The sequence below is a fragment of the Microcoleus sp. MON1_C1 genome (genome assembly GCF_036701945.1).
Taxonomy (GTDB): Bacteria; Cyanobacteriota; Cyanobacteriia; order Cyanobacteriales; family Microcoleaceae; genus Microcoleus.
The window spans coordinates 1-115,343 of the sequence record NZ_JAUBRO010000021.1; the positions used below are offsets into that span (position 1 = coordinate 1).

At 46.0% G+C, this 115,343-nt stretch carries 107 protein-coding genes and 1 riboswitch (1 of these 108 running past the window's edge); of the genes, 51 read left to right on the forward strand and 56 right to left on the reverse strand.

Annotation, left to right across the window (positions count from 1 at the left end; genetic code table 11):
* Positions 1-495 precede the first annotated feature (495 nt).
* On the reverse strand, positions 496-3,501 hold the full coding sequence (locus QUA62_RS13685) for a glycerol-3-phosphate acyltransferase (protein ID WP_333404681.1): 3,006 nt from the start codon (positions 3,499-3,501) through the stop codon (positions 496-498).
* A gap of 208 nt (positions 3,502-3,709) precedes the next feature.
* Between QUA62_RS13685 and psb35 the strand changes: the two genes are divergently transcribed.
* Positions 3,710-3,922 (forward strand): photosystem II assembly protein Psb35, encoded by a 213-nt coding sequence (gene psb35 / locus QUA62_RS13690; RefSeq protein WP_190732354.1) that lies wholly within the window; start codon positions 3,710-3,712, stop codon positions 3,920-3,922.
* A 408-nt stretch (positions 3,923-4,330) separates the two neighbouring features.
* Here psb35 and QUA62_RS13695 read toward each other — a convergent pair whose 3' ends face one another.
* Positions 4,331-5,521 (reverse strand): transposase, encoded by a 1,191-nt coding sequence (locus QUA62_RS13695; RefSeq protein ID WP_333404683.1) that lies wholly within the window; start codon positions 5,519-5,521, stop codon positions 4,331-4,333.
* Positions 5,522-5,668: 147 nt separating this feature from the next.
* Complete coding sequence (locus QUA62_RS13700; protein ID WP_445301663.1) at positions 5,669-7,819, reverse strand: SpoIIE family protein phosphatase; 2,151 nt, start codon at positions 7,817-7,819, stop codon at positions 5,669-5,671.
* Positions 7,820-8,416: 597 nt separating this feature from the next.
* Here QUA62_RS13700 and QUA62_RS13705 point away from each other — a divergent pair.
* A complete protein-coding gene (locus QUA62_RS13705; RefSeq protein ID WP_333404686.1) occupies positions 8,417-8,575 on the forward strand; it encodes a hypothetical protein in 159 nt (52 codons plus the stop codon).
* A 173-nt stretch (positions 8,576-8,748) separates the two neighbouring features.
* Here the strand turns inward: QUA62_RS13705 and QUA62_RS13710 are convergent, their stop codons facing one another.
* Together QUA62_RS13710 and QUA62_RS13715 are read right to left on the reverse strand one after the other, a co-directional pair.
* Positions 8,749-9,321, reverse strand: a complete 573-nt coding sequence (locus tag QUA62_RS13710) for a DUF6658 family protein (RefSeq protein ID WP_333404688.1) — start codon at positions 9,319-9,321, stop codon at positions 8,749-8,751.
* 496 nt (positions 9,322-9,817) lie between these two features.
* Positions 9,818-10,555, reverse strand: a complete 738-nt coding sequence (locus QUA62_RS13715) for a DUF2993 domain-containing protein (protein WP_333404690.1) — start codon at positions 10,553-10,555, stop codon at positions 9,818-9,820.
* A gap of 275 nt (positions 10,556-10,830) precedes the next feature.
* On the opposite strand from QUA62_RS13715, the gene QUA62_RS13720 reads away from it, so the two are divergent.
* The 5 genes from QUA62_RS13720 (at position 10,831) to QUA62_RS13740 (ending at position 15,466) form a co-directional block, all read left to right on the forward strand.
* On the forward strand, positions 10,831-12,243 hold the full coding sequence (locus QUA62_RS13720) for an HD domain-containing phosphohydrolase (RefSeq protein WP_006635227.1): 1,413 nt from the start codon (positions 10,831-10,833) through the stop codon (positions 12,241-12,243).
* Between the two features lie 241 nt (positions 12,244-12,484).
* A complete protein-coding gene (locus tag QUA62_RS13725) occupies positions 12,485-13,078 on the forward strand; it encodes a pentapeptide repeat-containing protein (protein ID WP_190663828.1) in 594 nt (197 codons plus the stop codon).
* 127 nt (positions 13,079-13,205) lie between these two features.
* The gene (locus tag QUA62_RS13730; protein WP_006635225.1) at positions 13,206-13,961 is read left to right on the forward strand and encodes an LmeA family phospholipid-binding protein; all 756 of its coding nucleotides are present in this window, start codon (positions 13,206-13,208) and stop codon (positions 13,959-13,961) included.
* Positions 13,962-14,530: 569 nt separating this feature from the next.
* Entirely contained in the window at positions 14,531-14,821 is a 291-nt protein-coding gene (locus QUA62_RS13735) for a DUF1816 domain-containing protein (RefSeq protein ID WP_333215474.1), read from the forward strand.
* A 369-nt stretch (positions 14,822-15,190) separates the two neighbouring features.
* On the forward strand, positions 15,191-15,466 hold the full coding sequence (locus tag QUA62_RS13740) for a DUF1816 domain-containing protein (RefSeq protein WP_333289408.1): 276 nt from the start codon (positions 15,191-15,193) through the stop codon (positions 15,464-15,466).
* Between the two features lie 162 nt (positions 15,467-15,628).
* On the opposite strand, the gene QUA62_RS13745 is transcribed toward QUA62_RS13740, so the two are convergent.
* The 4 genes from QUA62_RS13745 to QUA62_RS13760 form a co-directional block, all read right to left on the reverse strand.
* Positions 15,629-16,639: a J domain-containing protein gene (locus QUA62_RS13745; protein WP_333404693.1), complete on the reverse strand. Its 1,011-nt coding sequence runs from the start codon at positions 16,637-16,639 to the stop codon at positions 15,629-15,631.
* An 86-nt stretch (positions 16,640-16,725) separates the two neighbouring features.
* Positions 16,726-16,953 carry a hypothetical protein gene (locus QUA62_RS13750; RefSeq protein ID WP_190663825.1) on the reverse strand — a complete coding sequence of 76 codons (228 nt, stop codon included), beginning with the start codon at positions 16,951-16,953 and terminating at the stop codon, positions 16,726-16,728.
* A 1,005-nt stretch (positions 16,954-17,958) separates the two neighbouring features.
* Positions 17,959-19,248 carry a glucose-1-phosphate adenylyltransferase gene (locus QUA62_RS13755; protein ID WP_333215482.1) on the reverse strand — a complete coding sequence of 430 codons (1,290 nt, stop codon included), beginning with the start codon at positions 19,246-19,248 and terminating at the stop codon, positions 17,959-17,961.
* Between the two features lie 399 nt (positions 19,249-19,647).
* Positions 19,648-19,809: a hypothetical protein gene (locus QUA62_RS13760; RefSeq protein ID WP_333404696.1), complete on the reverse strand. Its 162-nt coding sequence runs from the start codon at positions 19,807-19,809 to the stop codon at positions 19,648-19,650.
* Positions 19,810-20,011: 202 nt separating this feature from the next.
* Here QUA62_RS13760 and QUA62_RS13765 point away from each other — a divergent pair, with 202 nt between their 5' ends.
* Entirely contained in the window at positions 20,012-21,478 is a 1,467-nt protein-coding gene (locus QUA62_RS13765; protein WP_333404698.1) for a glycoside hydrolase family 13 protein, read from the forward strand.
* A gap of 193 nt (positions 21,479-21,671) precedes the next feature.
* Here the strand turns inward: QUA62_RS13765 and QUA62_RS13770 are convergent, their stop codons facing one another.
* Positions 21,672-22,088 carry a fasciclin domain-containing protein gene (locus QUA62_RS13770; protein WP_333215488.1) on the reverse strand — a complete coding sequence of 139 codons (417 nt, stop codon included), beginning with the start codon at positions 22,086-22,088 and terminating at the stop codon, positions 21,672-21,674.
* 165 nt (positions 22,089-22,253) lie between these two features.
* Complete coding sequence (locus QUA62_RS13775; protein WP_333404700.1) at positions 22,254-22,700, reverse strand: DUF2358 domain-containing protein; 447 nt, start codon at positions 22,698-22,700, stop codon at positions 22,254-22,256.
* 37 nt (positions 22,701-22,737) lie between these two features.
* Here QUA62_RS13775 and QUA62_RS13780 point away from each other — a divergent pair, with 37 nt between their 5' ends.
* Positions 22,738-23,310, forward strand: coding sequence for a hypothetical protein (locus QUA62_RS13780; RefSeq protein ID WP_333404702.1), 573 nt, complete (start codon positions 22,738-22,740; stop codon positions 23,308-23,310).
* A gap of 49 nt (positions 23,311-23,359) precedes the next feature.
* Here the strand turns inward: QUA62_RS13780 and QUA62_RS13785 are convergent, their stop codons facing one another.
* Positions 23,360-24,541 carry a histidinol-phosphate transaminase gene (locus tag QUA62_RS13785; RefSeq protein WP_333404704.1) on the reverse strand — a complete coding sequence of 394 codons (1,182 nt, stop codon included), beginning with the start codon at positions 24,539-24,541 and terminating at the stop codon, positions 23,360-23,362.
* Between the two features lie 292 nt (positions 24,542-24,833).
* Between QUA62_RS13785 and QUA62_RS13790 the strand changes: the two genes are divergently transcribed.
* The gene (locus tag QUA62_RS13790; RefSeq protein WP_333215498.1) at positions 24,834-25,118 is read left to right on the forward strand and encodes a WGxxGxxG family protein; all 285 of its coding nucleotides are present in this window, start codon (positions 24,834-24,836) and stop codon (positions 25,116-25,118) included.
* 160 nt (positions 25,119-25,278) lie between these two features.
* On the opposite strand, the gene QUA62_RS13795 is transcribed toward QUA62_RS13790, so the two are convergent.
* From QUA62_RS13795 to gor, 10 genes are all read right to left on the reverse strand, one after another.
* A complete protein-coding gene (locus QUA62_RS13795) occupies positions 25,279-25,986 on the reverse strand; it encodes an ROK family protein (RefSeq protein ID WP_333404706.1) in 708 nt (235 codons plus the stop codon).
* A gap of 32 nt (positions 25,987-26,018) precedes the next feature.
* Positions 26,019-26,705 carry a YqiA/YcfP family alpha/beta fold hydrolase gene (locus tag QUA62_RS13800; protein ID WP_333404708.1) on the reverse strand — a complete coding sequence of 229 codons (687 nt, stop codon included), beginning with the start codon at positions 26,703-26,705 and terminating at the stop codon, positions 26,019-26,021.
* Positions 26,706-26,806: 101 nt separating this feature from the next.
* Positions 26,807-27,292, reverse strand: coding sequence for a Spy/CpxP family protein refolding chaperone (locus QUA62_RS13805; RefSeq protein ID WP_333404710.1), 486 nt, complete (start codon positions 27,290-27,292; stop codon positions 26,807-26,809).
* 19 nt (positions 27,293-27,311) lie between these two features.
* A complete protein-coding gene (locus tag QUA62_RS13810; protein ID WP_333404712.1) occupies positions 27,312-27,749 on the reverse strand; it encodes a hypothetical protein in 438 nt (145 codons plus the stop codon).
* The gene (locus QUA62_RS13815; protein ID WP_333404714.1) at positions 27,746-28,336 is read right to left on the reverse strand and encodes a sigma-70 family RNA polymerase sigma factor; all 591 of its coding nucleotides are present in this window, start codon (positions 28,334-28,336) and stop codon (positions 27,746-27,748) included. The genes QUA62_RS13810 and QUA62_RS13815 overlap by 4 nt, the downstream gene beginning before the upstream one ends.
* Positions 28,337-29,076: 740 nt before the next feature.
* The gene (locus QUA62_RS13820) at positions 29,077-30,891 is read right to left on the reverse strand and encodes a transglutaminase domain-containing protein (RefSeq protein WP_333404716.1); all 1,815 of its coding nucleotides are present in this window, start codon (positions 30,889-30,891) and stop codon (positions 29,077-29,079) included.
* 233 nt (positions 30,892-31,124) lie between these two features.
* The gene (locus QUA62_RS13825) at positions 31,125-32,477 is read right to left on the reverse strand and encodes a DUF58 domain-containing protein (RefSeq protein WP_333404717.1); all 1,353 of its coding nucleotides are present in this window, start codon (positions 32,475-32,477) and stop codon (positions 31,125-31,127) included.
* Between the two features lie 3 nt (positions 32,478-32,480).
* A complete protein-coding gene (locus tag QUA62_RS13830; protein WP_333404719.1) occupies positions 32,481-33,443 on the reverse strand; it encodes a MoxR family ATPase in 963 nt (320 codons plus the stop codon).
* Between the two features lie 55 nt (positions 33,444-33,498).
* On the reverse strand, positions 33,499-34,035 hold the full coding sequence (locus QUA62_RS13835; protein WP_333404721.1) for an opioid growth factor receptor-related protein: 537 nt from the start codon (positions 34,033-34,035) through the stop codon (positions 33,499-33,501).
* 184 nt (positions 34,036-34,219) lie between these two features.
* Complete coding sequence (gene gor / locus QUA62_RS13840) at positions 34,220-35,563, reverse strand: glutathione-disulfide reductase (protein WP_333404723.1); 1,344 nt, start codon at positions 35,561-35,563, stop codon at positions 34,220-34,222.
* Positions 35,564-36,088: 525 nt separating this feature from the next.
* Between gor and QUA62_RS13845 the strand changes: the two genes are divergently transcribed.
* Both QUA62_RS13845 and QUA62_RS13850 read left to right on the forward strand, forming a co-directional pair.
* Positions 36,089-40,387, forward strand: a complete 4,299-nt coding sequence (locus QUA62_RS13845) for a HEAT repeat domain-containing protein (RefSeq protein ID WP_333404725.1) — start codon at positions 36,089-36,091, stop codon at positions 40,385-40,387.
* A gap of 415 nt (positions 40,388-40,802) precedes the next feature.
* Entirely contained in the window at positions 40,803-41,567 is a 765-nt protein-coding gene (locus QUA62_RS13850) for an ABC transporter ATP-binding protein (RefSeq protein ID WP_333404727.1), read from the forward strand.
* Positions 41,568-41,748: 181 nt separating this feature from the next.
* Here QUA62_RS13850 and QUA62_RS13855 read toward each other — a convergent pair whose 3' ends face one another.
* From QUA62_RS13855 to tadA, 4 genes are all read right to left on the reverse strand, one after another.
* Positions 41,749-42,033 (reverse strand): hypothetical protein, encoded by a 285-nt coding sequence (locus QUA62_RS13855; RefSeq protein ID WP_333404729.1) that lies wholly within the window; start codon positions 42,031-42,033, stop codon positions 41,749-41,751.
* A 96-nt stretch (positions 42,034-42,129) separates the two neighbouring features.
* Complete coding sequence (locus tag QUA62_RS13860) at positions 42,130-42,258, reverse strand: hypothetical protein (RefSeq protein ID WP_333404731.1); 129 nt, start codon at positions 42,256-42,258, stop codon at positions 42,130-42,132.
* Positions 42,248-42,976 carry a lysophospholipid acyltransferase family protein gene (locus QUA62_RS13865; protein ID WP_333404733.1) on the reverse strand — a complete coding sequence of 243 codons (729 nt, stop codon included), beginning with the start codon at positions 42,974-42,976 and terminating at the stop codon, positions 42,248-42,250. Before QUA62_RS13865 ends, QUA62_RS13860 begins: the two co-directional genes overlap by 11 nt.
* 283 nt (positions 42,977-43,259) lie before the next feature.
* Positions 43,260-43,760 (reverse strand): tRNA adenosine(34) deaminase TadA, encoded by a 501-nt coding sequence (tadA, locus tag QUA62_RS13870; RefSeq protein ID WP_333404735.1) that lies wholly within the window; start codon positions 43,758-43,760, stop codon positions 43,260-43,262.
* A gap of 78 nt (positions 43,761-43,838) precedes the next feature.
* Here tadA and QUA62_RS13875 point away from each other — a divergent pair, with 78 nt between their 5' ends.
* Positions 43,839-44,435, forward strand: a complete 597-nt coding sequence (locus QUA62_RS13875; RefSeq protein ID WP_333286808.1) for a TerB family tellurite resistance protein — start codon at positions 43,839-43,841, stop codon at positions 44,433-44,435.
* Between the two features lie 38 nt (positions 44,436-44,473).
* Here QUA62_RS13875 and QUA62_RS13880 read toward each other — a convergent pair whose 3' ends face one another.
* On the reverse strand, positions 44,474-45,730 hold the full coding sequence (locus QUA62_RS13880; RefSeq protein WP_333182027.1) for a transposase: 1,257 nt from the start codon (positions 45,728-45,730) through the stop codon (positions 44,474-44,476).
* A gap of 380 nt (positions 45,731-46,110) precedes the next feature.
* Between QUA62_RS13880 and menB the strand changes: the two genes are divergently transcribed.
* Positions 46,111-46,944 (forward strand): 1,4-dihydroxy-2-naphthoyl-CoA synthase, encoded by an 834-nt coding sequence (menB, locus tag QUA62_RS13885; RefSeq protein WP_242721913.1) that lies wholly within the window; start codon positions 46,111-46,113, stop codon positions 46,942-46,944.
* A gap of 222 nt (positions 46,945-47,166) precedes the next feature.
* Here the strand turns inward: menB and QUA62_RS13890 are convergent, their stop codons facing one another.
* The gene (locus QUA62_RS13890; protein ID WP_333404737.1) at positions 47,167-47,469 is read right to left on the reverse strand and encodes a hypothetical protein; all 303 of its coding nucleotides are present in this window, start codon (positions 47,467-47,469) and stop codon (positions 47,167-47,169) included.
* A 499-nt stretch (positions 47,470-47,968) separates the two neighbouring features.
* Here QUA62_RS13890 and QUA62_RS13895 point away from each other — a divergent pair, with 499 nt between their 5' ends.
* On the forward strand, positions 47,969-49,225 hold the full coding sequence (locus tag QUA62_RS13895; protein ID WP_333404739.1) for a hypothetical protein: 1,257 nt from the start codon (positions 47,969-47,971) through the stop codon (positions 49,223-49,225).
* Between the two features lie 269 nt (positions 49,226-49,494).
* Positions 49,495-50,199, forward strand: coding sequence for a PspA/IM30 family protein (locus QUA62_RS13900; protein ID WP_190663798.1), 705 nt, complete (start codon positions 49,495-49,497; stop codon positions 50,197-50,199).
* A gap of 54 nt (positions 50,200-50,253) precedes the next feature.
* Here QUA62_RS13900 and QUA62_RS13905 read toward each other — a convergent pair whose 3' ends face one another.
* The gene (locus QUA62_RS13905; RefSeq protein WP_190663797.1) at positions 50,254-50,430 is read right to left on the reverse strand and encodes a hypothetical protein; all 177 of its coding nucleotides are present in this window, start codon (positions 50,428-50,430) and stop codon (positions 50,254-50,256) included.
* A gap of 70 nt (positions 50,431-50,500) precedes the next feature.
* On the opposite strand from QUA62_RS13905, the gene QUA62_RS13910 reads away from it, so the two are divergent.
* On the forward strand, positions 50,501-51,286 hold the full coding sequence (locus QUA62_RS13910) for a PspA/IM30 family protein (protein ID WP_190663796.1): 786 nt from the start codon (positions 50,501-50,503) through the stop codon (positions 51,284-51,286).
* Positions 51,287-51,797: 511 nt separating this feature from the next.
* Positions 51,798-52,088 (forward strand): hypothetical protein, encoded by a 291-nt coding sequence (locus QUA62_RS13915; RefSeq protein ID WP_333404743.1) that lies wholly within the window; start codon positions 51,798-51,800, stop codon positions 52,086-52,088.
* 24 nt (positions 52,089-52,112) lie between these two features.
* Here QUA62_RS13915 and QUA62_RS13920 read toward each other — a convergent pair whose 3' ends face one another.
* The gene (locus QUA62_RS13920; RefSeq protein WP_333404744.1) at positions 52,113-52,520 is read right to left on the reverse strand and encodes a hypothetical protein; all 408 of its coding nucleotides are present in this window, start codon (positions 52,518-52,520) and stop codon (positions 52,113-52,115) included.
* Here QUA62_RS13920 and QUA62_RS13925 point away from each other — a divergent pair.
* Positions 52,514-52,783, forward strand: coding sequence for a ShlB/FhaC/HecB family hemolysin secretion/activation protein (locus QUA62_RS13925; protein ID WP_333404746.1), 270 nt, complete (start codon positions 52,514-52,516; stop codon positions 52,781-52,783). The two genes, QUA62_RS13920 and QUA62_RS13925, sit on opposite strands and share 7 nt — an antisense overlap.
* 803 nt (positions 52,784-53,586) lie before the next feature.
* Here the strand turns inward: QUA62_RS13925 and QUA62_RS13930 are convergent.
* Positions 53,587-55,614 (reverse strand): adenylate/guanylate cyclase domain-containing protein, encoded by a 2,028-nt coding sequence (locus QUA62_RS13930; protein ID WP_445301664.1) that lies wholly within the window; start codon positions 55,612-55,614, stop codon positions 53,587-53,589.
* A gap of 1,785 nt (positions 55,615-57,399) precedes the next feature.
* Here QUA62_RS13930 and QUA62_RS13935 point away from each other — a divergent pair.
* From QUA62_RS13935 to QUA62_RS13960, 6 genes are all read left to right on the forward strand, one after another.
* Entirely contained in the window at positions 57,400-57,579 is a 180-nt protein-coding gene (locus QUA62_RS13935; RefSeq protein ID WP_333286786.1) for a hypothetical protein, read from the forward strand.
* 502 nt (positions 57,580-58,081) lie between these two features.
* A complete protein-coding gene (locus tag QUA62_RS13940; RefSeq protein WP_333404750.1) occupies positions 58,082-58,354 on the forward strand; it encodes a hypothetical protein in 273 nt (90 codons plus the stop codon).
* A gap of 116 nt (positions 58,355-58,470) precedes the next feature.
* Positions 58,471-58,689, forward strand: coding sequence for a hypothetical protein (locus QUA62_RS13945; protein ID WP_333404751.1), 219 nt, complete (start codon positions 58,471-58,473; stop codon positions 58,687-58,689).
* 102 nt (positions 58,690-58,791) lie between these two features.
* Positions 58,792-59,355 carry an AI-2E family transporter gene (locus QUA62_RS13950; RefSeq protein ID WP_333404753.1) on the forward strand — a complete coding sequence of 188 codons (564 nt, stop codon included), beginning with the start codon at positions 58,792-58,794 and terminating at the stop codon, positions 59,353-59,355.
* Positions 59,356-59,366: 11 nt separating this feature from the next.
* The gene (locus QUA62_RS13955) at positions 59,367-59,507 is read left to right on the forward strand and encodes a hypothetical protein (RefSeq protein ID WP_333215558.1); all 141 of its coding nucleotides are present in this window, start codon (positions 59,367-59,369) and stop codon (positions 59,505-59,507) included.
* Positions 59,508-59,573: 66 nt separating this feature from the next.
* A complete protein-coding gene (locus tag QUA62_RS13960; RefSeq protein ID WP_333404755.1) occupies positions 59,574-60,383 on the forward strand; it encodes a glucose 1-dehydrogenase in 810 nt (269 codons plus the stop codon).
* 384 nt (positions 60,384-60,767) lie between these two features.
* Here QUA62_RS13960 and QUA62_RS13965 read toward each other — a convergent pair whose 3' ends face one another.
* Together QUA62_RS13965 and QUA62_RS13970 are read right to left on the reverse strand one after the other, a co-directional pair.
* On the reverse strand, positions 60,768-62,024 hold the full coding sequence (locus tag QUA62_RS13965; protein WP_333404757.1) for a voltage-gated chloride channel family protein: 1,257 nt from the start codon (positions 62,022-62,024) through the stop codon (positions 60,768-60,770).
* A 147-nt stretch (positions 62,025-62,171) separates the two neighbouring features.
* Positions 62,172-63,794 carry a cation:proton antiporter gene (locus QUA62_RS13970; RefSeq protein ID WP_333404759.1) on the reverse strand — a complete coding sequence of 541 codons (1,623 nt, stop codon included), beginning with the start codon at positions 63,792-63,794 and terminating at the stop codon, positions 62,172-62,174.
* Positions 63,795-63,885: 91 nt separating this feature from the next.
* Positions 63,886-63,974: riboswitch (Fluoride riboswitch) on the reverse strand.
* A 62-nt stretch (positions 63,975-64,036) separates the two neighbouring features.
* Here QUA62_RS13970 and QUA62_RS13975 point away from each other — a divergent pair.
* The 3 genes from QUA62_RS13975 to QUA62_RS13985 all read left to right on the forward strand — a co-directional run bounded on the left by QUA62_RS13975 (position 64,037) and on the right by QUA62_RS13985 (position 65,926).
* On the forward strand, positions 64,037-64,390 hold the full coding sequence (locus QUA62_RS13975) for a glutathione binding-like protein (RefSeq protein WP_333404760.1): 354 nt from the start codon (positions 64,037-64,039) through the stop codon (positions 64,388-64,390).
* Between the two features lie 137 nt (positions 64,391-64,527).
* The gene (locus QUA62_RS13980) at positions 64,528-64,719 is read left to right on the forward strand and encodes a hypothetical protein (RefSeq protein ID WP_333404762.1); all 192 of its coding nucleotides are present in this window, start codon (positions 64,528-64,530) and stop codon (positions 64,717-64,719) included.
* 109 nt (positions 64,720-64,828) lie between these two features.
* Positions 64,829-65,926: a HAMP domain-containing sensor histidine kinase gene (locus QUA62_RS13985; protein WP_333404764.1), complete on the forward strand. Its 1,098-nt coding sequence runs from the start codon at positions 64,829-64,831 to the stop codon at positions 65,924-65,926.
* 712 nt (positions 65,927-66,638) lie between these two features.
* Here QUA62_RS13985 and QUA62_RS13990 read toward each other — a convergent pair.
* The 3 genes from QUA62_RS13990 to QUA62_RS14000 form a co-directional block, all read right to left on the reverse strand.
* The gene (locus QUA62_RS13990; protein WP_333404766.1) at positions 66,639-67,238 is read right to left on the reverse strand and encodes a glutathione S-transferase family protein; all 600 of its coding nucleotides are present in this window, start codon (positions 67,236-67,238) and stop codon (positions 66,639-66,641) included.
* A gap of 84 nt (positions 67,239-67,322) precedes the next feature.
* Complete coding sequence (locus QUA62_RS13995) at positions 67,323-68,285, reverse strand: glycosyltransferase family 2 protein (protein ID WP_333404768.1); 963 nt, start codon at positions 68,283-68,285, stop codon at positions 67,323-67,325.
* Positions 68,282-68,515: a hypothetical protein gene (locus tag QUA62_RS14000; RefSeq protein WP_333404769.1), complete on the reverse strand. Its 234-nt coding sequence runs from the start codon at positions 68,513-68,515 to the stop codon at positions 68,282-68,284. Before QUA62_RS14000 ends, QUA62_RS13995 begins: the two co-directional genes overlap by 4 nt.
* Positions 68,516-68,570: 55 nt before the next feature.
* On the opposite strand from QUA62_RS14000, the gene QUA62_RS14005 reads away from it, so the two are divergent.
* Positions 68,571-69,194 (forward strand): TenA family protein, encoded by a 624-nt coding sequence (locus QUA62_RS14005; RefSeq protein WP_333404771.1) that lies wholly within the window; start codon positions 68,571-68,573, stop codon positions 69,192-69,194.
* Between the two features lie 316 nt (positions 69,195-69,510).
* On the opposite strand, the gene QUA62_RS14010 is transcribed toward QUA62_RS14005, so the two are convergent.
* Both QUA62_RS14010 and QUA62_RS14015 read right to left on the reverse strand, forming a co-directional pair.
* Positions 69,511-69,948, reverse strand: a complete 438-nt coding sequence (locus QUA62_RS14010) for a hypothetical protein (RefSeq protein WP_333404773.1) — start codon at positions 69,946-69,948, stop codon at positions 69,511-69,513.
* 97 nt (positions 69,949-70,045) lie between these two features.
* Positions 70,046-71,338 (reverse strand): pentapeptide repeat-containing protein, encoded by a 1,293-nt coding sequence (locus QUA62_RS14015; protein ID WP_190659067.1) that lies wholly within the window; start codon positions 71,336-71,338, stop codon positions 70,046-70,048.
* Positions 71,339-71,458: 120 nt separating this feature from the next.
* Here QUA62_RS14015 and QUA62_RS14020 point away from each other — a divergent pair, with 120 nt between their 5' ends.
* Positions 71,459-71,914, forward strand: a complete 456-nt coding sequence (locus QUA62_RS14020) for an aspartyl protease (RefSeq protein WP_333404775.1) — start codon at positions 71,459-71,461, stop codon at positions 71,912-71,914.
* Between the two features lie 244 nt (positions 71,915-72,158).
* On the opposite strand, the gene QUA62_RS14025 is transcribed toward QUA62_RS14020, so the two are convergent.
* On the reverse strand, positions 72,159-72,671 hold the full coding sequence (locus QUA62_RS14025) for a DUF1648 domain-containing protein (protein ID WP_333404777.1): 513 nt from the start codon (positions 72,669-72,671) through the stop codon (positions 72,159-72,161).
* Positions 72,672-72,772: 101 nt separating this feature from the next.
* Here QUA62_RS14025 and def point away from each other — a divergent pair, with 101 nt between their 5' ends.
* The 3 genes from def (at position 72,773) to QUA62_RS14040 (ending at position 75,171) form a co-directional block, all read left to right on the forward strand.
* Positions 72,773-73,333, forward strand: coding sequence for a peptide deformylase (def, locus tag QUA62_RS14030; RefSeq protein WP_190659061.1), 561 nt, complete (start codon positions 72,773-72,775; stop codon positions 73,331-73,333).
* Positions 73,333-73,533, forward strand: a complete 201-nt coding sequence (locus tag QUA62_RS14035) for a hypothetical protein (protein ID WP_199292547.1) — start codon at positions 73,333-73,335, stop codon at positions 73,531-73,533. The genes def and QUA62_RS14035 overlap by 1 nt, the downstream gene beginning before the upstream one ends.
* Before the next feature lie 300 nt (positions 73,534-73,833).
* Entirely contained in the window at positions 73,834-75,171 is a 1,338-nt protein-coding gene (locus QUA62_RS14040; protein ID WP_333404779.1) for a PrsW family glutamic-type intramembrane protease, read from the forward strand.
* A 36-nt stretch (positions 75,172-75,207) separates the two neighbouring features.
* Here QUA62_RS14040 and QUA62_RS14045 read toward each other — a convergent pair whose 3' ends face one another.
* The gene (locus QUA62_RS14045; protein WP_333404781.1) at positions 75,208-75,864 is read right to left on the reverse strand and encodes a PEP-CTERM sorting domain-containing protein; all 657 of its coding nucleotides are present in this window, start codon (positions 75,862-75,864) and stop codon (positions 75,208-75,210) included.
* A gap of 506 nt (positions 75,865-76,370) precedes the next feature.
* On the opposite strand from QUA62_RS14045, the gene QUA62_RS14050 reads away from it, so the two are divergent.
* Complete coding sequence (locus tag QUA62_RS14050) at positions 76,371-77,423, forward strand: Gfo/Idh/MocA family oxidoreductase (protein WP_333041122.1); 1,053 nt, start codon at positions 76,371-76,373, stop codon at positions 77,421-77,423.
* Between the two features lie 282 nt (positions 77,424-77,705).
* Here the strand turns inward: QUA62_RS14050 and QUA62_RS14055 are convergent, their stop codons facing one another.
* The gene (locus tag QUA62_RS14055; RefSeq protein ID WP_333404829.1) at positions 77,706-78,692 is read right to left on the reverse strand and encodes an SGNH/GDSL hydrolase family protein; all 987 of its coding nucleotides are present in this window, start codon (positions 78,690-78,692) and stop codon (positions 77,706-77,708) included.
* 418 nt (positions 78,693-79,110) lie between these two features.
* On the opposite strand from QUA62_RS14055, the gene btpA reads away from it, so the two are divergent.
* From btpA to QUA62_RS14075, 4 genes are all read left to right on the forward strand, one after another.
* Positions 79,111-79,998, forward strand: coding sequence for a photosystem I biogenesis protein BtpA (gene btpA / locus QUA62_RS14060; RefSeq protein ID WP_138921119.1), 888 nt, complete (start codon positions 79,111-79,113; stop codon positions 79,996-79,998).
* A 156-nt stretch (positions 79,999-80,154) separates the two neighbouring features.
* Positions 80,155-81,078: a vitamin K epoxide reductase family protein gene (locus tag QUA62_RS14065; protein WP_333286745.1), complete on the forward strand. Its 924-nt coding sequence runs from the start codon at positions 80,155-80,157 to the stop codon at positions 81,076-81,078.
* Positions 81,079-81,561: 483 nt separating this feature from the next.
* The gene (locus QUA62_RS14070) at positions 81,562-83,697 is read left to right on the forward strand and encodes a CHASE2 domain-containing protein (protein WP_445301665.1); all 2,136 of its coding nucleotides are present in this window, start codon (positions 81,562-81,564) and stop codon (positions 83,695-83,697) included.
* 573 nt (positions 83,698-84,270) lie between these two features.
* The gene (locus QUA62_RS14075) at positions 84,271-84,543 is read left to right on the forward strand and encodes a hypothetical protein (RefSeq protein WP_333286741.1); all 273 of its coding nucleotides are present in this window, start codon (positions 84,271-84,273) and stop codon (positions 84,541-84,543) included.
* Between the two features lie 21 nt (positions 84,544-84,564).
* On the opposite strand, the gene nadB is transcribed toward QUA62_RS14075, so the two are convergent.
* The 3 genes from nadB to QUA62_RS14090 form a co-directional block, all read right to left on the reverse strand.
* Positions 84,565-86,217, reverse strand: a complete 1,653-nt coding sequence (gene nadB, locus QUA62_RS14080) for an L-aspartate oxidase (RefSeq protein ID WP_333404784.1) — start codon at positions 86,215-86,217, stop codon at positions 84,565-84,567.
* Between the two features lie 329 nt (positions 86,218-86,546).
* Positions 86,547-86,981, reverse strand: coding sequence for a photosystem II complex extrinsic protein PsbU (gene psbU, locus QUA62_RS14085; RefSeq protein WP_333404786.1), 435 nt, complete (start codon positions 86,979-86,981; stop codon positions 86,547-86,549).
* Between the two features lie 252 nt (positions 86,982-87,233).
* Complete coding sequence (locus tag QUA62_RS14090; RefSeq protein WP_333286735.1) at positions 87,234-88,193, reverse strand: adenylate/guanylate cyclase domain-containing protein; 960 nt, start codon at positions 88,191-88,193, stop codon at positions 87,234-87,236.
* Between the two features lie 1,593 nt (positions 88,194-89,786).
* Between QUA62_RS14090 and QUA62_RS14095 the strand changes: the two genes are divergently transcribed.
* The 3 genes from QUA62_RS14095 to QUA62_RS14105 all read left to right on the forward strand — a co-directional run bounded on the left by QUA62_RS14095 (position 89,787) and on the right by QUA62_RS14105 (position 92,156).
* Positions 89,787-90,029 (forward strand): ATP-binding protein, encoded by a 243-nt coding sequence (locus QUA62_RS14095; RefSeq protein ID WP_333404831.1) that lies wholly within the window; start codon positions 89,787-89,789, stop codon positions 90,027-90,029.
* A 560-nt stretch (positions 90,030-90,589) separates the two neighbouring features.
* Complete coding sequence (hisF, locus tag QUA62_RS14100; RefSeq protein ID WP_006635853.1) at positions 90,590-91,381, forward strand: imidazole glycerol phosphate synthase subunit HisF; 792 nt, start codon at positions 90,590-90,592, stop codon at positions 91,379-91,381.
* A 433-nt stretch (positions 91,382-91,814) separates the two neighbouring features.
* Positions 91,815-92,156, forward strand: coding sequence for a low temperature-induced protein (locus QUA62_RS14105; protein WP_333215100.1), 342 nt, complete (start codon positions 91,815-91,817; stop codon positions 92,154-92,156).
* A 120-nt stretch (positions 92,157-92,276) separates the two neighbouring features.
* Here the strand turns inward: QUA62_RS14105 and QUA62_RS14110 are convergent, their stop codons facing one another.
* Positions 92,277-93,293, reverse strand: a complete 1,017-nt coding sequence (locus tag QUA62_RS14110; protein WP_333404789.1) for a sulfate/molybdate ABC transporter ATP-binding protein — start codon at positions 93,291-93,293, stop codon at positions 92,277-92,279.
* A gap of 446 nt (positions 93,294-93,739) precedes the next feature.
* Here QUA62_RS14110 and argC point away from each other — a divergent pair, with 446 nt between their 5' ends.
* Positions 93,740-94,798 carry an N-acetyl-gamma-glutamyl-phosphate reductase gene (gene argC / locus QUA62_RS14115; RefSeq protein ID WP_190659031.1) on the forward strand — a complete coding sequence of 353 codons (1,059 nt, stop codon included), beginning with the start codon at positions 93,740-93,742 and terminating at the stop codon, positions 94,796-94,798.
* A 169-nt stretch (positions 94,799-94,967) separates the two neighbouring features.
* Here argC and eno read toward each other — a convergent pair whose 3' ends face one another.
* Positions 94,968-96,248, reverse strand: coding sequence for a phosphopyruvate hydratase (eno, locus tag QUA62_RS14120; protein ID WP_445301666.1), 1,281 nt, complete (start codon positions 96,246-96,248; stop codon positions 94,968-94,970).
* Between the two features lie 302 nt (positions 96,249-96,550).
* Here eno and QUA62_RS14125 point away from each other — a divergent pair, with 302 nt between their 5' ends.
* Complete coding sequence (locus QUA62_RS14125; protein WP_333404791.1) at positions 96,551-97,465, forward strand: calcium-binding protein; 915 nt, start codon at positions 96,551-96,553, stop codon at positions 97,463-97,465.
* Between the two features lie 161 nt (positions 97,466-97,626).
* On the opposite strand, the gene QUA62_RS14130 is transcribed toward QUA62_RS14125, so the two are convergent.
* From QUA62_RS14130 to QUA62_RS14140, 3 genes are all read right to left on the reverse strand, one after another.
* The gene (locus tag QUA62_RS14130; protein ID WP_333404793.1) at positions 97,627-98,277 is read right to left on the reverse strand and encodes a nucleoside triphosphate pyrophosphatase; all 651 of its coding nucleotides are present in this window, start codon (positions 98,275-98,277) and stop codon (positions 97,627-97,629) included.
* A gap of 168 nt (positions 98,278-98,445) precedes the next feature.
* Positions 98,446-98,985, reverse strand: coding sequence for a photosystem II reaction center PsbP (gene psbP, locus QUA62_RS14135; protein WP_190735456.1), 540 nt, complete (start codon positions 98,983-98,985; stop codon positions 98,446-98,448).
* Positions 98,986-99,128: 143 nt separating this feature from the next.
* A complete protein-coding gene (locus QUA62_RS14140) occupies positions 99,129-99,341 on the reverse strand; it encodes a high light inducible protein (protein ID WP_190659021.1) in 213 nt (70 codons plus the stop codon).
* A 270-nt stretch (positions 99,342-99,611) separates the two neighbouring features.
* Here QUA62_RS14140 and QUA62_RS14145 point away from each other — a divergent pair, with 270 nt between their 5' ends.
* Positions 99,612-100,277, forward strand: a complete 666-nt coding sequence (locus QUA62_RS14145) for a hypothetical protein (RefSeq protein ID WP_333404794.1) — start codon at positions 99,612-99,614, stop codon at positions 100,275-100,277.
* 368 nt (positions 100,278-100,645) lie between these two features.
* Here the strand turns inward: QUA62_RS14145 and larB are convergent, their stop codons facing one another.
* From larB to ispF, 5 genes are read right to left on the reverse strand one after another with little or no spacing between them, the layout of a single operon-like run.
* The gene (gene larB / locus QUA62_RS14150; protein WP_333404796.1) at positions 100,646-101,449 is read right to left on the reverse strand and encodes a nickel pincer cofactor biosynthesis protein LarB; all 804 of its coding nucleotides are present in this window, start codon (positions 101,447-101,449) and stop codon (positions 100,646-100,648) included.
* Positions 101,450-101,484: 35 nt separating this feature from the next.
* Positions 101,485-103,245, reverse strand: a complete 1,761-nt coding sequence (locus QUA62_RS14155) for an ABC transporter substrate-binding protein (protein WP_333404798.1) — start codon at positions 103,243-103,245, stop codon at positions 101,485-101,487.
* A gap of 40 nt (positions 103,246-103,285) precedes the next feature.
* On the reverse strand, positions 103,286-103,891 hold the full coding sequence (locus tag QUA62_RS14160) for a PIN domain-containing protein (RefSeq protein WP_333404800.1): 606 nt from the start codon (positions 103,889-103,891) through the stop codon (positions 103,286-103,288).
* A complete protein-coding gene (locus tag QUA62_RS14165) occupies positions 103,866-104,384 on the reverse strand; it encodes a hypothetical protein (RefSeq protein ID WP_333404802.1) in 519 nt (172 codons plus the stop codon). The genes QUA62_RS14160 and QUA62_RS14165 overlap by 26 nt, the downstream gene beginning before the upstream one ends.
* Before the next feature lie 44 nt (positions 104,385-104,428).
* Positions 104,429-104,908, reverse strand: coding sequence for a 2-C-methyl-D-erythritol 2,4-cyclodiphosphate synthase (gene ispF, locus QUA62_RS14170; RefSeq protein WP_333404804.1), 480 nt, complete (start codon positions 104,906-104,908; stop codon positions 104,429-104,431).
* A 280-nt stretch (positions 104,909-105,188) separates the two neighbouring features.
* On the opposite strand from ispF, the gene QUA62_RS14175 reads away from it, so the two are divergent.
* On the forward strand, positions 105,189-105,416 hold the full coding sequence (locus QUA62_RS14175; RefSeq protein ID WP_333404806.1) for a hypothetical protein: 228 nt from the start codon (positions 105,189-105,191) through the stop codon (positions 105,414-105,416).
* A gap of 47 nt (positions 105,417-105,463) precedes the next feature.
* On the opposite strand, the gene trmD is transcribed toward QUA62_RS14175, so the two are convergent.
* Positions 105,464-106,159 carry a tRNA (guanosine(37)-N1)-methyltransferase TrmD gene (trmD, locus tag QUA62_RS14180; protein WP_333286710.1) on the reverse strand — a complete coding sequence of 232 codons (696 nt, stop codon included), beginning with the start codon at positions 106,157-106,159 and terminating at the stop codon, positions 105,464-105,466.
* Positions 106,160-106,492: 333 nt separating this feature from the next.
* Here trmD and QUA62_RS14185 point away from each other — a divergent pair, with 333 nt between their 5' ends.
* The 6 genes from QUA62_RS14185 to QUA62_RS14210 all read left to right on the forward strand — a co-directional run bounded on the left by QUA62_RS14185 (position 106,493) and on the right by QUA62_RS14210 (position 114,894).
* A complete protein-coding gene (locus QUA62_RS14185) occupies positions 106,493-107,386 on the forward strand; it encodes a cyanophycinase (protein WP_006635870.1) in 894 nt (297 codons plus the stop codon).
* A 338-nt stretch (positions 107,387-107,724) separates the two neighbouring features.
* Positions 107,725-110,445 (forward strand): cyanophycin synthetase, encoded by a 2,721-nt coding sequence (gene cphA, locus QUA62_RS14190; RefSeq protein WP_333404808.1) that lies wholly within the window; start codon positions 107,725-107,727, stop codon positions 110,443-110,445.
* A 308-nt stretch (positions 110,446-110,753) separates the two neighbouring features.
* The gene (locus tag QUA62_RS14195) at positions 110,754-114,179 is read left to right on the forward strand and encodes a DNA methyltransferase (protein ID WP_333404810.1); all 3,426 of its coding nucleotides are present in this window, start codon (positions 110,754-110,756) and stop codon (positions 114,177-114,179) included.
* Positions 114,180-114,245: 66 nt separating this feature from the next.
* Positions 114,246-114,488, forward strand: a complete 243-nt coding sequence (locus tag QUA62_RS14200) for a hypothetical protein (protein ID WP_333404812.1) — start codon at positions 114,246-114,248, stop codon at positions 114,486-114,488.
* Entirely contained in the window at positions 114,481-114,759 is a 279-nt protein-coding gene (locus QUA62_RS14205; RefSeq protein ID WP_333404814.1) for a hypothetical protein, read from the forward strand. The genes QUA62_RS14200 and QUA62_RS14205 overlap by 8 nt, the downstream gene beginning before the upstream one ends.
* Before the next feature lie 9 nt (positions 114,760-114,768).
* Entirely contained in the window at positions 114,769-114,894 is a 126-nt protein-coding gene (locus QUA62_RS14210) for a hypothetical protein (protein ID WP_333404816.1), read from the forward strand.
* Positions 114,895-115,062: 168 nt separating this feature from the next.
* Here the strand turns inward: QUA62_RS14210 and QUA62_RS14215 are convergent, their stop codons facing one another.
* Positions 115,063-115,343, reverse strand: partial view of a transposase gene (locus QUA62_RS14215; protein ID WP_333404818.1) — the 3' portion only. The gene runs 910 nt beyond the window's last position; 281 of the gene's 1,191 nt are visible here — the last part of the coding sequence; its start codon lies beyond the right edge, outside the window — the gene reads right to left on this strand; it ends in the stop codon at positions 115,063-115,065.

Genomic DNA, 115,343 nt, shown 5'->3' on the forward strand with positions numbered 1-115,343 from the left:
GTCAAACAAATCTCCAATTTGACTGACGAGCGCTTAGAAATTCTCAGCTTTTTCCCAAATACCTGCCGCAGTTATTATCTACTAGATTGAGAGATATTAATAACACTATCTCGCCGAATTACTTAGGAAATCAGAGTATTATTTTGCTTTAGGCCTCGCCATCGGGCGAGAGCATAACCATGCAAGATTGCTCTATTTATCTGTAGGTGCTTTCGTCAAGTTGCTTCTAAATTCAATGGTATTTTTGTTCTCCTGATTCATCCTCTAGTTGCGACACGTAACTAGCTGATGATTTTGTTTAATACTCCAGGAAAATAAACAAGCTATTTTCTCTGGCAGGGCGATTTTTAAGTATTTATACTGTATCGATCGGTTCGCGCTAAACCATCCCACGGAATTTACAGCCCGCCCGCACCCCATGTGACAGTTGGGGTGCGGAATGTGGGTTACAAGAAATCAACTCTTATGTTGAACAGGCATCTTGCCTGTTGCTAATTATTCCAGGAGTTCTACAGTGCCGAGATACCCGTCTACTCGGACTTTTTGACCGTCCCGCAAGCGAGTTGTCGCTTCAGAAATATTCATGACTGCGGGAATTTTGTACTCGCGAGCGATTATTGCTCCGTGAGATAGTTGGCCGCCAACTTCGGCGATAATTGCTCTTGCTCCTAATAGCAGCGGTGCCCAACCTGCATCGGTGTATGGGACTACTGCGATCGCATTTTCTCCTAAATCTGTGCTCGCGGTGCGGCAAATCTTGACAAAGCCTTCGACACGACCAATACTTGCTGGAATTCCCTGGATGATATTAGTTGCGGACGTGGTAAATTCGATCGACCTTTTCTGAGAATTTGGCAGCAAATTGCCGTAGACGACAGGGGGAATCGGACGATCGCGATCGGCTAAGAGGCGATCGCGCCTTGCCGTAATTGTATCCTTAAACGAAACACTCGCCCCGCTGCGAATCCATTGCTGAATTTCCCCAAATTCCAGATAAAAAATATCCCCGCTTTCCTGAAACACCTGCATTGCCAATCCGCAAGCTTCTATCTCCAAAAAAGTCCAGCGTAAATGAGCCAACAACCGCGCGTAAATTTCGCTAATTTCGTTTTTGACGCTCGCTCTTTCCTGACATTTATCTAGTCGCCACTTCTGCCCAAAACTCAAGCCTAATTTCCGCTTTTCGACTAAATTAATTTCGGCTTTTTGAGCCATACTTATTAGCAGTTTTTGGTAAACTTCCGGTTGTTCTCGCCAAGTAGGAACAGCGATATCCGTTCCCACTTCGCTCAAATATCCGTAAATATTAAGCCACTTTTCAAATTCTGCTTGTAAAGCCGGAGTTTCAGAAAATGTCTGTGCTAAATGTGCGACTGAAACAGTTTCGTCAGACTGCGAAACAGCAGCTTGGCGCAATTTTTGAGCCAACTGCTGTAAAGCTCGCACAGAAGAAATTTCAGGAGCGCTGTCATTAGCCAGCCAGTCATCATTAACGCGAAAAATTGCCTTGCGAATAGCCAGCCCGATCGGCCCTAATATATTGTAGTAAGTAATCGGTTTCAGCCACTTCTGAATTTGCTCGGCTTTCTCCAACAATTCCGACAAATATTGATACTCGGGCATTGGGCATTGGGCATTGGGCATTAATATTTCTTCTTCGCTCGAACCTCTTCCTTCTTCCTTCTTCCCTCTTCCTTCTTCCTTCTCCAGACTTTGCAGTGCGGGGAGGAAAATAGAAGTGCGATCGCGTTTAAATTCTGCATTCAGCGCCCTCTCCCGCTGCACCAGACGCCACAAACCGGGCAAAGAAGGCAAAATCTTCCCCAAAGGCGGCTTGCCCATCTTTTGCCCTCTGAGCAAAAATTCCAAACCCTGCTCTGGCAATCCCATCATCCGAAAAATTTCGCCCAACAAAGTCGCATTAAAATAGGCGTGTGAACCCAGCAAAGTTGCCGTTTCATTAAAGTTTAAGCCGATCGCGCGATCGCCCAAAACCACCTGAAAAATCTCTCCCCAAACCCCGCAAGTAAGCGGTCGATTAATCGACCAAGTTAGCGGGCGAATTGCACCGGGAATCACTTCGGCTGCAATAGTGCGCGTCCAAAACGGCTGTAAATTTGTAATCGGCCTGCTTTGCAAAATCCAAACTTTTTCCCCGTCCCAACTCCACTCAATATCCTGCGGGATGCCGTGAAAAAAAGCTTCGATTGCTTGCGATTGTTTCACCAATTTTGCTATAATCGATTTATCAATAATAGAATTATTTTCAAATTCACTTAAACTTTCTTCTAATGATTCAGGTGTACTAAAATCTATTTCTAAATGAACCGGAGTAACTTGTCCGCCGACAACTGATTCAGCCCCTCCCGGTAAAGCTTCAATAATTATCTGGGAACCGCCATCTAAAGGATTGCGGCTGAACATGACTCCCGCAATTTGGCTGTCAATGTAAGGCTGAATCAATACAGCCATTTGGGTATCGGGAAGTTGTCGCTGGCGGCGGTAAGCCAAAGCTTCGGAAGTCCAATAAGACTGGCTGCAGCGATTAATTGCATCGAGCAATTCTGCTTCGGTGAAAACCGGGCCAATAGTTTGATATTGTCCGGCGGCAGAACTCGTCTCGCCATCTTCTCCCGCAGCAGAAGAACGCACAATCATTCGATTTTGGATTTTGGATTTTAGATTTTGGATTACAGAATTACTGATTAACAGTCGCTCGCCATTTTCCTCATCCCCTCTTCCTTCTTCCTTCTTCCCTCTTCCTTCTTCCTTCTCCCCTCTTCCTTCTTCCTTCGATGACAATATAAAACCAGCAGGTACGTTAAAACCCGCGCGTTTCAGTTGAGACAATTTAGCAGCTTTATCGCCGCAGATTGCAGCATCTAACGAGTCATCAAGAGAAAACAATTGTTCTGATTTAGATAAAGCCATATCATCCCCCTGACTGAAATTAATTGCTGCTAACAACAAAGCTAATCCTGCTGCTGCTAAAAATTCAGGCATTGATTGTCGCCACACCCAAACCCAGATTGGCGTGCACAGACACCCGCAACGGGAAGCAAAGAGTCTCGCCCGATCGCCCTCACCCCACCACCGCTGTGCCAAACCCCACGCCAGCAGCCCCCAAATGCCCGATGATACAGCCACCGGCGGCGAAAATACCAAAAGACCCCAAACAGCGTTGGTCACGCCTCCACCTCGGGCGATCGCATATCTGCCCGCAACTAGAGGAATTAACAGGGCGATCGCCATCGCAGGTGCATCCGGGAAGCAAAATCGCCCCGCCAAAACTGGCACAACACCCCGGGCAATTTCTACCAACACCGCAGCAATTCCCGCTAATTTCCCCCCGTGAATGAAAGCTGCAGACACCCCCACATTCCCCGTGCCCAGCGCCCTCAAATCTCGGCGGCCAAACACTCGCACCGCCCATCCCGTTAGCGGTAAAGCACCCAGGCTGAAACTAGCAGTCAACAGCAATGCTATTGTCGGCAACGGCATAAAATCAGCTCTCCTATTTTCAAGCTCTAAACATTATGACGGCAATTCTGTCAATTTTTCTGTCTTCCGATATATCAACCAAACGTCCTTAGCACTTAAGATAATGTAAAAGTAGAGTAGATAAGGATTTAGCCTAATGATAGGTATCAGCTTGACCACTCCCATAGCAGTTGTTGCACCCATCCGGCGAGTAATGATTGAGCTGCTGATGCAGCAGCCAGTGCCGGAATCAAGTGTCAGCTTGAGCACTCCAATATTAGTTCTTGTTGCTGGCTTTATTGCTGCAGCTACGATCGGCTCTGTCGCCTGGTACAACTCCAAGCGTCCCCCCGGTTGGGAAGCCAAAGAACGCCCTGATTTTGTACCCAAAGTTGATAAAGATGATTTGATTGCTGAGGTTTCTGATTCAAAGAAAAAATAGAACAAAGCTGTTTGAGATCAAAAAAAGCTTTGAGAGGAATAGAAATTACCCTTGCATATCTATCCGGTAGGGTGCGCCTCGGCGCGCCTTACGCTGCTATATAAAAGCTTTGAGTGAACAGTTTTAATAGACCGAAAGCACTAATGTCAATACAGCGATCGCTCATCCCGCGCTCGATCCCTTTATTGACCTTGATGGAAGAGATCATTAGATAGATTTAATCATAGAAATTTAGACCTTGACTATAGCTTTAGAGTTCTCAGGAGATTCAGGCTCTTTTGGGAAGTGGCCTTTGAGACATCTCACCACCTATTCGTAAATTTGGCTGCTAAGGCGATCGCCCCGACGATTATTTTCCCGTTTAATGTCTTGACACTCCCCGGCGTTTACGCACGGGGATTCTTTAATCTACGAGCCAATTTGCTGAGGCAGGACTTCTCCAACCACAGTAGAGATTGATTCTCCTAAAGCGTTGCTTGGCTCAAGACCAAAGGTTCCGGTATGCCCTACCGTACCCAATCCTCGACTGAGGATATTTCTAGCTGCATTAAAATCTCTATCCAAAACGCAGCCACACTTACAGGCGTGAGTCCTTGTGGATAGTGTTTTTTTGACTGTTACCCCGCAGCTAGAGCATTCTTGGCTGGTGTATTGGGAATTCACCGCAACCGTAATCTTGTCAAATACTTTACCAAAGTATTCAAGCCAAACACGGAATTGATACCAAGATGCGTCGTTAATGGACTTAGCCAGACAGTGATTCTTCACCATGTTTTTGATTCTCAAATCTTCGTAAACGACTACATCGTTGGATGAGATTACGCACCTTGCAAGTTTTATTGCATGGTCTTTACGCTGTCTACTTATTTTGAGATGGCGCTTGCCTAGAATCTGCCTAGCTTTGAGCCTGTTTTTTAAACCTCTTACTTTTCTTGATACGCGACGCCCTGAACGTTTGAGGACTTTTTCACCTTTTTTTAGAAACCTCGGGTTTTCAACCGTAGTTCCGTTCGAGTCGGTGTAATATTCCTTTAATCCCACGTCTAATCCGATCGCCGTACCAGAAGGTTCTGTATTTTCCTTTCTATCGACATCCACGCAGAATTGGACGTACACGCCATCAGCACGTTTTACCAATCTCACCCGTTTTATTTGGTTGATTTGGTAGAAGTGCAAGTCGCGTGTACCTTTTAGTTTTAACCGTCCAATCCCTTTTTTGTCTGTAAAGTTGATTGATTTCCGATCGTCGGCAAGTTTCCATCCAGTTGATTTATACTCAACCGATCGGCAATCTTTTTGAAACTGCGGATACCCTTTTTTGCCAGGAACACCCTTTTTGCAGTTATCGTAAAATCTGGAGATAGCAGACCACGCTCGTTCGGCACTAGCTTGTCGAGCCATTGAGTTGAGTTCGTCGGCAAACGAAAAATCGCGAGCCAGTACAGCGCAATATTTGTTCAAATCGTATTTATCCACTTTTTTGTTATCCATCCAATAGCGCAAACAGCTATTGCGGACAAACTTTGCGGTACGAATTGCTTCCTCTACTGCTTTGAACTGGTTTGATTTTCCGTAGGCTTTAAACTCAAAGACTAGCATGGTTTTACCTCCTACCTTATACTATACGATTTAGCATAGGATGTTTAGTGAGTCATTAAAACTTTAGAATTAAAGCCGTCCTAGAAGGACGGGGTTTTAGACCCAATTCTCTGATAAGTTTGTTTTTTCGACGTATGGGCGATCGCTCTAAACCAATGCCGCTGCTTGAGGCTGTGACTTTTTTTCTACACCTAATTCCGTCCGCTTCAAAACCAACAGCGTAATATCATCAAACACTTTTTGACGGCCTATATGATGCCGTACATCGTCAATCACCGCTTGCTTGATTTCCCCAGCCGATAAATGCCAGTTTTGGCTAATGACTTCACACATCGGCTCAACGCCATACTGTTTTTTGTTAATGTCTTTTGCTTCGGTAATACCATCGGTATATAGCACTATACCATCTCCTAACTGTAGCTCCATTGAAATATGACTGATGAACTCAGCAATGTCATCGTCAAGAGCAATCGGAAAACCTAAATCCATCGTGTCGATACGCTCAACCTGTCCTCCTTGGCGCACAATGATTGTTTCTTCATGCTGACCGCTAATGCTGACCCGTCCTTGGGAATAATTTAAAATCGCTAGGGTGAGACTTTTCTCAGATTTCATGCGCTGCACGTTTTTATACAGGGTGCGGTTGAGCGCATCTAAAAACCGAACCGGATCAGTTTCACGGATTTCCTTGAGGGTACGGACTGCCGTTTGCGCCATCAGCATCAAGATACCGCTTTCGAGTCCATGTCCAGTGACATCGCCGATGCCAAGAGTAACAACGCCATCGGTGTTTAAAACATCATAATAGTCGCCGCCGACTTCATCGGCAGCCTCCATGTATGCGGCAATATCGAGTCCTTCAATTTTCAGTTCCTCAGCATTGGGCAGAATCATTTGCTGCATTTGACGCACGATATCCAATTCAGCACCCATGCGAAGATTGTCTTCCTTTAGTCTCTCGTTGAGGGCAAGGATTTCGCCGTTGGCAGTTGCTAGTTCAGTCGTGCGTTCTTTGACTTTATCTTCGAGTGTTTCAAACGATTCCTTCAGTTGCCCTGCCATGCTGTCGAAGGAACGTTCCAGCGTATCAATTTCCTCAATTTCAATAAAGTCAGTGGTGCCTACTCGCTTATCGAGGTTACCAGCAGCAATTTGTTCAGCAGCTTTAGTAATTCGGAGAACGGGACGGGTAATCGAGCGAGCCGTCAGGATACCGATCGCAATTGTCAAAATCAGAGTCGCTAAACAGAGCAGGATTGTAGTACGAGTATTAGCATTGATTTGTGACATAAAGTCCGATTCTCGAACCGTAGTCACTATCACCCAATTCAGACCAAACTCATCTTGCCAAGGTTCAACCAAAACAAATTGGCGTTCCCCCTTAATCTTAAAGTCTAGTTGTTGGAGCTTTGTAATCTGGTTGAGATCGCCAAAATGCTCTGACAAATACTGTGTACTTGCCCGGATCAAAGGATCCCTGCTGGTTGATGCTGCTAATCTTTCGGCTTTACCATTCTTGACTGTGTAGATAGGGGAGTTCGTTGAACTAGCAACCAGCAGTCCTTCACGATCCATGATAAACACTCCTCCCGAAGGACTAATTTTGATTTGATTCAAAAAGTTACTGATCTGAGAAATAACCAAATCAGTTTCTAGAACACCTACAAAATTGCCTGCTTTATCACGATAGGGCTGGACAGCCGGAATTCCTAACCGTACTGCTGAGTTGGAAGAAAACTGATAGATTTTACCCCAAGTCGGTTTATTGGCTTCCTTAGCCGCTCGGTACCAGGGGCGGCGGGTGGGGAGGTAGTTTTTTGAAGCACCGATCTGCTTATCAATTAGATTTCCCTGTTTGTCAAGCAGATAAACTAGCTTATTGACACCCGTACTTTTATCCTTAACTTCTACAGAAAATTTGCCACCCTCTAGTCGTTCAACACCGATAAATTTTTCCTGCTCATTACCAAACCCAATGTAACTGATGGTTTCAAACTGTTGAAGGAGTCTCCAAAAATACTGCCTTGAGGCAGAAAAATTATTGACATCCAATAAGCCTATCTGAATGAGATCATAATTAATTTGATTAACTCGCTGAGGCATTTTCAGGTAAGTCTCAAGGTGGTGATTAACTCGATTGTTGACTTCCTTTTGCAGTTGGTTTGCCAGATCATTGATTGCTCTTTGTCCGCTTCTAAAGGAGAGATAACCTACTAACCCAACAGCCGCTACAATTTGCAAAACGAAGGGAACGACGAGGGCTGTACGGAGACGCAATTTACGAGAAGTATTTTTCAAAGATTTCACGGGAATAGCGGTTAACTAAGAATAATTTACCCTTTCAGCATCGCTTCCAGTTGTTGCGGGGCGTTATTAGGAGTTTCTACCTATTCCTTCAAAACCCGCAGTGTAATATTATCACTGACTTAGCGGGACAAAAACTGCGTTTTAAGCCCAAACAAAGCCTAAACAGGCTTTATATGAAGGTGTAGACATCCCTGTTTTATTGTACCCAGCAGATTTGTGGGATTTGCTCTCAGCAGTTTACAGACAATATGCCCTGTACTATACAACTTTTTAGGCCGCCTATGAAAAATTTTTCCCTCGCCAGCGATACCAATCTGGCGGGAGAGATAGGGGCAAAACTTCTGATATACCAAGATTCAATAACACCCTGATGCCAGGGAAATCTCGCTATTGTAATAAAAACTCTATCATTTTATTATAAAATGCTCTCCAATCAGGTGGGAGCTATCTGGTATTTTATCGAGCATTACAAGGCTTCTTGACACCTAAAAGTGTTAAAGATTTTTCCTTGCTATGCACAAGAACCCAAAAATTTAAGTTTGGTAACGGAACTTTCCGTGGCCTCTTCAGCTAATTCAACCCGAACAAATGTCGAATTTAGGACAGTTGGTGGCAGGAGTGGCTCACGAAATGAACAACCCCGTAATTTTTATTTACGGCCAAATAGTTCATGTTAATCAAAATGTTTTAGATTTATTCAACCTGATTGAAATTTACCAGACCTACTCTCCAGAATTCGCAGCCTAAATCTCATAAAATGTAAAACATATTGAGCTAGATTTTATTAAAAATGCAGAAATAGCGTAAATCCTGCTGAGCAGATAGCAGGTCTAAAAGCGTTTATCTAGTTTCAAGAAATTATATTATTTATGTAGGGGCTAATTTCAGACAGCCCCTACATCATCTTTGCTCCGACTGGCTTATTTTTGCAGCGGATTGAGTTTCGTAACTGAGCTTTCCTTAGCATCTTCAGCGCTATCTTTCACGAAAGCAGAAGCATCCTGAAAGGCGGCGCCTACTCTCTCTAAAAGTTTGGCATCGGGATCGCTGCGGTCGAATACGGGTTGAGCCTTAGCCGGCTGTCCGTCTGGCGTGTCTAACAGAGTTTTATCTCCGCCGAGTTCGAGGTCGAACTTGTCAGTTTCCATCGGTGCAGAACCCGGATAAAGCAGCTTTGAGGAATTAGATTCCCCGGTAGTCGCGGCCAGGAGACGATCGCCCACGATCGACAAATCAGCCCGATTCTTTTCTGCTTTAGCAGGCGATTGATTGACTTTAGGGTCGGTAGACATTTGATAATTCGTGTATCCATCTCCACCGCCCTTGTGGGGGTTATTCATTCCTCCCATTTGAACGGGAGGATTCTCAGGCCGAGCACCTCGAACATCGCCGGCATTGCAAGCGGTGCTGGTAAACAGCAGCACACCTGCCATCAATACAGTCAAAAATTGACCGATACGCACTCTTTTAAAAAAAGCAGTTACTGTGTTCACAAAATTTTTCCAATTCTTTACTACTACTTGTCAAGAGTAAAAATAAACTCCCCATACCTGCCTCTAACGGCGGTGATATTTTGCCGCATATTGCTATCTATTTTTTTCTAACCTTAGAGGGATTTAAAAAGTGCGATTACCTTCGAGAGATTATTTTTGGTAGGACTAACACGCCGATATCTAGAAACCCGGTTTTTTTACCGGGTTTCTAGATAAAGTTCGGTTGAGAAACTCGCGTACCCGACGGAGAAGAAAAGGGGGGAGGTAGTTTCAAAGCGTAGTCTTCGGGTGCGTGCGTTCCAATAATTGCTCACAAAAGCTTTTTTGTTTTTGACCGCGCCCAAAAACGGATACTTGCGAACGACTCCTGGCGTGGAGTTATACTAATTTTAGACTATTGTTCAAACACCCAGATTCATCTGTGGAGTAAATCTAACATCTAACATCTCAAATCCACTGACGCACCCTACCAGCTACTAACCTCAGAACGCTACTGCTAATCTGGGAATTTTTCGACTTTCGCTTCAGCTTCCAAAGTCAGCACACCAGCTTCCACATTTAGCTGTTGGACCCGCAGGGACATTCCCTCAAGTTCAAAATTTCGCAAGTTTAAAACTTCACCAGCTTTCTCGGCCAAAGCTTGAGTTAACTCCGGCGAAAATTCCTTGTTTTCGGGATACTCGACATCCTGAAGAGAAATTGCCCAACCGCCTGCTGCGATCTGAGGTTTGGAGGTAAATTGAATTTTTTCCGTGGAGGCAGTTTCCCGCACCAATACCTCAGCATTTAAAGCGATTTTTCCGGTTAGCAATTGGCACTCAATAGTTTTAACGTCTATTGTCTGCTGTTGTCCGTCAACAGTAACTTTTAAGTTTTTCAGTTTCCTGCTAATGTATTCGGAATTAAAAGCGCGGTTGATATCGCTTTCTGTTAAAACGGCGCGCGCGCCACCGAAGGCAGGCCCGTTCAGTTCAATTTTGCCAAACATAGCGGTGAGGGGATTGACTGCAATATCCTTGACGTGAATTTGCAATTCTTCCACGCGCAAATCTTGTTGCATTACCAATCCTTTGCCCTCAACGGCAACGGCCTCTACTTCTCCCTGGGCTAGCTGGAGCGGATCGGTGTTAACTGTGACAGACAAAGTTTCGGATTCGTCTAATTTGCTCGCAATAGCAATCTCGGCCACTTTGTCGATCGCCTGTTCCCCTAAACTTCTATTTTGTTGAAGCACGCTCAGAATTCCTAATAATATTGTTTTAAAAATAGTAGTTAATACCTAAGTCATTTACCGTCTTCCTCTCGGCCGGTTTCTCGTCTGAAAAAAACTCAGCCAAAGACAGAGGGTTTCCAGAAAATTACTAAAATTAATCAGGTGCTCTTCGGCGCACTCTACATTGACTCGGTTGCGAAGCGGTGAAAAGTCAAAAACTCGCATTTTTGCCCAAAGTCTTTTCTAGAAGTTCAATCGCCCGCTACAATAAGTAAGAGCCGGCACCGCTTTTTGCAATGAATCCAGAATCAACTCTCGCTAGACTACAAGCTACGCTTCCCGATGGAAAACTGCCTTCTAGCTACGGGGTATACTTCAAAAACACCCTTGTAGCCCTATGTCACGCCCTAGAAGACCACATTTTGCAAACCAGTGGCGGGGACAAGAGCGAACTCCAACCCTTAGTTTTGGTAACGTTTCAGCAGGGTAAATGGTATTTACAGGAAGCCGATCGCTACCTAGATATTGCTAATGCCTCTCGGCACGTTGTCATAGGTGCAGTAGCCGACAGCGGTTTCGCTACTCACAAAACCGGGCAATTAGAAAATGTATCTTTAATAAATCTCGATGAGAACGACCCCATAATTGAAGAATGGAATTTAATCATCGTCGCCCCGACATACAAAGCAATGGTGCTTTGCCGCGAACTTTCAGCCCAGGAATACTTGCCCGAGGGCAAGCCTGAAGTAGATACAGAAAGAAAGTTCTACGGTTTGTGGTCGTTTGACCAGTCTTTGGTGTCGGCTGCTGCAGAAATTTTTATAGAACAGACGCGACATTACAACTCTCCCCTGGCCGACAGTTTGCTGGAAATGTACCACGAAATCCTGGCTACCATTGGCCCGCCCTTGGCAGACATTAGTGGCGTGGTATCGCGGATAGTCACTTACCTGCAAAGTTCTCAGCAGCAAATGGTAGCAATTAACCGCCAAACCCGCGAGTTGTGGGAATTGGAAGGTCAAGCTTTGCGCGTCAGCCGCAATTTGAACGCTAACAAACTTCAAGCTTTTCTGCGGATGGCCCAGCGCGTGGACGAACGCGATACCTCAAATCCTACAGCGTCTTTGCAGGTGGCGGCTTTGTCGGAAACTTTGGGTCAACTGCTGGATTTGCCGGCTTTGCAGTTGCGGAGGCTGCGGCTGGCTGGATTGCTATTTCGAGTCGGCTTAGTTTCTGCCCCGAATGAGGTGTTCGATCGCACTCCCGATGCTTTTGACCAAGCAACTTTCTCATTTTGGCGCGATCGCAGTTTCATTGGTTCCCAACTGCTGCAAGCAATGCCGGAACTATCACCTGTGGCGGAAATTGTCAAGCACCAACTCGAATATTGGGACGGCAGCGGCAGGCCAGAGGGTTTGCGAGCCGAAACCATACCCGTTGCTTCGCGGATTTTGGGGTTGGTCGCTGATTTTCAAGAATTGACTCAACCGCGTGGCGATCGTCCGGCTTTGAGTTTGAGCGAAGCTTTGGAACAGTGCCGCGAACTGTCTGGCACTCGCTTCGATCCGGCTTTGGTGGAAACTCTCAGCAACGTCGTCAGGCTGGCAGAAATGGGTTTGATGCAGTTACCAACTCGGCCGAGCCAACTGCCTAACGTGTGGTTGGAGGATTTGGGCGATCGAACGACCGCGACCGCTCCGGCATTATAAAATAACTGGATTGGTAATGGGCGATCGGTAATTGGTAATTGGGAACTTGTACAGAGCTTGTGCTGAGCGCTGCCGAAGTGCCTAGCCGAAGTATTGGGCATTTAAAACTCAGCACAAAATCTTTTCCAACACTACAAAAAATCAGCCTGTGCTTGCTAAGCGCACCCTAACACTGGGAGTTGTAGCAGCAGCCTGTCTGTGCGCTAATGACTAATGACCAATGACTGATGACTAAAAACTAATGACTAATGACCTCGAAGCCATACGAAAAGGCAAAATTTTGATGTTGGCCGGTACTGATTTAGCCGGCAAAGACTTAGCGGGAGCCGAGCTCGCCGGTGCTAACTTGTCTCAAGCCAACTTGAGTGGAGCTAATCTCGCCGGCGCTAACTTGCAGCGGGCCGTATTGCGAGCCAACCTCCGCGGCGCTGACTTGAGCGGTGCTGACTTGCGAGGCGCAGATTTTCGGAACGCCGATTTGCGGGGAGCTTCCTTCGCTAACGCTTTAGTCCGCGACGCAAGTTTTGGGGGTGCTTTTTTGACGGGGGCATCCATCGGCAATTTGGATTTGAGCGGTGTCGATTTGCGGGGCGCCGATTTGCGGGGCGCTGCTTTGGGTCGGGCAATTTTGCACTCCGCCGATTTGAGCAATGCCAATTTGTCCGGCGCTGATTTGTCAGGAGCTGACTTGGAAGAAGCGATCCTGAATGGAGCCGTACTGCGCGGCGCTAACCTGACGGGGGCTAATTTGCTTTGCGCCACGATCGAACAAACCGTTTGGGATGGAGCGTTGCTCGATCGCGCCTGTCTCCAAGGCACCCCCCTGAGCCGTTAAATTTCAACAATGTTGTTTAGAAGACAGACAAAAAACAAGATCTGCTTATGAGGTGAATAAGCACAAGCGATTTTTACATTTCTTAATATGGGGTTATAATGGCGACTGTAGACGAGCAAACGAATAAATGGTAGCAGCTTTGTTTAGCGGTACATCCTTTCAAGGTCAAAGTGGCGATCGCCTTGTTAGTAAAGTAGCAGGAGCTGCGATCGCAGCCTTATTCAAGCGTTCTGAAAAGGCCGAAGCCAACATCCGAGTCGAACCAGTAGCCAAACTCTTGCAGGGAAGCATCGACGGTTTCGACTTTGTTGGCAAAGGTATGTTGATGTACAACGGCCTCCGCATAGAAGTGATGGAACTCTACCTGCAAGCACTCTCCATTGATTTTGGGGCGATTTTTGCAGGTCAAGTGAAATTGCGACAGCCTACCCAGGCAAATATGCGAGTAGTCTTAAGTCGATCGGATTTAACCACCTCATTCAATACACCTTTTGTAGTTGAAAAACTCCAGAAGCTGAAGTATCAAGAGCAATCTCTGCACTTTCAAAACACTGAAGTCAGCTTCGGAGCCGACAAATCCATTCGGCTTCAGTCCGAAATTACCGTAGGCGATGCCAGCGAACCCGTCAAAATAGATATTACAGCTCAATTGCAAGTAGAAGACCGACGCAAAATCCAATTTGTCAGCGTTACTTACGGCGGTGACGGGCAAGCAATAGACTTGGGTCAAGCTATAATTGCCCACGTAAATAACTTGCTAGACTTAGACAAATTTGCCTTAGAAGGCACTCAACTGCGAGTAGACCGCTGCCGAGTTCAGAACGACGAGCTGGTTTTCTACGGTTGGGCTGGTATCGAACAGTTCCCCAAAGGCAAGCGCTAAACCTCAGCCTGCTGAGGTGGCTAAATGAAACTTGTTTGAGGAATTTTATAGCTTAACAACAAAACCCGCCCAGGCGGGTTTTGCTATTTTAGCGACAGTTGTTAAGCTGTGGCGCTGCTAGGGTAAGGTCGCGCTATAGCCTTTATGACAAAAATTGGGTACACCCAAACCGGTGTTGCCAAGCTTCTTAAGTTAGATTTCATAACTCATCTAGCCAAGAAATTCTATTTCCGGCGTATTTACAGAACTAAGTTGTCGCGCATTTAATTAATCAACTACTGCGTACTTAAACTGTTGTGGGGTGACCACTCCTAGCGCACCCTCAAGCTTAAATTTAAATGAAAAATAGTTGATTCACTGGGATTCTATTCTCGGCTCAAAATCAGCACTCAGGTTGATGCGATCGCATAAATTACCTTGATAAAGTTAGAGCGTCCTCAAGCCAGAAACCGGGTTTGAAGGACTAACTTCTCTGGTAAAGGGCGATCGCCAGGATTGGAACAACCCGGTTGATGAGAGTCGCGGGGGCGTAAGTCCTATAGAAAATAAATAACCCCAAAAGAGGAAAAATGTTCGGATTTTATTTATTTTGTATCTACATCGCAGTCTTGTCCGTGTTTGCTGGACCAAGCACCCGCAGGTCCGAGAAATGGTGGGTAGAAATTGTCACAGATTTGCCTCACTGTACCTACTATTTTGGCCCCTTCGACACCGACAAAGAAGCCTCCAGCAATATTCCGGGCTACGTCGAAGACCTCGAAAGCGAGGGAGCCAAAAGAGTTAGCATCCGCATCAAACGGTGTCAGCCTTCGGAACTCACGATTTGCGATAGTGAATTTTCAGAGGGTATCGCGGCTTAAGAATTTTGATAGTGCAGACGCCAGAAACCGGGTTTTTTGACTAAAATACTCCGTCTATCACGAGGGGTATATGTTAAATAACCCGGTTTCTGAGCGTCAAGAGTGCCTCAGTTTTGTTTGAGTTTTCAATTACCTCAAGCCTCAACAATAATATTAAGCACGATCTTGTCTTAGTCGTTACTCTGCGGACTTTGTATTTGTAGTGCTGGCTTAAAAGGCGGCATCTTCTCCACCAAAATGCAGATTTTAGCCAGCATTAACGGCCAAAAATAATCGGGGCTAAATCAGCACTGAGGACGAGCCGAGCGCTCGCGTTGCCTTGATAAATTGAGAATACTAAAAACTACTTAAGTATTCCCAGAGGTAAATATGTTTGAAATCTCTATGTTGGGTATGTTTTTCACGGCTGTTTGGATGCTAGCTCAACCTGCTAGCAGCACTCGACGCGACGAATGGTGGGTAGAAGTTGATACAGATTCGCCAAAGCGTACCTACTGCTTTGGGCCCTATGACAGCAGAGAGGAAGCTTCTGACAGATCGACCGGCTACATCCGAGATCTGGAGAACAAAGGAGCTAAAAAAATTACCATCAACCTCAAACAAGGTAGTCAACCTACTCAGCTAAGAGCTAGTGAAGAGTCTTGAGAAGGTTGGAAACTGCCAATTACGGGCGAAGAAAAGTTGATTTATTAACAGGGTTTTTTTCAAATGAGATCGCGCTTGCATACAGTAGGGACACAACAATGCTGTGTCCCGAGGAAATACTGAAGAAAGAATCTTATTTGCGTCCGAGAAATGCAGGCTTTTTCAAAGCATCATCTGATTGAGATTACTGCGAGGATTAAAAGTACGATTTGCTTGGATTTTCTCGTAGGACTCGCGTTCGAGAGAGGTAAGTTCTTTCGGTGGCACGATCGCAATTTTTACCAACAAATCAGTCCGCTCGTTTTTCTTGGGTTTCGGCCATCCTTTGCCCCGCAACCGCAAAGACTGACCCGAACGAATCCCGGCTGGAACTTTCACAGTTATCGTTCCTTCAGGCACCGGCACTTCAATTGAAGCTCCCAACACCGCTTCGTCTGGAGTTATCGGTACTTCGCAGACCAAATTTTCTCCCTCAAACTGGAAGAAAGCATGAGGCAAAACTTCTAATTTTAGGTACAAATCTCCCTGCTGCTTCGTGTACGGGTCAACTTGACCTTTGCCTTTTATCCTAATTTTGCTGCCGGTTTTCACTCCTGCTGGAATCGAAACTTCGCCCGTGGCGACTCGCTTAGAAGTTCCCCGAAATGCTTCCCCCAGAGTCAGGGAAATGGCGACCTCGGTGTCGAGAGACGTTCCTGCGCTGCGGTTTTCGTACCCCGCGAAATCTTCAAATCCGCCAAAACCTGTGGGCCCGCCGCTGCTGGTGCGGTAGTTACTGTAATTCCACTTGGCGTTGCGGCCACTACCCGGATTACTACCTGCACGGCCTAGCAAGGCATTGATAAATTCGTCAAAACTGCCGTACTCGCTGAAGTCAACCCCGCCAAAGTCTACATTCGTAGTGCCCCCGCCGGGCCATCCGCCTGGAGTTGTGGCAGCTTGCTTCCAGTATTGACCGTATTGGTCGTATTTTTTGCGTTTTTCAGGGTCTGAGAGCACTTCGTAAGCTTCGTTTACTTCTTTAAAACGAGCTTCGGCTTCTTTGTTGCCGGGGTTCATGTCCGGGTGATATTTGCGGGCTAGTTTGCGGAAAGTTTTTTTAATTTCGTCAGAAGTGGCAGTTTTGTTGAGTCCCAAAATAGCGTAATAGTCTTTAAAATCTGTTGCAGCCATTAAGCAATCCCCTCTTTATTAGTTGTTATTTGTTAGTTGTTAGTTGTTAGAAAGAATAAATCCCAAATTAGCCGCAGGATGGCGCATTAGTATAATGCCAGGAGCCGAAGTGCCTGCGGCATCTCATTCAAATTATAGGTTATCAAAGGTTTGGACTCGATCGAGTTCGGTTGTTGCTTGGCGTTCGATCGCAATTTCCGCACTCCGCTGCTGTTTAAGATTTTATAGCATTCGGCTCTCTCGTGCTGAAGGGAGCCGGAGCAGCCGCCTCTAGAAATGCTTTTGGCATTCGACAGCAAAAACAATGCTTTCATCAATTAAGAACGTCCCTACCCTATAGGCCGTTGCTATACCTGTGAGCTTTGAGACGGTAAAAATCCTGCGGCGAAAACTTTTGGGGAGTTATGAGGCAAAGGGGGTTCCGGAGGCGGCAGCCCGGTTAAGGTGAGGCGGGGAAAGCTGCTGGTGTTGCGGGCGCGAGTCCAGGAGGGTTGACTGGCGCGGACGAGCGATTTTTTTTTGCTCTTTTTTTTCGGGGCGCGGTGCGATGGCTACGCCCCGGCTTACGCCTACGAACTTCTCGATATGAGCTTTATCACCCAATCCGCATCTTAGCAGGTTTTCATCAGCAAGTCCGGTCAAATCTGGTTTCTGAATTGTGACTATATAATACCCTAAATTGCGCCGTTATTACACAAAATTTCTAGATATTTTTTATTCACGCCAGATCCGTGCTAGAGAATTTTATTTTTAAACCTCTGAAGAGATTTAAGTCAAAGTAATATAACATAATTTCTCCTGTGTCTGTTAGCTACATCACACACTTTTATAAAACATTAAGATAGGATAGTAGAACAATAAGCTTTTAACGCTACCAGGGTGCTAACATTATGAATTATTTGCTAAGTTGGCCTTGCGGCTGCTGCGACGATTGGAAAGATAGTTCCGAGAGTTGTGTTGTACTCAGAAACGGGCAGCGTATTTGTCAGTCGTGCTACGAGCGAAAATACAAGAATCAGAAGCTATTGGCCAGACGCAGGCGACCGGACATATCTGTATCACGGCAGACAGTAACAGAGACTGTCGCTTATTAATAATGCGCGAGCCTTGGAATAAAGCCAAGTATTTCGACCACCTCGCATCAGCGGTGGGAATTAATAATCAACAAAAAAAAGAATTAATTTTGTCATCAGTCATCAGTCATCGGTCATTGGTGATCTGTCACTAATTTACTTATTTATCATCAGTCACTGGCTGAGAGGTAACAGATTTTAACTTAAAAAACTAATGACTGACGACTAATGACTAATGACTAATAACTAAATGATAGTTCCATCAGGAATCGTGGCATTTTTCAGGACTACGATAATGCCGCTGCGGATGTAAAAACCTTGGTTTTCGCGGTTGGCTTCTTCCACTCCGTCTTTATTAATTAATTGAACATTGCGGCCGATGCGGGCATTTTTATCCACAATCGCGCGGCGAATTGTAGTATCTGCACCGATACCGAGGGCGACGCCGCCGTTGTCCAAACTCGAATGCCGTTCGGCGTCGGGTTCGTAGAAGTCAGCACCCATGACCAGAGTGTCTTGAATCGTACATCCAGCTTCAATGCGCGATCGAACTCCCAACACAGAATGGTCGATCCGGCACTGTTTGAGAATGCAGCCTTCAGCAATAATCGATTCAGTCACGTGAGTATCTAAAAGCTTTGTCGGCGGCAAGAAACGCGGGCGAGTGTAAATCGGCGCATTTTCATCGTAGAAACTGAAAGGCGGCTGAGGCTGTTTTGTCAGAGCCATGTTAGCGTCGTAAAAAGCCTCAATGGTTCCGATATCTTCCCAGTAATCGTCAAACAAATAAGCTTGAAGGTTGTGTTCTTTTGCCGAATTCGGAATAATCTCTTTACCAAAATCAGTTTGGTTTGGAGATTCTTTCAGGAGTTTAATCAGAACTTCTTTTTTGAAGACGTAAATCCCCATCGAAGCAATGTAAGGACTTTCCTGAGCCTGCTGCGCTGTCAGTCCCAGTTTAGTAGTATCCACCTGCATTTGTTTGAGCGCATCGCCTTTTGGCTTTTCGCTGAAAGAAACAATGCGACCGTTGCCGTCGATTTTCATCAAACCAAAATCCGAGGCACGCTTCTCGTCCATTGGCAAAACCGAGAGGGTGATATCGGCGTTGGTTTCGCGGTGTCTCTGCACAAACTTCTGGTAGTCCATGCGGTAGAGGTGGTCGCCCGAAAGAATCAAGTATTCGTCAACGTCCCACTGTTCTAGCAGCGAGAGATATTGGCGAACTGCGTCGGCTGTCCCTTGAAACCAGTTGGGGTTTTCCTGAGTTTGCTGGGCGGCGAGTACCTCGACAAATCCCTCGGTGAAGCCGGAAAACTGGTAGGTGCGAGAGATGTGACGGTTGAGGGATGCCGAGTTGAATTGCGTGAGGACGTAAATTTTGACTATTTCCGAGTTGATACAGTTGCTGACAGGAATATCGATGAGGCGATATTTGCCTGCGAGGGGAACTGCGGGTTTGGCTCGCAGTTTGGTTAGGGGGTAAAGGCGGGTGCCTACACCGCCACCGAGGATGATGGCTAAGACTTTTTTCAAGGAACTTTCTCCCTAGGGTCAATTAACTCTCCAAGTACAGTGTCGGATGGTGAGGGCTTCTTGACAAGGGGGGGGAGCAAGGAAGTTTTGAGTTATGAGTTATGAGTTGAGTCGGTTACGCAGAAAGGGGGTTTTTTTAATCCAAATACTTCTTCCAACCCTCAATAAGAGTTAAAAAACCCAGTTTAGGAGAGTTGGAGTGCGTCCGGGACTGGAATTATGAGTTTTGAGTTGTGAGTTAAAATACTCATCAAGAAATAATGGGTATTTGAAAAAGTTTTGAGTTGTGAGTTGAAATACCCCTCAATAAATAAGGGCTGTTTAACAAAAGAATAAGGTTCGGGGTTTGGGCTTTTAATTACAAGTTTTCTGGGTTAATTCCCCGTTCTCGCCATTTCTTCATCCTGGAGCATGGCGCTGTTGTTGTTGTTCAAAGGCTGGTCGATCGCGCCGTGTCACGCACAAAGCGCGCTCTGTTTGGGCCCAAAGCGGGCTTTTGGCTTGGGTTTTATCCCGTTCTTTTTGCGGGCGTTCCTGTTGTGTGAGTTTTTCGGACTCCACAGCAGTCAGGAAGCGTCGCGCGCCGGGACGATAAATTTCTAGGTAGTGTCAGTTTTCAATCTTAGATTGACTGCAAATTTGTGTAATATTTTACAATTTGTCGATCGACAAAATTGGATAAAATGTCTATTCTCTACCAAAAGCTAGATCCCCTACAAACCTCTGCTACTGTAGCCTAACCCCTAAAAGCTAGAAAAAATGTATGCAAATTCAAACGCCAGACTGGGTTAAACACGCGGTATTCTACCAAATATTTCCCGATCGCTTCGCCAAAAGCAAACAGCCTCGCAAACGCCTGCTGCAAAACTTCAAGTGGGAAGAATGGCACGAAATCCCCACCCTCCAAGGCTACAAAGGCGGGGACTTGTGGGGCGTGATGGAACAGCTAGACTACTTGCAAGACTTAGGCATTAACGCAATTTATTTCACCCCCATATTTCAGTCGGCCAGCAATCACCGCTACCATACCCACGACTACTATCAAGTCGATCCGATGTTGGGTGGCAATCCAGCTTTTAAAGAGCTTCTAGATGCCGCCCACGATCGCAATATCAAAGTTGTCCTCGACGGTGTATTCAACCACGCCAGCCGCGGCTTTTTCTTCTTTCACGACATCCTCGAAAACGGCCCGCATTCTCCTTGGGTGGATTGGTTTAAAATTGAAGGCTGGCCGCTATCCGCCTACGACGGCAATTTTCCTGCTAACTATGCTGGTTGGGACGGGAATCGAGCCCTTCCTGTATTCAATCACGACAATCCAGAAGTCCGAGAATACATCATGGAAATCGCCGAATATTGGATTAAATTCGGCATCGACGGCTGGCGGCTGGACGTTCCTTTTGAAATTAAAACCCCGGGATTTTGGCAGGAATTTCGAGAACGAGTTAAAGCAATTAATCCCGAAGCTTACATTGTCGGGGAAGTTTGGGAAGATGCGAGAGAATGGCTCGACGGTACTCAGTTTGACGGGGTGATGAATTATCTTTTTGCTGCGCCGACTATTGCTTTTGCAGCGGGCGACAGGGTAGATTTAGCTCAACTGGAAGGTCGTTCTTATTACCCCTATCCGGCACTTTTGGCTAAAGAGTACGGCGACAAAATTCAGCACGTTTTGGAATTATATCCTTGGGAAATACAGCTAACTCAACTCAACTTGTTAGCCAGTCACGATACAGCTAGGTTGCTGTCAATTGCTGGAGGCGATAAAGCTAGCGTCGAACTCGCTAATTTGCTGCTGTTAACTTTTCCTGGAGCTCCTAGCATTTACTACGGCGATGAAGTTGGTTTGCCCGGTGCTCTCGATCCCGATTCTCGTCGCGGTTTTCCCTTAGAAGCTGACTGGGAACTTGAGGTTTTAGATTATCACAAGCAGTTGATAGCTTTGCGGCACAAATACGCTGCCCTCCGTACTGGATCGTACCAAATTCTTTTTGCTGAGGGACCGGTTTACGTTTTTGCCAGAATTTTGGGGGATGAGGAAATAGTTGTTGCTGTCAATGTCGCGACCGAAGCAGCTAATATTAGCTTTGAACCAGCTAATTTGAAATCTCCTCACGATAAATTGCTGTATGGAAAAGGCGAGTTTGTTTGGAAAGGTGACGGGGAAACTCGGCAGTTAGAATTGATGCTGCCGGCACGCTCTGGCTTGATTTTAGGTTCGGATAATTAGTTTAAAATGTAGGGTAATCTGCTCCCTGTACGCCTACATTTATAGCAGTAAGGTGCGCGCCTACATTTATAGCAGTAAGGTGCGCGCCTACATTTATCGGTGATTTGCCCCGCCTATTCTAAATTTATTAGAATTTATTAGAGGCATCAGGTGCGCCTAGCGCACCCGAAATTTATCAGCGAAAACAAAACTTTTATTCTCCTGCAACCATTGCTGGTAGTAGCACCGAATCAATGATATGAATGACGCCATTGTCGGCAAGAATATCTGAAGTGAGAACTTTAGCATCATTCACTTTAATGCCGTCAGAAGTATCAATTCCCACCACAGAACCTTCCACTGTTTCAGCAGAACTTAACTCAAGCAAATTCTCAGTTAGTACCTCGCCAAACAGAATGTGATAAGTCAGAATTTTCTTGAGCTTGGGTATGTCTTCCAGCCAAGACGTAATAGTGTTCGTAGGAATTTTGGCGAATGCCTCGTCAGTTGGTGCTAAGACGGTGTAGGGGCCAGGACTTTGCAATAAATCTAACAAACCAGCCGCTTCAATAACAGTCACGAGTGTTTTGAAAGAGCCGGCATTGGTGGCAGTCTCGACAATATCTGGCATGATGTTTTTCAGGAGTGCAAATAGCAGAAAATAAATCTGGAGCGACGATCATTTTAGCAATTTACAAATAGCAGAAAATGAATCCGAGGGATGATGATTATTTTCCTCATTATAAGTTATTAGGGTTGCCGCCCCTGATGGCTCGGCGCGATCGACCTTTTTGGCTTATACTTGGCTCGCCTCCTCCCCCTTGCGGAAAAACTGCTTTAAAATTTCTCCGGGCTCTCTGTCCCAGGTGTCGATATGTTCGTAAATTAAGCCGTCTTTATCCAATTTATAAGTAGAGTAGCCGTTAAAAAAAATCCGAGCTTTCCAGGGAACCCGCAGTGTCCCGCGAACAGTCCAATTTGCCACAATAGTATCATGGGCTCTCTGACCTACGTCGTGCAGGTCGAAGTAAATCTCGTTAAAGAATAGCTGGCCGTGAAATCGCAGAGTCCAAAAGATAATGCGATAGTTGATTTTTCCTTTAAATTTGTTAACAGGGTCTTGAAAATAAACATCTTTTGTGTAGATGTCGTAGGAGATGTCTTTCTCAAACAGCGTCGGGAGATCCGCTTTCAGCGTGTCTACTGCTTGTTCTACCTGCCTTTGATATTCGATCGCGCTCAAACTACCACCTTGTGACAGTATTAATTTATAACTTTAAATGAATAATCTCGATCGGCAGCGGGATGAGAAAAAAATTGATACTTCATCCAGCTCTAATCTTACCTCTAATTATATTGTCCGCGCCGGCCTTTCTGCTGGCCCGGACTTGCGACATCGAAACCTTGGCACAGATTTGACAGAACACCCCCACTCCTCTGACATTCTCGCAGAAATCAACAGCGGTAAGCTGTTGATGGTAGATAGCCGTCGCCGGAACGGCCTAATTTTGATTAAACGTTTCCACGCGGAGTTTGCCGGGCCTGGGGCTGCCGTTGGGGGCGCTTTTGAGGTTGACTCTCAGCAGGCGATTCCCGTGGGCGATTTTTGTTTGGTTTGCCCTCAATCTCCCGAAGAAATACAGAAAGCTTTTGGAATTCGACGGCAGTGGGTGCGGTTAATGGAACAGTTAACGGCAAAGCCTGCTGCTTTGGAACGCGCACAAATGGTTTTAACTCAGTTTGAACAATATTTGGATTCGGAAACGGTGGCACAAATTCCCGATGAAGCTTTGGCACTTTTAGTAGGCGTATTTCCCCAAACCATTCGGGCGGCGCGACAGATTGATAATTAAAAATGGCATGGTAATTTGCTTTAGTGCATACCATTTTTAAGGGGTTTTGTCAATTCAAAATCGCTGCGATGCGATCGACTGTTCGCTGATTTTCCTCCGGGCTACCCACCGTAATTCGCAAACCTCCTCCAGTATGCCTAATTAAAGTACCTCCCTCTTTTAGCTGCTGCATGATTTGTTTGTGTCCCTGTTCGGCAGATTCGCCCTCGCCGGCTTTCACCCGCAGGTAAACGAAGTTAGCCGCACTCTGCCAAACTTGCAATTTTTGATGCTGAGTTAGCGCTGCAATTAATTTTGCTCTTTCTGATAGAGTTTCGGGAATGGTTGCCAGCAATAACTGCCGCTGCGCTAAGGCTAACTCGGCGGCTGTTTGCGAGAAACTGGGAAGGTTGTAGGGGAGACGGATTTTTTCTAAGGTGGCTGTGAGTTCGGGATGGGCGATCGCATATCCCACTCTCATTGACGCTAATCGAAATGCTTTGGAAAATGTGCGTAAAATTATCCAATTCGGGTGATGGTGCAATTGGTCTGCTAAAGTATTTTGGCTGAATTCAAAATAGGCTTCGTCAATTACTACTAATATCTCTTCGGGTAAATCTGACAACCATTCTATTTCATCTGCTGTCAAAGCATTGGCTGTGGGAGAATTGGGATGAACGACAAAGACGGCGCGCACGGGGGGATGTTGATTTTGGGCGATCGCCTTTTTAGCCGCCTCGATATCGATTTCAAAATTCTCCTCTTTTCGCTGAACACTCACAACGGGAATGCCGAGGGTTTGGGCGATTATTCCATACATCGAAAAGGTAGGATTCGCAACGAAAATAGAGCCTGTACCGCCTAAACAAGTAGCTATTAAGATGGATCTAATTAGTTCGTCGGAACCGTTGCCCACAGAAATATTGTCGGCTGTAATGGCGGTTGTGGGCAGTGTAACCCCCCCTAGCCCTGCCTTGTTAAGGGCGGGGACATTTAGGGATTCATTGACGTATTCGGCGAGATCCTCTTTGAGGGCTGCGTGGCCTCCGTCGGGATAGCGATTTGTCTCAATTAACTGCTGGTAAGTCCAAGCTAGCTTTTTTTTTAATTCCTCTGGCAAGTCGTAGGGGCATTCGTTAGTATCGAGGCGATCGAGTACACTTTCCGAGTGCGCTGATTCTCCTGACGCGCCCCCCGGATGGGGAGTGTATGCGGTAAGTTCGGCTAAGTCTTTTCGGATAAAGGGAAGCATGGTATGATTTTAAACTTTTGATTTAGATTGTCAGCTTACAAGGCAAGGCAGAAGGCACAAGTCAAGAAAATTTACGAATGCAAAAATTTTTGTTTTTTACCTCGCTGCTGAAATTTTTGCCTAATGCCGACTTACTTATGCTGTATCAAAGGCGTCTAAACTTAGGATATAGCCTTTTCTCTATCGAAAGCAAGAGGAGAGAGGGGATTTAGTTTCTGTCGCTCGATTGATGCGTCTGCTGCGGCCAATTGATTATTCTGATAAAGTAACTGCTGATATTTGGAAACCGAGTATGAAAGTCAATCCGTCCGATATATCTAAAAATGCCGCCGCTACCCTCATAGCTTTGAGTTTGGCTGTTCTCCCTTCAGCGATGCCTGCCTCAGCTCAAACGCAGTCAGCTCCGGCACAGAACAATAGTGATTCTAATGGAGTTGTTCTAGACAGAACTCCCCTTCAAGAAAGCAAGGAAGACAACAATCATTGGGGCGCTTTGGGTTTGTTGGGAATCCTCGGTTTGGCGAATCTGTTTCGCAAGGATGAACCCAAACGCTACCGCGATCCGATGGGCGAATAATTTTTTAAAACGGATATCGCACCAGCCAAAAACAACATCAACTGTCCTCGATTTAGAAACCGGGTTTTTTAGGAAAAAACTGGATTATTGCCTTTAATCCGGGCAAAAAACTCGGTTTCTTTGTTTTGATATTTATGGGCATTTTTGCCACACAGTTGATTCAATCGCGCCACAAAGCAATCCCGCCCAATAAACCGCTGACATTCGGTACTATTTTAACCTGCGGCGGTAACTCAAAAACAATCTTTTTAGTATTGCCACCGCCGATGTAAATGCGATCGCAGTTAAAGAGATTTTGCAGAGAGGTGAGCGCTTTTTCCAGACGGCGATTCCATCTTTTGGAACCGACTGCATCTAATGCCGATCGCCCTAATTGCTGTTCGTAAGTTTCCCCTTTGCGAAACGGGTGATGTCCTAATTCTAAATTGGGTACCAAGATACCATCGACAAATAAAGCAGAACCAAAACCGGTGCCTAGGGTAATTACTAATTCTACCCCCGTCCCAGCAATTGCTCCCAATCCTTGAAGATCGGCATCGTTAGCTACTCGCACGGGTTTTCCCAAGCGATCTTTGAGGGTAGTTTCTAGGTCAAAATCAATCCAAGACGGATCTAAATTCACTGCGGTTTTGATGACGCCTAGACGCACGACGCCGGGGAAACCGACAGATACTCGGTCAAATTCCCCTTGGCCGCTTGCTAAAGAGGCGATCGCCTCTAGTACGGGTTCCGGTTTCGGTGGTTGAGGCGTTTCTAAACGGCTGCGTTCCGTTTGGGGTTGGCCTTCATTGTCCAAAACCATAACTTTGATGCCGCTTCCGCCAATGTCAACGGCTAAGGTGCGAGCCGATTTATCTTTTTCAATCATTTGATTATTAAGACTTACAAGTTCATCCAATTTTACTTTAATTGGCAAAACTTTTGAATCGCTTCCCAAATTTCCGCTAGGACATTTCCCAAAGAATGATCGTCTTCTAATTCGATTAATTGCACCCAGGGACGGTTAGTGGCAAAATTTCTGCTAGCTTGAATCGGTATTATTGTATCATGCTTGCCGTGAAGAATTAACGTAGGGACTGAGCGCATTAATTTTTCTTCAGGGTATTGAGCCATATCTGCCACAAACTGATAATTCAACGGCATCTCTCGCTGTTCGCCGTAGTGGTAAACGGGTAAATATTTCTCAAACTGCCACTTTTCTAACTGTTCCTGTCCCAACAGTGGCAGCCAGTGGGAGAGAAAGTCAAAAGCCGGTGCTAACAAAACTATTTGTTTTACTGGCAATTGTCGATCGGCCAACCAAGCCGCGGTCAGCCCCCCAAAACTCGACCCAATTATTGTAACTCCCCCTAATTGTTGTACCTTGTCGGCCGATTGGGAGGATGGGGTTTGCAGAAATTCTGTTTCTATTTGCTGTAACTGGCGGGTGAGGGTGAGAGCGGAAAAATCGTTTTGATTGAGATCGGGAGTTTTTAGCTCAATTCCTAGGGACGAAAAGCGATCGCGGAAATATTTTCCCTTAAGGGAATCGGGACTTGATGCAAATCCGTGTAAATAAATGTAACTCGAATGGTTTTTTAAATTCATTCAGTAATTGATATTTAACAACAAATATTAAGTATAACACCCAGAGGCCCGACTTCTTAAAGAAGTCGGGCCTCTAATAAGCCGTGAACAAAATGGAACTATTACTGCGGTTTTTGACCGTTTTGCATCCGGTTTTTAGCAGTTTGTCGGCGCTGCTGCATCATTTGAGCTAATTGGCTGCGCTGTTCGGCTGTGAGCAATTCTCGCATTGCGAGTGTACTTTCAAATTGCACCTCTTCCAACTGCTGCCTCAATCCGATTATTTGACGGTGTTTTTCGCGCATTTCACTGGCATTTGCCGTGCCGGACATCATCGTTTCCAATTCTTGTCTCGCTTGGCGGACTGCTTGCATCCGCTGGGAAACTTGGTCTTTGTACCGATCGCGAACTGCCTGCATTTGCTGCTTTTGTTCTGCGCTTAAATTAAGTTTCTCGAACATCCCACCTTCCCTGCCAGCGGGTCGATTGGGACGCTGGTTTTGGGCAATTGTTTCCGGTTCTACGGGATTAGGAACTGCTATTGCTGCGGCTGTGCTACCGAGAGTCAGCATTAAAACGGCTAGGGCAGATATACGACGAATTGACATGAAAATTACCTCTTTGAGATTAGTTATTTGTTTGCGTTTCGCTGTCAGCACTCTGGCTGAAAGTCAACCAGTCTGTTTGCGAGCGATCGGTCATATTTTTTTCGCTAGAATCATGCAGGACACCCTCCCAGTTACTCACTAAAAATGCTTCTAACTTAGCTGTTTCATGATCGGGCAATTGTGCAGTCTCAAACGCACGGTAGCCCGACCAAAAAACTAGCAAGCCAGCGGCGATCGCAGAAGGAAAAACCCACTTGCGAAAACCGATCATTCTTGACCTCTTACTAGACCGGGTAAATTGGGGTTCTCCTAGATAATTGAGCTTTCTCTCACCCGCCTCATTCCTCTCTATTGCGGCTAAAAGTTTTTGCTCAAAATCGGGCGCAGCTTCTGGAACGTTTGGGCGATGTTGCTTCAAGAAATTAACTAACTTTTGGTCGCTGCTTGGGTTATTCATAGCTCGCTGACACCTTCTTTTTGCAAAAATTGTCGCACAGCATTTCGGGCATAAAACACGCGAGATTTGACAGTTCCTGCTGGCAGTCCCAAAATTTGGGCTACTTCTTTTTGCGGGATGTCTTCTAGGTCGTGCAGCACCAAAACGCTGCGATGTTCAAAGCTCAATTGATCCAGTCCCCGCTGCACTAAATCTTCATAGTGCAACTGCATCAAGTCGGATGTGTTATCTTTGAGAATAACTCCATCCATTACTTCTTGATTTTTAAGTTGGGAGTCAAAAGAATGCTGTTTAGCAAATGCTTGTCTTTGGTCGGAAGCCACATTCCAAGTGATTCGATAAAGCCAAGTAGAAAAGTTTTCCTGGTGCTTGAGTTTGGGCAATCCTTTCCAGACTCGCAGGAATACTTCTTGTGCTAAATCGTCAAGAAGTGACGGGCCGCAGAGTTGGTAAAGGGTTGACCTGACTTTGTGTTGGTAGCGTTGGTAAAGGTAGCGAAAGCAAGTGCGATCGCCCTTTAAACATTGAGCAACTAAGTCCGAGTCGGAACAGTCATCGGTTAAAACATTGGCTGGCACACCTAACACCTGTGAAGTCTCCCCCACCAGTTCGTTATCTGAAGTGTTTAGACAGGGCGATCGCAAAAAAGGTTCAAAGGATTTAAAACTTTTTTTCGACGAGGCGACAGGTAGGGAAACGGCACTGCGGTGTCCTGATTTTTCCTGTAATTAACGGGTTCCGAGGTGTAAAGCCTGGGAACCCAGATCCAGAGTCCGAACCTTGGTTGAGAAAATGGACGCTCTGACTCGCCCCAGAAGCGTTACTTTCGCTAAGCGCCTAGTAACAAGTAAAACCAGTAAAAATTTGCTCAGCGGGTAGGGACATGACAATGCCCATTGGTGCCAACTTAACCTCAAATGTAATGCGAGTCTTCTGTCGAGCGATTAAAACCCGATCGCCCCAGCGCTCCCCGAATCGTTGCGGGGGGACAAGAATCTTCTCTTCCGTCCCCCTTTTTAAGCCTACCGCGTACACACAAGTGGATTATGAGCTAGTTTCCACTCTTGCTGTTCGACCAATGCCTTGGTCGGAGGATAGATTAATTGTATAAGTACCCTGATAAGGCTGTTCTCTTAAGTAGGCATAAAGCAATTGTGACTTGTCTCATAACCGACGGTCTTGTACAAGTGATTTAGAAAAGGTATATATAGCGGTTCTCAATTAAAGCAGGTACAAGTTTAGATTAAATAATTGAATAATTGGGGAATTTACGAATCAATTAAAAAGTCCTCAATCCCCCACTTTAAAATCTAAATCTGTACCTCACCTACCTGAGAAAAGCTATAGTAGACTTACCGCTTTTATTAACCTGAGAGTTTGAGGCTCTCGCCTGCCTGCGATATTCCTCGATCCAGGATTGAATTGCCAATTTAAATTCAGCTTTTTGTGCGTCTTTAATTCCTTTTGGATCGAAGCGATCGCAATAATGAATCTCAATCAACAATGCTAACTCTTCGAGACAATATAATTCCGGTTTTTCTTTTTTTAACCTCTCGATCCAATTTTTAAAAGGCTCGGCAGGAGGGCGAATCAATCCAGACTCATTTAACGCCTGTTCGATTAAATAAAATTCCGATTTCGGACTAAACGAATCTTTGTTAGAAATAGCTTTTAGCCATTTTTGTTTGTTAGATAAGAGGCGTACTGTTTTCTTAAAATTAGGATTCCCCCTCCAAAAAAATAGTAATGCCAGCAGGATGACTCCCCCATACTTCAATCCATTGCTACCTGATAAATATCGCAACCCCAGCACAATTTTGTAACTCAATAGCGACCATAAATCAGAGATAAATGCCCATCGGGGAGCAGCAGCATCTTCCATGCTTTCCCAATCAGAAGGCGTAGGATCAAAAGCTTGCCATTTTCCCGCGATATAAGCCAAAGCCCAAGCATGAGCATGGCGACTTCTTACAATATATTGGTTCTCCAAAGAACTAAATTCGTGAACAGAATATCCCACAGCATAACGGGCTGGAATACCGAGTGTTCTCAGGAGAAGTGTCGCAGCGGTAGCAAAATATTCGCAATGTCCCGAGCGAGTGTCCAGTAAAAATGTTGATAGAGGCGTAGCATCATTATCTTTGCCCCTAAGCTTCAGTGAATAAACGAAATTTTTTAGGAAAAACCACTCTATTTTATCTAATATTTCTGGTGGCGACTTTCCTTGAGTATCCATTTGACTGAGGATTTTATTCAGTGCAGCTATTTCGGATTTTGGTATTTGCAGGTCGTCTTCTGTTGGCGGGCTATCTACAGAAAAATTATTATTAAAGTAGCTTCGATAAGCCAGCATATCAACTTTTCCCACCACTTTTATTGTGCCATATTTATTCTTTTCCATCTGACTGACAGGCAATGCGTCAATTTTAAAAGTTCCATCTGGCAGCTTTAATACACCTTGGTTGCCTGGGAGTGTAGCCGAAATAGTAATCGTTGATGGATTGGGTAGTTGGTCGCCTACATCCCAAGTTGTGCCATTAATCTTTGGTTGTACGGGAACAAAGTTAGGATTTAAAGCGAGCCAAAGTGAAGAGTTGTAGCGATTATAAGTGGCTTCTCTTAGCAGTCGGGGAGGAGTCTGTTTAGCTTCAGGAGCAACTCTAAAAATAATTTCATTTGACTGTTTTAATGATCCCACTGACCCGATGTTCGTTTGTTTTTTCAAAAAATCTGTTTCTTGAGAATTCCCCTGACTAAGCCATGAGATTGCTTGCTGTTCTACTGCTAGGTGAAGTTGGTGCAAGCCCATCTGTCCTATAAATCCTATACTGCCAGCAATTAACATCAGACCCAGCCAGAGAATAAATGAAAAATTTTTCGTTCTCACAGACCACAAAGCAATAGCGGTTAAGGCAAATATCCCAGCATAAAAAGAGATCTCTCTACTGTTCGCCGCACTAGCGGATAGCAGACAACAGATAAAATATGGATAATTTAGATTCACCATCAAGGGGTTAAGTGGTGCTTTTTTTGTGGCTTTGTTTAGCCACAAAAACATTAGGCGTATATCCAGACTTTCCTTGACAGAATATACCTGAGCAGCTACCAGTGGAAAGAATACACCAGGAAGCCACTGCAACAAATTATATATCAAGTAAATAGAGCGGTTGGCGACCAGGAGATAAACCAGCAAACAGCACAAAAAAATCAGGCATAAATTAGCAATGCGCCTAAAATCACTAGCTGAAAAATCCCACCGATAAGGCAACCAGTTAGCTGCCTCTAAAATCAGAGCAATTGGCAAAGCAAAAAACCATAGTCCCGTCTGCCAGCCCCAAAAAATTACACTAACACCCAAAAGAAACACTGGCATTTTCATAATTTCATTAACTCCTCTTGTATTTTACCTAGCTTTAAAATATGGCAGCTTGTTAAGTCATCTTTAATCAGCTCTAATTTTAAGCTATCTAATTGAGCTTCTCGCTCTGTTAAAATTAAAACTAATGTATGTATTCCGCGACTTCTCAGATAATTTACTAATGTTTTTCTAGGTTCGTCCCAACACAAAAATATACAAATACAACCGCTTAGCAGAGAGATTTTTTCCATCAAAACTGAGGTAAGCGAGTCAAAACCTTTATCCTGACAGGCACCAACCGAGGCGAGAATTTCTAGCATTTTTTCAGTAGAGTTCAGCCCTCTGCCAAAGGTAAAACAATAAGCTTCTTGAACGACGAACATCAAATCCAATAAGGATTCTTGAGTCTGAACTTCATAGGATAATGAAGCAGCAATTGAGATAGCCTCTTCTAAAATTTCACTATATTTTACACTTTGAAATGTATCCAAAATTAAGGCGTGCCTCACAAAAAATTCATCCTGTTCTTCTTTGACAATTGGCTTACCTGCTTTTGCCCAACTTTTCCAGTGAATTTGGCGTAGCGAATCTCCCGGTCGATAATCCCGCAGAGACCTAAATTCCTCGGAATCTCCTACGGATGAAGCTAATGTTACGCCACCTGATTGATATCTTCTTGAGCCAGGAAGCTGAATTGGTGGTAAATGATATAGTTTGGGTAAAATTAACATAGATTGGGGCAAGGAAATGGTTTTACAAGCATTCCAAATCCCAAAAGGATCTGACCTAGTAACTGTTAGACCAGTCAGGCGGATAACACCTCTGTAGGACGGCGTAATTTCACATACCACTTCTGTTTTGCTATTGGGTAGGAGAGGAGGCAATTCTATGGCTTTAGCTGTGGCGCATTGTTTTCTAGAAATTAGCCACAGCCAACGATAATAGCCGAAGTATTTATCCAATGAAGTGCGCTGTTCTTCGCCGGGTTCAGGTGTTTCTATAAATTCTTGAAAACTTGGGCAGGTGTCGGCAAAATTTTCCCCCAATTTCAGGTTGTTTTGACTCTGGCTAGTTTTGTTATGAATGAGAATACGGTATTTTAAAGTGACTCCAACAGTTGCAAACTTTGGCAAGAACCGTACTGCGTTGAAGCGGAAGCGAAAAAATCTACTGAAAATTATGGCTATTCCTATAATTGACAACAGGAAAGTAAAGATTTGATACGTCAGGGTTTGATTAGTATCTAATCCTAAAACCCCCGCTAAAAGCGTGCAGCTAAGCACTGCTAACCCATTGTTGGTCAATCGCTTCTTTCGCGATCGATTTACACGCGCACCGAAGCGAAAAATAGCGTAAAAAACACGTTTCATTTTTTAGGCGGGTACAGGAATAGATTTGATAATTTCTTCAACAACACCTGGGGCCATTCTACCCGAAAAACGCGCTTGAGGTTCCATTACTAGACGATGAGCGATGACTGATACCGCCTGTTCTTGAATATGTTCTGGCGTAACAAATTCATAGCCATCGAAAAAAGCTAATGCTTGAGCAACTTTCATTAAAGCTATGGAAGCTCTGGGACTCGCCCCTAGTTGTACGCCTTCGGCTGAGCGAGTTGCATTCACGATATCTACGAGGTAACGTTTCAATTCTTCACTAATTCTAATTTGCTTTACCTGCTGTTTTAAGCTAATTAAATCCTCTAAATTAACGCAGGTTTGAAGTGTATCAATAGGATGTTGATGGATTTGGTCTCCGAGCAGGTTAACTTCGTCTTCTGGCGAGATGTATCCTAGACTAAATTGAACTGCAAAGCGATCCATTTGGGCTTCAGGAAGTGGATAAGTGCCACGAGATTCTACTGGATTTTGAGTAGCAATGACAAAAAATGGGTCTTTAAGTTTGTGCAAATTTCCGTCAATGCTGACTTGAAATTCTGCCATTGCTTCTAGGAGGGCGGATTGGGTTCGCGGTGATGACCGATTGATTTCGTCAGCCAAGATAATATTAGCAAAAATAGGGCCTTCGTGGAAATGGAACGTGCGTTGATTGGGGTCGAGCATGGATATCCCCAAGATATCGGATGGCAAAAGGTCAGGTGTAAATTGAATGCGTTTAAAGCTGACATCTACAGATAAGGCTAGGGCTTTAGCTAGGGTAGTTTTACCTGTACCGGGATAATCTTCTAGGAGGACGTGCCCGCCACTCACAAAGGCTGACAGCAATTTCCTGATTGCTGCTGATTGCCCTTTCACCACTTTTTGAATGTTGTTGGAAATCCTTTGATAAATTTCTCTGCCCGACTGAGAGTGATTTTCTGTAATTGCTTTATCCATTATTTATTTTGTTCGTAGCGTTCAGTTAGTGTCCCACTGATTGGCTTGTCCCGATTTAACTATTTACAGCATTTTTCCAATATGTATAAGTTTTTAAACCAATACTTTCTTTATTTTCATTATATATCTCGTCCAAACACCTGAAAAGAGCCAAAGCATAATTCTTCACTACCAAATTTGTCAAACTTGTGAGAATCCTAGTCAGCCGCAGGTAGTTGTGATTAAATGGTTCAATCCACTCTTTTTTTCTTGACAAATATTCGTCGGATTTGGCAATTACTATTTCTGCGTTTTCCCCTTCGCGGCATTCCAGCCCGTAAAATGCCAGCATGACTTTTAGAGATTTGACTAAGCGACTTCTCAACTCTTCACTTGCCCTAAAAGCTTGAATTACCTCATCATTTAAAGTAGGAGCACTGGAATTAAAGCGGCTCTTTTCTCTCAGCGGAAACAGCCATTGAATGTAATTGTGCACGGATTCCAGCTTCTGGTAATCCCACGACCACATATCCTCGATCGCCCGACCTTGTGAATCAGGCTGCTGACCGAGATAGAATGCTAAAATTTTGTTTTGTTTGGTTGAATTACTCATTAATAAGCTGTTTTGTATGTAAATTGTATTTTTGGGCGGGCGGGACGCCCACCCCACAACCAGAAAATTAAATTTTTGTGTGGAACAGGCATCCTGCCTGTTCTTCAAAATAGTTTTCTTGAGTCGGTTTTAAGCGACTTTAGCTATTAGCCAGGGGTTTAAACCCCTGGCTGCTTCCCCCGGTTTACCGCAAAGTAACAAACTCTTCAGCAGTCGATGGGTGAATGCCAATAGTCGCGTCGAAGTCTTTCTTCGTAGCTCCCATATTAACAGCGATCGCCATTCCTTGAATAATCTCGCCCGCGTCTTTCCCCACCATGTGCACGCCCAAAACTCTGTCAGTATTAGTCTCAACGATTAACTTGACAAAAGTTTTCTCGTCTGCACCTGTCAAGGCGTGAAACATCGGCCGAAACTTGGCTGTGTAGCACTTAATTGAATCGCCAAATTTAGCCCTGGCTTGGCTTTCTGTTAAGCCGACTGTACCCGCTTCCGGCTGGGAAAATACCGCAGACGGCACATTTTCGTAATTGATTGCTCTGGGATTGTGGCCAAATTCAGTATCTGCAAAAGCCCGTCCTTCGGCGATCGCAATTGGCGTTAAATTGATTCGGTTGGTGCAATCTCCCACTGCAAAAATGTGCGGCTGACTGGTACGGCTGTCTTTGGTAACTGCGATCGCACAATTATCTATTTCTACTCCCGCATTTTCTAAAGCCAATTTTTCCAAGTTGGGCAAGCGCCCGGTAGCGCACAACAGCGCGTCTACTATGAGCGTTCTTTCGGATGTTCCCGACAGAGTTAATTTTAAGCCTTCTGGAGTTTTCTCAATGTGGTTGATCGAGCTTTCGGTCAAAATGTTTATTCCGTGCTTAATCATTCCTTCTTGCACGTTGGTGCGAATTTCTGTGTCGAACTCGTTCAAAATTAAGTCGCTGCGGATGATTTGAGTTACTTCGCTTCCCAACCCATTCATAATGCAAGCAAATTCAACGCCGATGTAGCCGCCCCCCCAAATGGCAAACCGTTTTGGCTGCTCTTTTTGGAGGAAGATTTCGCGGGAGGTGATCGCGTGTTCGATGCCGGGAATTGGGACTCTTCTGGCTTCTCCGCCGACTGCAATTAAGATTTTGGCTGCGGTAAATTTTTTGTCACCAACTTCGACGGTATGGGGATCAATAAATTTGGCGTATCCTGAGATTAATTCGACTCCGGCTTTTTCGAGGAAGCTGATGTGCAGTTTGCTCAGCCGCCGCACTTCTGTGTCTACTGTGGTGATGAGTTTTTCCCAATCGAAGCTGCTTTCTACTGGACTCCAACCGTAACCCACCGCATCTTCATAAAGGTGCGAAAATGTTGAGGCGTACACCATGAGTTTTTTGGGGACACAGCCGCGAATTACACAGGTTCCGCCTACTAAGTCATTTTCGGCGATCGCCACTTTTGCGCCGTAGGATGCTGCTCGCTTGGAACTCGCCAATCCGCCGGAACCCGCACCTATCACAAACAAGTCGTAGTCGTATGTCATAATTGTCTGTACCTTTTTATCGCCAACTTACCAATTTTACGCTTTACTTTTCTTAATGATATCTCAAAAATTTTTTGTTTTTTTTGGGGTCAACTACTTTACTTTTTCCCCTTAACCAGGTATTATTAAATAATAGAAATCTGTGCATTAATATAAAATTGCTCACACTCCCATTATTAGAGTATAACACAAGCGAACGACAAAAAAAATATAAAAATTTTACTCTTTTGAGAGCGCTACCAAGAAGGAAAGACCTAATTGTCGATCGCTCGTTATAGCCGAGTCGAACTCCCGTAAATCCCTGTAAAAAAGCGCAACTTTGATGCTCTTCCCGATTTTTAAGGGGTAGTAGAGGGCAAGAATCAGGGGGGAGCGGGGCTAATCGCAGCGCAGCGACAGAAAACTGATGCTACCTTAACCTATCGGGGCAATCACGGGAGATTATTACCCTACAGTTTTTGATAATTTCATCAATCCTTGATAATTGCTATATTATAAACATAAATTAATTCTCGGCCTAGCTTTATGATCGATTGGTTTTTGCTCTGGGGAGCGGCGCAGGGAGTTGGCATTCTCGTTCAACCCATCTTAGAAGACTTGATCAAAGACGGCGCGAAGGATTTTGCTAAAGATTTTTTTAAAGATTCCCTGAAAAACGTCTTATTTGGCGAAAAAGACCCGCGACAAGTCGCAGCGGGGAAAGCAATCAAAAAGTTTTTGGAGTTGGTGGAACAGCCGTTGAAAAGTGGCGGAGTTTCCCCAGAGCAAAGAAAGCTGTATATTAAAGATGTTAAACAGTTTATCAATAACAAGTCTGTTAAGGAAATTTTGGGCAAGGCTTTTGAGAGCGATCGCGAATCTCTCGATGCAAAACTTCTCGAACAAACCTGGACTCAACTAGATTTAACTCCTTTACCAGCAAGATTTAAGTGGCCCACCATCGCCAATCAGTATCTCAAAGCAGCTCAAGAAATTCTCTTTGACTCAAAAGACTTGCGCGATATCTTGAATGATCAAAAGTTGGATAAAATTCAGAAAAATACTCAAGAAACGGCGGGGATTATCCCCGATTTTGACTTGAGGCAATATCAAAAAGCTCTGCGCGAGCGTTACAGCAATCTCAATTTAAGCAGCGTCGATCCCAATACCTACGATTATCGGGAAAAACTGAAAGTTTGGCAAATCTTTATTTCCCAAGATGTGCGATCGATTTACGAATCATTTCTGCCCCAAGCTTACGAAATTCCTAAAGAACATCAACGGCGGCTGCAAGACAGCAATCAATTAGACGCGATCGATCTAGAAAATTTAGAGAAATATCGGCGCGGTTATTTTTCTCAGCCGATCGTATCCGTGTCAGATGTTATAAAGGACAAGCAAAAGTATCCCTACATTGTTATTTTAGGCGATCCGGGTTCTGGCAAGTCTATTCTGTTACAATATTTAGCATTAGAATGGGCGAGATCGCCCTTAAATAGCGTGACATCTCTGCCGATTACGCTGCTAATAGAATTGCGGATTTACATTCGCAACGTGGAATCAGGGCATTGCAAGAATTTCCTCGAATTTTTTCATAAAGATTCCGGTTTTATTTGTGACTTGAATCAGCATCAATTGCAGGAACAGCTTAAAGCAGGCGACGCTGTGGTGATGTTCGACGGGTTAGATGAAATTTTCGATTCCGGGAAACGAGAAGATGTAATTACCGCGATTCATCTGTTTACCAATGAGTATCCGCGGGTGCGAGTGATTGTCACGTCTCGGATTATTGGTTACAAACCTCAACGGTTGCAAGATGCAGGGTTTCATCACTTTATTCTCCAAGATTTGAATGCGAAACAAATTCAGGAGTTTGTTCGCCTGTGGCACGAATTAACTTTTACTGATGCTGGGGAAAAAGTGCGGATTAGTGAGCGCATGGAAAGAGCATTAGCGTATTCATCAACGATTCGAGATTTAGCGGGTAATCCGTTATTGTTGACGATTATGGCGATTTTAAATCGCGGGCAAGAATTGCCGAGAGACAGGGCGGAACTTTACAATCAAGCTTCGCGGGTATTGCTGTATCAATGGGATGTAGAAAGGTCTTTAGTAGAGGATAGCAGGCTCGATCCGAAAACTATTGATGCTAAAGATAAGCAAGAAATGCTGCGGCGAGTCGCTTACCAAATGCAAGCAGCACGTGAAGGCTTGGCTGGCAATATTATTAGTGCGGAAGATTTGGAGGAGATCCTGACAGCATATCTGAAGGATAAAGATTTCTATCTGCCGAAAGAGCGGGCAAAGTTGATAATTCACCAACTGCGAACCCGCAACTTTATTTTATGTTTTTTGGGGGCGGATACTTATGGGTTCGTGCATCGAACTTTTTTGGAATATTTCTGTGCGTCGGACGTTGTATATCGATTTGAAAAAACACAAAAACTTTCTTTAGAAGACTTGAAAATCGAGATTTTTGGCAAGCACTGGGATGATGAATCTTGGCAGGAAGTTTTGTGCTTGATTGCGGGATTGATTGCTGGAGAGTTTACAGGGAAATTGATTGAGTTTTTGAGTGAGCAGGATGGGGAAGGGCAAAAGTTCCGCAATCTGTTTTTGGCGGCGAAGTGTTTGGATGAGGTGAGGGATAGAAAGGTGATTGCTGCGGTTGAGAGTCAATTGCTAGAACGCTTAAAAAAGTTAACAAAGTATGACCTCAATGACTATCCTTTTCGTGACAAAAAAAATATCAATCTAGTTAGGAAAATTCGCACTCAAGCAGTAGCAGCAGTAGCAGCAACTTGGAAAGATGACCCGGAAACCTTACCTTGGCTCAAACAACGCGCTCAATCAGACGATGATTCGGCTGTGCGACGTGCAGCAGTCCAAAAATTAGTACGGGGGTGGAAAGATGACTCCGAAACCTTACCTCTCCTCAAACAATGCGCTCAATCCGACCATGATTCGGTTGTGCGACGTGCAGCAGTCCAAGAAATAGTACGGGGGTGGAAAGATGACTCGGAAACCTTACCTTGGCTCAAACAACGCGCTCAATCAGACGATGATTCGGCTGTGCGAAAAACAGCAGTCCAAGAAATAGCACGGGGGTGGAAAGATGACCCGGAAACCTTACCTTGGCTCAAACAACGCGCTCAATCAGACGCTAAGGGGGATGTGCGCTCTTCAGCAGTCCAAGAAATAGCACGGGGGTGGAAAGATGACCCGGAAACCTTACCTATCCTCAAACAACGCGCTCAATCAGACGATAATTTTGCTGTGCGATATGCAGCAGTCCAAGAATTAGTAGGGGGGTGGAAAGATGACCCCGAAACCTTACCTATCCTCAAACAATTCGCTCAATCAGACCAGAATTGGGTTGTGCGACGTGCAGCAGTCCAAAAATTAGTGGAGGGGTGGAAAGATGACCCCGAAACCTTACCTATTCTCAAAGAATTCGCTCAATCAGACGCTAAGGGAGACGTGCGAAAAACAGCAGTCCAAGAAATAGCACGGGGGTGGAAAGATGACTCGGAAACCTTACCTTGGCTCAAACAACGCGCTCAATCAGACGATAATTTTACTGTGCGATATGCAGCAGTCCAAGAATTAGTAGGGGGGTGGAAAGATGACCCCGAAACCTTACCTTGGCTCAAACAACGCGCTCAATCAGACGATAATTGGGTTGTGCGACTTGCAGCAGTCCCAGAATTAGCACAGGGGTGGAAAGATGACCCCGAAACCTTACCTATCCTCAAACAACGCGCTCAATCAGACCTTAATTCGTTGGTGCGACGTGCAGCAGTCCAAGAATTAGTACGGGGGTGGAAAGATGACCCCGAAACCTTACCTTGGCTCAAACAACGCGCTCAATCAGACGCTAAGGGGGATGTGCGCTCTTCAGCAGTCCAAGAAATAGCACGGGGGTGGAAAGATGACCCCGAAACTTTACCTATCCTCAAACAATGCGCTCAATCAGAGGATGATTCAGATGTGCGCTCTTCAGCAGTCCGAGAAATAGCACGGGGGTGGAAAGATGACCCCGAAACCTTACCTTGGCTCAAACAATTCGCTCAATCTGACGATGATTTGGCTGTGCGACGTGCAGCAGTCCAAGAATTAGTACGGGGGTGGAAAGATGACCCCGAAACCTTACCTATCCTCAAACAATTTGCTCAATCCGACCAGAATTGGGTTGTGCGACGTGGCGCAGTCCAAGAATTAGTAGGGGGGTGGAAAGAGAACCGGGAAACCTTACCTCTCTTTAAACTACTGGCTCAATCTGATGATAATTCTGCTGTGCGAGAAACAGCAATCCCAGAATTAGCACGGGGGTGGAAAGATCACCTCAAAACCTTACCTCGGTTCAAAAAACGCGCTCAATCACACTATGATTCTGCTGTGCGCTCTTCAGCAGTTCAAGAATTAGTACGGGGGTGGAAGAATGACCCCGAGACCTTATCTTGGCTCAAACAATGCGCTCAATCAGATCCTAATTCTGCTGTGCGAGAAACAGCAGTCCAAGAATTAGCACGGGGGTGGAAAGATGAGCTGGAAACCTTACTTTGGCTCAAACAATGCGCTCTATTTGATGATAATTTGGCTCTGCGACGTGCAGCATTCCAAGAAATAGCACGGGGGTGGAAAGATGAACCAGAGATATTTGAATGGTTGTGGGATATAGCTATCAATCATCCTTTTGAAGGCAAGTCCAAATTCCAAAATAATCCCAGACAAACAGCACTTGAAATCATGCTCCAGCAATACCCCGATCACCCAAAAACTTTAGAAATACTTCGCGATCGATTTGCCAATGATCGAGGTACACAACTCTCCCTGTTTTCCTAGGAAAAGTTGACCGAATTAGAGAAGGTGTGAGAGAAACACAAAAAGCAGAAAGAAAATATGACTGTAGCTACTAATATCCCCAAACTTATGCAGAAATAGTTGAATTTTTGGCGACTGCCACACTCCCGGCAGCCTTATCCAGTTTCAACTCTCGGAGGAAGCAAAAGAGCATATCCTCGACCTAATTTATGCCCACAATAATCAAGGCTTGACCCGCGCTGGAAAAAGCAAATTAGATAACTATCTAGTGCTAGAACATCAGATGACTCTCATCAAACAACTCACAAACACGTCGTTAAAGATTTAGTTTTTTTATATCTCGTCAATTAGCATCCAAACGATCGCCCTTCCAGCCGCGAAAACCGATAAGAAGTGTTAAGTTAGTAGTTAGTTGTGTCGATCGCACAGAAAAAAAATGCCTGAACTACAAACCGATACATACCAAGACCTCGACCCGCAAGTCCTCTCAAAGCCCGTTGTTGTGGGTCTGGAAGAGGTAACAAAAGTTTACGGGATTGGCGACCTGGAAGTTCGCGCCTTAAACGGCGTCAGCTTGACGGTAAGACAAGGAGAATATTGCTCGATTATGGGCGCGTCGGGTTCCGGCAAATCTACCGCTATGAATATTATCGGCTGTCTCGATCGACCTACGAGCGGCAGTTACTACTTAGACGGCGTAGATGTCGCCCAAATGCCCGAAGGAGAATTAGCCGGAATTCGCAATTTAAAATTAGGTTTTGTCTTCCAACAATTTCACCTGTTGGCTCAATTGACAGCATTAGAAAATGTCATGTTACCGATGGTTTATGCCGGTATTCCCGCAGCGGAAAGACGGGAAAGGGCAGTAGAGGCTTTAACGAAAGTAGGCCTGGAAAGTCGCCTGCAAAACAGACCCAATCAACTATCAGGAGGACAGCAGCAGCGGGTAGCCATCGCCAGGGCTATTGTCAACCGTCCCGTGTTGTTGCTGGCTGATGAACCTACAGGTGCATTGGATACAAAAACAACTCAAGAAGTAATGGATATTTTTACCGAATTCAATGAAAGCGGCATGACTGTTGTTATGGTAACGCACGAACCCGAAGTAGCGCGCCAAACTCGCCGCGTTGTCTGGTTCCGCGACGGTCAAGTTATTCACAACAATCTCAATCCCGCAGAGCTTTCACACGCGGTATTTTAGTATAATAGTCCGCGAAAAGCGAAAAGAAAATTGGGCGATTGAAATCGCTTCTAGACAAACGAAGTCCGCCTGCGCGGACTGAAGAATCAAGAGAGTATAACTCCTAGGCAAGAGGACTTTAGCTATTAGACAGGGGTTTTCAACCCCTGGCGGACTAATAGACAAAAGGCCAGATATGTGATTAATGAAAAGCACTCGGAAAAGCTTCCCAAACTCGATCGACAAAATCTCTAAGTTGCCGAGAAGCGATCGCACCATCCTTTTTTTCAGCATCCAGAGAGTGCAACTCGGTCAACAGTGAAATTACCTCAGTATCTAAAGCCGCCCGAAACAAGCTCAGCGGCCAAAGCAAATCAGCACCATCTCGCAAATCCGATAAAGTGTATTCTGTGGGTGAATCCTTCCCCGACACCGATACAACTAACATCAAAGGGCGCACCCAACAAACTTGACGTGCCTCAACCACTTGGATAACCTCAGAATGCAGGCACGCATCTCCACATTTTAAACTGACAATTTGACCAGGCTTAAAGTTCAAAGCACAATCCATTAATGCTCACACTTAATACAGACATAACAAAGCAGCAAAATAAGTGCTGCATCTCTCCACAGCACCCGAAAACATTATATCATAATTCCTTCTTCCTTCTTCCCTCTTCCCTCTTCCTTCTTCCTTCTTCTTAACTTTCATCAAGCTTTTTAAGATCCATTTCGAGCTGGGCACTCAACAATCGTGCTTCTTTTTTACCACCGCCACCATTGGCATAATCCGCCACGGAAATCGGAGAACCGATCGCAATTTTTACCTGAGCGCCCCATTGAGGAATGCGCGGGCGATAGCGGATACTCATCGGTACAATTTTTACCCCCAAACCCGGTTTGCTCAATTCTGCTTGAATTGCCAAACGCGCTAATCCAGGCTTAATCGGGTGAACTTCGCCATCCTGAAAAATGCCGCCTTCGGGAAAAATCACCAACATTTCCTTGTCGAGGAGTAGTTCCACCCCATAACGGAGACTGCCAATTGCCGGATGCTTGAGATCCACAGGAAACCCTCCCAAATTTCTGATGAACCAACCTTGCAGTCCTTTCACTTCATCAGCAGTTACCATAAACCGCAAATCGCGTCCAGTCACCTTCTGTCCAGTTGAATAAGGCATCATCAGGGCATCCCACCGGGATCGGTGCGTAGGGGCTAAGATGACAGGCCCGTCTTTCGGCAAGTGCTCCTGTCCGGTTATCTCAATCTTGCCAAAATGAAACGGTAGGACAACATAGTGACCTAGCGGATAGAGCAAGGATGTTAACCAAGGAGAAACGCGAGAGGTATTAGATGCTACCTTGGCAGGCATTGGCTTCACTAGAGATGATTTACTGGACTCAACGGCGATCGTGGCGGTGTGGGGCATAGCAATTAAGCTGCTTTCTCGAGATCTCAAGTCTAAAGTAAGTGATGGGACAAATCTTTAGTTTTTGGGTCGGGACAGTTTTGCTATTGGCCTTGTACCGATCGAGCGATCGCGCCCGCAAGAGATAATCTCTAACAGGTAAAACCTCAGCCAACCGGACAGCACTCATACAGAGTAGTCGGCCGCCTGGAAAGCTCGATCGGGCAATTACGGATCTATTATTCCAGCTAAAGGGTCAAGTTCGATTAAACATCGCCCAGAAGAGAGTAAAAAATTTTACCCGTTAATTTTTCCGGCGTGTTTCAAACCAAGAAATCAACTGATCGCGGCAAACAGACTCCATAATACCGCCGAGCACCTCTAAGCGGTGAAACGAATGCGCGCTATCGGGAATATTAGCAGCAGTCCGAATCGTGCCAGTTTTCTGGTCATCTGCTCCGTATACCAGCAGGCCAATTCGAGCTTGGACGATCGCACCAGCGCACATCGGGCATGGCTCCAGCGTTACGTAGAGCGTGCATTGGTTAAGATGCCAGTCTTGCAAAACTTTGCCGGCCGCCCGCAAAGCCAAGATTTCAGCGTGAGCAGTCGGATCGCAGTCTCGTTCTCGCCGATTTTGCGCTTCGGCAATCAATTTGCCAGTACCGTCAACAATTGCAGCACCCACGGGTACTTCACCGGCCTCACCGGCTGCTTGTGCCAGCTCCACAGCCCTAGTCATCCAGCGTTTGTGAATAAAATAAGTAGTATCACTAATAGACAATGGCTCAGTTTTAGAATTCACGTCATACCTACGTAACACAAAAACTTAAGATCGAGAAAGAAAGTTACATTACAGCTTAATAGAAAGTCATTTTTAATTATGGACACCACCAGGATAACCACTGAAATTGTTGAGCTGTTGTGCCGCATTAGCCGACAAAAGCTGCGCGAACAAGATATCACTCCCTTGGTAGTGTTTGTGACTGCTCTAATTTCCATCCTGCGCGGAGTGATGATTATTGACAGGACGATCGCAGTTGAAGAAGAAGAACGGCTGCAAAAGACTCTCAAAGCCTTTGCCAGCGGCGACCGCGATCGGGTAGAACTAATTCAGCGCCTTGTCAAAGGAGTATCCAAACAGCAGGTTTACTTCAACCCCACGGAATTGCTAACCCTGACAGCTTTGTTCTCAGAATCAGAAAAACTGTTGCTTATCGGTTCCGGCTATGAAATGTCAGCGGCCGACGGACACATCGATATGCGAGAGCAAATGTACTTACAGTCGATCGCAAATCGGCTCGGCCTCGACTCCAGACACATTGCAGTCCTAGAAACTTTATTTACTAAAGAAGGAACCCTCGACTCACAAGCTTTTGCCGAAGTTCAAGCTTTACTCGATCCCAGCGAATTCGAGTCCCGCGATCCGGTATTTGGTAAAGCAGCAAAGCACTTGCTGAGTATTTTACTCCGCAATTGACATCCTCACCGCCCTAAAGGGAGGGTGATTCCCAAGAATCACTTCTTGAGTTTTCTGCTTCGTCCCGTGCCAGCTAGACTGACTTTACCACCAGTCCCCGCCGCATCCAGTCCACAGACAGTTTGTTTTACTTCCAGGCTATGCCCTAGCCCAGAAATTAGTTCCAACCCACGATTTCTAACCACCTGTGCCGCTGCCACATCACGCGATGCAGTAAAGAAACACACTGGACAAGAATGAATTCTTTCGTCTAGGCGCTTTTTGCCCGTATGCGTCCCACACTCAGGACATTGTTGTGATGTGTAGTCCTTGTCTACCTTGGCAAAGAAAACACCTCGTTTAAAGCACACCCATTGTAGTATGTTGACGAATTGACCGAATCCAGCATCGGCACTATGTTTACTCAACATTCCTCTGGCCCAAGAGCGAAAGTCGATGTCTTCAACAAATATCATCCCTACGCCGTCACTCATACGGTGGGCTAACTTAAAGTGCCAGTCTTTCCTGGTGTCAGTAATCTGTTGATGAATTCTGGCTATTTTTTGATTGAGCTTATGTCTGTTATTCGACCCTTTCTTCTTATGCTTTAATCTACGTTGCAGTAATTTCAACTCGCGTTGTAGAGTTTGCAGGAAGCGAGGTCTAGCAATTTGCTCGTTATCGCTAGTAGCTACAAATTTATCAAACCCTAAATCCAAACCTCGCGGATGACCGGATATGGGTGTATCTGGCACAGATACATTTAACTGTAATGACAACATGACAAAATATCCGGATGCCCGTCGTACAACCCTGGCTTGTTTAATTTCAAACCCCCCTGGGATTTGGCGTGACAAGCGCAAACGAATCCACCCTAGTTGAGGCAATTTCAGCAAACTTCCATTGATGGGATTTTTGCCCAATTGAGGAAACACAAACGATCGCATTCGGTATTTGTTCTTGAAGCGAGGAAAGCCTAGTTTCTTCGCTCTCATGTCCTCAAATGCCCTGTCCAGCGTTCTTAAGGCTTGTTGCAATACTTGCGAATGTACGCTCGTGAGGAGGGGAAATTGCTCTTTGGCAAGAGTCAATCGTTTAGCCTGAGTGTGGTAACTAGGGTATGGCTCGTCAGCCCTGAGTATGTACTCCTGTTCGATGGAACAAGCATTTACAGGCGACTTGCGGGAATTCAACCAGTCTTTGCGCTCCCGCAAAGCAAAGTTCCATACAGAACGACACACAGCGAATATCCGCTCGATAGTATCGACCTGTTCTGGAGTTGGTTCTAGTTTGAATTCCCACGTCATGTTTAGCATGAAATTATTTTACACGCTTACTGAGTATGTGTAAAACTGTCCTCCACTTCGTTGAAGGACGGGGTTTTAGACGCAAATTTTCGATAAATTTTGGATCGGTAAAAGTCGTGAGAAGAGTTTGAGGATTTGGCGCTGTGTCCATTTGAGATGGGACTTGGGCGCTCTTACCCTCAAAAACCGGGTTGTTTAACCCCTACCAAGAGCCTTGCACGGCGTATGTTCGTAAAAAACCTGGTTTCGGCCTAACTCCCGCTTTATTTTTTTTTGCAAGAGTCGATCGACCCTTGTATCCCATTGAACCGAATCAATCTAGAATCTAAAAGCGACTTGTCGCTACCTTAATGCACCCTGCTCGGTCTCAAATCTCAAATTGATTGATTATGCAAATTGAATGGCAAACCGCCAAAACCTACGAAGACATTCTCTATCACAAAAGCGGTGGCACCGCCAAAATTACCATCAATCGACCTCACAAACGGAACGCTTTCCGTCCCAAAACCGTGCAGGAACTGTGCGATGCCTTTACTGATGCCCGCGAAGACACAAAAATCGGCGTTGTCCTTTTCACAGGTGCGGGGCCTCATACAGACGGCAAATACGCCTTTTGCGCCGGCGGCGACCAAAGCGTGCGGGGTACGGCGGGATATGTAGACGAAGGTGGCATACCCCGGTTGAACGTGCTCGACTTGCAGAAGTTGATTCGATCGATGCCCAAAGTGGTAATTGCTTTAGTTGCAGGCTACGCAATTGGAGGGGGTCACGTTCTGCACTTAATTTGCGACTTGACGATCGCTGCTGACAATGCTATTTTCGGACAGACCGGCCCCAAAGTCGGCAGTTTCGACGGTGGTTTCGGAGCTAGCTATCTCGCCAGAGTCGTTGGTCAGAAAAAAGCCAGAGAAATTTGGTTTTTGTGTCGCCAGTACAGCGCGCAGCAAGCCCTAGAAATGGGTTTAGTCAACTGCGTCGTGCCCGTCGAACAACTAGAACTAGAAGGGATTCAGTGGGCGGCGGAAATTCTCGAAAAAAGTCCGATCGCGATTCGCTGTTTGAAATCTGCTTTTAATGCCGACTGCGACGGTCAAGCCGGTTTGCAAGAACTGGCGGGAAATGCCACTTTGCTGTACTATATGACCCAGGAAGGCGCCGAAGGCAAACAAGCCTTTTTGGAAAAACGGCAACCTGATTTTAGTCAATATCCTTGGCTGCCATAGCTGGATGGAGAAATCAGTTTTTTTTATGCGCTCATATTACAGTAGATGCTGCTGATTTTTATGAGTTAGTAAAGCCAAATGCACCCGATGTCCAAAAGTGTCAGTATTGATACCAGTTCCCAAAAAGAATGAAACTGCTTTGTCAGATCCAAACCATGATAACGATCAGTGATTTCCCAATCGAAAATCGAAAATGGTATGATCTATCCTGCTGCCGACTAACTAAACCGAGACTGCTGCTGCGGATTTTTCGGTTAACGTTGTGCATGTAAGCTGGCAGGCATGACGCTCGGAAAGAGTGACGGCGGCATCCTGCAGTATCAGAGTCGATTCTTGCCACATTCCAATTTCTTCTATGTTTTCCCAAGATGACCTAAAAGGCGAAACCGCTAAAGCACAAGCTTTCCAGTGACCTTGAACCGGCCCGCCTAGTAAAGCGCAAACACCCCCGCGTCTCCCCTCAGGGGTATAGTGCCTGCAGTGACGGCAAGCTGAAGTTAAAGGTGAAGTTAAGGAGGTTTGCATAAAAGTTCTTAGGGAAATCATTTTCATCTCTAATTCTCCCTTGCAGAGCTAGCCTGCCTGAGAGCCTCCCAGCCTTTATTCTGTCTGGATTGTAGCGATCCCCGGAGCATAATTAAATTTTATAATTTATTTATAATCTCGTTATATATAGAAACAATTAGCTCTGTCGTTGCTCATTGTATAGGTAAAAACAAAGCTTAAAACTTTATAAAGCCGTCAGGGATCAAGAAAAAGTACAAATGTGAAACGACTATGAGACGTTATAAATAAGCGGTAGCTCAGGATACAAAAAGCTGCTGAGAGTTTCGGTAAGCTGCCCCCGGGACACACCAACAATTAAGTCTTAAAATGAAAATGAAAAGATAACCGCAGGCGATCGGGCCCCTGTTGCATTGACGCCAAAAGTAGCTAATCATAAAATAGGCAAGTTTTCAAGCTTCTTGTTTATCTCTACAATCAAAACATTAAAATTAATTCAGAGGCGGTAGGAGTTTTGCTAATGAGTAAGCGTTCTTCGGTTGAATCCCCAAATCATCAATCCTCTTCAACCCCAATCAAGCCTGCTTTGCAAGCAGTCCTGGGGAGTCTAGATGTAAACCTAGAAGCAGAACTGACAACATACAGAAGGCACAGGAGGCGCGCCGAACAGTGGGTGTCGCCCTCAGTTCGTACCGGCAAGCAAACAGCCACAACCGAGCAACAGCTAGCCCAAAATTTGGCGCCGAAGACTGCGGAGGAAACCCAGCAGCCGCTATCGCTGCCCCTATCCGTTGCCGGCACTCAGGGCGATGCCCCGCTAGCAACTACCAGGGGTGGGACAAAATTATCTAGCAGTGCCTTGGCACCCAACAAGTATCTCGAATCAAGCGAAAAACTGATCGAAAGTTTGGACGAGTCAAAAGCTGAGCCTACGGTAGAACGCAGTTTAGCCGCCAGTTTGTTAACTCCCTTGGGACTGAGTTCGATGCTGCTGTTTTTGCTGTCATGCACAGCTTTGGGCTACGCAGTCATGTACCCGTCAAATCTGGTTAAGATGGCAGGCCTGAGCCGTTTCCTCGATCGCACCTCACCCTCTTCAAGCGACAGTCCCGCCTCTACTTCCATCTCAGATACCAGCACCAAGGAACTGCCGAAAGCTCCAAATCTGGTATCCAAGGAATTTGTGGAGCTAGATTTGAGCACTCTCAGCAATGTCAAGCCGACAGTCAGCCCGATTCCTTCCCCGTCACCAAAAGCATCAATCCCGCCAACCCCGCCAGCGCCTCCGGGCCCCAGCGGGGTTGTGCCGATTCCTACAGAAGACGGCAACCCCCCCAGAGGCAGGGAACAAGGACTCAACAATCTGAGTACGGCTTTGCTTCCCACTCCCAGCCCTAGCGCCGCCCAGCCAGTGCCGGCACTGCCAACACTGCCTCCAACACCCTCCCCAGCCCAGCCTGCCGCCACATCTCCGGCGACAGCATCCCCAGCCGCAGCATCCCCGGCGACAGCATCCCCAGCCGCAGCATCCCCAGCCGCAGCATCTCCCCTAGGAAGGCCTGCACGTGCGGCAGACGGTTTCTATTACGTTGTCACCGATTACACCGACGAAAAATCGCTGCAGCAAGCCAGAAAAGCAGTTCCCGATGCCTACGTGCGGAACTTCTCAAAGGGTGTCAAGATCCAAATGGGGGCTTTGAACGATGCTGCCTCAGCAGAACGTTTGGTGAAAGAACTCCAAGAAAAAGGGGTGAAGCCACAATACTATCAGCCATAAATTAGGCAAAGACAATTAAACTGATGATCGGGGAGTAGGTTGGGCCCGAGGCACGAACCCTCCGTTTCGCTTCACCCAACAATTGCTCAGTTTTGATGGGTAATGCTCGCGCCCTACCCATCCTAAAAATAATCATGACGACCTAACTTTGAGGGAATTAAAAATTCAAAATTAAAAATTAAAAAGACGATTGATGAGTTTTCATTTTTAGTTTTGAATTCTGATTTCTCTGTGTTAATTCTAAAGTTGAAAATCGGGAGACTGGCAAAATGGGATTATTCGATCGCCTATGGCGAGTGATTCGAGCCAATATTAACAGTTTGGTCGGGGCTGCAGAAGACCCAGAAAAAATTCTGGAACAGGCTGTAATGGATATGCAGGAAGATTTAGTGCAGCTCAGACAAGCTGTGGCAGGAGCGATTGCCGCTCAAAAACGCACTGAACGCCAGTGCTCCCAAGCTGAGTCTACAGCAGCAGAATGGCATCAGCGGGCGCAGCTAGCTTTGCAAAAAGGCGAGGAAAATTTGGCGCGGGAAGCTCTGACGCGCAAGAAATCTTATCAAGAAACGGCAACGGCGATGAAAGCCAGTCTCGGACAACAGAACGCTGTTGTGACTAAACTAAAAGAAAATATGCGGGCGCTCGAAAGTAAAATTTCCGAGGCAAAATCTAAAAAAGATATGTACATTGCCCGAGCTCGATCGGCCGCATCGTCGGAAAGGCTTCAAGAAATGATGGGCAATCTCAGTACCGGCAGCGCTTTGAGCGCGTTTGAACGGATGGAAGAGAAAGTCATGCAGCTAGAAGCTCGCTCCGAAGCAATCGCAGAACTCGGAACTAATGATTTAGAAAAGAAGTTTCTCTCTCTCGAAGGTGCCGACGATGTGGATACCGAGTTGGCGGCGATGAAAGCACAAATGCTTCCGGGCAAGAATACACCCAAATTGCCGTCGAGCGAGCCGCCCGCATCCTGAACCCCAGACAACAGAACAAGAGTCGGGACGAGCAAAAACTTCTCAACAGCCTAGCTAGAGATGGCTCGAAGCCTGTGGGGGAATTCCCGGATCGAAGTTAAACTCAATAGATAGGTGCATGAATAAGCTTGCCTGCATCACATTACTCGATCGCTTTAAACTGGATTTATCTGTCTGCAAAAATTGCCAAAAACTAAATCGCACTAAAAATCTGACAAGAGTGAATTTCACAACTGCGGGCTAGGGCTATCAAGCCTGCTTTCCGCCTACTTCGTACACCTCACCCAGGAAAAATAGCATTATGGGATTATTTGACCGCATTAGCCGAGTCGTCAAAGCCAATCTTAACGATCTGGTCAATAAAGCTGAAGACCCGGAAAAGATTTTAGAACAGTCCGTTACGGATATGCAGGAAGACTTGGTGCAGTTGCGTCAGGCCGTTGCCAGCGCGATCGCCACTCAAAAGCGTACCCAGACTCAGTACAATCAAGCTGAATCTCAGTCTAACCAGTGGCAGCAGCGCGCTCAGCTAGCCCTGCAAAAAGGAGACGAGACTTTGGCCCGGGAAGCGCTAGTTCGCAAAAAGTCTCACGCTGAAACGGCGGCTACGCTGAAAGCCAGCCTGGATCAGCAATCGGCTCAGGTGGAAAGTCTCAAGCGCAATTTGATTGGTTTGGAGAGCAAAATTTCCGAAGCTAAGACTAAGAAGGATATGCTCAAGGCGAGGATATCCGCTGCTAAGGCTCAGGAACAGCTCAACAATACCATTGGCACATTGAATACTGGCAGTTCAATGGCAGCTTTCGATCGCATGGAAGAAAAAGTTTTGCAGATTGAAGCTCGCGCGGGAGCTTCGGCAGAATTGGCCGCCGGCGGCAGCAATTTAGAGGAACAGTTCCGCTTGCTCGAAAGCGGCGGTGATGTTGACGACGAGTTGGCTCAGATGAAAGCTCAACTGACCGGGGGTTCTGTGTCTCAAGGTCAATTGCCTGCAGCGGGTAAAACGGCAGCAGCTAGTAGCTCGGAGTCGAGCCAGGTGATTGACGCTGAGTTGGAAGAATTGCGATCGCAGCTCAATAAAATGTAGTAATCTCTATCCAAATTTACCTATTTCTCAGATCGCAGGTTTGATAGAATGCTCCGCCGACCTACAGGGCTAGCTTGGGAGGTCGGAGTTTTTTTCAGTAATTTTTAAATGCACACAATAGAAATTTTGTCAACTATCTTTATATTGATTTAAGGAATTAACTCTTTAAAAAGTGATAGAGTAATTTTATTCCTTGCAATCGGGCTAGCTTGGGAGGTCGCAGTGTTTTTAGCAATTGTTAAGTACACAAAATAGAATGGGTGTCAACTATCTTTATATTGACTTAAGGAATTAACTCTGTAAAAAGTGATAAAGTAATTTTATTCCTTGCAATTGCGTCGGCGTCGCCCGATCGTAACTGTAAATAACTATCAAATATGGCTAATCTGTCATGCCCGTGCACTTTTCTAGAGGCTTTTGTAAAATCAAGTTTTTCAAGGCATTAGCACTTGGTTTTTCAATTGCAGCTATTTGCCCCGCACTGCTATCAGCTCTAAGTGTTGGCGAGTCGATGGTTGGTACCGACTCAGGGGTGCAAGCGCCAATTTTGCATGATAATTTACCGTCTCAATTAAAACTAAATCAAGAAACAGCAGACGATCGCGATCGGCTTCGTGATTTATACTCGGGTTCAGAATCAGATAGAGGCAGTAAAGAGCAAGAAAATAGCATCCCGGAGCTCGATCAAACGACGCAAAGTGAGGCCCCAGAAACTCTCCCTCAATTGCCGAACCGAGGAGAAAACAGACAAGAATTTCCCATTCCCAACCCGCGGCAGCCAAATCCGGCTCCCCTCCCATAACCCGCGCGGCCAGCGCCCTTGCTTTCATGCGAACAGCTTTTGCCGCCTGCTTTTCCCGCGCCGGCACAGCCAGCAGAAGTGGTAAGATTCCGGGTACGATAAAAGTCGATCGATGGCGGAAGTAGTTGGCAGTTGATTTACCGCGAGCCGATCGTGCAAAATCCGAGAAGAGAAATCGCGATCGCGCTGTGGCCGGAAGCAGATAATCGGGGTAGAAATCGGGTTGCGGCGCTGAGGCTGTTTCAGGATTTTACTCAGAGGGGGGAGAGAGATGTCTTGGCGGCGCGATCGCAGTTCTGTCTCGGAATGGCAGCATTTGGCGCTACCGTGAGCAGGAACGACGCTGACCGTTAATTTTTGAGGTGGCGGGGTTGCAGTACGTGCGGTTGTTGGCTCCTGAGACGCTGCTGCGGGTGCGATCGGATGTGGCATTGGTTCGGGCCGAGCTTTTGGCGATCGAACAATTCGGTATAAGAGGCTCAGACACATTGCGGGGCTACCGTGAGGATGCTTTGCTGGCAGATAGCGGGATTTTTGATTCAGTTGAGTTGCGGTATCCGATGCAAGCGCACCGACGACAAACAAGGAGTTTTGCAGGTGATGCCGTTTGTGGATTTTGGCAATGTTTGGAATCCCAGGGAAAGCGCGGTTTTGGAAGCGAATCTTTGCTGTCAGCGGGATTGCGGCTGCGGTGACTGTACCGCGAAAGGTGGAATGCTCGCGGAGGCTGGGGAATTCCTTTGATTGATATTAAGTCGAGCAACAGGAGTTTACAAGAGCGCGGGCTATATTTTTCTGTATAATTCAAACCTTTTTAGGAAAGCAGTCGTTTTGCCCTTGGCGGAACTGAGCACTTCCGCTATATAGTAATAAGTATCATTTGGCACTCCTCTGTAGCTGCCAAGAGTGCATTTTACTGATAATCTTTAAATTAAACTATGTCTAAGGTGCGGTTGCTGCTTTTAAGTTCTTTTGCTTCCGGTTTTGGGCTTTGCTCAATCATTTTGGCGATGTTTACGATGACTTCTAGGTTGTCGTTTACGTCTTTTTTTACCTTTGTTTTAACTTTGGTTTTTTTTGGAATTAATCTAATTTTTGCTTTGCATTATTATACATCAATTACTAAGCAATTGAGTGTTAAAGGTAAAAGAAAAGCGAGAATTTAGCGGTTGTGAAGCAGAAGCGGAAAAAGGCATGGAGAGTTTTTTAGGGAATTTGAATGGAATCCAGGAAAATGCCTGTGGGTTAGGAAAACTATCTAGCTGTAAGCCATAATTATTTAAAATCTCATTATTTATGAGGTGCGATGGGGAAAAACTCTAGACATCTCCGAAAACAACCAAAGCCTCTGTGTACTTAAGCTCTAGGCCGTAAATGCAATCATCCTAAATTAGCTAGTATGTACGATAAAACCCGAGTTTGAGATATTTATTGTTGATAAGTAGACCAAAATATTGAGAGATATATTGAGTTAAACTAACCCTTAGTTAAGGTTATTTTAACAGTTATTCACCTCTCCAGTGCTAGTGGCTAATATTCCTTCCCGCCGACCCAAAAGCCAATAGGTCATCATTTCTCCTCTTCCCTTGACCTCGATCGTACCCCTTGGCTCTAGTAAGTATTTATTCTGTAATTTGAGATAAGTCGCATCGGTGACTTGAATGTATCCCGGTTTGCCGTGGGATTCCATCCTTGAGGCGATATTCACCGCATCACCCCAGAGGTCATAGATAAATTTCTTAATCCCAATTACTCCGGCAATTACAGGACCCGTATTAATCCCGATCCGAATTTGTAGAGATTCCCCAAAAATATTCTCCACCTCTTGCATATAGGCTTGCATATCCAACGCCATGTTGGCGATCGCTTCGCAATGATCCGGTCGAGAAGCGGGTAAACCCCCAACTACCATGTAGGCATCCCCAATGGTTTTAATTTTCTCTAAGCCATACTTTTCAGTGAGTTGATCGAAGGCAGAGAAAATTTGGTTCAAACCTGCTACCAATTGCAACGGCTCTATCCGTGCCGAGATACTGGTAAAACCTACGATATCCGCAAACAAAATCGTGGCTTCTTCAAAATGTTCAGCAGGGGATTCATTAGTCCGCATGAGGCGATCGGCAATTTCCGCAGGTAAGATATTCAAAAGTAATTGTTCTGACTTTTCTTTTTCTTGGCGCAATTCTCCAGTTCTTTGCTCCACTCTAGCTTCCAACTCTTCATTTGCCAAATGGAGGGCATCTAGAGAATCCTTCAGTTGTTTGGTCATGCCGTTAAAAACGTTGGCTAATTTGCCAAGTTCAATGATCGAACTAACCTCCACTTGTTGGTTGAGATTGCCCTCAGCAATCGCTTCCGAAGCAGTGGTGATCCGCTCCACAGGACGGATAATCCGGCGAGCGGTCAGGATACCCAACAAAATTGCCATAATCAAAGTGGCTAAACAGAGCAGGATTGTAGTCTGAGTATTGGCATTAATCTGATTCATAAAGTCTGCTTCTGGAATAGTCACCACCACCAACCAGTCAATACCTTTACTATCTCGAAAAGGAGCGACTTGGACGAAATAATTTTTACCATCGACGGTAAACTTCAGTTGATGAGATGCTTGGATATTTTGAAAATCATGAAACTGCTCTAGCAAAGCTTGACTTGCTTTTTGGGTGATGGCATTGCTACTATTGACAACGTTGAGTCGTTCAACTCGTTGCTCTGGCAGTTCGACAACCTTTTCTGGGTAATTTTTAAAGGGCTTTTCTTCTGTAGAGGTGGCAATCATTTCTCCAGAACGTTCCAGAATAAAACTTTGCCCAGTTTTACCGATTTTGAGCTTGCTTAAAAAATCCCCAAACATTACCAGATTTAAGCTTGTCATCCATACTCCTTGGAGATCTCCTGTCTTCTTGGTATATATGGGTTTGCCAGCCGCAATGTATAGGAATTCACCTGTAATGTGGGGATACACTGTTCCCCAAACAGCTTGCTTTTTCTGGACTGGAATTTTATAGTAGGGGCGTTTGCGGGGGTCCCAGTTAGGTTTCCCGGCGTTGGTAATTTCCCGGCGTTCCCCCTCTGGACTGCTGGTATAGGTAGTCAAAGTGTGGTTATTTTCTACCTCCGAAGCACGGATGACGAGCGCGCCATCCTCCTGCCGCTCAGCCCCAAAAAACTCCTGATTGGCGTTAACAAAAACTGTGGCAGCAACATGGGGAAAGGCTGGGAGTTGTTTCCATAGAAACTTCTCTACATCTCTCCCATTATTAAGATCGATGCGGTTTTGGCTCAGAGTTGCATCATAGCTTTCAAAGGTTTGAAAGGGAATAGCAACCAGATAAGTTAGATTTTCCTGGATGCGATCGCTAATATCATTCCGCAACTGAGTAGCTACATCATTTACTGCTTTTTGACCGTTTCTATAGGAAAGATAACCAACAACAGCCACTGCTCCAACTGTTTGGACAACAAATGGAACAATTAGCATTATTTGTAGCGAAATTTTTGTGAAAAGTCTAGGCGATAAGGGCATCCTTGATTTACCAAGCATAGTGACTTCTCCCGACATTGATACGTAAGATAAGTTAATCAGAATTTAATTTGCATGCGCCTACACCCTACACCTCATACTCTACAACCCTTTCGACAATTGCAACATACAATTTATTGCTCTTGGGTCACTCTGATGGGAGTATAATAGCCGAAAACGACCCAAACTCAGTTGCTGTCTATGGATGAAGCCCGCCCATCTCTACCCACCATCAATTTTATTTATGAATATTGTGCCTCCTAGGGGGGTGACAAACCGCCGGAAACCCATAGTTAGTAAGGATTGAGTTAACTTGTGGTAAAAAAAGATAGGCAGCAGAATTGTTACACGCTTGCTTATCCAAAAAAATAATGATACGAAGATTCTACCAGACTCATTTACAAAAATACCTGACGCAATATCAGTTTTTGGTGATAACAACCTTGCTATTTTTGATGCAATCTGAAAAACAAGTGAGATGAGATCGGCTCTCCCGAGTATTTCCCTGTCTAATTACAGCCGAAAGTCGGAGACGTAAATTACAAAAATTTTTAGATTTACCCAACTTAACGAACGAATTAATTGGGTTCCCATTAATTACTTATTGGTTGACCAATTATTGCCGTATTGGTCAAAGCTGATCAATATCAATCGAGCGCAGTCAATGGGTGTATTAATCTCTTCATGGTTAGTTAGCTTAATCGGGAAGCGAAGAGCAATTCCATTATACTGGTCATTGTTGCCCAATTTGGGCAGCCGCAACTTCGAGGAACAAACTACAAATATACGGCAAGTTTTACCATTATTTTCAGAAGATAAAGTCATCGTTTTAGGAAACCGGGAATTTTGCGAGTTCGACTTAGGAAAGTGGCTGAAGGAAAAGGGTGTGTCTTTTGGTTTAATTAAGACTCAAGAGGAATCATTGTATCGAAATAGAACATTTAGTTTGGCAACGGTTAGATGAATTAGGAATCATGCTGTGGAACCTCTTGATATTTTCAAGGTAAAAGAGTGAGAAAAACTCCGCCTGCAACTGGATTTGATGTTGCTTGTAAGTAAAAAAGAAACTCTGGGGCATGGCAGGTTGATGAAGCGTGGTTTATTCTCACAGGTTTAGGGTTATTGTCGGCAGCGATCGATGCTTACAAGCAACGGATGGGCATATTGAAGAAATGTTTCGAGATTGTCAAACAGGAGGCTACGATCTGGAAGGAACTAGCTTACAAGTAAACCGATTGATTAATATAATTTTGCTCGTGACACTCGCCTACAGTTCGGTAATATTTGAAGGCAATGAACTTCGGAAAAAGCAGGTAGGAAAATATGTATTTCGGCGTCAAGAACCTAAAAAAACATATCGAAGACGGAGTACATTTGGTGTTGGCGCCAGATGGAGAAAAGTGGGTTAATTATCTGGAACAATATTCTGATGAGGTGGAACAGTTCATCAAGTTAACTCGAAATAAACGCCGCTTTTATCCACAAGGTATGCGGGCTGCAACCCTGATTCGGTCTATCTCCTAAGCCTCTTTGTCACCCCCCTAGGGGTTTTCAACCTCGATTCTCCATCCTGTCGCACAGAATTTATTCTGGCTACTGAATTCTGGATTCTTCTGTAAACTGATAGCGATCGTCACCCTAATTGGAGTGGCTGGAAGTTAGGCGTTTGAGTGCGAATTTCCTAATGGTAGTGCTGGCATTAATGACTATGGCACTGCGCTGTGGTTGACGGGAATGTTGATGAGCACGATCGCCTCTGATTAGTTTCCGAAAACAGCCCAAGGGCAGGTGCTTTGTTTTTTCCTGGCGTTGTGTGCGATCGGCGTATGTGGTTATTTGACAGCAGCGCTGACCACATTTTTTGTGAGTCAGGATGCTGAGAGCGATCGAGCAGAAATAGCGGCTACACAATCAATTCAAGCTGTGGAAACAGAAATTACTGCACTGCCAAGGTTCAAGCCTGCTTGACGAAAAGGTTTAGGCCTGTGAATTGCTGACCTTGGATTTGAGCATGAAGTCGATCGCTCTCGATGCGATACTAGAGAAACGATGATGTCTGTCCAATTATAGATAACCTTTTACTCTAAACTCTTCCAACCGAGAGATGATATTTAAAATTTTGAATTTTACTATTAAAATACCCTCTAGCGACTCAAATAAAAAGCCTTTAAAAGGATGGTAAAAACAAGCCAAATAAATTCATGATAGGGAATCAAAAAAACTCGATTCAGGATAAATCCCATATTTAACTGTTCAAATTCTTAACAGTTATTCTAGGGTTCAGTGGCTAATTTTCTATCAGTTTTAGCCACTGTGGATAATTAAATCAATGTCATCTCCACTTCTGACTTGCATTTAATTCGAGTTTTTTATGATCCTTGTCCTCTAAAGCTTGTAGTATCGTTCCCAACAAGGCTCGCAGTATTGAAGGTTAACCTGGTTCTATTTATTACATTGACACGAGAAACTCATGGAAAACACATTGTTCGATCGCACATTCCGGGACAGCGAAGGCAAAATTGTTATAGCTCAGATGCCGAATCTACCGCTGAGTGTCGGGATTCTAGCTACTTTATTAACGCTCATTGTTACAACAGGTCAAATTAATTTAGGGTTGCAGCTAGTAGCCTTTGGCTCTTTGTTTACTTGGGCTTGGGAAGAATTATTTCAAGGCGTTAATTACTTTCGTAGAGCATTAGGTCTGATTGCGCTTGTTGGTCTAATTGCGTGGAAACTTCAATAATTAGGTAAGCATAAATCAAATCAATAAGGTATAGCAAAACCTTTAATCAGGCGGATGAGGAACGGTGGAGAGGTTGACAGGCTGTAAAGGACAATCCAAAAATTAACACCAATCGGATGTGGGAACACCTGAACAATGCTCAACTCATTCGCTACCTGCTACTATTGACGGTTGGCTGGGCGATCGTGCAGGCGTTAGCATATTTTGAAAGGGTTCTGATTGTTTTTATTTTTGCAGCTATTCTCGCCTTTCTGCTGAACTCTCCAGTCAACTTTGTATCTCATTTCATCCCTGGTTGGGTAGGGGTAGTGCTGGTCTTTTTACTGGCTTTGTAGCTTCTAGGTGGGTTAATGGCAAAGTAAGGATTAGCTACCCTTTCCCAAGCACAAGAGTTATTAGAACAGGCTCTTCAATTTTTAGTCTAGGCGATCGCACTGTTGGAAACACTTCAATCCTTTCTGCTAAAGCGCAATATTACGCTCGATTTCAGCACCTTTGAGGCACAACTGCGCCAACAAGTCCTCGGCATCATTGGCATGGGTTTTTCCACACTGCAAAATCTGTTATTCAATTTGCTAGATGTGATTGTGATTGCGGTGGTTAGCTTCTTTAGGCTGCTAGATGGTAGACGACTATGGAATCTGATCGTGAGGTTCTTTCCACCCGGCTTACGCGATAATTTGACCAGGGCAATTCAAAAGAACTTTCTGGGTTTCTTTTGGGATCGGTTGCTGTTATCAATCTTCTTCGGCATCTCTACCTTTGTGGTGTTTATTTTGCTGGATATTCCCTATGCACTGGTCATGGCTGCAGTCGCAGGCGCATTTGACCTGATTCCCGGTATTGGCGCAACGATTGGGAGTAGCCTAATCTGCCTGATTATTCTGCCTCAAGGAATTCTGCTCAGTTTGAAAGTTTTAGTGGGTTCCATTGTTTTACAGCAGGTTGAAGAAAACTTACTCATGCCCCGTATTATATTATGCAAGGCTCCATTAATATAAATCCAGTCATTATGTTCTTTGCGCTATTAGTGGGGGCGCGAGTCGCTGGATTGGTCGGAGTTTTTCTGTCGCTCCCGATCGCGGGCGTGGTGATCGGCATCCTGGATATTGATGAAATACGTGGGGAAAAGACAGAACAACCTTCTGGTTGATGTGGAAGCTAGTTGGCTTGAGGTTTCTATTAAGATATTTTGTTTTAAATCTTTGGGAGAGCAATTATGAAAGGTTTAAAGGGAAAAAATGCACTCATTACTGGAGCGAGTTCAGGCATTGGGCAGGCGATCGCCATTCGTCTTGCTCAAGAAGGTTGCAACATTGCCGTTAACTATCGCAAAAGCTTAGAAGAGGCAGAAGATACTGAAGAAATAGCTCTGCAAAAAGCCTGTGGACAAGCATCGGAATGCGGGGTTGAAACGCTATTAGTTCAGGGAGATGTCTCCAAAGAAGACGACATCCTTCGTATGGTGAATAGTGTCATTGATAAATTTGGTAGTCTGGATATCCTGATTAATAATGCTGGGATTCAAACAGAAAGCGCCTCCCATGAAGTGCCAACCGATGAATTCGATCGCGTAATTGCCGTTAATTTGCGAGGTGCATATCTCGGTGCGCGGGAAACCATTAAGCATCTGTTAGAGCAGCAGCGCTCTGGGGTGATTATCAATATTTCGAGTGTGCATGAAGTCATTCCCCGCCCGATGTATATCAGCTATTCCATCAGCAAAGGCGGCATGGGAAATCTGACTAAAACCCTAGCGTTGGAATACGCAAACCGAGGCATCCGCGTCAATGCTATTGCGCCCGGTGCAACGATTACACCGATTAATGAAAGCTGGACTGACAATCCAGAACAAAAGGCAGTGGTTGAAAGCCATATCCCAATGGGGCGGGCAGGCACATCGGAGGAAATGGCTGCAGCAGCGGCATTTCTGGCATCAGATGAAGCGGCTTACATTACGGGACAAACGCTCTATATTGATGGTGGATTGACCCTCTATGCTGACTTTCGCGAATCTTGGTCTGCCTAAATTAACTGGGAGAAACTATGGAGAGGAAATAGGCGATCGCTGTCATTTTACCTAAACAAGGATTTTTTTTGGCGATCGCTTTCTTTACTCACCGGACACTAGACTAAACCGCACTAAGGTGTCATGCAGATATGATTGAACGTGGCAGCCAGGAAGGCATTGCGGACGAGTTAGACCGCAAATATCTCAAGTAGTGGTATCTTGCTGCGTAACAATCAAATAATTCATTGGGGCGATGAACTTGATAGAGAAAAATCATCGATCGCGCTGACGTGACTGCGCTCCTAAAATCAATAGTTTCTGCTATTAAGGTAAGTCATGAAATTAATTAATTATTTTAACATCTAATTCGGATTTTGGAGCGATTTTCTGGGCGACTTTTTCCTACTTTTGCCCTTTTTTCGGTGGCATAAAATGGTATTTTCCAGCGCCAAGACGCTGTGAGCTATAGATGCCAGCATCACCTGAAAAAAGGTAGCTCATCACACAAGCGATCGCCACAAACACCCCAGATTCTAGTCCAAAAAGTTCAATTCCCATTAAAGTTGCAGCGATCGGGGTATTGGCAGCGCCGCCAAAGACTCCCACAAATCCCATTCCTGCCAATAAAGGTGCTGGTAATCCCAAGATTAATGACAAAGCATTGCCTAATGTGGCGCCAATAAAAAATAGAGGAGTAACTTCACCGCCCTTAAAACCAGCCCCTAATGTCAACGCCGTTAAACCTATTTTTGCCGCAAAATCCCAAGGCGGTAACTGAGTGTAAAACGCATCGACAATGGTAGGAATACCAAGACCGATATACTTAGTTGAGCCGATCGCCCAAACAGTCAATGCGACAATAACACCGCCGATTGCCGGACGTAAAGGAGGGTAGGATATCTGGGCTTTAAAGAAGTAGCTAATTTGATGAGTTAGTTTCGCAAAAATCATCGCTACAATGCCGAAAATTATGCCAGCTATAATTGCATAAACTAGCCCCATTGGAGTTATCATTGGTACAAGCGGAGCGTGGCGGTATGCGGTGTGATGCAACCCCAGATTTAAGGTAATGCGATCGCCCACAACTGCTGCAACTAAACAGGGAAAAAGAGCATTGTGGTTAATCGTACCAATCGCTAAAACCTCTAAACTAAAGATAGTTCCAGCTAAGGGAGTTCCAAAAACCGAAGCAAATCCTCCACTAATCCCCGCCATTAATAAAGTTCGGCGATCCCTGGGTTTAAAGTCGAATATTTTAGTCAACTGATCGGCAAGGGATGCCGCAATTTGTAGGGCTGTCCCTTCCCGACCTGCTGAACCTCCAAATAAATGGGTTAAATCTGTCCCTAACAGCACCATAGGAGCCATTCGTAAGGGAATAATGCTTTGGGGATGATGAATCTCTTCGAGTAAAAGATTATTTCCGGCTTCTACTTTTTTGCCATATTTATGATAAATCCAACCGCTGAAGAATCCACCTAGTGGTAGTAATGCGATCGCCCATAAATGAGATTCTCGCCAATTGGTTGCCCATTCTAAAGATGCGAGGAGAGCGGCGGAACCAAGACCGGAAAGCATACCAACGATACAAGAAATAATGAACCACTTGCTGAGTTGCAGAATGACTGTGAACTGCTCAAGTTGAGGGAGACTTTTCATAAGGAATGATTCTTTTGGATAAATTTAGGCTCGTTGCGATCGAGCCTAAATCTGCGTTAATTATTGCCTGATTATGAACCGCAGAGGGCGCAGAGGACGCAGAGAGGGGAGAAGAGTATCAAGGGGAGATAAAACCCATATTTGGGATTACTTGTAACTAGATTCCACCAAGATGACAGGAATAGGACTGGTTTCTAAGACGGCTTGAGAAACCGAACCGACTAGCACTTCTTCCCAAGGTTGATGCCCTCGTTTTCCGATCGCAATATATGTCACTTGCCGACCTTGCGCCACGCGGATAATCTCCTCTGGAACTGTACCCGAAAGACTCAGGAACTCATAGCGAATATCTGATAATATTCGTTGTGCTTGTTGTTGTAATTGTAAGTTGGTGCTTTTATCTCCCAGATTATCTACATACAAAACGATCACATCTCCATCACTGCGCCGAGCTAAGTCTGCGGTCTTAGTTAAAACATCTGTTGTTAGGGGGGAAGCGTCTACTGCTGCGAGAAAAACTGGACGACCGGAAATAGCTACTTTGGTCGGGTCAACTTCGCCTTTTTCTAATAGTTTGGGAGCAAAGGTAGGAATTGCCCAAGCACCCAAGGGAGCGGTTACTAAAATTGAGAGAGCTGCGATCGCCAAAATCGTCTCGCCACCAGCAATGCCCTGAGCTAGGGGAATCGCCCCTATCGCCGCCTGTACCGTTGCCTTAGCGGAGTTTCCTGCTAGCAAAAACAGCCGTTCTTTCCCAGTCCAATTACTACCTAAAGTGGAAAGATACCAACCGAGCGATCGCCCAATCAAAGTCCCGTTCGCCAACACCAACAGACCAACCAGCAATGTATTTCCTAAGACATTAAGTTGAATACTGGCTCCCAGCAGCACAAACAAAATAATTTCCGCGATCGTCCACAAACTGTCAAAGCCACCCCGCAATCTTCGTGCTAAAGGCGCATCCAACTCAATCAGGAAAAACCCCGCCGCCATGACAGCCAAATAGCCAGAGAAAACCGGAATATGTTCGGCTGATACTACCAGCCCTAGGGCAAAGCCAGCAGCCACTAGGGAGTCCTGAACCGCAGTTTGAGTCCAGTTTTGCTTGACTAATAGTGACACCAAAATTCGAGCAGTAACCCATCCCAACAGCACCCCCAAGGTAATTTGGATGAGGATTTGAAATGGCAGCAATTGCAGAGGGCTGAGGGTGATTCCTAGTAAGGTAATGGCTGTAGCTTTCCCTTGGGACAGAAATGCTAGCAGTAGGCTAAACACCAGCAAAAGCAATACATCTGACAAGGCACTTCCAGTCAGAATCGCATCGGGAATTCCTTTTTTTACTCCCCAACCTAGACTTTTTAACCGCAGCATTCCGGGAACAATTACTGCTGGAGATTCCGCGCCAATGATGCAGCCTAGCAGTAGCCCCGTCAAAAAATCAAACTGAAGTAGCCACATCGCAGCGACAGCAATAGAGATGGCCTCGCAAGCCGCAGGCAGAAAGCCTAATCGCAGCGCCACGGTTCCCTGTTGGGATAGCTTTTCGCGATCGAGTCCTAACCCCGCCTTCATCAAAATCACCATCACGGCAATGGTGCGAAGGGAATTCGCAGCGCCCAAAACCTCTGGGCTAATCACATTCCCCAGTTGCGGGCCTAATAAAATGCCCACCAGCACCATACCTACGAGTGCTGGAGCTTTCAGCCGTCGAGCAATCTGCCCGACAAAAAAGCCCATTAATAAAATCCAGATAATACTTTCTAACATCACGCCACCTTGAAGCTGAATCGATGAAGGTGACTTGTAGGGGAAAGATCGATCGAGGCATCCGCACTATCCTACCCTTCCGCCACAAGTCGGAACAGTAGGAGCCATCAGCCTTTTAAACGTTATGAAGATTATTAATAACGAAGGGCGGTTTCGGCGAGCTCCATCGCCATCATTACTTTTATACCACTATTGAAGCTCATCTTCCATTTCCGTGCCCATTCCCTAAAGCAGATCGCAAATTGAGCTTTTCCGATCCATTGTTCCAAGCTAGGATGCGTCAAATCTGGGCGATTATTTATAGCTATTTCTATCGCCCTGCCATTGGAACTATTGTGATTGAGCGACTGATTGTGCCGAGTCAGGGCGGCCAAACAGATGAGGCTACAGCCAAAAATGCGATCGCGCCTGCACCAACTGCTATAGAGGCGATCGAGTCGCTAGCTGCGGGTAGCCCCTATCTGCTCGGCAGCGAAGCGAGCATTGCTAATTTCTACGTGATTCCCATCTTTATCTACATTTCCCAAACTCCAGATTTTGAAGTGATTACCCCTCAAACGCCGAAACTACGGACATGGTGGGAGAAAATGAGTTAGTTGCCCAGCATCAAAAAAGTGTGTCTAAGTGCAATCTAATTGGCAGCAGGAAACCAGAGGAATAGAACTCGAACAGATGTAATCTTTGGCATCTAAATGTTGACCTAATTTGGGGACTGAATTCTCTCCGAGAAGCGATGGCATCACCATTTGGATCGTCTTTATCTAGGATTTTGGCATCAAATTTATTGGTGAGTCAGAATGCCGAGAATGAGGAAGCAGAACTAGCGGGTGCAAAATCAATTCAAGCCCTGTCGGTACAAATTACCGCAATGGGAACTGATATTCAAGCCTGTTTCAGGAGGAGATTTAGACCTGTTACTTGCTAACCTGTTAAAGGCTGAGGCTGCCTCTATACTTGCAAGATTGCTTGCGCGGCCTTATAAATAAGGGAGAAAATCTTGTCTCAACAACCAGTCCTCAAGAAAATCAGAAACGATGTCCAACGAAGCGTCTGACCGTCTTAAACAAAATTCTGAAAAAATTATGGGGATGTGGGAGAAGCGGGCGCGTGAGGAAGTTGGTGCATCAACGCATCAAAATTCTCTTGTCTTGCAAAATTCCCTACCTCTGTACTTAAACCAACTGGTAGATGAACTCTCAAACAGAATTGACAGGACACCTGCCCGAATCACAGCCGACGAGGTAGAAAGCACCCGGATTGGCAAGCTGCATGGGCATGAACGGGCGGGGTATGCTGACTACTCTATCACTCAACTCATTTTCGAGTATCACCTCCTCCGTCAAGTAATATTTCAAGTTTTAGAAGAAGAAGCACCTTTAGGAGTGCGGGATCGAGACATTATTATCGGCTCCATTGAGCAAGCCGTTAATGACGCGGCCACTCAATTCTCCGAAACGCTGCGAGATATTCAAGAACTATTTATGGTGACGCTAACTCACGACCTCAGAAATCCCATCAATGTCGTAAAAATGGGAACTCAACTGACTCTGCGGCGGCTGGAACGAGGAGATACCCACATGGATGTGGCCGCGAGGATGCTCGGTGCGATCAATCGGCTGGATTCGATGATTCAAAATCTGCTTGATGCAAGTCGGCTGCGGGCAGGGCAGAGCTTAAAGATTGAACTTGAAGAATGCGATTTTGAGATGCTAGTCCAAGAGGTGGTAGAAGATTTGAGCTTCGCCTATGGAGAGCGGTTTGTTGTGGTTTCTGACCCTGATATCTGGGCTTTTTGCAGCCGTAAAGAAATACGGCGGGTGATTGAAAATTTAGCAATTAACGCTGTGAAATATGGTGCGCCTAGTACGCCGATTACACTCACACTCCAGCAAACTGAAACCCAGATCAGCCTTACTATCCATAATGAAGGCGATCCCATCGCCCTAGACGCTCAATCCATCCTATTTCAACAATTTCGTCGAACCATTTCTGCCGAGGAGCAAACCGGCTGGGGATTAGGATTATTTTTAGCAAAAAATATTACTGAGGCGCATAAAGGGACACTGGAAGTTGAAAGTGCAGAGGGCAAGGGGACAAGCTTCATCATTAAGTTGCCTAAATTTCCCTGTTAGTTTGCCCAGTTGCTGAGAGACTTATGTTTAGCAAGAGAAATCTTTTGGTCGATAAGGGCTTTTGTTAAGTTGACTTGAACAATATTTCAATGGATTCCAGCTCTGCCTTACCCTATATACTTATGCGTACTAGCAAAAATATTTAGAAGTCAAAGCACTGTAAAATACAGGTTTTAGTCTTAACTACCATTGTGTTACTGCTGCTAAACCTCAGCCAAGTTCTGCTAAAAAATTCACAAAATATAGATAACGTTGGCCGGTTTTCAATCACTCACTTAAAAAAGGAATTTATGCCTGGACACGACATTATCGTTCTTGGAACTTCGGCAGGCGGACTCAAATAATGGAGAAAAAGGTCACGTTTTTGCGTCAATTGTCTGAGCAAATGGGAAATTACAATTTACAAAGTCCGGCAGCAAAATACGAAGATCGCGCCGCGCCAAAAGCCTTGATGCCGAAGTATCGCTGATTCGAGGCATCATTCTCAACGGCTTTGCCACGAAACGAGCCATTGCCGACACAGAGGAAGAGCAGCCCGAGTAACTCAACGTCGAGCTAGTTTTCTTTCCACCGAGCAATACGCTTAACGAGTGTTTTACAGCCCCGTAAAATTTTAGTCGTCAAGGCGCATCACTTATTACTTTAGACAACTGAGAAATGTGACAGTAATCTTATAGACGTATAGTATTTTTAGCCTCATTTAAATTAAATTTCATTGGGTTATGCTAATATATCGAGCCTGATTCTTGACGCGAGCTATCCAAGTTTGAATTGCCGGGAATCTGGTTAAATCAAATCCACCTTCGTCAGCAACGTGAGTGTAAGCAAATAAACCGATGTCAGCAATAGTATACCGATCGCCCGCAAAAAACTCATTTTCTGCTAAATGCTGTTCCATCACCCCCAAAGCAGCATAACCCGGTGCTTGTTTTTGTTGAAGTGCTTCCTGATATTCTTCTGCTTTCCCTGTCATATACCAAAAACGAGAAGTAGCAATAAAAGGTTCGTGGCTGTACTGTTCAAAAAATAACCACTGCATGACTTGAGCGCGTTCAAATTTATCGGTGGGGAAAAACTCAGTTTCTTCGCTCAAGTAAAACATAATCGCATTCGATTCAAACAGAAATTTACCCGGTGCGATTTCTAACACCGGAATGCGGCCATTGGGATTTTTGACCAAAAATTCAGGTGTGCGGCTTTTTCCTTGGAGAATATCAATTTCTGTGCGATCGAAGGGAATATTAAGTTGAGTTAAGAGCAAGCGAACTTTATAGCAATTGCCCGAGGGGGAATACTCGTAAAGTTTAAACATGAGTCTTGAGAAGATTTTAGGAGCTTAAATTATCTCATAAATTAGATAATTTAGGCACGATGAGTTAACAGTTGTTTGCTAAAATTATTTTGGCGATCGGTGTCGATCGCCAAAACCAGCCACTTCTGCCAAAGTATAAAGCGGCCGGCCCTTCACCTCTTCGTAAATCCGCCCTATATACTGGCCCAAAATCCCAATACTCACCAACTGCACCGCACCCAAAAAGAAAACCGCCATAATCACAATTGTCAAACCAGTTAATGCCGAACCCGCAGAGAAAAGACGCCAATACAAAACCAAAAAAGCCATCAAAACAGACACGAAAGCCGAAAACAAACCCAAATAAATCGACAGTTGCAGAGGAACCTTTGAAAAAGACACTAAACCGTTCATCGCCAAAGCAAAAGATTTACTGAAGGTATACTTAACATCGCCAGCAAAACGCGGATCGCGTTCAAACTTAACCGCCGTTTGTTTAAAACCAATCCAAGCGCGCAGTCCCCGAATGTAGCGGTTGCGTTCAGGCATCGCATTGAGTACGTCCACCACGCACCTATCCATCAAACAAAAATCTCCCGTATCTATGGGAATATCAACATCAGCAAGATTCCGCAAAATGCGATAATACATATAAGCGGGCAACCGCTTAAACAAACCCTCTTGACGGCGTTGAGTGCGCTGAGCGTAAACAACTTGATAGCCCTGCCGCCACTGTTCTACCATATCTATAATTAGCTCGGGCGGGTCTTGCAAATCGCCGTCCATGATGACTACAACTTTACCAGTAGAAAAGTTTAAACCAGCAGTTACAGCTATTTGATGACCGAAATTGCGAGCAAAACTAAGGTAGCAAATTCGCGAATCTTTTTCGTGCAATTCTCGCAAAAGTTCGAGAGAGCGATCGCGGCTACCATCATTAATTAAAATTAATTCTACTGGGCCGTCTAGCCGATCCATCACGGCACTAATTCGCCGATACAATTCAGCGAGATTTTCTTCTTCGTTATAGATAGGAATTACCAAAGAATACTTAGGTGTATCGTTCATTGCTGTTTATGTTTAAAAATCGGCTTTTCAAGCCTTAAATCAAAAGTTTCTTTTTCCCCAAACACGCTGGCTGCTTCACGACAGAGATTCGGCACGTAATTTCGCTCTTTGAGCCAGACAACAGCAGCCGACAAAATAGCAGCGTACCAAAACTTATCTATTTTCTTAAATACGAAAAATAAAAGACACCATAAGACTGACGCACGCCCAACAAAAATATCTGTTATCATAGATGTTTAGTCAGACTATAAAAATTACAATCATAACCCATCCATTAAAAATTGCATGACAAATTCCAATTATCTGTGGCAAGCAAATCAAGACTTAAGCGAAGCTTGTCTGCAACATCCCTTTGTCAGAGGCCTTGCTGACGGCAGCCTCCCCCAAAATAGTTTTGCATATTACGTTGCACAAGACGCATTTTTTCTGGGAGCCTTCGCTCGCGCTTACAGTATCGCTGCAGCAAAAGCACCCGACTGGGAGGGGTTTGAAATCCTCCACAATCTCGGTAGCGGTGTTTTAGAAGAACTTCGGTTGCATCAAGGATATGCAGGCAAATGGGGGGTAAACTTGCAAGAGGCTAAACCGGGAATCGCTACCCGCCGCTACACAGATTTTTTATTAGCGACAGCCTGGGGAAGCGGTGTCGGTTTGACAGTAGCCGCGATGACTCCTTGCTTGCGGTTGTATGCTTTTTTGGGACAGCAGCTAGCTAAACCTCATATACCGGAACACGCCTTTAGCGACTGGATTTCCACCTATAAAAGCCCTGATTTTGAGATTTTAGCAAAACGGCTGGAAAGTTTGGTCGATCGCTACGCAGAAGCTGGGCCCGAAGTAGAAGCAACCTATCGCTACGCTATGCTGTGTGAAAGAGACTTTTTTCAGGCAGCTTGGGAAATAGAGTAAATTAAGTTTGGGCAAAAGAGATGGATAATTATCTTAAGCTTCCTACGCCCACGCAGCAAGTTTAACACTCATGTACAGCAGGAATATAGCAAATAATGTCATAACAGCATATCCCCAACGCGGCTGACTACTCAACACTAAACCGAGTCCCATCTAGAGCGACACAATGCCGTAAGCGTATCGGTAAAGCGATTGCAGAGCACCGGAGTTGATTAGTAGTGCTAAAGGGCAAAAACCGAAACACACGACTGTAATGCTCAGCCTTTTTCGCAACTACGACAACAAATAGCCACCCCCCAAATCCATCGCAACTTTACTAACAGCTTGAAACCACCAATAATGCCCCCAAGAACGCCCAACTATTCATTAGTGCCCCTGCTAATTCCACTTGCATTCCAAGAGTCGTCAACCCGCGTATCAGCAAAGGAAATAGGGGATAAAAAGCTACAGAATGCTGCTGCTCGTCCTCTGCATAGCTGTAGCCTAAATTAGCGATTTTGACGTACCCTTTACCGTCCCAGTGCGAAAACTGTTCCCAGCCACTTTTGGGAAGGAAGCCGCTTACAAAATCCAGAGGTGGCCGGGGATCATACAGGGGCGGGTTTTTGCAGGCTAAAGGAGTAATTAGCTGCATCCCGATCGCAATTATCGATCGGCTCAGAAACCACATAGCAATTACAAAAATTAACCCGTCCCTGCTTTTGGAGCGATCGAGGCGCGGAATTACTTCTAGCCCTAAATCCGTATTTGTCATGGCTAAAACAGCGCAAGACTGTAGATTTAAAATTAAAGTATAGTCCGCTGCTGATCGCTAGCCAAATATATACGTAAGTACAGCCGTACTGCTAATTTTAACGCCCGAGTTTATTGGGAATCCCTTCGCAGCCACCGGGAATAGTCTCTCTCGACTTCGAGCCACACCAAGCGCAGCAGTAATAGCGCTGCTCGTCCGACAGCCGCTTGACACCGGTGAAATCAGCATGTTCAACCACAGCGCCGGTATGTTCACCCGTTTGATAGTTGGGAAATTCGGTACGGCTGCGGGGAGATGCAGTTTCTGCCGAGCCGTAGAATAATGCGGCGCCTCTCATGTCGGCGCGAGCAAGATTGGCGTCGTACAAGACAGCGCGGGAGAGGTTGGCTTTCACTAAATCGCACTTGCTGAGATTGGCGCGGACGAGGTTGGCTTCGCTCAAATCCGTCCACCGCAAATCAGTGCCAGCCAGGTCAGCACCCGCTAACATGACATTGAGATCGATAACACGGATACCGTGATCTCTATCTTCAGCGTAGCCGCCGTCACCGTCAAGGATGGGGCGGCCTAAAAGCCGATCGCGCTTCAGAGGAGTAACCAATCTAGACTGCGACAAAAACCGCAGAATTTTAGCTTTACCTTCAGCATCTACACTGCTCATAATCGCAGCCGTGCGACCTTCTGCGATCGCCCTTTCCTGCGGCCAGTCTTCCAAAAACCCTTGTTCGTCAAGGGCTAAGTCCGAAACCCCTTGAAAATAAGCATCGATCGTTTGCTGCTGCGTAATTCTGTTTTGCTGAATCGTCAAATCTTTCGAGATCACGTACTGTCGCCAAGCCACGTAAACGCCCAAAATTGCGATCAAAATTTGACCCAAAGCGCCGATCAACTCGCCGAGAGCGCCGATGGCGTCCCAGTTGATTTGGATGTTGCGGCTTCCCGGTTCCGTATTACTACCGCTGAGCATCAGCAAGCCAACAATCCCAGCTAAAAGCCCGAAGCAGGCGACGATCAGAGTGCGCCAAGTCGGCGGAATTACCTGCGCCCAGATTTTGCCCCAACTCGGCCACATCAGCCGTAGCGATATGCCGATCGCACCGATGGCGCCAATTAAGCCCAGCCAAATGTTGTCATTGGCCAGCCCAAAAATCATCGCTGCGATCAACCCCAGCGTCACCACCGACCCAGACTTCTCAGTAGTCGTTTGTTCCGGCTGCTGCGGCAATAAAACCTTGCGAGTTGGAGGCGGCGGTATCGGTTTTTTCGGTTCAGCAGTAGCGACGATTGTCCCTGATTCTGGTGGCGCAGTAGGGCTCGCACCGTTGAGACTTTCTACAGTCACGTTAGATTCAGGGCGATTGGGTTGAGAAGAGTTGTTTTCTGGTGTCATGCGTTGAGGCAAGTTCTAATTTTGGCCGATTACTAAAACGATTTTAACTAACTTTCGCAGGATTCTAGATAGCATTACAATAGAAATATCCACTAATTATACTCAAAGAGGTAACATATTATGACCCTGGTACTCCCCAATCTGCCAGAAAAACAAATGGGTCAAGTAATCACTACAATCACCGTCACGAATTTCATCGATCTAGTTATGGCTGAACGGGGATTCATTGCTGCTGAGGAAGTTCGCTCTGTTACCCTCGATAACGTTGTTGTCGATACCGGAGCAACTCTGCTTTCCTTGCCAGATCCTATTATTAGCCAACTAGGTTTAAGACAAGTAGGAGAAAGAGATGTAGAAACATCAGCGGGAATCAAAAAATGTCTAATTTTTGCAGGCGCTCAAATTATTGTAGAGGGGAGAGAAGGCAGATTTGATTGTTTAGAGTTACCCGAAGGCGTTTCTGCTGTTTTGCTGGGCGTGATTCCCATGGAAGAACTAGGCTTAGAACCAGATTTGAAAAATCGACGGTTGCGAGTATTGCCGATGAACAATCAGCAAACATATCTGATGGGTTAGTCGCTCGGCGTTTACCATCATAGCACAAACTTGTCGCCTGTGATTCCTATCATGCCCCGTCAATTATCCGCCATCAAAAATGTTTATAGTGGGAACTAAACTTCTCAAAAAAAATTGAGTAATTTATTCCTCATCACAAACGAGTCCTCTCGATTAGTGAGATGTTATATATTATTAACATCGGTTCAAGAAAAGCGGTGAAAAAATATTTTTTCTGGGTATATGTAAGTTTTTTGCCCTACATCTAGCGAGCAGAATAAGCCTTGAGCAAATACACGCCAACCGTCCCAAATATCAAAACAATTATCCCCAAAACTAACTCCACACTAAACCTTTGAGCATTGCCCAAAGCGACAAGAATTTGCTGCCGCACCACAAACGCCAACAGCCAGCAAATCTCCGCCTTCAGCCAAGCCAAAAGGCCTCTGCCCAACAGATATTGCCGGTGAGCGTTCTCAGAAGTAATCCGTACCGGATAATTAAAAGTATGCGGATAGCGCGAAACCGCAGTTAAAACCGCAAAAATAATGGCAGCAACCGCCGGCACGATCCAAATCGTCACCTTGTCGCCCCAAGCATCAGCCACCCCCCCTAAGCCGAAATGAATCGGAATTCGATCGGGCAAAACGGCCCAAAACTTGACGATGAGCAAAACAGCCAGCAAAATCGCGATCGCACCGAAAAGCTCTACTGCCACTAAAACAGGCGAAAGCCCCAGAGAAATAATCGGTCGTTGGTTTGGTGCGTTTCCAGTCATGGCTACTTAAAATTAGATTAATATTGAAAATAATAGTATTGGTTCCAATTTCATCCCCCAACAGCTTTCGTTGGGGGTTTCCAAACATCCCGCGAGGTTCTATGACGGCTCAGGTCTTGATTGAAAAGAAAAAGTTAGAAAAACCGCCCCTAACAATACACACATTAGGCGATCGCGTCCTGCGGCAGCCAGCAAAGCGCGTCAAAAGCGTTGATGCAGAAATTCGGCAGCTAGTCCGAGAAATGCTGCAAACCATGTACAGCGCCGACGGTATTGGTTTGGCCGCCCCCCAAGTCGGAGTCCACAAACAAGTAATCGTCCTCGACTGCGACCCGGAAAACCCCGCCACACCCCCAATCGTTTTGATCAATCCCACCATCAAAAGTAGCAGCGGCGATATCTGCATCTTGCAAGAAGGGTGTTTGAGCATTCCGGGAGTTTATTTAGAAGTCAAACGCCCAGAAGTCATTGAAGTATCCTACCGCGACGAATACGGTCGCCCACAAACCCTGATAGCAACAGAGTTACTGTCGAGGGCAATTCAGCACGAAATGGATCACCTCAACGGAGTGCTGTTTGTAGACAGAGTAGAAAACAAGCTGGCACTAAATGAAGCATTAGTCAAGCATAAATTTTCGCCCAAGGCAGTAAAATCAGTATGATGGCAGGAACTCCGAAAAGTGGTTTACTCTTAGCTCTTTCGTGCATCACTGCGATCGCGGCAGTCGGCTCCATCTTTGAGCTGTCATCGGGAGAAGCTCAACTTGGCAATTTAGTCACGGGCATCATCCTCGCCCTGAGCGTACCGCTAACGGGCATATTTTTCTATGCAGCCGTTCAGGATGCCAGGGCAAATCTATAAGCAGAGTTTTTAGTCATGAGTTTTTAGTCATTAGACATCTCCAGAAAAGTAGGTTTTGGGCAGGCAGGATGCCTAACCCTTAATCCCCACAAGAATTTTTGGAGATGTCTATTAGTCATTAGTTAGCACCTAACAACTAATAACTGTGGCAGAAAAATAGCGGATAAATAACATCAGCTAACAGCTCGCGAACTCATCACTAATCACTGTGGAGTAAAGACTGCCCAAAAATAACATCAGCTAACACCTCGCGCACTCATAACTCATGACTAATGACTGATGACTGATGACTCATAACTCATGACTAATGAAATCGGATTTCTGCGACAAGTGCCAGCCAAAGACGCTGCGGGAACGCCAGCATCCAAGTACCAACTTTGTGAAGATGGGGAATTGGTCATCGGACGCGATCGCAATTGTCAAATAGCTTTAGAGTCGATCAATCACGGCATGGTTTCCCGTCGCCACGCCACGATCCGTCCCCTAACTCAGGGTACTGTGACGAGATGGGAAATTTGCGACCTCAACAGCGCTAACGGAACTTATATCAACGGGAAAAAGCTCTCTGGCTGCCAAACTTTAGAAACAGGCGATCGCATCATTCTCGGCCTTGACGGCCCTGAATTTATATTTGAGTCTCCCGTAACCCCTTACCAAAATAAACCCGGATTAAGAGCACCACAAAGGGGCAATTTTGCTGGTAGCGAAAAAGACGCTCTCACTTTAACTCAATTATTCCCGATCGCCTCCACTGGCAAACAATTAAGCCAAAAAGCTTACTTATATCCAGGTATTGCCACAGTTATTGTTGTTGTGTCGATGTTTGTCGCAGTTGGAAATTCCGCAGCATTCAATTTGCTGCTGTCAGCTTACCTCGCCGGTGCGGCTTACTACTTTATCTATCAACTGTGCGGCAAACACAAGCCTTGGTGGGTATTGCTTGGTTCGGCGTTAGCTACAGTCCTGATTGTGATCAGCCCCTTATTAATTGGATTTATATTCGTATTTAGAGAAATTTTGCCCGGCCGCCTGCCAACCGCAGGCGAAACAATCAGTTTTTTGCCTTTTTTGAACAGAATGTTTTTCGGGGCGGGTCTGATGGAAGAATTGCTGAAAGCCCTGCCCGTTTTGGGAGCGATGCTGCTGGGAAATTGGCTGCGAAATCCGTGGCGCGATCGAATAGGCGTTTGGGAACCTTTAGACGGAATTCTGTTAGGAAGTGCTTCGGCAGTCGGCTTTACACTGTTAGAAACTCTGGGACAGTACGTTCCCAATGTCATCCAAAATGTCACCCTGCAAGCAGGGGCGGAGGCCGGACAATTAGTAGGATTGCAGTTGCTAATTCCCCGCATTTTGGGTTCCGCCGCCGGACACATGGCTTACAGCGGCTATTTGGGATATTTTATCGGTTTGAGCGCCCTCAAACCCAGGAAGCGCTGGCCTATTTTGGCCGTAGGTTATTTCAGCGCTGCCGCACTTCACGCTTTGTGGAATGCGTCGGGAGCCGTCAGCGTACTTTTGCTGGCCTTGGTGGGAGTTTTGTCCTATGCCTTTTTGGTAGCCGCGATTTTGAAAGCCAGAGCTCTGTCTCCCAATCGAGAGCAAAATTTTGCAACTCGAATATTCTTGGAAAAGTGACTTCTGAGTGCTTAATTGTTGAGGTGCGACCGCACCTCAAGCTGCCATTTTTTTCTTGTGTTTTAACCAGGTTAAACCTGCCAATGCTAAAGCTGTACCCCCAACGGTGAGAGGTTCGGGAACTGGTTCGGGTTCGGTATTCACTAGGGTGTAAGAAACAGGGGTATCGTAATAGATCCTTCTCCCGTCGAAGTATGGCTCACTATAACTGGACGTAATATATACCTCCGTATAACCCCAGAACAGAGGATACACCCCGTTAATACCCATAGACCAACTTGCCCTGCCCTCCCGCCTGAAGAAATAAGGCCCTCCTGGTTCGTCTGGAGGACTGATATATTCACTGATCCCTGTGTCGTAGCCATAACCATTCAGTCCGAGAAAATCCCCTTGATAAAATGAAGCTGTAAACCCTGCCAAATTGTAGTATTCTTTGCTTCCTTCAAAAGAAGAGCCAAGAATTAAATTGTATGCTCTTCCCTCGGAAACGGCAATTGATTCATCTCCTATTCCTGTAAGCGAGGAGTTATCCACCTTAAAAAAACCGCTAGCTGGAACATCTTCCACATCGAAAGTGTAGTTGAGTATGGCGGCTTGTGCTTTGTCTACTCCTACCAATGACACCGCTGAAAACACACTTAAAATTGTGCTAGCGATCGTACTTCCTAATCTGGATCTTTGTTTTTGACTCATTGTTTTTTATTAAACTTTACGTAAGTCTAGTTTATTTGAGTGAGCGATCGCCCGTAATTATCCGCATTCTTAAAGTAAATTTTTTTGAAGTCAAAGATTGCCGAATGTAAATAACCGAACTAATACGGATGCGTCCTCTGTTGTATTTGTATAATTTATGACTTTCACTATTACTTTTGAACACAAACTAGAAAAATGTTTTATCGTAATCGCCAAATATTCCGACGGGTTTGTGTTGTGGCGATGCAGCAGACGATCGTCCCGCTCTGTATACACATTTAATAAATATTGTCAATACGCAATTTCCAGACATTTTACCGCTGTATTCTGTCCTTGTGTATGAGGAGCTACTGCTTAATTACCTGATGCGACAATCGCAACTTAACTTAGAAATTCTTCACAAATAGTTTGACTGTGGTACTATCTGGATGGCTGTGAGTAGCTGAGGGAAGCCAAGGGGCTTGATTCCTGTGGTGGTGGAGGAGAATCCAGGAGTGCTAGATAGGATGTCATTGGGATACGCAAACGTTTTCGCCCAGCGAAGTCAACCCGAACCCCTCCGCATTGGGGTGATTGGGGTTGGCAATATGGGCCAGCATCACACGCGAGTTCTGAGCTTGCTAAAAGATATCGAACTCGTGGGTGTTGCAGACATAAATGTAGAGCGGGGAATAGATGTAGCAAGCAAATACCGGGTTCGCTTCTTTGAAGACTACCGAGATTTGCTCGCCCACGTAGATGCAGTTTGCGTCGCCGTTCCAACTCGCCTGCACCACCCTGTGGGGATGTCTTGTCTCCAAGCGGGTGTTCACGTTTTAATTGAAAAGCCGATCGCGGCTAGCATTGCCGAAGCCGAATCTTTGGTCAACGCGGCTGCTGAGGCCCACCGGATTTTACAAGTGGGTCACATCGAGCGCTTCAATCCAGCTTTTCAGGAACTCGGCAAAGTGCTGAAAACTGAAGAGTTACTGGCATTGGAAGCTCACCGGATGAGTCCCTATTCCCAGCGGGCTAACGACGTATCGGTAGTTTTGGATTTAATGATCCACGACATCGACTTGCTTTTGGAATTGGCAGATTCCCAAGTGGTGAAGCTGACCGCCAGCGGCAGCAGGGCCTCAGATTCAGGTTATTTAGACTACGTGACAGCGACGTTGAACTTTGCTAACGGCATTGTCGCCACCCTGACTGCCAGTAAGGTGACGCACCGCAAACTCCGTTCAATCGTGGCTCACTGCAAGAATTCTCTGACAGAGGCAGATTTTCTCAACAACGAAATCTTGATTCACCGACAAACAACCGCCAATTACGTGACGGATTACGGTCAGGTGCTTTACCGTCAAGATGGGTTGATCGAGAAAGTTTACACCAGCAATATTGAACCGCTCCACGCAGAATTGGAGCATTTTATTAATTGCGTGCGAGGTGGAAATCAACCTTCTGTGGGAGGAGAACAAGCTCTCAAAGCTCTGCGGCTTGCGAGTGTGATCGAGCAAATGGCTCTCGACGGTCAAGCTTGGTATCCGAAAGAGCTAGAGTCTACTTTGCAAGTTAGCTAAATCGAGACAAATCGTGTCGTTTCCGGGTGCTTTTACAGTTTGGGTTTGTTGTTCGTTGAAGAGGGTAACTGTTCCCATGCAACCGGATTCGATGTCAGTCGATTTGAGATTGGACTATTCGGCGTGAGAAGTTCGGCGAGTGCGAGCGTCGAGTTGCGATCGGTCGAGCGATTTTAGATCTTAGATTGACTCTGCAGATGAATCTGGGGGCTTGAACTAAGGTTTCAACTTTTTTGCTCTCGACAACAGAAGTCGTGGGCAAGTATCCGTCTTTAGGTGAAGTCACGATTTATGCCAAAAAAGACCAACTATTTGACGACTGATGGTTTTGCTAACTAGCTGATTTCCTTGAGGACTCAGGTGAATGCTGTCTCGATACAAAGTTGGAAATTCGGCCGCACAATTGAAAATGGGAAGAAAATCTATGTAAGTAATTTTCTCTGTTTCTACGAGTTCGGCGAGACGCGCTCTAGCATTGACTTCCCAGTCGCGAGGGCCCGGGCCGCCGAGTTCGCCCCGCTTGGGCGTGACGGCTAGCAAAAACTCGACGTTGGCGGATACAGCTATTTTCTGGATTTGGTGAATAGCCTCTAAGTTGCAGGCTACTAAATCGCTGCTTGTGGCTCCGGGTGCTGCCAATTGGCGAGTCGGCACTGCAGGTAGCAGGTAGCGGCTCAATAACTCTAGCGTAGCCGATCGGGGTTTGCGATCCGGGTAAGATCGATCGCGTCCCACAACCAGATCGCATGGAGCCGATGCAAACAAATCGTCAGTATTGAGCAGCAAAACCAAAGCCTTTGCCCCAAAAACACCGAACCGCTTGGCGTAAGCAAGTTGATTCCTCGGCCCCCAAGAATTGGCTGAGGCGTTGAGAACTTCAAAATTTGAATAGTTGACTTGGGAAGCTAATTGTGTATTTTTCGCCAGATTCTGTACTAGCAGTCTCAAATTCCGAGCCATAATTTCCGAGATCGTATCTGTCTGATGTGTCCACCAACCGCCGTTGGCGACAGAATCTCCCAACAGCAAGACGCGCAGAGTTTCTGGAGGGGCGATCGGGGCGATCGCTCCGCTACGCATCGAATACTCGTTAATCTCAATCCGGTTGCCCAAGCGACGCACCTTCTGGTTAGGCGCCAACAAATAGCCGCACTCGGCATCGGCAATATAAATCAAGGGATTACCAAAACCCAGCAGCACCCGCACCAGCACTTCGATTGCTGCCGATAATCCTGCGGTGACAGCCAAAATTATCAGAAAAACTTTCACCACTTAACCTCGTCGATAGAGAAGGAAAAACCCCTGCCGACACCAAGGTATAAAAAAGAATGCAACTGCAGTCAAGCTCTCAACCCCGATTGTAGTCACTCGATTTTAGATTAAAGATTAAAGCATTGACTCCACAGATGAACCTGGGAAATCTCCCTAAAATCTAAACTTTTTTGGCCTTTGAGGACTCGTGCCTTGAAGCAAGTATCCCTCTTGGAGTGAGGTAAGTAGGTCGTCCTTGTAAAATCTAAAATCTAAAATCTAAAATCTAAAATCTAAAATGTTATGCCGTCGGGCTTTGAGCAACTTGGCAACCCGATTAAGTCAACCGGATCGCCCTCGTGGATATAGAATTCTAGAATATACCGTCAAAATCCGCCGTCAGCCGTCAGTGAACTTGGTGGTTTCAGGAAAATCCGTGGACTTAAAACAAATATTCAAAACGCCGAATCCCATAATCGGTGTCGTACATTTACAGCCTTTGCCAACTTCTCCCCGCTGGGGCGGAAACCTCAAAGCTATTATCGGAAGAGCCGAGCAAGAGGCTACAGCGCTGGCTTCTGGTGGCGCAAACGGTATCATAGTCGAGAACTTTTTCGACGCTCCTTTTGCTAAAGACAGCGTAGATCCGGCGGTGGTAAGTGCCATGACTCTGGTAGTTGAGAGGCTAACAAATCTCGTGACGCTGCCGATCGGCGTTAACGTGCTGCGAAACGACGCCCACAGCGCGATCGCCATCGCCTCCTGCACAGGAGCTCAATTCATCCGCGTCAACGTCCTCAACGGCATCATGGCTACAGACCAAGGCTTAATTGAAGGCCAAGCTCACCAGCTACTGCGCTACCGCCGGGAATTGGGCAGCGATGTCAAAATATTAGCAGACGTGTTAGTCAAGCACGGGCGACCCCTAGGCAGCCCCAACTTGACCACAGCCGTCCAAGAGACGATCGGGCGAGCTTTAGCCGACGCCGTAATCCTTTCCGGCTGGACAACTGGTAGCCCTCCCAATCTCGAAGACTTAGAACTCGCGAGTGCAGCAGCGGCGGGAATTCCAGTTTTCATCGGCAGTGGCGCCTCGTGGGAAAACATTTCCACCCTCATGCAGGCCGCTGACGGCGTAATCGTATCGAGTTCCCTGAAACGAAACGGTCGCATCGAGCAGCCTATTGATCCGATCCGCGTCAGTCAGTTTGTAGAAGCCGCCCGCCGCAGCTTGTCACAGAAAGAGCGCGAACAGGAAAATAGAGATGCTAATGGCTCAAGAGGGCCAACACCGGAACCGGGCAAAGTCACAAGTAAAACGTAAAATGGGAATTGTTGACTGTTGGTAGTAGTCAGTTGGCAGTAGTCATCAGTTATCAGTTATCAGTCATCAGTCATTAGTTAACAATTAACAGTCATTAGTCAACAGTCAACAGTCAACAGTCAACAATTCCTAATTCCCAAATTACCAAATCAAAAAATGATTCGCCGACGTTCAACCCCTTGGATTCATCGCTGGTCTCGGACTGTGATGGCAGCGATCGCAGCCATAGGCGTCGTAGAAACGGCCTATCTCACGATCGCTAAATTCACGACTGGCTCGGTCATTTGTCCCACCAGCGGCTGCGACAAAGTTCTCAACAGTCCCTACGCTACAGTCTTTGGCACAGTGCCTTTAAGTTTGTTAGGCTGTCTGGCTTACCTAAGCATAGCAATCCTGGCATTAGCTCCCAAAGCTGTAAATCCCGACACCCAGAAAGGACTGCACTCTCAACTAGAAAAAAACACTTGGCAAGCGCTATTTATCATCACCGCTGCGCTGGTAATTTTCAGCAGCTATTTGATGTATGTGATGGCTTTTGAAATTCAGGAACTGTGCATTTACTGCATCACTTCTGCCTTATTTTCGCTGTCGCTGTTTGTGCTGGTGCTAGTCGGGCGCGAGTGGGAAGATATCGGACAGTTGGTGTTTACAGGCATTTTGGTGGCAATGGTGAGTTCGATCGGCGCCTTGGGACTTTATAACAGCGTCAACTCACCTGGTCCTACTGTCTCTACCCCCGGAATTGTACCCCCTGCCGTCACTACAACCTCCGGTCCGGCACAAATTGCTTTGGCCCGCCACCTCCGACAAATTGGCGCGAAACAATACAGCGCTTACTGGTGTCCCCACTGCCACGACCAAAAAATGCTTTTTGGTAAAGAAGGTGCTGCCATAATCGATTACGTTGAATGCGATCCCAGGGGGCAAAATTCCCGCGCTGAAATTTGCCAAGCTGCTGCTGCGAATGTTAAAGGTTTCCCGACTTGGGAAATTAAAGGTCAGTTTTATTCGGGAATCCAATCTTTGGAGAAACTCTCTGACTTATCAGGTTACACCGGCCCGCGCAACTTTCAAAACTGACAGAAAAGTTTGAGATTATAGATGACAGATTTTAGATTGATTCGCTGGAAATATCCGGGTTTTTAACTTAGTTTATCCTTGGCTCGTACTGCGAAATCAATCTAAAATGTGGCATCTATAATAAATAAAAAAATAGTAAAAATTAGTGAGAACGAAAAAAGTTTAAAAGAAGTTGTGGGTTTCTAGTATTTAGATCGGTGAATAATTACTAAAACTTTTACATAAAAGCAAGAAACCGGGTTTCTGCTTCCAGAATGATTGTTGAAATGACATATTTTGGTTGCGAAACCCGGTTTCTCCTCTTGCAGCCCGATCGCACCGAAAAACAAAAAAATTGGATAATCTAAAATCTAAAATCTAAAATCTAAAATCTAAAATCGACTCGCCCGCACCGAAAAACAAAAAAATTGGATAATCTAAAATCTAAAATCGACTGAGCCGATCGCCCTGGAGATGTAAAACCTATACGTAGTAGTAGTTTAGATGCTCAAAGGGCGAGGCCCAAATCCCCAAAATATGCTAAAAACTATCAAAAAATGGGTCGATCGAGAACGCCGAGTATTGATTACTGCGAGTGCCGTTGCTAGTACGGTCATTGTAATGCGCTGGTTCGGATTTTTTCAGGTGTGGGAATGGGCTGCTTTCGACCACTTTGTGCGGTGGCGGCCGGCCGAACCAATTGACTCGCGCATCGTCATTGTAGAAATTAACGAAGCTGACTTGCAAAAATACGGCTACCCAATTTCCGATGCTGTATTGGCTAAATTGCTGCAAAAATTGCACGCTGGCAAGCCGCGGGCGATCGGCCTCGACGTTTACCGAGATTTGCCAACTCAACCGGGTAACGCCGAATTGGTCAAATCTTTTAAAAATATTCCCAACTTAATCGGCATTGAGTTGATGCCAGACGAAACCAGGTTCGCAGTTCGGCCACCTCCGGTACTTGACCAGCTCGATCGAATTGGTTTCAACAATGTTGTCATCGACGCTGACTCAAAAGTGCGGCGAACTTTGCTCTACGCTTGGCCCGGAGACGGCAAAACTCATAAAAGTTTTGCACTCAGACTGGCTTTGCTTTACCTCAAAAGCGAAGGAATTTCCCCTCAATCCGCAAAAGCCAATCCTAAATACTTGCAGTTAGGCAAGGGGGTTTTTCGGCCTTTTCAACCGAATGATGGTGCTTACGTTCGAGCGGACAGCCGGGGCTATCAAATTTTGACCAACCTGCGCGGCCCGCGAGGCAGTTTTCGCACTGCATCGATGAGCGATGTGCTTTCTGGCAAAGTACCCGCTGATTTTGTACGATCGCGCGCTGTCTTGATCGGCTCAACTGCCCCCAGCCTCAGAGACTTTTACCAAAATGCTTACAGCTCGGGTTGGTTTGGTCCTCCCCAGCAAATACCGGGAGTCGAGCTTCAAGCTCATTTCTTGAGCCAAATTTTGAGTGCGGCCCTCGACGGGCGCGGGGGTATCAATGTCTGGCCAGAGGCTGCAGAGTTGCTGTGGATTTTACTCTGGTCTTGGGCGGGAGCAAATGTGAGTTGGAATTTGCGATCGCTTGGTCGATCGGCTTACTGTTTATTAAGTATCTGTCTAGGTCTGAGTGCCACTTTATACTTAGCATTCTTAGCAGGTTGGTGGCTACCGTTAATTCCTCCAATCCTCAGTCTTGTGGGTTCTGGTGTCGCAGTTGTGGGTTATCTGGCTCACTTGCAAGAAGAATTAAAACGGTCTAAAGAATTTTTACAATCGCTAATCGATACAATTCCCGACCCAATTTTTGTCAAAGATCGAAATCACCGCTGCGTTGTTTTGAATCAGGCATATTGTCGGTTTATTGGCTATCCTTTGGAAATTTTAACCTGCCGCACAGATTACGATTTATTTCCCCAAGCCGAAGCCGAGATATTTTGGCAGCAAGACGAATTAGTATTGCAAACTCATCAGCCGCGAGAAAATGAAGAATATTTTACTGACGCTCACGGAATTACGCATCTAATTGCGACTAAAAGATCCCTGCATAAAGATGCTGCCGGCAACCTATTTTTAGTCGGAGCAATCAGAGATATTACCGAGCGCCAACTCCGGGCAAAAGCCCTAGAACAAAAAAATGCTGAGCTCAGCCACCAAGCTTATCACGATGCCCTTACCGGTTTGCCCAACCGCCAAAGGTTCTACGAATGCTTGCATCGGTCTCTAGAAATAGCCTCCAGCACTCAGAAATTGGTAGCTTTACTCTTTTTAGATTTAGATGGATTTAAGTCAATTAACGACACTCTCGGACACAATGTGGGTGATTTACTCTTAAAAACAGTTGCCAGTCGGCTCAAAAAATGCTTGCGCGGCAGCGATACAATCTCGCGGTTGGGCGGCGACGAGTTCACAGTCATTTTGCCTGCAATTCCAGGTCGCGAGGAAGCTGCGAAAGTAGCGGAAAAAATTTGCGACGCCATCATGCAGCCTTTTATTTTAGAAGAACATACAGTTTCTGTAACTACAAGTATTGGCATTAGTTTATATCCCATTGACGGTCAAGAGCCAGAGATGTTAGTTAAGAATGCCGATGTTGCGATGTATCGTGCTAAGGAACGCGGGAAAAATCAATATCACTTTTATTAATTAAGCTCCGTTAAAAAAATAATGCAACTGTAGGTAAAGTCCCCACCCGGATATTGATAAGTCATTTGTAATTATTCAATTTTTTATCGAAAATCTCAATTATTTCACGCAAAATTTGAGCAATTTCTAGATCTCAAACCCTCATTGGGTCGTGAGGAAGATATTATTTCAGGCCTCCCCTGTGCAGCTAACTTAAAAAAATAGCTCGCTCCTTAAACTGTAAGCCCTCTAAGCTTTTTGAAACCGTTCAAAAAAATGTCCAAAGTAGGGAAGTCTAAAATCTAAAATCACATAATTTAAAATTCTCTAATCAGTCATCTGTCATTAGATAGATTTAGGCAAGATAAAACTTATGAGAGCAACTTGCCGTCTTCTCTCAATGTTACAAAATATTAAAATAAATCACAACCTGAAACCAAATTCAAATCGCCAAAAAGCCTTAATGTAAAAAAATTTATGTAAACTTATGAAAGTTAATTAAAGTAAATGTAAAGATATCCGTGGAAATACGGAAATTGATAGATATAATAGGTGGTACAGACGTGGATCTATTGCGGTGATTTCAATAAGGCTGTGAATACTATGCGTACTTTGATTCAGCTCACAACAACGGCAACCCTGGCGGCCTGCCTGCAAGTGAATATAGTCGGCACCGCAAATGCGGCTCGACTTGCCAGCAACTCAACTAGCAATTTCACAAAAGCCCGTAGCGCGGGCGAGAGCCCGAGGCCATCGACCCCGAGAGTTTTGACAGTTGCACAAACCTCTAGGTTTCCCGATTACCCAAAAGAATACGAACCAGACCCGAACGGCAACCCCAAAAGTGACGGTACGGGGACGCGCTGACCCCAAATTTTCAATAAATTTTCAATCTTCTATTCGCGGAGATTTGTACCAATTCGATTGGTTAATTAAAGTATGGCTGCACCAATCCGGATCTGTGAGGGGATAGTCCACTCGGTAATGACCGCCGCGACTTTCGGTGCGAAACGCAGCACTTTTGACAATTAAATAGCCGATATCTAATAAATTCCCAACTTCTCCCCAATTTCGCAAAATCGATGTATTTTCCGCCTCAGCAGGGGAAAAATCAATACTTTGTCCGGGCCGTAAATTATCAAGCGTTTGACTCAAAGGCAACGAAGCAAATTCTTGCCGCCAAATCTCAAGTTGGACGATCGCACTTTCCAAATCGCGTTGTCCCCGGCAAATTCCCGCACTCTGCCACACCAAGTTCGGCAATTCGACCCGCAACTTTTCGATCGCCTCAATGTCCTTTTCAGAAATCGATTTTTCCAAGATTTCCCCCGCCTCGAACTGATCGGCGAATGCCTCGGGCGTTCCACCTTCTAGCTGCAAAAGCCCCATCTGCGCCCCAAAAACCAGACATTCCAGCAGCGAATTGCTCGCCAACCGATTAGCGCCGTGTACCCCCGTGCTCGCAGTTTCTCCCACCGCGTACAAACCCGGAATCGAAGTTTGGTTAAACTTGTCAGCGACAATCCCTCCCATCCAGTAATGGGCTGCGGGCGTCACCGGCACGGGTTCGGAAAAAATATCAATTCCCCAATCAGCGCACACTTGAATAATATTGGGAAACCTGTAGCGCAGTCGATCGACCGCAATCGGCCGCAAATCCAGCCACACATGAGGTTCCCCCGTCTTTTGCAGGTGGCGGAAAATAGCGCGGCTGACAACATCCCTAGGGGCGAGTTCCCCGCTGGGGTGAGAGTCAAAAGCAAAGCGATATCCCTTACTGTCAACCAAATGAGCTCCTTCTCCCCGCACCGCTTCGCTAATGAGAAACCGAGGCGCGCCCGCTGTGCTCAGCGCCGTCGGGTGAAACTGCACAAATTCTAAGTCTCGCAGCAGCGCCCCGGCGCGCCACGCAATTGCCACCCCGTCCCCGGTACTTACCGACGGATTGGTCGTTTGAGCAAAAACCTGTCCGCCGCCGCCTGTCGCCAGCACTACGGCTTTGGCCTGCAGCCACTTGACTTGTGAGCCACAAATCGAGCTAATCCCCTGGCAGCGCCCGGTTTCGTCTAGCCACAGACTCAGAGCAAAGGCAGGAGATACGAGTTGAATGTTTTTGCGGCTCAATACTTTTGCTGTCAGCGTAGCGATCACGGCTTTGCCCGTAGTGTCGGCGGCGTGGAGAACTCGGCGGCGGGAGTGGGCTGCTTCTAGGGTGAGGGCTAAATCTGGACCGGTGCGATCGAATGCAACGCCCATTTTCACTAGGGAGTCAATGCAGGCTGAAGCTTCCTCAACTAAAAATTTCACCGCCTCCAAATCGCAAAGACCGGCTCCAGCAGCCAGTGTATCCTGAATGTGCAGTGCTGCCGAATCTTCAGGGGCGATCGCTGCGGCAATCCCTCCTTGAGCCCAATCGCTGGCAGAAACAGGTAGGGTATTTTTATTGATCAAGCCCACGTGCAAATGCTCTGGCAGGCAAAGTGCTGTGTACAAACCCGCCGCGCCAGCACCTATTACCAATACGTCAAATTTGTCAGTCATAAGTCTGCCGCCAGTCAATTTTAGATTTTAGATTTTAGATTTTAGATTTTAGAATTGAGTCTACAGATGAATCTGGGGACTTGAACTAATGTCAGTCGATCGAGCTTATATTTTAGATTTTAGATTAAAGAATTGAGTCTACAGAGGAATCTGGGGAACCCGCTTATTTCAATCTAGGGAATTTTTGCAGGCTTTTGCCCAATGGTGGTTGAAAGTAAGTCTGCATAAATTAAAGGCAGAAGTCATCAGCCTATAGAAAAAAAATCTTTTCTTTCTGCCGAATGCCTTCTGCCCAATGACTTCTGCCTTCAAATGAGACCCGCTGCTACCTAGTCGTAGAGACCATTATTCAACCTGTTGTCTCCTTCAATAAAGACTGATTCAACCTCAGTTACGGTGAATTTGTCCATGTTAGCTTGCAGCACTTTTTTCTGAGCATCCGTCAAGTCTGAAATATTGAGTACGTCCTCAACATTTTCGTAAGGAGCATTCTTAATAATTAGTCGAGCTAAAGTGGGATACAACCCTCGAAATTCCCGAAAGTCCCGGACGGCGCTGTTGTTCAAATCAAGTTTTTTGCCGTATTCTGTGGCAAGCTTCTCATCGGCGCGATTGGTTCTAGCCGGAGCTTCAACAGCTAGGAGCGAGGATGATGGCAAGACGATACGGCTTAATGACGCCGCGATCGCGCTTTGGTCTCCAGCCCATGCAAAGCAGCCCAGCACTAAGCCCAATACTGCCAATAGACGACCCAATCGTTTCATGAAGTTTTGTCTCCCAATTTCATACACAGCATTTATGTAGAGACTACCATTTTGCTTATGCAGTTTTTCAGATAAATCCGCAATAGGTAGAGGGCTGTTATAAAGTTTACATTTTGGTATTGACAACGCAGGCGATATATGATATTAACTGACTTTTAAGCATCCCAGGCCAGTTTATAAAAGGCACTCCAAATTAAAAACTCGGACTGCCATTTTAAAGGGTTAATTTTTGCCCTGCACGCAATTTTCTAGCTATCGAGAACTCTTTCCTTTCGTTTTGAGAAAAGCGTTCAAGTCAGCATAAGTACCAGCGTAAGTCAGGCTGGGAGTGTCGTAACCCTTCAAAGCCACGGTGTGCGGCTCGAAAGCGCCCTCGGCCCCCAATTGCGTCAGGTATTTGTAGGTCGTTTCTCCCACAGCGATATCCTTGCCAAGTTGCTTGGTGCAAGACTCCAGGCGAAATGCTGCGTTTACAGTATCTCCCAAGGCCGTGTAGTCCGATCGGTCGCTGCTGCCAGAATTTCCCACCATTGCATAACCTGTATTGATTCCCGCCCCGACTCGCAAAGGAAAAGGTAGGGGGTAACGGCTGCTGAGTTCGTCTGTTGCCTTGTGCAGTTCGCTCAAAGCTTGGCAAATCCGCATCATTTCCTCGCTGCTGACACCGCTGGTTTTGTGGAACCAGACTGCCATGATGGCATCACCGATGTATTTGTCCACCCAACTGCCGTGTTCGCGAATGATCTGTCCTGCTTTGCGGAACCAATTGCCGATGACTTCCGAGAGGAGGGTTTCGTCTAGCTGCCTAGTCAAAACTGTAAAGTCTCGGATGTCCATTACCATGACGCTAATCAGGCTGCGTACCGTCAAAGTCGCCGTAAAATCTTCAGAGTCTGTATCGTGTATTGGATCGTGCCGGTGGCCCGCGGTTGGGTTGTAGAAGTCCAATTCGGTTTGACCGAAAATAATCCGATCGCCATTTCGGAGAGTGACAGGAATACTGACCCGCCGCCCGTTGACAAAGGAACCATTGCGGCTGCCCAAGTCGATCAGGTAGAACTCTCCTGTCTCCATTTGCTGTAACATCGCGTGATTACGGGAAATCCAGCGATCTGTCAGTACAAAATTATTGTCATCGCTCCGCCCTACTGTCCAGCAATTGCTGCCGGCGAGCGGCAAGTAGCGATTGCCGCCTTCTGTGCGAAGTACCATATGTGGATTGGGTTGCACTCGTCACAACAGTCCTAGAAACGACACAAAATTAACCGATTTGAGAGTTGAGACTTCAGATTTTAGATTTTTTAGTCCATCATCGATGCACCTAGCCCCTGCAGGATTTCAGAACCATAAATTCGATCGAGCGAGCGAAGGTATTTATGATTTGATCTACAAAAGCAGCCAGTAAAAACATACTGTCTACCAAGATTGTACCTGATAATACTGCCTGCCCCGGAGCGGAGACAACTTTTATTTATTTTGATGGACCAGAAAAAACTGGGAAAATGGCTCTCTGGCTAGCCGGCTACCCTGTACACACAAGTCCGAAATCTTTCAACACAATTCCTGAAACCTAAGTTTTGCATGAATCTCAGAAAGGAAGCTTATTTTCCTGAATTTTAAGTTATTGATTCGGCAAAACGAGAAATCAAGATTCTAGGAAACAGGGTTTCTACAATATGGGTCAGCGAGCAACTTCTCTGTACACGGTAGAGCTAGGCGCGGGTAGGGGGTGTGAGCTGGTATGCAGATCGAGAGTCCTGTGAACTACCAACACCAACCACGGCTCCCTATGGTGTAGGCTTCCAATTTCAATCGGAACAGCCGATCGTATCGAAGATTTCCTTCCAAACGTCGAACTTACATTCCGTCCCTGGGCAGTAGTGGTAGTTCATAACGCTAATAATCCAAGCCCTCCATCGCCAATAATGATAGCAGAATTTACATCTCTATCGTGCTTAGTTTTGAAGTTGCAATAAGTCCAGCTACGCACTTCCAACGGAAGGCTACCCACCTGATTCAGACCTACGTGGCAACTCTTACTCTATGGCGCAAAAAACCGACCCAGGTCTAGGTAATTTTTACCGTCTCTTTCAGCCTTGTATTTCAACGTTCTGGTCAATTTAGACCATCCCCAATTCCTAATTTATTTGGCTAGGCAATGATTTTTTACCATATTATTAACTGCTACATTTTCAACAAAGATAACTTGGTTTTTCTGCACCAACTTGGGAGATAGTTTTTCCTGGAAATTTTCACAATTGTTTGCCATTTTTTCGTTAACCCTGGCCACTATACGAGCTTTAGGGTGACAATTAAACCTTAATGTTTGCGAGATATTTTATGCTACTTACGGTTTGTATTTTGAGATTTTGTGGTTGATTGTAGCAAAAACAATCCCCAGCTTTCCTAGAAAATTGAGGAAGTTATCACCAACAATTTGTACTTTTTGTGGGTACTGAATTGATTGCTTGTCATGCGTTGACTAGAACTTCGGGAAAGATGCCCGTCCTTCAAAGAAGTTGATGAATGCTCTGCATAGGTTTAGTGAACTCAAATGATGCAGTTTTGGGTGACAGGGCAATCGCATCTGGTAAATAGCACTTTATGAAGCAAAACTGAGCTAGCGCGGTAACAAGCAAGCTAGAAAAGTTACCAAGCAATGGTTTAAGGGAACCCTGCTTATTTAATCTGCTTAGTAACGCCAGCAAATTTACAAAAAAATGGCAAATTAATATTAATTTTTAAAAGAAATATAGAAAATCTGGCATAGCCGATGGGGAAGAACAGGAATCAGCCATTCCGTATATTTTATTTAAGATAAGTGATACTGGCGTTGGCATAGATCCAGAACGAATGGGAAAATTGTTCCAACCATTCACCCAGGCTGATGCTTCAACTACAAGAAAGTATGGGGGTACTGGATTAGGGTTAGCAATTACTAGAAATTTGTCTCGGATTATGGGTGGCGACACCTTAGTTGAAAGCGAGATGGGTAAGGGGTCTAATTTTACTATTATACTGCCAGCAGTAGTGAGGATTCCCAAGTAAAACCATTGCTCATAATTGCCGTGTAAAAAACCCTTGTTAGAAAAGTGCGTACTTTACATCCCCCCCATTATTATGAGCATCAGCGATTTTTAATAAATCTGGCAAAACAGCAAGAAGCTGTGGCGTGTCAACGTCTATCCCAGCAGAAAGGTTTTGAATAAATTTAATTTTATAGCAGGCTCCGAATCGGACGGATTAAGGTCTTTTGTTCTGAGATTAACTGTTGGTAAGGAGCGTAGGAAACCACTAAGATTAAAAATCCTCTATGCTAGAGTAGGTGCTAAATGCCCTAGATCTGGCTTTTGACTGCTTGGTTGTGGCAATCGTTGGGGCATTTATGATGATTTATCAAATTTTTAAAACGAATTTTATTTATTGTAACCGTCTTGTGATAACTGAGAGATTGGTTATTTCTTGCCTGTCCAACTCGTTCTCCAGCTAGGAGTGAAGACCACAAGCTGGACGGCAAAAAACAACCCTGGCTTTCATCCCACCGCTAAGAAGAGTACAGTTATAGCGGGGCACTTCCCGCCGAGTAAGTTAAATTGGAAGAGAATTGTATGTTGTCGAAAAGAATTTTACCTTGTCTGGATGTGAAAGCCGGTCGCGTGGTCAAAGGTGTCAATTTTGTCAATCTTCAGGATGCTGGCGATCCGGTAGAAATGGCTCAGGTTTACAATGATGCGGGTGCTGACGAGTTGGTGTTTCTGGACATTACAGCGACTCACGAAGACCGGAATATTATGATCGATGTGGTGTACCGAACGGCCGATCGAGTATTTATCCCTTTGACGGTGGGCGGCGGTATCCAATCCTTAGACACAATTAAAAGTTTATTGAGGGCGGGCGCTGATAAGGTGAGTATTAATTCGGCGGCGGTGCGCGATCCGAGTTTAATTGACAAAGCCAGCGATCGATTTGGTAATCAGTGCATTGTAGTGGCGATCGACGCCCGCAAACGGCAAGATGCAGATAATCCGGGTTGGGACGTGTACGTGCGCGGAGGGCGAGAAAATACCGGCAAAGATGCGATCGCCTGGGCCAAAGAAGCCGAACAGCGCGGCGCGGGCGAAATTCTGGTGACAAGCATGGACTCGGACGGCACTCAAGCCGGTTACGATTTGGAATTAACTCGAAGCATTGCCGAAATTGTCGAAATTCCCGTCATTGCTTCCGGGGGCGCCGGCAACTGCCACCACATCTACGAAGCCGTGACTGAGGGCAAAGCAGAAGCTGCACTGCTGGCTTCCCTGCTGCATTACGGGCAACTCAGTGTAGGAGAAATTAAAACTTATCTAGCAAAATGTCAAGTTCCCGTGCGACAGCAGCAGCCATTAGTTATTAGTCATTAGTCAGTGGATAGTCGGGCGCATCTCATATCTTGCAACATTTTCAACAAACCCCTCTGCGGGTTCACTCAAGCGCCCTCTCACATTGCAACCAGGCTAAATAAACCCGCCCCCACCCCACGATCGAACCAGTTACTGACATTGATACCGCTATGTGAGGCGCATCCGAAGGCACTTATAGAGAATTTTTTTGATTCTACACAAGTGCCTTCTACATAAATGTCTTGGGGCAACCCACGCCAGTCATCTAGAAATATTCCCTGAGAAGGATTTCAAATACCCACTTTTTCAGCTAAATATTATATGTTAGCTCAATTTGAAAGAAAGCAACGGTTGCTTTTCTCAAACTTGAGTTAAAGATTGTGCAGAATATGAGTGAGTTTCAGCCTGTTAACAATCTTAGCGATCAAAACTACTAAAAACGGAGAAATTTTGTATGTCTTTTATCAGCTTTAACTTCCCTGCTAAGCGTTTAGTTCGCACTTTAATAGCTGTTTGTTTTTGTGCCTTGATGTTTGTTTCTAATGCTTTCCCCGCTTTTGCCGTTACCAGCAGCCCCACCAAAGGTGAAGACAAACTTTTAGGGATTGAAAAAGAATCTCAAGAAATTGTCCTGAAAAAACCAATGTCCTTGGAAGAAACTCAAGAAAAAGCCAGCAAAGGACCGAACGAAGTTCAGGGAGACGCTGATCTTGAAAAAATGAAAAATCCTTCCAATACAGAAGCTACATCCTTTGAGCAACAAGTCAAAAAAGCTGTCAGCAAAATTAAAGACTAACTTAGCGCGCAGTAGTCAGCGGACACTTGTCAGTATAAAAGATTAGGGACACGGCGCGGTGCCGTGTCCCTTGGAGTGCGGTATCCAATCTAAATTTATCTCTAGTTTTCAGAATTGGTATCAGATTGAATAAAAAAGTGGAAACGACTTGGCACCTTTCGGCTTTACAAACACTCTTTGCTGGGGCTCCAAGAGCAAGCTATCGAATTTTTCTCTAGTCAAATTAGCGTTTACTACTTGACCGTCATCTAAGGTTAATTCTACCTGTATTTCCCATCCCAAATGAATCAAGCGACTGATTCTTGCAGGCACTGTTGCACTATTTTCTGTAGTTTCAATTACTACGTCGTGAGGGCGCAAGAAAATCTCCGGGTTGGCTGAGTCAAAGCCGTTGCCTTGAAACATCCTTGAACTGCTGGGCAATACATTGACTGGACCGATAAAACTCATTACGAAAGCACTAGCGGGATGGTCGTAAATTTCTGCCGGTGTGCCGACTTGTTCGATTTTACCTTTATTCATTACTGTAATGTGATCGGCAACTTCCATCGCTTCTTCTTGATCGTGGGTCACAAAGACGGTGGTAACGTGAACTTCGTCGTGCAGTCGCCGCAACCAAGCACGCAAATCTTTGCGAACTTTGGCATCGAGAGCTCCAAAAGGTTCGTCTAGCAGTAACACTTTCGGTTCCACAGCCAGGGCTCTGGCGAGGGCCACCCGCTGTCGCTGGCCTCCTGAAAGTTGCGACGGGTATCTATCGCCCAATCCTGCCAATTGCACTAAATTCAACAATTCTTCTACCCGCGATTTGACTTTCGCGGGCGGTGTTTTCTGAATTTGCATCCCGAAAGCGATGTTTTTTCGCACTGTCATGTGCTTGAATAGCGCGTAGTGCTGAAACACGAACCCAATTTTGCGGTCTTGGACGCTAGTATTCGTGGCATCTTGGCCTGTTAGCCAGATTTTGCCAGAGTCGGGCATTTCTAAACCGGCAATCAACCGCAGCAGTGTAGACTTGCCGGAACCAGACGGGCCCAGCAATGCGACTAGGGAACCCGATTCAATTTCTAAGCTGACTCGATCGAGTGCTTGGAAACTGCCAAACTGTTTTGATACGTTTTCTACAACTATGCCCATAGGTAGGAAGAAGGAAGAGGGAAGAGGTTCGAGGTTCGAGACAGGAGACAGGAGACAGGAGGCAAGAGGCAAGAGGGAAAAATGTTAATCTCCAGTTTGTGGATGGGTTAAAGTAAGTTTTTTTATACCACGATCGCACATCCGTTTGTTAATTTTAGGGTTTTGGCGATCGGTCAGTCGATTTTAGATTTTAGATTTTAGATTTTAGATTTACTTGCAGCTTTGAATCTGGAAGATAGAACTTTGGTCTAAAATTTTGGGTTCTCCAGGAAAGGAGTTGGGGCTTTGTATCCGTTTTTGGGCGGGGTTAAACAGCCGAAAATTAACAAAAATGCACCTCCAAAACAAAACAATACAATTCTTTGCCACCAAAGTTGGCGTTTGGTACTACAATGCAGCAAAAGTTCAAGCGTTTTTGACTTCAACGGCTGAGGGGATAAAGGAAAATGGGAGATGTTGGACGTGTGCCTGTAGGAATTATCGGCGCTTCAGGGTACGGCGGCGTGCAACTTGTGCGACTGCTGGCGGACCACCCGGCGGCTGAAGTAGTTTATTTGGGCGGGGATAGCAGTGCGGGAAAACCTTTTTCCAGCCTTTATCCGCATTTGACTAACTGCACTGACTTGACAGTGGAGGCGATCGACCTAGACAAAATAGCCGCAAAATGTGAAGTTGTGTTTCTGTCGCTGCCGAACGGTTTAGCTTGCAAAATGGCACCGACGCTGCTCGAAAAAGGCTGCAAAGTCTTGGATTTGTCGGCTGACTACAGATTTGAAAATCAGGAAACTTACAAAGCTTGGTACGGCGGCGAGCGATCGGACTCCTCAGTGGCTGCAACGGCTGTTTACGGTTTGCCAGAATTGTATCGCGATCGAATTAAAGACGCTCAGTTAGTAGGCTGTGCCGGCTGCTACGTCACTGCTAGTTTATTGGCCCTGGCACCTTTGCTCAAACAAGGTCTCATTGTGCCAGAAACAGCCATTATCGACGCCAAATCCGGTACTTCGGGAGGGGGCCGCAAAGCCGAAGTTAATCTCTTGTTGGCTGAAGCAGAGGGTTCTCTGGGCGCTTACGGCGTTGGCCGCCACCGCCACACGCCAGAAATCGAGCAAATTTGCAGCGATTTAGCGGGACACGATATTAAAGTTCAGTTTACTCCCCACCTCATTCCGATGGTGCGCGGAATTCTGGCGACTGTTTACGCAACTTTGCGCGATCCGGGTTTGGTGCGAGAAGATTTAATCACGATTTTCAGCGCTTTTTACCGCAATTGTCCTTGGGTAAAAGTGTTGCCGGCTGGAGTTTACCCGCAAACAAAATGGGCTTGCGGCACGAATCTTTGTTATATCGGCATCGAAGTCGATCCGCGTACTGACAGAGTGATTGTGCTCTCGGCGATCGACAATTTAATTAAGGGACAAGCCGGCCAAGGCATCCAGTGCATGAACTTGATGATGGGCTGGGAAGAAACTTTGGGTTTGCCACAATTGGCTTTCTATCCTTAATTGAGGAGCGGTAATATCCAGATTTAACTGGTTAACTGGTTCCCGGGCTCTGCCTGGGAACCGATATCCAGAGGAAGAGCCTCGAAGACCCGAGGAAAATTGGAGGCAGAGCCTCCGGATCTGCGTCCCCAGGCAGAGCCTGGGAACGAGGATTAGCGATTACCAAGTGTTATTTAGGCCCGTAACCGATCGACCCAGCATAAATTGCCCGATCGCCCAATTCATCCTCAATCCGCAATAAACGGTTATATTTGGCAACTCGTTCGCTGCGACACAAAGAACCAGTCTTGATTTGGCCGGCGCGAGTCGCTACGGCTAAATCGGCAATGGTGGTATCTTCAGTTTCACCGGAACGGTGGCTGATGATCGATCGATAGCTGTTCCGTTTGCCCAGGTCGATCGTATCCAAAGTCTCCGTCAAAGAACCAATTTGATTGAGCTTAATCAAAATCGAATTGCTAGCTTTCAAATCAATTCCTTTTTGCAGCCGCGTGCGATTAGTAACAAACAAATCGTCACCTACCAACTGAACTTTGCTGCCCATTTTCTGCGTCAGCGCTACCCAACTGTCCCAATCGTCTTCGTGCAAACCATCTTCAATGGAAACAATCGGATATTGTCCGGCCAAACCATCCAAATAATCGATTAATTCTGCCGGCGAATGAGCCACACCGTCGTAAGTATATTGCCCATCTTTGTAAAATTCGCTAGCAGCCACATCCAAAGCTAAAGCAACTTGTTCACCCGGTTTGTAGCCAGCTTTTTCAATAGCTGCAATCAACAAATCCAAAGCTGCTTGATTGGATTTAAGATTAGGCGCAAAACCGCCTTCATCACCCACACCAGTCAGCAAACCCTCAGCTTTTAAGACTTTACTCAAGGATTCAAATACCTCTGCACCCCAGCGTAAAGCTTCTTTAAAAGAGGGCGCACCCACAGGGACAATCATAAATTCTTGAATGTCCACATTATTGTTAGCGTGAGATCCCCCGTTGATCACGTTCATCAGTGGTACTGGCAAAACGTTCGCCAAGGGCCCGCCCAAGTAGCGGTAAAGGGGCAGTCCTAAAGTCTCGGCGGCCGCCTTTGCTGTGGCTAAGGAGACTCCGAGAATGGCATTTGCGCCGAGGTGGGATTTGTTGGGGGAACCGTCCAAGTCAATCATGGTTTTGTCTACCAGTGCTTGGTCGATCGCATCGAGATTAGCCAAAGCGGGGGCAATTTTGTGTTCGACGTTAGCAACGGCTTTTAGGACTCCTTTGCCGCCGTAACGGGTTTTGTCATCATCGCGGAGTTCGTGGGCTTCAAAAGAGCCTGTAGAGGCACCGCTGGGGACTTGGGCGAGCCCCACAACACCGTTGGCTAGGTAAACTTCAGCTTCAATGGTGGGGCGGCCACGGGAGTCGAGGATTTCTCTGGCTTGAATAGATTCGATCGCAGTGTCTAGCATATTAATTATTCCGGACTTAACTCAAGGTTTCATGACAATTAGCAGTCTCTGGGTTTTCCCACGCTGACTGCTGACGGGTAATAGAGTACGCGATCCCCTGAATTATTGGTACACAGTTCAAAATATTTGCGGATGGGGACGGGCAGATGGGTGTCAATAAGCTAGGCTTGTTGAATAAAGACCGCCGGCAATTTTGACAGTAATTTGATTGTTTTAACCCCAGATTCCCGCAGATTTCTTAATTGGAACCTTTGTTAAAATCAGAATATCAACAAAGTCGATCAAAAAAGGAGAAACTTAAGATGTTAGAAACAAATATCGGAGAAATTAGAGCATTAGCTGAAAATTCAGACCCAATTATTGCCGATCCCCCAAACATCAAATTACTCACAGCGCCATTGCCAAATCCAGGCAGCGACCCCAACTTTTTTGACTTAACTTCCAATGACGACGCATTTCAATTAGCAAATGGAATTCTGCGGAATACTCCCGGAGGTTTGCGGGCTTTAGATGGTAACGATTTTGTCAGAGGTTCCGGTGGTGCGGAACTGATGAACGGTAACAGTGGCAGAGATACTTTAATCGGAGGTTGCGGCAGCGATACTATTCGCGGCGGCCAAGATTTGGACATTCTTTATGGAGAATGCGGCAGCGATTTTGTCAGCGGAGATCAAGGTGATGACTACGTTTATGGAGGCACGGCTAATGACTTTATTCGCGGTGGTAAAGGGAATGATGCTTTAGTAGGAGAGAGTGGAAATGATACTCTAATCGGTGATGCTGGAATTGATAGACTTTGGGGAAGTGAAGGCGCAGATATGTTTGTCCTCCGCACAGAAGTGGGAGCAACTTCGGGGGAGATTGGTTCGCTTCAACCATCTCCTAGTGGCAATTTTGATGTAGAGGAAGTGCCGGCAGATTTTATTCTCGATTACAATCCGGCTCAAGGTGATGTAATTGGATTGGCGGGAGGACTGACGCGAAATGATATTGTTTTGAGCGAAAGGTTTTTGACAATTGGTGATGCCAGAGATTACGATAGCAGCGGCCCTTTTCCTCCGGAACAGCCTCGAACTCTGGAGTTGAGATTGCTGGATACTAAGGCGACGGTGATTCGGGAAGCTAGCAGTGGCAATATCTTGGGTTTGGTGAAGGATGTTTCCCCGGATCAACTTCAGTTTATATCTGTATCGGATGGGACGATCGCTCTAGGATAATTACCAACTGCTGGGCAAGGCTAATCTGCATAGCACGGACGGGCGGAACGAAACGCCCATCCGACAACAACAAGGCTCTCAATCTTCGTTCCCAGGCAGAGCTTGGGTAGGCATATAAGCGAGGCTCTACCTCCCGATTCCTGACATAAATTCAACAATATTTAAGATTGCCAGAAATCCGCCACATCATATCCCATTTCGGTGAGCATTTGCCGCAGCAGAGGTAAGCTCAAACCAATCACATTTGTGTGACATCCTTCGATTTTTTCGACAAAAAGACCGCCTTTACCTTCGAGTGCAAAACAGCCTGCACAGGCGAGGGGCTCTCCGGTAGCGACGTAAGCCGCTATTTGGCGCGAGGTAACTTCCGCAAAATGAACTTTTGTAACTTGACAGCGAATGATCGATCGCGACCTGGCCTCACCAAAGTCATCGAATCTAGTATCAATTAAAGCATGACCCGTATACAGTTCGCCCACCTTACCGCGCATTTTCTGCCAGCGCGAGATTGCTTCTTCCGCATCCTTGGGTTTGCCGTGAATTTCGCCATCTATGAGCAAAATTGAATCGCATCCCAAAACCAAACAAGATTTGGGATTAGGGATTTGCGGGTGAGAATTAGCCAGTAAAAACTTAGCTACAGCCTCAGCTTTTCCCTCTGCTAAAACCTGCACTAAATTATTGGCATCCCTCATTTGTATTTGCGCTTCATCAAAGTCGCTGGGGCAAATCACAGCTTGAATGCCGGCATTTTCTAGCAGGCGACGGCGCGCTGGAGAAGCTGAAGCTAATACAAAAGTGGGAATTTTCATAAGTTAAGAAGTTCAGTTGACAGTTGACAGTTGACAGTTGACAGTTGACAGTTGTCAGTTGTCAGTTAACTGTGGTGAGGTTTCCAGCGAACAGTCAACAGTCAACAGCGAACAGTCAACAGTCAACAGTTAACAATGCCCCATGCCCCATGCCCAATTCCCAATTCCCTAATAAACAGAGAAAGATTTAACAACTTTCTCAAAAGCTTCTTTTACCTTGGGCCAGCGTTCTTCGGTAGTGGAAACGTTAAGAGTAAAAAGTTTGCCGCGGCTGACGGCTACACTCGCTAAGTTGTGGCGTTCTTGGTTGGGAAGCTTGACGGCATATTCTAAAATGTAATAGTTTTTCGATCGCGATTCGCGAGATTCAGCATTGACTAATTCAGCTTCGCGGCCCGAATCACTCGGGGCGATCGCACTTTTGCTGAGCTTGTATCCCACATCCGTCGGTGTTCCCAAATCAGCCAGAGTTTTGTCCTTCGGAACTGGGCTGATTACCACGCTGACGTTCTCAGTTTGCTGAATCAAATCGCGCAACACCACATCGGGCCCGTTAGAAACCGCGATCGGCAGCCAGCCGTTAGGATAGAGAAATTGATAGCCATCGCCAGTATCAACGTAGCTTTTGAGTCCGGTGACTTTAGACACACAACCGGTCAAAGTGAGGCTTAGAACCACCAGAAGTATTGCCGCAATTCGTTTGAGCATTCTTTTTACGAGTAGGGTAAAACAAAAATATTTAATTTTAATTGTCTCACCAAACCTTGCCCCTCAAAATAGTTAAGCTATGGATCGCTGTTTGTGTATCGCCAGCGATCCATAGCCATATAGTTTAATTGTTAACAAAATCATTACAGGTGAGTCAGCCAGCTAATCAGCCCGTGCTTGGTCGAAACTTCTAAAGCCAAGAGAGAAACAAAGCCAATCATGGCAAGGCGGCCGTTTAAGCGTTCGGCGTAGGGAGTGAAGCCGGTGCGGGGTTCGTCATCGACGTATACTTGCGGCTCGATCGCAAAATTGTTCATTTTGCCTTGATCGTCCAGCATTAAGCCTCTGTTACTCATCTTTTTTTTCCTAAATGGTTTTTAGTGTACTGTAAATAAATGTAACAGACTTGTGAAGATATGTAAAGGATTGTGAGAAATTTTTTTAAATACCTCGATCTGACACCAGTTTAAAAAAAAATGCAACTGTAGGCAAGCTCTAAACCCTTATAAAATCAGTCTTTCCCCAATCTAAAATCTAAAATCTAAAATCTAAAATGGTATGACTGTGGGTAGACTATGGGCCCCAGAGGGGGGAGGATAGAGTGAAGAGGCACGAAAGTCGATGGTGTGTGGCAAATCCAGTCTGGGTTTGACGAAAATTGTGGAACGGAGGAAAAATTTATGCGGGCCAGTCTGGAAATGCGGTGGTTTTATAGCGGTGCACTGCCAAAATCGCTCAATCAATGGTTTGGAAGCGAGAGTCTCGGCGCGTATCTTTCGCCTCCCGAAGAGCGGGAAGACATATATTTGCTAGTACCTAACTGCGACTACTTGGGAGTGAAGCTGCGTGGGAAAACCTTGGAGGTAAAGTGGCGTCAGGCAGAGTTAGGGACGATGCAGTTCGCCAATCGCTGGGAAGGCAAAGCCGAAAAGTGGCTGAAGTGGGTTTGTGCTGACACGATGGCGCCGATACCGGCGGATATTTTGGCGACAGGAAAGTGGGTGGCAGTCAAGAAAAAGCGAGCGCAGCGTCTTTATCAAGTTTCGGCCCCTGGTGCCCTGATATCTGTGCCTGTGGAAGCCCCAATTCCCCAAGGTTGCACCGTGGAACTTACTCAATTGAACATTAACGGCAGCGCGTGGTGGACTTTGGGATTTGAAGCGTTTGGCAGCGAAAGTTGTTTGACAGAAAGCCTGCAAACAGTAGCTAGTTGGACTAGCAAGAGTTATCAGGCGCAAAAGTTAAAAGCTGAGGATTCTTCTGCTTATCCGATTTGGCTGGCAAGCAAGTAATATCAAACCCGGCTTCAATAATACCTCCTGTATTTTTTAGTCGTCCTCTGCTGGGACGAGAGGGAAGTGTAAACGCGGTTTCAACCGCCGAGTCTGGCCGTCCGGGACGCCACTGGCATATATAGTAAGGTGCTCTACTACCGGAAATCTTCAATAATATTTCAATAACGGAGTCTGACGCACCTGAGATGTTGCACCATTTTCAATTAGGTTTTTTAGGGGCGGGCAGGATGCCCACCCCACAAGAAAACTCACTCTTTGTGGAACAGGCATCTTGCCTGTTCTTGAGAATGGTGCAAGATGCACCCTAAAAATCGATCGTCCTGTGACAGTTGGCTTTAGTCTTATCTGATCGAGGGGGTTTCTAACTATTCCCCCTCTCTCCCATTCTCCCCCTCTCTTCTTCTATCCACTTTCCCAGCAGTTCTCAGAATTTGACAAGCCAAAATCGCCGCCCCAAACCCATTATCAATATTCACCACACCCACACCAGCCGCACAAGAATTGAGCATAGTTAAAAGAGGAGCAATCCCGCCAAAACTCGCGCCGTAACCCACACTTGTCGGCACAGCAATCACCGGACAATCTGCCAAACCCGCAACCACACTCGCCAAAGCGCCTTCCATGCCCGCAACCGCAATCAACACATCAGCATCGGCAATAACGTGCCGGTTGCTCAGCAAGCGGTGAATGCCGGCAACTCCGACATCCCACAAACGTCGCACCTGAAAACCGCAAAGTTCCGCAGTAATTGCCGCCTCTTCCGCTACAGCCAAATCCGCCGTTCCCGCACTGATAATAGTCACAGTACCCGGATGCTGCGGAGTTGGGGAATTAGGAGAAATTGCACAAATTCGAGCTTTTTGGTAGTAGCACAAATCGGGTATTTTTTGTTGCAATTGCTGGAAAACTTCCGGTTCGATTCGTGTCGCCATCACCGCAGAATTTCGCCCGCGCATCGCCTCGATAATATCAACAATTTGGTCGGGCGTTTTCCCCGGGCCCCAAATTACTTCAGGAAAACCCGTTCTTAAAGTACGGTGGTGGTCAATTTTGGCAAAATCGCCGACTTGTTCAAAGTCAAAATGCTTTAATTTATCCAAAGCGGCGATCGGGCTAATATCGCCGGCAGCCACTGATTCGAGTAAGTTCTGTAAAATTTTAGGTTCCATTAATTAATGACTGACTAATGACTAATAACTGCTGACTATTCTGTTATTTTCAACTCGTACAAATTCCAGAAAGCACCGCCGAGGGCACTGTAGCGAATTCCCGAAACGCGATCGCGCACCGCCTCAAAAGTCAGCGGATTCACCATATAGATAAACGGCACTTGTTCTGCTATAATCCGCTGCGTCTCCCCATAAATTTCCTTGCGCTTGGTCTCATCAAGCTCCTGGGAAGCTTTCACGTAAAGGTCATCGATTTTCTGCTCCCAGTCGTCAACTTTCCAACCCTTAATCGGCGGTTCTCCGGCTTGCGGGCCCTGGTTGAAACTGTGCAGCGTGCCGTTAACAGACCAAATATTGTAGCCGCTGTGCGGTTCAGTACCTCCCGTAAAACCGCCGAGGTAAGTATCCCAATTGCGCGTCAACCGCAGCTTTTCCACATAAGTGTTAAAACTCAGGAACTGCGTATCAATTTGCATCCCCAGTTTGCCCAAGTCTTGCTTAATTTGCGTTGCCATTTGTTCCCGCACTTTTTTACCTGAAGGCACCAACAAAGTAAATCGCACTTTGTTGCCTTCAGCATCCAACAATTCGCCGTTACTATTATACTTAAAACCAGCACTTAACAGTAACTCTTTCGCTTTTTGCCGATCGTAACTGTAAGTTTTCAATCCCTCTGCTGGGGACAGGTAGAACGGACTTTGCGCCGGAATTGGGGAATGTAGCGGCGCGCCCAGTCCGCGATAGATATTGTTAGTCATGGCGGATCGGTTGATGCCGTAGGCGATCGCCTGCCGAAATTCCTTAGTCGCGAACCACCGAGACTTAATTGGGTCTACAAACGGCTGATTTTGAGCATTGCGCCCCTTATTCAGATTGAAACACATAAACACGCTGCCAGTATCCGGGCCGCCGTTGAAGACCGTATATTTGCCGCGTTTCTCCTCCCGTTTCAGCAGCGGAAAAACTTCCGGCTGCACGTCCAGAGTATCCAAATCGCCCGATCGAAAATTCAGCAGTTGATTGTCAGTATTTTCGATAATTTGCCAAACAATTTGCTGGATGTAAGGTTGAGAATTTCCCTCAGCATTTTTGCGCCAATAATACGGATTTCGTTCCAAAACAACGCGCTGATTAGGAGTATAACTCAGCATTCGGTACTGACCGTTGCCGACAATTTTTTTAGGGTCAGTATTCGTGCCCCAAGTAGTCAGGAATTGAGGATTGCCGTCTGCATCTGTATTTTCGACAGATTCCTGTAAAATATGAGTTGGTAAAATTGGGATTCCCCCAGCATATCTAATAAATGGAGCAAAGGGTTCTGCAACGGAAAATTCAACGCGGCGGCTGTCAATTTTTTTAACTTTTGGGAATTGGCGACTGCTGCCAACCCTCAGATTATCTTTCAAACCGCTAGGAATTTTGTCATTGAAATAAATCTTTTCATAGCTGAAGATAATGTCATCCGTAGTCATCGGTTCGCCGTCCGACCATTTCAAACCCTCTCGCAGGGTGAAGACAATCTTTTTGCCATCTTTGGAAACTTCCCAAGATTCAGCTAAACCGGGTTCTAAATCTGATGTTAACCCATTTTGGTTAATTAGTCCATCGTAAGTATAGCCAAAAATGTCGTAGGCCGACTGATTTAGCGGGTAGTTAAAGGTAGCCGGGCCGCTGGGGGTGGGAACGATGAGTCTGTTTACTAAGTTCGATCGGGCTGGAGTGCACGCAGACAAAGTTATCGTGGCAATTGCCGCCAGTAAAATCGCCAGCCAGCGCAGTCTTGAATGTATGATCATAGAAATTTTCATAATTTTTTAGTTTACCACCTGCGTGCAACTATGACTGAGATTGTAACCAACCAATAAAGTCTTCAGTGCGCGAAAAATACTTGGTTATCCCTACTTCCCGCAAAGCATCTCGAACTTTGGCCAGACCAAATTCTTTTGTATTATTACTCAAAAATACCTTGACTTCATTAGGATGTAAGTGTGCGTGACTCAAAATGCAGTGTAGAATCAAATTGTCTGTCGGGTCTTCTTCAATAAAAATTGAATTCAAACTTGCTTGAAGTGTGCCTGCTGTTAAGGGAATCATTTCTATCTTTGTGGCTAACAAATCAAGAGCTGCAAAAAGACGCGCATTAATATCATTTATCAGAGCCTCATTTTCATTGAGTGATTGCTCTAAGTGGAAGACAAGAGACTGGGCAGAGGGTGAAGTTTTATCTCGCTTTAGCTGACTAATTTGTTTTTCCATTTCACCTAAAAAACGGTTGCGTCGCTTGATTTCGTCTTCTAAAGCCGAAAGTGATTCCATGCAGCAAATACTTGGTATGGCTATGCTGACTGATGTCGGTACACTCACCAACAAGTTGTTAGCGTCAGGGTCGCGTCCCGTAGCAATGCTCATCAGAAAGTTAGTCTCGATATATAAAATTGCCACCAATTTCTACCCCAGATTTTGTCGTCCCACCTGCTAGCAGTGGTAGCAAGCCGATTTTTGCTATCTGTTCTGATGCGGTTGGAATTTCAGACTTCCAATTATAAGCTAAGTCGCGCAGCCATGCTTCAACCAGTCTAGTTAGGTATCGCTTAAATATCCGTTTGTTGCCAAATTCAGGCTCATAATGGCAAAGTATTTCACCAGTGTTTAGAGAACAAACAGGTCCAGATAACTTTACTCCGTCCCATTTGAAAATCAGAATTTGTTCGGTGTCAACAAACATAGCATAGGGAATTATGGTGCGTTGCTTGGATATCTTTGCTAACACAGCTTTCATCCAAGATATCCTGTAATCAGCAATCCTCTGCTTTGGTGCTGTTTCTTGAGCTTGAATAATTTTGACTTCGATTAGCACGACAACCCGATCGTCCTTATCTAGAGCAATGATATCAACCTCAATCGGTGTGGTGATTTCCAAGTTTTCGGCGAGCATAGATTTGACTCCTAAATGGGTTGAAAATCCTTAGAATCTGACAACTATTTTAGCCCTAACAAAACTACAGCATAGGCTGCAATTCCTTCTTCTCTCCCCACAGGCCCTAATTTTTCGTTTGTAGTAGCTTTGATGCCGATTTGGTCGGGTTTTAATTGTAGGACAGCAGAAAGCCGATCGCGCATTTGCTCAATATGCGGTTTCAGCTTTGGACGTTCTGCCACCACCACCGAATCAATATTGCCGATTTCCCAGCCTTTATCTAATATTAACTGATTCACTTGTGCCAGCAGTACGAGACTATCAGCACCTTTCCATTTCGGGTCAGTTGGCGGGAAATACAGCCCGATATCTCCTAAGCTGAGAGCTCCGAGCATGGCATCCATGATAGCGTGGGTAAGTACGTCGGCGTCGCTGTGTCCTAATAAGCCTAATTCGTGGGGAATGTGCACGCCGCCGAGGATGAGGGGGCGTTCTGGAACTAAGCAGTGAATGTCGTAGCCGTTGCCGATGCGGATGTTCATGTAAAATTGAGGTTTTGGAAGTATAGCAAAAAACAATTATTTCATATTTGCGGGGAGATAGGTGAAAAAGTATGGTCATGATTTACGGACTGTGTGGGAATTGTGACCAAGACATACAGATGTTGGTTGGTCAGTCTCTCTTTGCAAAAAACTTGTTTGGCATCTATCTTATAGCTGCTCTCATTGTGGGGAGGCAATCGAGTTAGATGATACTCATACTATACCTGACGAAATAAGAGAAGAGATTCTAGCAAAAGAAGGGACTTGGAACTTGATTGTATTGGAAAAAGAACAACGTGCAACAGTTGTAACAACAATTCTGCGTGAGGCTATGTCGTTGTCCTTACCTGAAGCTATAAAGCTAAAAAAGAAGAGACCTGGTTCTGTTTTTATCCGAACTAAATCTGAGACTGCTCGACTAAAACAGCTTTTAGCTGCTGAAGGTTTGAAAGCTTCAATCAGCAGAAGTGTTACAACAATCGCCGTTGCCGCTAAAATTGGGCTATGAGTTTGCCCGATAAATCATATGGGATAACTTCTCCTTTCTCCCTTCTCCTATTCTCCCCTGTCCTCCAACCACCGATCGTACAAATCCAGCCGGCGCGATCGAGTTCTTTCAATTTGCTGTTGCTTGCGCCAGCGAGCAATTTCTGCGTGATTACCAGACAGCAACACGTCGGGCACCTTCAATCCCCGAAAATCCGCCGGTCGAGTGTACTGCGGATAATCCAAAAGTCCGTCTTCAAAACTCTCAAACTTTAGGGAATCTTCCTTCGCCACCGTTCCCCGGAGCAATCGCAAAACCCCATTAATCAAAGCCAAAGCCGGAATTTCGCCCCCCGTGAGTACAAAATCCCCCAAAGACACCTCGCGAGTTACCAAATGCAAGACTCGATCGTCCACACCCTCATAATGACCGCAAATCAACACCAACTGATCGCGATCGGCCGCCAACTCCCGAAACATCCCCTGCTGCATCGGTTCCCCCTGGGGAGTCAGCAAAATCACCTCCCGCCGCGGCAAAACCGGCAGCGACTCCACCGCAGCAAAAATCGGTTCCGGTTTCATCAGCATCCCCACTCCGCCCCCGTAAGGCTCGTCATCGACTCGCTGGTGCTTGTCTGTGGTAAAATCGCGGGGATTGACAAAATTCACCTCAGCAATCTTTTTAGCTAAGGCTTTGCCCATCAGTCCCGACTCTAGGGGAGCCCGGAAAAATTCTGGAAATAAGGTAACTACGTCAAAGCGCACAATTATTGGAATTTTATTGATACATCATCTCTAGTTTGACCCTTAGGGGGAGTTCAGTTTTCAGTAATTGCTTTATTCTTTATAATTTCTTATAATTTCTGAAAATTTTTGCAAGTTGAATTCTCTTCCTTTGTCGGCGGGCCCGTTTTGTACAACAATAAATCAGTTTTTCATGACAGCGACTGCAAGCAAACTCGCCGCCAAACAATTGCGGGATAGCGCGATCGGCGATCGCACCTCACTCGCACCAACAAAAATTTATTCTTAAAAAGCCCTATTGTACGCACAGCAACGGCAAAATTGAATTTCACATCCAACAGAGGAAGACACACCATGCAGCAGTTGACATCTCAAGCCCTCGAACACAATATTCCCCAGCGCACAAAAACCTCGATTATGGTCATCGGGGGAGCCGAAGACAAAGTTCACGGGCGAGAGATTCTGAACACCTTTTTTTGCCGTGCTGGGGGTGCAAATGCTCGGCTGGCGATCATTCCGTGTGCTTCGCGAGATCCCGAAGGAATTAGCAACCGTTACCGCACCATATTTGACGAAATGGGCGTTAGTGCCGTCAAAGTAGTGGACATCCGCGAACGCGAACAAGCCGAAAACCCCGTCTGGAAAGATTACTTAGAAGATTGTACGGGCGTATTCATCACAGGCGGCGACCAACTGAGGCTCTGCGGGCTGCTGGCGGACACCCCGCTGATGGAGAAAATTCGCAAAGAAACTCTCGAAGGCAAAATTACCCTCGCCGGTACGAGCGCGGGTGCTGCGGTGATGGGATATCACATGATTGCAGGCGGCGGGAGTGGGGCGTCACCGAACCGATCTTTAGTAGACATGGCAAACGGACTTAACATTATTCCTGAGCTCATCGTAGACCAGCATTTTCACAACCGCAACCGGATGGCTCGCTTGCTGTCGGCTGTGGCTTGCCACCCCGATCGCATCGCTATTGGTATTGACGAAGACACCTGCGCCTTGTTTGAGGGAGACGATACTATGAAAGTTCTCGGTAAAGGCACTGTGACTATTGTTGATTCTAGGGAAAATTTTTATACCAATGAGTCTCTGGTAGGAGCGACAGAACCCTTAAGTCTGTTCAATATGCGCTTGCACGTTCTGTGTCACGGAGATTGCTACAATATGCCCCTAGGCAAACCAATGCCATCGGGAGCCTGTTCCGAGTCTGGCTGGCCCCCCGAATGCCGCACAGCCAACTAACGCAGAACATCTCTTGTCATTGATTCGGCAGAAATTAGGCGGCATTCCGGCCGAATCATGGATACAACAATAGAATAGATTCCGAAGCAGCCACGGGCTGACGCCAGGAGGCAGAATCACAGAAAATTCTAACTTCGGGCTTTGAGTTTTTGCTAGCCATGGATCTGTACTTGTTTTTAGCTGCTCGCAGGGGCATGAATTTTCAATTGGGTAGCCCATAACTGGAAATTCACTCCCAAACTGTTCGCAGCGAACAGTCGAGCGAGCAATCTAGATCGAAATTGAATAAATGCTCCAATTATCTATAAGATTTCGCGCCCCATACCCCTCTAACTACCATGAAAATACTTAAAATCCAGACCTTACGCGGCCCCAACTACTGGAGCATCCGACGCCACAAACTCGTCCTGATGCGTTTGGATTTAGAGGAGTGGGCAGATAAAACCACATCTGAAATTCCTGGCTTCTACGAAGGGTTGATCGCCGCACTTCCGAGTTTGAACGACCATCACTGTTCTCCAGGCCATCAGGGAGGATTCCTGCAACGGGTCAGAGAAGGCACAATGTTGGGACACGTAATCGAACACGTCGCCCTAGAACTTCAGGAGATGGCAGGAATGCCGGTCGGGTTCGGTCGTACCCGCGAGACTGCGACCCCAGGCATTTACCAAGTAGTAATTGAGTATCAAAACGAACAAGCAGGTCGCTATGCCGCCCGGGCGGGCGTGCGGATGTGCCAGAGCATTGCCACTACTGGTTCTTATCCAGCAGCAGAATTAATCCAAGATTTGAGAGACCTTAGAGAATTTGCTGCGTCGGCGGCCCTGGGGCCGAGTACGGAAACACTGATCAAGGAAGCAGAAGCTCGCGGCATTCCTTGGATGCCTTTGAACGCCCGGTTTATGATTCAACTCGGCTATGGGGTTCACCAAAAGCGGATTCAGGCAACTCTGAGCAACCGCACGGGAGTTTTGGGGGTAGAACTTGCCTGCGACAAGGAAGGTACCAAAAATATCCTCGCCAGCGCCGGTGTGCCGGTTCCAAGAGGGACGGTGATTAATTATTTGGATGAACTGCACGGGGCGATCGAAGATGTCGGCGGTTATCCGATCGTCCTCAAACCCCTAGACGGCAACCACGGCCGCGGCATTACGATCGACATCAATTCCTGGGAAGCAGCAGAAGAAGCTTACGACTTAGCCAGCGCGGCATCAAAAACAAAAAGCGTGATAGTCGAGCGCTATTACGTCGGCCGCGACCACAGAGTATTGGTAGTCAACGGGCAAGTCGTAGCAGTCGCAGAACGAGTCCCCGCTAACGTCGTGGGTAACGGCAAGTTTACAGTAGAACAGCTTATTGAAGAAGTAAACCGCGACCCGCAGCGAGGAGACGGACACGACAACGTGCTCACTCGGATCACGATCGACAAATTGTGCCTGGATTTGCTGCAAAAACAAGGATACGCGATGGACTCCGTAGTGCCGGCCGGCGAAAGAGTATTTTTGCGGGCGACAGCAAACTTGAGTACCGGTGGCATTGCAGTCGATCGCACCGACGAAATCCACCCGGAAAACGTCTGGCTCTTTTCCAGAGTCGCCAAAATTATCGGTTTGGACATCGCCGGCATTGACGTAGTAACTCCCGACATCTCCCAACCCCTGCGCGATGTCAACGGCGTCATCGTCGAAGTCAACGCAGCACCGGGTTTCAGAATGCACGTCGCCCCGAGTCAAGGTTTACCCCGCAACGTCGCCGGCGCCGTCTTCGATATGCTTTTCCCCTCGCCTCAACCCAGCCGGGTGCCGATTTTAGCGGTAACGGGAACCAACGGCAAAACTACAACCACTCGCCTGCTTGCCCACATTGTCAAGCAGACTGGTCAGATTACTGGCTACACGACAACCGATGGCACTTACATCGGCGATTATTTGGTAGAAACCGGAGACAATACCGGGCCGCAGAGTGCTCAATTGATTTTGTCTGACCCGACGGTGGAAGTAGCGGTGCTGGAAACTGCCAGAGGCGGAATTTTGCGATCGGGCCTCGGCTTCGATCAGTGCGATGTCGGCGTCGTCTTAAACGTCGCGGCCGATCACTTGGGAATTGGCGACATCGACACCGTGGAACAACTTGCCAAACTCAAGAGCGTCCTCGTCGAGGCGGTAATGCCCAAAGGCTATGCAGTTTTAAATGCAGACGACCCGCTAGTATCACGCATGGCGCAGCGTGTCAAGGCTCAAATTGCATATTTTTCGATGAACCCGGACAACGAACTGGTTGCCAAACATACCGCTGCGGGCGGGCTGGCAGCGATTTACGAAAATGGGTATTTGTCGATCTTGAAAGGTGATTGGACGCTGAGAATCGAGCAGGCTGTGAACGTGCCGCTGACGATGGGCGGGCGCGCGCCGTTTATGATTGCTAATGCTTTAGCAGCTTGTTTGGCGGCCTTTGCCCAAGGATTGAAAATAGAAGATATTCGATCGGCTTTGTCAAGCTTCCAAGCATCGGTGGGTCAAACTCCAGGACGGATGAATTTGTTTAAATTGGGCAGCTATCACGCTTTGCTCGACTACGCCCACAACCCCCACAGCTACAAAGCTTTGGGCAGTTTCGTGCTGAATTGGCCGGGACAGCGGATCGGGGTAGTCGGCGCCCCTGGAGACCGGCGAGATGAAGATTTTGTCACGCTGGGCAAACTTTCGGCCGAGATGTTCGATCGCATTATTGTCAAGGAAGATATTGACAGGCGCGGGCGAGAACCCGGTGTGGTGGCACAGTTAATTTGCCAGGGAATTGCAGAGGCGATTTCTGCAGGAACCGCAAAGAAATCTCAAGTTGAATACGAGTTGATTCTCGACGAAACAACCGCCGTTAACAAGGCTTTAGATGAGGCGCCTGCCGGCAGTTTGGTAGTGATTTTACCTGAAAGTGTCAACAAAGCTTTAACTTTAATTGAGACCCGGAAACCGATTAAGGAATCTGTGGAAGTTCAAAATGGTTTAGATCGATCGAAGTCACAGGAAAGTTTAAAACCGACTGTGGTGAATCAAGGCTAAACTATTAAGTCTCATTTAATTGATAGGTTGGGTTTACTTGTGTTAAACCCAACCTATTTTTTTTAATTAATACTATTTATTATTTTTTGTGCATTACATTCAACAAATCCTAGAAAGAGCGATCGACTTACTGACCAAATAGCTGATTGCGTTCAATCATTGTCATGCACTAGCCTGTTTTTAGCTCTGAAAAAAGATACAATATTTTTGAGATGGGTGGCGATCGCTCTCATGCCCGATCGCTCTCTCGATCGCCAATTCAAACCGCTCGAAGTATAGAATCAGGAAAAAGCAAGCAGGATTGAAGCATGAATGAAGCCGATCGCACGCGTGTCGAAACATTCATCACGCGCTGGGCAGGTTCTAGCGGTAACGAACGGGCAAACTACCAGTTGTTTTTTGCCGAAATGTGCGATGCGCTGGGAGTCGATCGCCCTTTTGATAAAGGCAGGATTCCCAACGATCCCTACTGCTTTGATAAAGATGTCAAAATTTTTCACCCCAGCGGCAAAGTGACTCCGGGGTTTATTGACTTTTACAAAGCCGAGCATTTTTTGATAGAGGCCAAACAGGGCGGAACAACGAGCAACAAAGGAACGGCAAAGCGGGGGACAAATACCTATTTGCGGGAGATGGAAAAAGCGTTTGTGCAGGCGATCGCCTATACACGCAGTCTCAGCAGCAAACCGCCGTTTTTGTTAACTTGCGATATTGGCGATCATTTTGAATTATGGATGGGGTTTACCGGCGATTATGGCGGCTATGGGGCGCGGCGAGAAATCGCGCTCATGGAGTTGCGGAAAGCCGATGTTTTCGATTTGTTTGTCGATATTTTTAGCAATCCGCAGCAGCGCAATCCAGAGAAGATTGCAGCGCGGGTGACGCGGGAAGTGGCGGCGGATTTGGCAGAGTTGGCGAAGCGGATGGAGGCGAATGTCGATCCGCAGCAAGTCGCCCAGTTTTTGATGCGCTGTATTTTCACCATGTTTGCTGAGGATGTGGGATTACTCAAAGAACATTTGTTTACGCAGGCGCTGGAAACGCGGTGGATTCTCAATCCGAAGACTTTTAAGCCGGAAGTAGAGGCGCTGTGGGAGGCGATGAATGAGGGGACGAGTTTTGGCTTTCATGGCAAACTGTTGCGGTTTAATGGCGGATTGTTTGCCGAGTCGCAGGCGTTTGCTTTGACAAAGGCGCAGTTGGAGGTGTTGTTGCAGGCGGCGAAGCGGGATTGGTGCAATGTGGAACCGGCGATTTTTGGGACGTTGTTGGAAAGGGCGCTGGATTCTAGGGAACGGAGTAAGTTGGGGGCGCATTATACGCCGCGATCGTATGTGGAACGGTTGGTAAAACCCGTGGTGATGGAACCTTTGGGCGATCGCTGGATTGCGGTACAAGCGGAGGTTAAACAGTTGCTCAACGCGGGAGAATCGGAACCGACTGTAAATCAAAGGAAAAAGGCACAATCAGTTTTAGAGGCATTTCTGACGGAGTTACAACAGGTGAAGATTCTCGATCCGGCCTGCGGATCGGGTAATTTTCTGTATGTGACGTTGGATTTGTTGAAGGGGTTGGAATCGGAGGTGTTGCGGCGCTTGGAAGATGTCACCGGATCGGCGCAGTTGCGGTTAGATATCGCACAAGTTAATCCGAGTCAGTTTTTGGGAATTGAGATCAATCCTAGGGCGGCGGCGATCGCGGATTTGGTGATTTGGATTGGCTATTTGCAGTGGCATTTTCGGCGGTTTGGCGATATTCCGCCGATCGAACCGGTGTTGCGGGAGTACAACAATATTGAATGCCGGGATGCGGTGTTGGCGTATGACCGGAGGGAACCGGATGTGGATGCGACGGGGAAGGTGAGAACTCGCTGGGGCGGACGGATGATGAAGAGTCCGGTGACGGGGGAGGATATTCCCGATCCGACGGACGAAGTAACAATTTATCGGTATTTGAATCCGAGGGCGGCAGAGTGGCAGGAAGCGGATTATATTGTGTCGAATCCGCCGTTTATTGGGAATGCGAGAATGCGAGAAATGTTGGGGGATGGGTATGCAGAAACGTTGAGAGAAGTCTATAAAGATGTGCCCGATACTGTTGATTTTGTGATGTATTGGTGGCACAAGGCAGCAGAACTAACTAGAGCGAGCAAAATAAAACGCTTTGGGTTTATTACCACAAACAGTATTCGCCAAACTCGGCAGCGGAAAGTTCTGGAGTTTCATTTTACGCAAAAGAATCCAACCCGATTAATTTTTGCTATTCCCGATCACCCTTGGATTGATGGAGGGGCAGCAGTCAGAATTGCAATTACAGCAGGTGAATTAGATGACCTCAAAAAGCCTGTAAGGATTGCCGAATTTGGTACAGTAGTTGCTGAGTGTGAAGGAGATACACCGGAAGACTCAGCAGAGCAAGTTGAAGTGCAGTTGCAGAATGTAGGGCTAATTTTTAGTAACCTTCAAGCTGGTTCTGATTTAACTCAATCTCAACCACTCCTGGCTAATGATAGGCTCTCCAGTCGCGGTGTTATGCTATTTAGTTCTGGGTTTATTGTCGATCAATCTGACTTGGATGAGATTGAGTCTGAGGTTCTTTTCCCATACATCAATGGACGAGACTTTATGCAACGTTCTCGCAATGTGCGCGTCATTGATTTATTTGGCTTAAAAGCTGATAAAGCTCAAGAACTATATCCAAAAGCATTCCAATGGGTGTTGGATAAAGTTAAACCTGAACGAGATACTAACCGTGATAAGAGCCTCCGAGAAAACTGGTGGATATTTGGTCGTCCAAGAACTGAACTTCGACCAGCGCTAAAGGGACTACAGCGTTACACGGCTACAGTAGAGACAGCAAAGCATAGAGTATTTCTATTCCTTTGCGCTGACGTAATACCGGACAACAAATTGATTGCGATCGCTCTTGATGATGCTTATTTTCTAGGTGTTTTGTCTAGCCGAATTCATGTAACTTGGGCGCTGGCAACGGGCGGATGGCTTGGTATAGGGAACGATCCAGTATATGTAAAGACAAAATGTTTCGACCCCTTCCCCTTCCCCGACGCCACGGAAACCCCAAAACAAACCATCCGGGAACTCGGAGAACGCCTCGACAGCCACCGCAAACGAGTCCAAGCCACTCACCCGGAAGTCACCATCACCGGGATGTACAACCTCCTCGAAAAACTCCGCCAAGGCGAACCCCTCGACGACAAAGACAAAGCCTTCAACCAAAAAGCCCTAGTCTCCACCCTCAAACAAATCCACGACGAACTCGATGCCGCCGTATTTGCCGCCTATGGTTGGGAACCAACCCTCACCGACGACCAAATCCTGGAAAACCTCGTCACCCTCAACGCCCAACGCGCCGAAGAAGAACGCAACGGACACATTCGCTGGCTGCGCCCCGACTACCAAGCCCCAGGCGAAACCTACATCCAACCATCCCTTGCAGGCATCACCACCGAAACCGAAACCGCCATTACTCCCACGGAACAACAACCTTTCCCCAAAACCCTGAAAGAGCAACTTTCCGCCATCCGCGACTTATTTCGCACCCAAAGCGGCGAATGGACAGCCGCCCAAGTTACCGCCCATTTCAAAGGCGCCAATCGCAAACAAAAAGTCATTCTCGACTGTTTAGAAAGTCTGGAAGATTTGGGGATTTTGCTCAGTCACGCGGAAAATGGCATGACATTCTGGCATCTAGCAGAAGTTGGAAATGCCACATAAGCTTGGCTTGGCAATTGTTAGCAAAAAGATTAAAATAAATTATAAAGTTACTCCCAAAAAGTTTCCATGCCTCCCGAAGAAATCCTCCTACAATACTGGCGCGAACTTGCCCCCGCCGATCGCGCAAAAGTCCTTCAGTTTACCCAAGCTCTAGCGCTCAAATCTTCACCTGAATTTACCCCCAAAACACAACTCGGTCAAACCCTGTGGAAACTTCGCCAACGGGCAATCGCCAACGGTATGAAACTCCTCAATGAAGTTGAGTTAGAGCAAGAAATTGCCGATCGTCGAGGTGGCTACGGTGTCTAGTAAACTAACTTATCTGGATTCAGGTGTTCTAATTAGTGCATTTCGGGGCGAGCCTTCCATCAGCATTAGTGCCGCTCAAATCTTAGACGATGACACCCGACAATTTGCCACCAGTGGGTTCGTTCAACTAGAAACTCTGCCCAAAGCACTTTATAACAGACAACTCGAAGAAGCAGAATTCTACGAAGCCTTCTTCAGTTCAGTAACGGTTTGGGCAACCGATTTAGAAAACATTTTGAAAAATGGCGATCGCATTGCTCGTACTTATTGATTAGCCGCAATGGATGCACTGCACATTGCGGCCGCACTCTCCGTTTATGCTGAAGAGTTTATTACAACTGAAAAACTAACGAAGCCCATGCACCGAGTCACAGAGCTGCTAGTCATCTCCATTGCGATCGAGTAATCCCTTACAATGACGGGATTTGCTGTAAATTAGTTACTTGAGGAGATCCCATTAGCGATCAAAAAATTCCCGTTTTAGGGAAAATAAGCCGAGGCATATTGAACAACGATCGTTATTTATCATAGCTTTTTGACACTCTCCGGGCTAAAGCCACAGAGATTCTTTGATCTACGAGTCAATTTGCTGAGACAGGATTTCTCCAGCCAAAGTAGAGATTGATTCTCCCAAAGCGTTACTTGCATCAAGTGCAAAGGTTCCGGTATGCCCTACCGTACCCAATCCTCGACTTAGGATGTTTTTGGCTGCATTGAAATCTCTCTCCAAGGTACACCCGCACTTGCAGACGTGCGTTCTTGTGGACAGCGTTTTCTTAACAACTTCTCCGCAGTTAGAGCATTCTTGGCTGGTATATTGCGGATTTACCGCAACCGTTACCCGCTCAAATACTT

Bases quoted from the DNA above. Each gene is read 5' to 3' on its own strand.
- QUA62_RS13685 (WP_333404681.1), bottom strand. From the start codon at position 3,501: ATGCCGTTGCCGACAATAGCATTGCTGTTGACTGCTAGTTTCAGCCTG.
- psb35 (WP_190732354.1), top strand. From the start codon at position 3,710: ATGCAGCAGCCAGTGCCGGAATCAAGTGTCAGCTTGAGCACTCCAATA.
- QUA62_RS13695 (WP_333404683.1), bottom strand. From the start codon at position 5,521: ATGCTAGTCTTTGAGTTTAAAGCCTACGGAAAATCAAACCAGTTCAAA.
- QUA62_RS13705 (WP_333404686.1), top strand. From the start codon at position 8,417: ATGTCGAATTTAGGACAGTTGGTGGCAGGAGTGGCTCACGAAATGAAC.
- QUA62_RS13720 (WP_006635227.1), top strand. From the start codon at position 10,831: ATGAATCCAGAATCAACTCTCGCTAGACTACAAGCTACGCTTCCCGAT.
- QUA62_RS13725 (WP_190663828.1), top strand. From the start codon at position 12,485: ATGACTAATGACCTCGAAGCCATACGAAAAGGCAAAATTTTGATGTTG.
- QUA62_RS13730 (WP_006635225.1), top strand. From the start codon at position 13,206: ATGGTAGCAGCTTTGTTTAGCGGTACATCCTTTCAAGGTCAAAGTGGC.
- QUA62_RS13735 (WP_333215474.1), top strand. From the start codon at position 14,531: ATGTTCGGATTTTATTTATTTTGTATCTACATCGCAGTCTTGTCCGTG.
- QUA62_RS13740 (WP_333289408.1), top strand. From the start codon at position 15,191: ATGTTTGAAATCTCTATGTTGGGTATGTTTTTCACGGCTGTTTGGATG.
- QUA62_RS13745 (WP_333404693.1), bottom strand. From the start codon at position 16,639: ATGGCTGCAACAGATTTTAAAGACTATTACGCTATTTTGGGACTCAAC.
- QUA62_RS13750 (WP_190663825.1), bottom strand. From the start codon at position 16,953: ATGAAAGCATTGTTTTTGCTGTCGAATGCCAAAAGCATTTCTAGAGGC.
- QUA62_RS13765 (WP_333404698.1), top strand. From the start codon at position 20,012: ATGCAAATTCAAACGCCAGACTGGGTTAAACACGCGGTATTCTACCAA.
- QUA62_RS13770 (WP_333215488.1), bottom strand. From the start codon at position 22,088: ATGCCAGATATTGTCGAGACTGCCACCAATGCCGGCTCTTTCAAAACA.
- QUA62_RS13780 (WP_333404702.1), top strand. From the start codon at position 22,738: ATGAATAATCTCGATCGGCAGCGGGATGAGAAAAAAATTGATACTTCA.
- QUA62_RS13785 (WP_333404704.1), bottom strand. From the start codon at position 24,541: ATGCTTCCCTTTATCCGAAAAGACTTAGCCGAACTTACCGCATACACT.
- QUA62_RS13790 (WP_333215498.1), top strand. From the start codon at position 24,834: ATGAAAGTCAATCCGTCCGATATATCTAAAAATGCCGCCGCTACCCTC.
- QUA62_RS13795 (WP_333404706.1), bottom strand. From the start codon at position 25,986: ATGATTGAAAAAGATAAATCGGCTCGCACCTTAGCCGTTGACATTGGC.
- QUA62_RS13800 (WP_333404708.1), bottom strand. From the start codon at position 26,705: ATGAATTTAAAAAACCATTCGAGTTACATTTATTTACACGGATTTGCA.
- QUA62_RS13805 (WP_333404710.1), bottom strand. From the start codon at position 27,292: ATGTCAATTCGTCGTATATCTGCCCTAGCCGTTTTAATGCTGACTCTC.
- QUA62_RS13810 (WP_333404712.1), bottom strand. From the start codon at position 27,749: ATGAATAACCCAAGCAGCGACCAAAAGTTAGTTAATTTCTTGAAGCAA.
- QUA62_RS13825 (WP_333404717.1), bottom strand. From the start codon at position 32,477: ATGAAACGTGTTTTTTACGCTATTTTTCGCTTCGGTGCGCGTGTAAAT.
- QUA62_RS13830 (WP_333404719.1), bottom strand. From the start codon at position 33,443: ATGGATAAAGCAATTACAGAAAATCACTCTCAGTCGGGCAGAGAAATT.
- QUA62_RS13835 (WP_333404721.1), bottom strand. From the start codon at position 34,035: ATGAGTAATTCAACCAAACAAAACAAAATTTTAGCATTCTATCTCGGT.
- gor (WP_333404723.1), bottom strand. From the start codon at position 35,563: ATGACATACGACTACGACTTGTTTGTGATAGGTGCGGGTTCCGGCGGA.
- QUA62_RS13845 (WP_333404725.1), top strand. From the start codon at position 36,089: ATGATCGATTGGTTTTTGCTCTGGGGAGCGGCGCAGGGAGTTGGCATT.
- QUA62_RS13850 (WP_333404727.1), top strand. From the start codon at position 40,803: ATGCCTGAACTACAAACCGATACATACCAAGACCTCGACCCGCAAGTC.
- QUA62_RS13860 (WP_333404731.1), bottom strand. From the start codon at position 42,258: ATGAAAGTTAAGAAGAAGGAAGAAGGAAGAGGGAAGAGGGAAGAAGGA.
- QUA62_RS13865 (WP_333404733.1), bottom strand. From the start codon at position 42,976: ATGCCCCACACCGCCACGATCGCCGTTGAGTCCAGTAAATCATCTCTA.
- QUA62_RS13875 (WP_333286808.1), top strand. From the start codon at position 43,839: ATGGACACCACCAGGATAACCACTGAAATTGTTGAGCTGTTGTGCCGC.
- QUA62_RS13880 (WP_333182027.1), bottom strand. From the start codon at position 45,730: ATGCTAAACATGACGTGGGAATTCAAACTAGAACCAACTCCAGAACAG.
- menB (WP_242721913.1), top strand. From the start codon at position 46,111: ATGCAAATTGAATGGCAAACCGCCAAAACCTACGAAGACATTCTCTAT.
- QUA62_RS13890 (WP_333404737.1), bottom strand. From the start codon at position 47,469: ATGCAAACCTCCTTAACTTCACCTTTAACTTCAGCTTGCCGTCACTGC.
- QUA62_RS13895 (WP_333404739.1), top strand. From the start codon at position 47,969: ATGAGTAAGCGTTCTTCGGTTGAATCCCCAAATCATCAATCCTCTTCA.
- QUA62_RS13900 (WP_190663798.1), top strand. From the start codon at position 49,495: ATGGGATTATTCGATCGCCTATGGCGAGTGATTCGAGCCAATATTAAC.
- QUA62_RS13910 (WP_190663796.1), top strand. From the start codon at position 50,501: ATGGGATTATTTGACCGCATTAGCCGAGTCGTCAAAGCCAATCTTAAC.
- QUA62_RS13915 (WP_333404743.1), top strand. From the start codon at position 51,798: ATGGTTGGTACCGACTCAGGGGTGCAAGCGCCAATTTTGCATGATAAT.
- QUA62_RS13920 (WP_333404744.1), bottom strand. From the start codon at position 52,520: ATGCCACATCCGATCGCACCCGCAGCAGCGTCTCAGGAGCCAACAACC.
- QUA62_RS13930 (WP_445301664.1), bottom strand. From the start codon at position 55,614: ATGCCCTTATCGCCTAGACTTTTCACAAAAATTTCGCTACAAATAATG.
- QUA62_RS13940 (WP_333404750.1), top strand. From the start codon at position 58,082: ATGGAAAACACATTGTTCGATCGCACATTCCGGGACAGCGAAGGCAAA.
- QUA62_RS13945 (WP_333404751.1), top strand. From the start codon at position 58,471: ATGTGGGAACACCTGAACAATGCTCAACTCATTCGCTACCTGCTACTA.
- QUA62_RS13955 (WP_333215558.1), top strand. From the start codon at position 59,367: ATGTTCTTTGCGCTATTAGTGGGGGCGCGAGTCGCTGGATTGGTCGGA.
- QUA62_RS13960 (WP_333404755.1), top strand. From the start codon at position 59,574: ATGAAAGGTTTAAAGGGAAAAAATGCACTCATTACTGGAGCGAGTTCA.
- QUA62_RS13965 (WP_333404757.1), bottom strand. From the start codon at position 62,024: ATGAAAAGTCTCCCTCAACTTGAGCAGTTCACAGTCATTCTGCAACTC.
- QUA62_RS13970 (WP_333404759.1), bottom strand. From the start codon at position 63,794: ATGTTAGAAAGTATTATCTGGATTTTATTAATGGGCTTTTTTGTCGGG.
- QUA62_RS13980 (WP_333404762.1), top strand. From the start codon at position 64,528: ATGGCATCACCATTTGGATCGTCTTTATCTAGGATTTTGGCATCAAAT.
- QUA62_RS13985 (WP_333404764.1), top strand. From the start codon at position 64,829: ATGTCCAACGAAGCGTCTGACCGTCTTAAACAAAATTCTGAAAAAATT.
- QUA62_RS13990 (WP_333404766.1), bottom strand. From the start codon at position 67,238: ATGTTTAAACTTTACGAGTATTCCCCCTCGGGCAATTGCTATAAAGTT.
- QUA62_RS13995 (WP_333404768.1), bottom strand. From the start codon at position 68,285: ATGAACGATACACCTAAGTATTCTTTGGTAATTCCTATCTATAACGAA.
- QUA62_RS14000 (WP_333404769.1), bottom strand. From the start codon at position 68,515: ATGATAACAGATATTTTTGTTGGGCGTGCGTCAGTCTTATGGTGTCTT.
- QUA62_RS14005 (WP_333404771.1), top strand. From the start codon at position 68,571: ATGACAAATTCCAATTATCTGTGGCAAGCAAATCAAGACTTAAGCGAA.
- QUA62_RS14010 (WP_333404773.1), bottom strand. From the start codon at position 69,948: ATGACAAATACGGATTTAGGGCTAGAAGTAATTCCGCGCCTCGATCGC.
- QUA62_RS14015 (WP_190659067.1), bottom strand. From the start codon at position 71,338: ATGACACCAGAAAACAACTCTTCTCAACCCAATCGCCCTGAATCTAAC.
- QUA62_RS14020 (WP_333404775.1), top strand. From the start codon at position 71,459: ATGACCCTGGTACTCCCCAATCTGCCAGAAAAACAAATGGGTCAAGTA.
- QUA62_RS14025 (WP_333404777.1), bottom strand. From the start codon at position 72,671: ATGACTGGAAACGCACCAAACCAACGACCGATTATTTCTCTGGGGCTT.
- def (WP_190659061.1), top strand. From the start codon at position 72,773: ATGACGGCTCAGGTCTTGATTGAAAAGAAAAAGTTAGAAAAACCGCCC.
- QUA62_RS14035 (WP_199292547.1), top strand. From the start codon at position 73,333: ATGGCAGGAACTCCGAAAAGTGGTTTACTCTTAGCTCTTTCGTGCATC.
- QUA62_RS14040 (WP_333404779.1), top strand. From the start codon at position 73,834: ATGACTAATGAAATCGGATTTCTGCGACAAGTGCCAGCCAAAGACGCT.
- QUA62_RS14045 (WP_333404781.1), bottom strand. From the start codon at position 75,864: ATGAGTCAAAAACAAAGATCCAGATTAGGAAGTACGATCGCTAGCACA.
- QUA62_RS14050 (WP_333041122.1), top strand. From the start codon at position 76,371: ATGTCATTGGGATACGCAAACGTTTTCGCCCAGCGAAGTCAACCCGAA.
- QUA62_RS14065 (WP_333286745.1), top strand. From the start codon at position 80,155: ATGATTCGCCGACGTTCAACCCCTTGGATTCATCGCTGGTCTCGGACT.
- QUA62_RS14070 (WP_445301665.1), top strand. From the start codon at position 81,562: ATGCTCAAAGGGCGAGGCCCAAATCCCCAAAATATGCTAAAAACTATC.
- nadB (WP_333404784.1), bottom strand. From the start codon at position 86,217: ATGACTGACAAATTTGACGTATTGGTAATAGGTGCTGGCGCGGCGGGT.
- psbU (WP_333404786.1), bottom strand. From the start codon at position 86,981: ATGAAACGATTGGGTCGTCTATTGGCAGTATTGGGCTTAGTGCTGGGC.
- QUA62_RS14090 (WP_333286735.1), bottom strand. From the start codon at position 88,193: ATGGTACTTCGCACAGAAGGCGGCAATCGCTACTTGCCGCTCGCCGGC.
- hisF (WP_006635853.1), top strand. From the start codon at position 90,590: ATGTTGTCGAAAAGAATTTTACCTTGTCTGGATGTGAAAGCCGGTCGC.
- QUA62_RS14105 (WP_333215100.1), top strand. From the start codon at position 91,815: ATGTCTTTTATCAGCTTTAACTTCCCTGCTAAGCGTTTAGTTCGCACT.
- QUA62_RS14110 (WP_333404789.1), bottom strand. From the start codon at position 93,293: ATGGGCATAGTTGTAGAAAACGTATCAAAACAGTTTGGCAGTTTCCAA.
- argC (WP_190659031.1), top strand. From the start codon at position 93,740: ATGGGAGATGTTGGACGTGTGCCTGTAGGAATTATCGGCGCTTCAGGG.
- eno (WP_445301666.1), bottom strand. From the start codon at position 96,248: ATGCTAGACACTGCGATCGAATCTATTCAAGCCAGAGAAATCCTCGAC.
- QUA62_RS14125 (WP_333404791.1), top strand. From the start codon at position 96,551: ATGTTAGAAACAAATATCGGAGAAATTAGAGCATTAGCTGAAAATTCA.
- QUA62_RS14130 (WP_333404793.1), bottom strand. From the start codon at position 98,277: ATGAAAATTCCCACTTTTGTATTAGCTTCAGCTTCTCCAGCGCGCCGT.
- psbP (WP_190735456.1), bottom strand. From the start codon at position 98,985: ATGCTCAAACGAATTGCGGCAATACTTCTGGTGGTTCTAAGCCTCACT.
- QUA62_RS14140 (WP_190659021.1), bottom strand. From the start codon at position 99,341: ATGAGTAACAGAGGCTTAATGCTGGACGATCAAGGCAAAATGAACAAT.
- larB (WP_333404796.1), bottom strand. From the start codon at position 101,449: ATGGAACCTAAAATTTTACAGAACTTACTCGAATCAGTGGCTGCCGGC.
- QUA62_RS14155 (WP_333404798.1), bottom strand. From the start codon at position 103,245: ATGATCATACATTCAAGACTGCGCTGGCTGGCGATTTTACTGGCGGCA.
- QUA62_RS14165 (WP_333404802.1), bottom strand. From the start codon at position 104,384: ATGCTCGCCGAAAACTTGGAAATCACCACACCGATTGAGGTTGATATC.
- ispF (WP_333404804.1), bottom strand. From the start codon at position 104,908: ATGAACATCCGCATCGGCAACGGCTACGACATTCACTGCTTAGTTCCA.
- QUA62_RS14185 (WP_006635870.1), top strand. From the start codon at position 106,493: ATGCAGCAGTTGACATCTCAAGCCCTCGAACACAATATTCCCCAGCGC.
- cphA (WP_333404808.1), top strand. From the start codon at position 107,725: ATGAAAATACTTAAAATCCAGACCTTACGCGGCCCCAACTACTGGAGC.
- QUA62_RS14195 (WP_333404810.1), top strand. From the start codon at position 110,754: ATGAATGAAGCCGATCGCACGCGTGTCGAAACATTCATCACGCGCTGG.
- QUA62_RS14200 (WP_333404812.1), top strand. From the start codon at position 114,246: ATGCCTCCCGAAGAAATCCTCCTACAATACTGGCGCGAACTTGCCCCC.
- QUA62_RS14210 (WP_333404816.1), top strand. From the start codon at position 114,769: ATGGATGCACTGCACATTGCGGCCGCACTCTCCGTTTATGCTGAAGAG.